At 63.1% G+C, this 110,216-nt stretch carries 116 protein-coding genes (2 of these 116 only partly in view); 73 read left to right on the top strand and 43 right to left on the bottom strand.

Annotation, left to right across the window (positions count from 1 at the left end):
- A protein-coding gene (locus tag NKH91_RS00315; RefSeq protein WP_352950949.1) for a GNAT family N-acetyltransferase crosses the window boundary here: on the top strand, nt 1–339 show its 3' portion. The gene continues 141 nt to the left of window position 1, outside the view; the window shows 339 of its 480 coding nt (coding positions 142–480); its start codon lies off the left edge, out of view; it ends in the stop codon at nt 337–339.
- 35 nt (nt 340–374) lie between these two features.
- Here NKH91_RS00315 and NKH91_RS00320 read toward each other — a convergent pair whose 3' ends face one another.
- Complete coding sequence (locus NKH91_RS00320; RefSeq protein ID WP_352846647.1) at nt 375–1,055, bottom strand: hypothetical protein; 681 nt, start codon at nt 1,053–1,055, stop codon at nt 375–377.
- Between the two features lie 141 nt (nt 1,056–1,196).
- Complete coding sequence (locus NKH91_RS00325; RefSeq protein WP_352884467.1) at nt 1,197–1,508, bottom strand: hypothetical protein; 312 nt, start codon at nt 1,506–1,508, stop codon at nt 1,197–1,199.
- Between the two features lie 194 nt (nt 1,509–1,702).
- Here NKH91_RS00325 and NKH91_RS00330 point away from each other — a divergent pair, with 194 nt between their 5' ends.
- The 3 genes from NKH91_RS00330 to NKH91_RS00340 are packed head-to-tail and all read left to right on the top strand — an operon-like array spanning nt 1,703 to nt 5,447.
- Complete coding sequence (locus tag NKH91_RS00330; RefSeq protein ID WP_352846641.1) at nt 1,703–3,319, top strand: GMC family oxidoreductase; 1,617 nt, start codon at nt 1,703–1,705, stop codon at nt 3,317–3,319.
- Complete coding sequence (locus NKH91_RS00335) at nt 3,316–4,527, top strand: mandelate racemase/muconate lactonizing enzyme family protein (protein ID WP_352846639.1); 1,212 nt, start codon at nt 3,316–3,318, stop codon at nt 4,525–4,527. Before NKH91_RS00330 ends, NKH91_RS00335 begins: the two co-directional genes overlap by 4 nt.
- Nucleotides 4,524–5,447, top strand: coding sequence for an NAD(P)-dependent oxidoreductase (locus NKH91_RS00340; RefSeq protein ID WP_352884465.1), 924 nt, complete (start codon nt 4,524–4,526; stop codon nt 5,445–5,447). The genes NKH91_RS00335 and NKH91_RS00340 overlap by 4 nt, the downstream gene beginning before the upstream one ends.
- A gap of 92 nt (nt 5,448–5,539) precedes the next feature.
- Here the strand turns inward: NKH91_RS00340 and NKH91_RS00345 are convergent, their stop codons facing one another.
- On the bottom strand, nt 5,540–6,478 hold the full coding sequence (locus NKH91_RS00345; protein ID WP_352846633.1) for a diacylglycerol/lipid kinase family protein: 939 nt from the start codon (nt 6,476–6,478) through the stop codon (nt 5,540–5,542).
- Nucleotides 6,479–7,213: 735 nt separating this feature from the next.
- On the opposite strand from NKH91_RS00345, the gene NKH91_RS00350 reads away from it, so the two are divergent.
- The 3 genes from NKH91_RS00350 to NKH91_RS00360 all read left to right on the top strand — a co-directional run bounded on the left by NKH91_RS00350 (nt 7,214) and on the right by NKH91_RS00360 (nt 9,461).
- Nucleotides 7,214–7,648, top strand: a complete 435-nt coding sequence (locus NKH91_RS00350) for a DUF4383 domain-containing protein (RefSeq protein WP_023719157.1) — start codon at nt 7,214–7,216, stop codon at nt 7,646–7,648.
- A 6-nt stretch (nt 7,649–7,654) separates the two neighbouring features.
- Nucleotides 7,655–8,785, top strand: coding sequence for a hypothetical protein (locus NKH91_RS00355; protein ID WP_352846631.1), 1,131 nt, complete (start codon nt 7,655–7,657; stop codon nt 8,783–8,785).
- Nucleotides 8,786–8,945: 160 nt separating this feature from the next.
- A complete protein-coding gene (locus NKH91_RS00360; RefSeq protein WP_352846629.1) occupies nt 8,946–9,461 on the top strand; it encodes a hypothetical protein in 516 nt (171 codons plus the stop codon).
- Nucleotides 9,462–9,469: 8 nt separating this feature from the next.
- On the opposite strand, the gene NKH91_RS00365 is transcribed toward NKH91_RS00360, so the two are convergent.
- Nucleotides 9,470–11,092 (bottom strand): FAD-binding oxidoreductase, encoded by a 1,623-nt coding sequence (locus tag NKH91_RS00365; RefSeq protein WP_352483104.1) that lies wholly within the window; start codon nt 11,090–11,092, stop codon nt 9,470–9,472.
- A 118-nt stretch (nt 11,093–11,210) separates the two neighbouring features.
- On the opposite strand from NKH91_RS00365, the gene NKH91_RS00370 reads away from it, so the two are divergent.
- Nucleotides 11,211–11,705 (top strand): YegJ family protein, encoded by a 495-nt coding sequence (locus tag NKH91_RS00370; protein ID WP_352846627.1) that lies wholly within the window; start codon nt 11,211–11,213, stop codon nt 11,703–11,705.
- A gap of 15 nt (nt 11,706–11,720) precedes the next feature.
- Here NKH91_RS00370 and NKH91_RS00375 read toward each other — a convergent pair whose 3' ends face one another.
- Both NKH91_RS00375 and NKH91_RS00380 read right to left on the bottom strand, forming a co-directional pair.
- Entirely contained in the window at nt 11,721–12,692 is a 972-nt protein-coding gene (locus tag NKH91_RS00375; RefSeq protein ID WP_352494890.1) for a hypothetical protein, read from the bottom strand.
- Nucleotides 12,693–12,765: 73 nt separating this feature from the next.
- A complete protein-coding gene (locus tag NKH91_RS00380; protein ID WP_352494889.1) occupies nt 12,766–13,806 on the bottom strand; it encodes a CapA family protein in 1,041 nt (346 codons plus the stop codon).
- A 142-nt stretch (nt 13,807–13,948) separates the two neighbouring features.
- Here NKH91_RS00380 and NKH91_RS00385 point away from each other — a divergent pair, with 142 nt between their 5' ends.
- From NKH91_RS00385 to NKH91_RS00410, 6 genes are all read left to right on the top strand, one after another.
- Entirely contained in the window at nt 13,949–15,202 is a 1,254-nt protein-coding gene (locus NKH91_RS00385) for a hypothetical protein (protein ID WP_352846624.1), read from the top strand.
- Nucleotides 15,203–15,315: 113 nt separating this feature from the next.
- Nucleotides 15,316–18,477, top strand: a complete 3,162-nt coding sequence (uvrB, locus tag NKH91_RS00390) for an excinuclease ABC subunit UvrB (protein WP_352846621.1) — start codon at nt 15,316–15,318, stop codon at nt 18,475–18,477.
- 367 nt (nt 18,478–18,844) lie between these two features.
- A complete protein-coding gene (locus NKH91_RS00395; RefSeq protein ID WP_352846619.1) occupies nt 18,845–20,374 on the top strand; it encodes an ABC-F family ATP-binding cassette domain-containing protein in 1,530 nt (509 codons plus the stop codon).
- Between the two features lie 104 nt (nt 20,375–20,478).
- Entirely contained in the window at nt 20,479–20,652 is a 174-nt protein-coding gene (locus NKH91_RS00400) for a hypothetical protein (protein ID WP_023719167.1), read from the top strand.
- Nucleotides 20,653–20,780: 128 nt separating this feature from the next.
- Nucleotides 20,781–21,209: a VOC family protein gene (locus tag NKH91_RS00405; RefSeq protein WP_352846617.1), complete on the top strand. Its 429-nt coding sequence runs from the start codon at nt 20,781–20,783 to the stop codon at nt 21,207–21,209.
- A 71-nt stretch (nt 21,210–21,280) separates the two neighbouring features.
- Entirely contained in the window at nt 21,281–21,634 is a 354-nt protein-coding gene (locus tag NKH91_RS00410) for a DUF1428 domain-containing protein (protein WP_023719169.1), read from the top strand.
- Nucleotides 21,635–21,743: 109 nt separating this feature from the next.
- Here the strand turns inward: NKH91_RS00410 and NKH91_RS00415 are convergent, their stop codons facing one another.
- The 3 genes from NKH91_RS00415 to NKH91_RS00425 all read right to left on the bottom strand — a co-directional run bounded on the left by NKH91_RS00415 (nt 21,744) and on the right by NKH91_RS00425 (nt 24,009).
- A complete protein-coding gene (locus NKH91_RS00415; RefSeq protein ID WP_352846614.1) occupies nt 21,744–23,378 on the bottom strand; it encodes a tetratricopeptide repeat-containing sulfotransferase family protein in 1,635 nt (544 codons plus the stop codon).
- 172 nt (nt 23,379–23,550) lie between these two features.
- Nucleotides 23,551–23,817, bottom strand: a complete 267-nt coding sequence (locus tag NKH91_RS00420; protein WP_352846612.1) for a DUF1488 family protein — start codon at nt 23,815–23,817, stop codon at nt 23,551–23,553.
- A gap of 9 nt (nt 23,818–23,826) precedes the next feature.
- Nucleotides 23,827–24,009: a hypothetical protein gene (locus NKH91_RS00425; RefSeq protein WP_023719172.1), complete on the bottom strand. Its 183-nt coding sequence runs from the start codon at nt 24,007–24,009 to the stop codon at nt 23,827–23,829.
- Between the two features lie 334 nt (nt 24,010–24,343).
- Here NKH91_RS00425 and NKH91_RS00430 point away from each other — a divergent pair, with 334 nt between their 5' ends.
- The 4 genes from NKH91_RS00430 to NKH91_RS00445 are packed head-to-tail and all read left to right on the top strand — an operon-like array spanning nt 24,344 to nt 25,288.
- On the top strand, nt 24,344–24,610 hold the full coding sequence (locus NKH91_RS00430) for a hypothetical protein (RefSeq protein ID WP_352846610.1): 267 nt from the start codon (nt 24,344–24,346) through the stop codon (nt 24,608–24,610).
- Nucleotides 24,607–24,852 (top strand): hypothetical protein, encoded by a 246-nt coding sequence (locus tag NKH91_RS00435; RefSeq protein WP_352846608.1) that lies wholly within the window; start codon nt 24,607–24,609, stop codon nt 24,850–24,852. The genes NKH91_RS00430 and NKH91_RS00435 overlap by 4 nt, the downstream gene beginning before the upstream one ends.
- Before the next feature lie 38 nt (nt 24,853–24,890).
- Complete coding sequence (locus NKH91_RS00440; RefSeq protein WP_023719175.1) at nt 24,891–25,028, top strand: hypothetical protein; 138 nt, start codon at nt 24,891–24,893, stop codon at nt 25,026–25,028.
- Between the two features lie 35 nt (nt 25,029–25,063).
- Nucleotides 25,064–25,288 carry a hypothetical protein gene (locus tag NKH91_RS00445; RefSeq protein ID WP_292661267.1) on the top strand — a complete coding sequence of 75 codons (225 nt, stop codon included), beginning with the start codon at nt 25,064–25,066 and terminating at the stop codon, nt 25,286–25,288.
- A 10-nt stretch (nt 25,289–25,298) separates the two neighbouring features.
- On the opposite strand, the gene NKH91_RS00450 is transcribed toward NKH91_RS00445, so the two are convergent.
- Nucleotides 25,299–25,697 (bottom strand): Kazal-type serine protease inhibitor family protein, encoded by a 399-nt coding sequence (locus tag NKH91_RS00450; protein WP_352846606.1) that lies wholly within the window; start codon nt 25,695–25,697, stop codon nt 25,299–25,301.
- Nucleotides 25,698–26,204: 507 nt separating this feature from the next.
- Here NKH91_RS00450 and NKH91_RS00455 point away from each other — a divergent pair.
- The 3 genes from NKH91_RS00455 (at nt 26,205) to NKH91_RS00465 (ending at nt 27,461) form a co-directional block, all read left to right on the top strand.
- Complete coding sequence (locus tag NKH91_RS00455) at nt 26,205–26,417, top strand: cold-shock protein (protein WP_006202520.1); 213 nt, start codon at nt 26,205–26,207, stop codon at nt 26,415–26,417.
- Nucleotides 26,418–26,646: 229 nt separating this feature from the next.
- The gene (locus tag NKH91_RS00460) at nt 26,647–26,859 is read left to right on the top strand and encodes a cold-shock protein (protein WP_006202521.1); all 213 of its coding nucleotides are present in this window, start codon (nt 26,647–26,649) and stop codon (nt 26,857–26,859) included.
- A 191-nt stretch (nt 26,860–27,050) separates the two neighbouring features.
- Nucleotides 27,051–27,461, top strand: coding sequence for a BA14K family protein (locus NKH91_RS00465; RefSeq protein WP_023719178.1), 411 nt, complete (start codon nt 27,051–27,053; stop codon nt 27,459–27,461).
- A 79-nt stretch (nt 27,462–27,540) separates the two neighbouring features.
- Here NKH91_RS00465 and NKH91_RS00470 read toward each other — a convergent pair whose 3' ends face one another.
- From NKH91_RS00470 to NKH91_RS00480, 3 genes are all read right to left on the bottom strand, one after another.
- Nucleotides 27,541–28,182, bottom strand: a complete 642-nt coding sequence (locus NKH91_RS00470; RefSeq protein ID WP_352496093.1) for an MBL fold metallo-hydrolase — start codon at nt 28,180–28,182, stop codon at nt 27,541–27,543.
- Nucleotides 28,183–28,362: 180 nt separating this feature from the next.
- Complete coding sequence (locus NKH91_RS00475) at nt 28,363–28,677, bottom strand: hypothetical protein (protein ID WP_023719180.1); 315 nt, start codon at nt 28,675–28,677, stop codon at nt 28,363–28,365.
- A 145-nt stretch (nt 28,678–28,822) separates the two neighbouring features.
- Nucleotides 28,823–29,716, bottom strand: a complete 894-nt coding sequence (locus tag NKH91_RS00480; RefSeq protein WP_352846603.1) for a branched-chain amino acid aminotransferase — start codon at nt 29,714–29,716, stop codon at nt 28,823–28,825.
- A gap of 249 nt (nt 29,717–29,965) precedes the next feature.
- Between NKH91_RS00480 and NKH91_RS00485 the strand changes: the two genes are divergently transcribed.
- The 4 genes from NKH91_RS00485 (at nt 29,966) to NKH91_RS00500 (ending at nt 33,893) form a co-directional block, all read left to right on the top strand.
- A complete protein-coding gene (locus NKH91_RS00485; protein WP_023719182.1) occupies nt 29,966–30,493 on the top strand; it encodes a MarR family winged helix-turn-helix transcriptional regulator in 528 nt (175 codons plus the stop codon).
- On the top strand, nt 30,480–31,199 hold the full coding sequence (locus NKH91_RS00490) for a response regulator (protein ID WP_023719183.1): 720 nt from the start codon (nt 30,480–30,482) through the stop codon (nt 31,197–31,199). Before NKH91_RS00485 ends, NKH91_RS00490 begins: the two co-directional genes overlap by 14 nt.
- Nucleotides 31,200–31,250: 51 nt before the next feature.
- Nucleotides 31,251–32,666, top strand: a complete 1,416-nt coding sequence (locus NKH91_RS00495) for an ATP-binding protein (RefSeq protein ID WP_023719184.1) — start codon at nt 31,251–31,253, stop codon at nt 32,664–32,666.
- A gap of 204 nt (nt 32,667–32,870) precedes the next feature.
- Nucleotides 32,871–33,893, top strand: a complete 1,023-nt coding sequence (locus NKH91_RS00500; protein ID WP_023719185.1) for a glycosyltransferase family 4 protein — start codon at nt 32,871–32,873, stop codon at nt 33,891–33,893.
- A gap of 11 nt (nt 33,894–33,904) precedes the next feature.
- Here NKH91_RS00500 and NKH91_RS00505 read toward each other — a convergent pair whose 3' ends face one another.
- The 3 genes from NKH91_RS00505 to NKH91_RS00515 all read right to left on the bottom strand — a co-directional run bounded on the left by NKH91_RS00505 (nt 33,905) and on the right by NKH91_RS00515 (nt 35,403).
- Nucleotides 33,905–34,264 (bottom strand): tRNA-binding protein, encoded by a 360-nt coding sequence (locus NKH91_RS00505; protein WP_023719186.1) that lies wholly within the window; start codon nt 34,262–34,264, stop codon nt 33,905–33,907.
- A gap of 6 nt (nt 34,265–34,270) precedes the next feature.
- Nucleotides 34,271–34,771: a type III secretion system chaperone family protein gene (locus NKH91_RS00510; protein WP_023678420.1), complete on the bottom strand. Its 501-nt coding sequence runs from the start codon at nt 34,769–34,771 to the stop codon at nt 34,271–34,273.
- 329 nt (nt 34,772–35,100) lie between these two features.
- A complete protein-coding gene (locus tag NKH91_RS00515; protein WP_023719187.1) occupies nt 35,101–35,403 on the bottom strand; it encodes an accessory factor UbiK family protein in 303 nt (100 codons plus the stop codon).
- A gap of 130 nt (nt 35,404–35,533) precedes the next feature.
- Between NKH91_RS00515 and lgt the strand changes: the two genes are divergently transcribed.
- From lgt to NKH91_RS00545, 6 genes are all read left to right on the top strand, one after another.
- A complete protein-coding gene (gene lgt, locus NKH91_RS00520; RefSeq protein WP_352496092.1) occupies nt 35,534–36,385 on the top strand; it encodes a prolipoprotein diacylglyceryl transferase in 852 nt (283 codons plus the stop codon).
- Nucleotides 36,382–37,470, top strand: a complete 1,089-nt coding sequence (locus NKH91_RS00525; protein WP_023719189.1) for a class I SAM-dependent methyltransferase — start codon at nt 36,382–36,384, stop codon at nt 37,468–37,470. The genes lgt and NKH91_RS00525 overlap by 4 nt, the downstream gene beginning before the upstream one ends.
- Nucleotides 37,471–37,639: 169 nt before the next feature.
- Entirely contained in the window at nt 37,640–38,428 is a 789-nt protein-coding gene (pgeF, locus tag NKH91_RS00530) for a peptidoglycan editing factor PgeF (protein ID WP_023719190.1), read from the top strand.
- Complete coding sequence (locus NKH91_RS00535; RefSeq protein WP_023678425.1) at nt 38,428–39,579, top strand: M24 family metallopeptidase; 1,152 nt, start codon at nt 38,428–38,430, stop codon at nt 39,577–39,579. Before pgeF ends, NKH91_RS00535 begins: the two co-directional genes overlap by 1 nt.
- Before the next feature lie 54 nt (nt 39,580–39,633).
- Nucleotides 39,634–40,254: a hypothetical protein gene (locus NKH91_RS00540; RefSeq protein WP_352884459.1), complete on the top strand. Its 621-nt coding sequence runs from the start codon at nt 39,634–39,636 to the stop codon at nt 40,252–40,254.
- Nucleotides 40,255–40,507: 253 nt separating this feature from the next.
- A complete protein-coding gene (locus NKH91_RS00545) occupies nt 40,508–41,443 on the top strand; it encodes a ribose-phosphate pyrophosphokinase (RefSeq protein WP_023678427.1) in 936 nt (311 codons plus the stop codon).
- A 99-nt stretch (nt 41,444–41,542) separates the two neighbouring features.
- Here NKH91_RS00545 and NKH91_RS00550 read toward each other — a convergent pair whose 3' ends face one another.
- Nucleotides 41,543–42,424, bottom strand: a complete 882-nt coding sequence (locus tag NKH91_RS00550) for an AraC family transcriptional regulator (RefSeq protein WP_352591744.1) — start codon at nt 42,422–42,424, stop codon at nt 41,543–41,545.
- 129 nt (nt 42,425–42,553) lie between these two features.
- On the opposite strand from NKH91_RS00550, the gene NKH91_RS00555 reads away from it, so the two are divergent.
- The gene (locus tag NKH91_RS00555; RefSeq protein ID WP_352496090.1) at nt 42,554–43,795 is read left to right on the top strand and encodes an MFS transporter; all 1,242 of its coding nucleotides are present in this window, start codon (nt 42,554–42,556) and stop codon (nt 43,793–43,795) included.
- Between the two features lie 100 nt (nt 43,796–43,895).
- On the opposite strand, the gene NKH91_RS00560 is transcribed toward NKH91_RS00555, so the two are convergent.
- Nucleotides 43,896–44,573, bottom strand: coding sequence for an ArsR/SmtB family transcription factor (locus NKH91_RS00560; protein ID WP_352496089.1), 678 nt, complete (start codon nt 44,571–44,573; stop codon nt 43,896–43,898).
- 94 nt (nt 44,574–44,667) lie between these two features.
- On the opposite strand from NKH91_RS00560, the gene NKH91_RS00565 reads away from it, so the two are divergent.
- The 7 genes from NKH91_RS00565 to NKH91_RS00595 all read left to right on the top strand — a co-directional run bounded on the left by NKH91_RS00565 (nt 44,668) and on the right by NKH91_RS00595 (nt 50,278).
- On the top strand, nt 44,668–45,162 hold the full coding sequence (locus tag NKH91_RS00565; RefSeq protein WP_023719195.1) for a DUF2938 domain-containing protein: 495 nt from the start codon (nt 44,668–44,670) through the stop codon (nt 45,160–45,162).
- Nucleotides 45,163–45,416: 254 nt separating this feature from the next.
- On the top strand, nt 45,417–46,061 hold the full coding sequence (locus NKH91_RS00570; protein ID WP_023719196.1) for a 50S ribosomal protein L25/general stress protein Ctc: 645 nt from the start codon (nt 45,417–45,419) through the stop codon (nt 46,059–46,061).
- Between the two features lie 23 nt (nt 46,062–46,084).
- Nucleotides 46,085–46,810 carry an aminoacyl-tRNA hydrolase gene (pth, locus tag NKH91_RS00575; RefSeq protein ID WP_352846600.1) on the top strand — a complete coding sequence of 242 codons (726 nt, stop codon included), beginning with the start codon at nt 46,085–46,087 and terminating at the stop codon, nt 46,808–46,810.
- 110 nt (nt 46,811–46,920) lie between these two features.
- Nucleotides 46,921–48,024, top strand: coding sequence for a redox-regulated ATPase YchF (gene ychF / locus NKH91_RS00580; RefSeq protein ID WP_352846598.1), 1,104 nt, complete (start codon nt 46,921–46,923; stop codon nt 48,022–48,024).
- 214 nt (nt 48,025–48,238) lie between these two features.
- Nucleotides 48,239–49,213 carry a magnesium/cobalt transporter CorA gene (corA, locus tag NKH91_RS00585; RefSeq protein ID WP_352846595.1) on the top strand — a complete coding sequence of 325 codons (975 nt, stop codon included), beginning with the start codon at nt 48,239–48,241 and terminating at the stop codon, nt 49,211–49,213.
- Between the two features lie 136 nt (nt 49,214–49,349).
- Entirely contained in the window at nt 49,350–49,811 is a 462-nt protein-coding gene (locus NKH91_RS00590) for a MaoC family dehydratase (protein WP_352482086.1), read from the top strand.
- Complete coding sequence (locus tag NKH91_RS00595) at nt 49,808–50,278, top strand: MaoC family dehydratase (protein WP_023719202.1); 471 nt, start codon at nt 49,808–49,810, stop codon at nt 50,276–50,278. Before NKH91_RS00590 ends, NKH91_RS00595 begins: the two co-directional genes overlap by 4 nt.
- Nucleotides 50,279–50,321: 43 nt before the next feature.
- On the opposite strand, the gene NKH91_RS00600 is transcribed toward NKH91_RS00595, so the two are convergent.
- The 4 genes from NKH91_RS00600 to petA form a co-directional block, all read right to left on the bottom strand.
- Nucleotides 50,322–50,867 (bottom strand): adenine phosphoribosyltransferase, encoded by a 546-nt coding sequence (locus NKH91_RS00600; protein WP_023719203.1) that lies wholly within the window; start codon nt 50,865–50,867, stop codon nt 50,322–50,324.
- A 214-nt stretch (nt 50,868–51,081) separates the two neighbouring features.
- Nucleotides 51,082–51,954 (bottom strand): cytochrome c1, encoded by an 873-nt coding sequence (locus NKH91_RS00605; RefSeq protein ID WP_352846592.1) that lies wholly within the window; start codon nt 51,952–51,954, stop codon nt 51,082–51,084.
- Between the two features lie 89 nt (nt 51,955–52,043).
- Nucleotides 52,044–53,345, bottom strand: coding sequence for a cytochrome b (locus NKH91_RS00610; protein ID WP_352516104.1), 1,302 nt, complete (start codon nt 53,343–53,345; stop codon nt 52,044–52,046).
- Nucleotides 53,346–53,361: 16 nt separating this feature from the next.
- On the bottom strand, nt 53,362–53,922 hold the full coding sequence (gene petA / locus NKH91_RS00615; protein ID WP_023719206.1) for a ubiquinol-cytochrome c reductase iron-sulfur subunit: 561 nt from the start codon (nt 53,920–53,922) through the stop codon (nt 53,362–53,364).
- A gap of 280 nt (nt 53,923–54,202) precedes the next feature.
- Here petA and NKH91_RS00620 point away from each other — a divergent pair, with 280 nt between their 5' ends.
- Nucleotides 54,203–54,547: a cupin domain-containing protein gene (locus tag NKH91_RS00620; protein WP_352846589.1), complete on the top strand. Its 345-nt coding sequence runs from the start codon at nt 54,203–54,205 to the stop codon at nt 54,545–54,547.
- A gap of 27 nt (nt 54,548–54,574) precedes the next feature.
- Here the strand turns inward: NKH91_RS00620 and NKH91_RS00625 are convergent, their stop codons facing one another.
- From NKH91_RS00625 to NKH91_RS00640, 4 genes are read right to left on the bottom strand one after another with little or no spacing between them, the layout of a single operon-like run.
- Nucleotides 54,575–54,889, bottom strand: a complete 315-nt coding sequence (locus tag NKH91_RS00625) for a DUF6665 family protein (protein ID WP_352846587.1) — start codon at nt 54,887–54,889, stop codon at nt 54,575–54,577.
- A 24-nt stretch (nt 54,890–54,913) separates the two neighbouring features.
- Nucleotides 54,914–56,797 carry an ABC transporter ATP-binding protein gene (locus tag NKH91_RS00630; protein WP_352846584.1) on the bottom strand — a complete coding sequence of 628 codons (1,884 nt, stop codon included), beginning with the start codon at nt 56,795–56,797 and terminating at the stop codon, nt 54,914–54,916.
- Nucleotides 56,794–58,683, bottom strand: coding sequence for an ABC transporter ATP-binding protein (locus tag NKH91_RS00635; protein ID WP_352846581.1), 1,890 nt, complete (start codon nt 58,681–58,683; stop codon nt 56,794–56,796). The genes NKH91_RS00630 and NKH91_RS00635 overlap by 4 nt, the downstream gene beginning before the upstream one ends.
- Nucleotides 58,684–58,709: 26 nt before the next feature.
- Entirely contained in the window at nt 58,710–59,252 is a 543-nt protein-coding gene (locus NKH91_RS00640) for a hypothetical protein (RefSeq protein WP_352482080.1), read from the bottom strand.
- Between the two features lie 283 nt (nt 59,253–59,535).
- On the opposite strand from NKH91_RS00640, the gene NKH91_RS00645 reads away from it, so the two are divergent.
- Both NKH91_RS00645 and soxR read left to right on the top strand, forming a co-directional pair.
- Nucleotides 59,536–59,994 (top strand): tRNA (cytidine(34)-2'-O)-methyltransferase, encoded by a 459-nt coding sequence (locus NKH91_RS00645; RefSeq protein ID WP_352846578.1) that lies wholly within the window; start codon nt 59,536–59,538, stop codon nt 59,992–59,994.
- A 170-nt stretch (nt 59,995–60,164) separates the two neighbouring features.
- Entirely contained in the window at nt 60,165–60,611 is a 447-nt protein-coding gene (soxR, locus tag NKH91_RS00650; RefSeq protein WP_023719213.1) for a redox-sensitive transcriptional activator SoxR, read from the top strand.
- Here the strand turns inward: soxR and NKH91_RS00655 are convergent.
- Entirely contained in the window at nt 60,608–60,865 is a 258-nt protein-coding gene (locus NKH91_RS00655) for a hypothetical protein (RefSeq protein ID WP_023679487.1), read from the bottom strand. The two genes, soxR and NKH91_RS00655, sit on opposite strands and share 4 nt — an antisense overlap.
- Nucleotides 60,866–60,970: 105 nt before the next feature.
- Between NKH91_RS00655 and hemF the strand changes: the two genes are divergently transcribed.
- From hemF to NKH91_RS00670, 3 genes are all read left to right on the top strand, one after another.
- Complete coding sequence (hemF, locus tag NKH91_RS00660; protein ID WP_352846576.1) at nt 60,971–61,885, top strand: oxygen-dependent coproporphyrinogen oxidase; 915 nt, start codon at nt 60,971–60,973, stop codon at nt 61,883–61,885.
- A 258-nt stretch (nt 61,886–62,143) separates the two neighbouring features.
- Nucleotides 62,144–62,404, top strand: a complete 261-nt coding sequence (locus NKH91_RS00665) for a DUF1344 domain-containing protein (RefSeq protein WP_352846573.1) — start codon at nt 62,144–62,146, stop codon at nt 62,402–62,404.
- A gap of 286 nt (nt 62,405–62,690) precedes the next feature.
- Nucleotides 62,691–62,876: a DUF1059 domain-containing protein gene (locus NKH91_RS00670; protein WP_023679490.1), complete on the top strand. Its 186-nt coding sequence runs from the start codon at nt 62,691–62,693 to the stop codon at nt 62,874–62,876.
- A gap of 3 nt (nt 62,877–62,879) precedes the next feature.
- Here the strand turns inward: NKH91_RS00670 and NKH91_RS00675 are convergent, their stop codons facing one another.
- From NKH91_RS00675 to NKH91_RS00685, 3 genes are read right to left on the bottom strand one after another with little or no spacing between them, the layout of a single operon-like run.
- Nucleotides 62,880–64,148, bottom strand: a complete 1,269-nt coding sequence (locus tag NKH91_RS00675; protein WP_352846570.1) for a CCA tRNA nucleotidyltransferase — start codon at nt 64,146–64,148, stop codon at nt 62,880–62,882.
- The gene (locus NKH91_RS00680) at nt 64,145–64,777 is read right to left on the bottom strand and encodes a CoA pyrophosphatase (RefSeq protein WP_352496081.1); all 633 of its coding nucleotides are present in this window, start codon (nt 64,775–64,777) and stop codon (nt 64,145–64,147) included. Before NKH91_RS00680 ends, NKH91_RS00675 begins: the two co-directional genes overlap by 4 nt.
- A 13-nt stretch (nt 64,778–64,790) precedes the next feature.
- Nucleotides 64,791–65,420: a DUF1285 domain-containing protein gene (locus NKH91_RS00685; protein WP_352846769.1), complete on the bottom strand. Its 630-nt coding sequence runs from the start codon at nt 65,418–65,420 to the stop codon at nt 64,791–64,793.
- 145 nt (nt 65,421–65,565) lie between these two features.
- On the opposite strand from NKH91_RS00685, the gene NKH91_RS00690 reads away from it, so the two are divergent.
- Genes NKH91_RS00690 through NKH91_RS00705 form a run of 4 tightly spaced genes read left to right on the top strand, consistent with a single transcriptional unit; the run spans nt 65,566 to nt 72,394 of the window.
- On the top strand, nt 65,566–66,570 hold the full coding sequence (locus tag NKH91_RS00690) for an AAA family ATPase (RefSeq protein WP_023719219.1): 1,005 nt from the start codon (nt 65,566–65,568) through the stop codon (nt 66,568–66,570).
- Entirely contained in the window at nt 66,570–67,484 is a 915-nt protein-coding gene (locus tag NKH91_RS00695; protein ID WP_352846568.1) for a DUF58 domain-containing protein, read from the top strand. Before NKH91_RS00690 ends, NKH91_RS00695 begins: the two co-directional genes overlap by 1 nt.
- Entirely contained in the window at nt 67,481–70,303 is a 2,823-nt protein-coding gene (locus NKH91_RS00700; protein ID WP_352846566.1) for a DUF4159 domain-containing protein, read from the top strand. Before NKH91_RS00695 ends, NKH91_RS00700 begins: the two co-directional genes overlap by 4 nt.
- 3 nt (nt 70,304–70,306) lie before the next feature.
- Nucleotides 70,307–72,394 (top strand): membrane protein, encoded by a 2,088-nt coding sequence (locus NKH91_RS00705; protein ID WP_023719222.1) that lies wholly within the window; start codon nt 70,307–70,309, stop codon nt 72,392–72,394.
- Nucleotides 72,395–72,557: 163 nt separating this feature from the next.
- Here NKH91_RS00705 and clpS read toward each other — a convergent pair whose 3' ends face one another.
- From clpS to NKH91_RS00720, 3 genes are all read right to left on the bottom strand, one after another.
- Nucleotides 72,558–72,863, bottom strand: coding sequence for an ATP-dependent Clp protease adapter ClpS (gene clpS, locus NKH91_RS00710; protein ID WP_023719223.1), 306 nt, complete (start codon nt 72,861–72,863; stop codon nt 72,558–72,560).
- Nucleotides 72,864–73,119: 256 nt separating this feature from the next.
- A complete protein-coding gene (locus tag NKH91_RS00715; protein WP_023719224.1) occupies nt 73,120–73,335 on the bottom strand; it encodes a hypothetical protein in 216 nt (71 codons plus the stop codon).
- Nucleotides 73,336–73,371: 36 nt separating this feature from the next.
- Entirely contained in the window at nt 73,372–73,716 is a 345-nt protein-coding gene (locus tag NKH91_RS00720) for a hypothetical protein (RefSeq protein ID WP_023719225.1), read from the bottom strand.
- 236 nt (nt 73,717–73,952) lie between these two features.
- Between NKH91_RS00720 and NKH91_RS00725 the strand changes: the two genes are divergently transcribed.
- Together NKH91_RS00725 and NKH91_RS00730 are read left to right on the top strand one after the other, a co-directional pair.
- Entirely contained in the window at nt 73,953–74,669 is a 717-nt protein-coding gene (locus NKH91_RS00725) for a response regulator (protein ID WP_023719226.1), read from the top strand.
- A complete protein-coding gene (locus NKH91_RS00730; RefSeq protein WP_352846564.1) occupies nt 74,666–76,075 on the top strand; it encodes an ATP-binding protein in 1,410 nt (469 codons plus the stop codon). The genes NKH91_RS00725 and NKH91_RS00730 overlap by 4 nt, the downstream gene beginning before the upstream one ends.
- A gap of 237 nt (nt 76,076–76,312) precedes the next feature.
- Here NKH91_RS00730 and choV read toward each other — a convergent pair whose 3' ends face one another.
- The 4 genes from choV to NKH91_RS00750 all read right to left on the bottom strand — a co-directional run bounded on the left by choV (nt 76,313) and on the right by NKH91_RS00750 (nt 79,542).
- Entirely contained in the window at nt 76,313–77,494 is a 1,182-nt protein-coding gene (choV, locus tag NKH91_RS00735) for a choline ABC transporter ATP-binding protein (protein WP_023719229.1), read from the bottom strand.
- On the bottom strand, nt 77,491–78,345 hold the full coding sequence (gene choW / locus NKH91_RS00740) for a choline ABC transporter permease subunit (RefSeq protein ID WP_352846562.1): 855 nt from the start codon (nt 78,343–78,345) through the stop codon (nt 77,491–77,493). The genes choV and choW overlap by 4 nt, the downstream gene beginning before the upstream one ends.
- A gap of 117 nt (nt 78,346–78,462) precedes the next feature.
- A complete protein-coding gene (gene choX, locus NKH91_RS00745; protein ID WP_352591725.1) occupies nt 78,463–79,398 on the bottom strand; it encodes a choline ABC transporter substrate-binding protein in 936 nt (311 codons plus the stop codon).
- 15 nt (nt 79,399–79,413) lie between these two features.
- Complete coding sequence (locus tag NKH91_RS00750; RefSeq protein ID WP_280940418.1) at nt 79,414–79,542, bottom strand: hypothetical protein; 129 nt, start codon at nt 79,540–79,542, stop codon at nt 79,414–79,416.
- Nucleotides 79,543–79,635: 93 nt separating this feature from the next.
- Here NKH91_RS00750 and NKH91_RS00755 point away from each other — a divergent pair, with 93 nt between their 5' ends.
- From NKH91_RS00755 to NKH91_RS00795, 9 genes are all read left to right on the top strand, one after another.
- Nucleotides 79,636–80,247: a thymidine kinase gene (locus tag NKH91_RS00755; RefSeq protein ID WP_023719232.1), complete on the top strand. Its 612-nt coding sequence runs from the start codon at nt 79,636–79,638 to the stop codon at nt 80,245–80,247.
- A 120-nt stretch (nt 80,248–80,367) separates the two neighbouring features.
- Nucleotides 80,368–80,757 carry a c-type cytochrome gene (locus NKH91_RS00760; protein WP_352846560.1) on the top strand — a complete coding sequence of 130 codons (390 nt, stop codon included), beginning with the start codon at nt 80,368–80,370 and terminating at the stop codon, nt 80,755–80,757.
- Between the two features lie 213 nt (nt 80,758–80,970).
- Nucleotides 80,971–82,059 (top strand): hypothetical protein, encoded by a 1,089-nt coding sequence (locus NKH91_RS00765; protein ID WP_352715467.1) that lies wholly within the window; start codon nt 80,971–80,973, stop codon nt 82,057–82,059.
- Nucleotides 82,060–82,094: 35 nt separating this feature from the next.
- Nucleotides 82,095–83,240: a hypothetical protein gene (locus NKH91_RS00770; RefSeq protein ID WP_352846558.1), complete on the top strand. Its 1,146-nt coding sequence runs from the start codon at nt 82,095–82,097 to the stop codon at nt 83,238–83,240.
- Nucleotides 83,241–83,264: 24 nt separating this feature from the next.
- Nucleotides 83,265–85,175 (top strand): AAA family ATPase, encoded by a 1,911-nt coding sequence (locus NKH91_RS00775; protein ID WP_352846555.1) that lies wholly within the window; start codon nt 83,265–83,267, stop codon nt 85,173–85,175.
- 137 nt (nt 85,176–85,312) lie between these two features.
- Nucleotides 85,313–85,729 (top strand): endonuclease domain-containing protein, encoded by a 417-nt coding sequence (locus NKH91_RS00780; protein ID WP_084642682.1) that lies wholly within the window; start codon nt 85,313–85,315, stop codon nt 85,727–85,729.
- Between the two features lie 109 nt (nt 85,730–85,838).
- Nucleotides 85,839–87,143, top strand: coding sequence for a DUF6638 family protein (locus NKH91_RS00785; protein WP_023719238.1), 1,305 nt, complete (start codon nt 85,839–85,841; stop codon nt 87,141–87,143).
- Nucleotides 87,144–87,158: 15 nt separating this feature from the next.
- Nucleotides 87,159–88,283, top strand: a complete 1,125-nt coding sequence (locus NKH91_RS00790) for a DUF2333 family protein (RefSeq protein ID WP_023719239.1) — start codon at nt 87,159–87,161, stop codon at nt 88,281–88,283.
- A gap of 303 nt (nt 88,284–88,586) precedes the next feature.
- Nucleotides 88,587–90,266: a formate--tetrahydrofolate ligase gene (locus NKH91_RS00795; RefSeq protein WP_352494783.1), complete on the top strand. Its 1,680-nt coding sequence runs from the start codon at nt 88,587–88,589 to the stop codon at nt 90,264–90,266.
- Nucleotides 90,267–90,337: 71 nt separating this feature from the next.
- Here the strand turns inward: NKH91_RS00795 and NKH91_RS00800 are convergent, their stop codons facing one another.
- Nucleotides 90,338–90,985 carry a cysteine hydrolase family protein gene (locus tag NKH91_RS00800; RefSeq protein WP_352846554.1) on the bottom strand — a complete coding sequence of 216 codons (648 nt, stop codon included), beginning with the start codon at nt 90,983–90,985 and terminating at the stop codon, nt 90,338–90,340.
- A gap of 128 nt (nt 90,986–91,113) precedes the next feature.
- On the opposite strand from NKH91_RS00800, the gene NKH91_RS00805 reads away from it, so the two are divergent.
- Nucleotides 91,114–92,100 (top strand): helix-turn-helix domain-containing protein, encoded by a 987-nt coding sequence (locus NKH91_RS00805; RefSeq protein ID WP_352846551.1) that lies wholly within the window; start codon nt 91,114–91,116, stop codon nt 92,098–92,100.
- Between the two features lie 6 nt (nt 92,101–92,106).
- Here NKH91_RS00805 and NKH91_RS00810 read toward each other — a convergent pair whose 3' ends face one another.
- Nucleotides 92,107–92,664 (bottom strand): sugar O-acetyltransferase, encoded by a 558-nt coding sequence (locus NKH91_RS00810; RefSeq protein WP_352846550.1) that lies wholly within the window; start codon nt 92,662–92,664, stop codon nt 92,107–92,109.
- A gap of 146 nt (nt 92,665–92,810) precedes the next feature.
- On the opposite strand from NKH91_RS00810, the gene NKH91_RS00815 reads away from it, so the two are divergent.
- The 3 genes from NKH91_RS00815 to NKH91_RS00825 all read left to right on the top strand — a co-directional run bounded on the left by NKH91_RS00815 (nt 92,811) and on the right by NKH91_RS00825 (nt 95,796).
- Nucleotides 92,811–93,272, top strand: a complete 462-nt coding sequence (locus tag NKH91_RS00815) for a DUF4126 domain-containing protein (RefSeq protein WP_352846548.1) — start codon at nt 92,811–92,813, stop codon at nt 93,270–93,272.
- Nucleotides 93,269–94,645, top strand: a complete 1,377-nt coding sequence (locus NKH91_RS00820) for an FAD-containing oxidoreductase (RefSeq protein WP_352846545.1) — start codon at nt 93,269–93,271, stop codon at nt 94,643–94,645. Before NKH91_RS00815 ends, NKH91_RS00820 begins: the two co-directional genes overlap by 4 nt.
- Before the next feature lie 101 nt (nt 94,646–94,746).
- Nucleotides 94,747–95,796, top strand: coding sequence for a M14 family metallopeptidase (locus NKH91_RS00825; RefSeq protein WP_352846544.1), 1,050 nt, complete (start codon nt 94,747–94,749; stop codon nt 95,794–95,796).
- Nucleotides 95,797–95,810: 14 nt separating this feature from the next.
- Here the strand turns inward: NKH91_RS00825 and NKH91_RS00830 are convergent, their stop codons facing one another.
- Complete coding sequence (locus tag NKH91_RS00830; RefSeq protein ID WP_352846542.1) at nt 95,811–96,581, bottom strand: isocitrate lyase/PEP mutase family protein; 771 nt, start codon at nt 96,579–96,581, stop codon at nt 95,811–95,813.
- Between the two features lie 319 nt (nt 96,582–96,900).
- Between NKH91_RS00830 and NKH91_RS00835 the strand changes: the two genes are divergently transcribed.
- Together NKH91_RS00835 and NKH91_RS00840 are read left to right on the top strand one after the other, a co-directional pair.
- The gene (locus NKH91_RS00835) at nt 96,901–99,090 is read left to right on the top strand and encodes an anthranilate synthase (RefSeq protein ID WP_352494779.1); all 2,190 of its coding nucleotides are present in this window, start codon (nt 96,901–96,903) and stop codon (nt 99,088–99,090) included.
- A gap of 32 nt (nt 99,091–99,122) precedes the next feature.
- Nucleotides 99,123–100,052, top strand: coding sequence for a cation diffusion facilitator family transporter (locus tag NKH91_RS00840; RefSeq protein ID WP_502897764.1), 930 nt, complete (start codon nt 99,123–99,125; stop codon nt 100,050–100,052).
- A gap of 218 nt (nt 100,053–100,270) precedes the next feature.
- On the opposite strand, the gene NKH91_RS00845 is transcribed toward NKH91_RS00840, so the two are convergent.
- Nucleotides 100,271–100,519: an antitoxin gene (locus tag NKH91_RS00845; protein WP_023719250.1), complete on the bottom strand. Its 249-nt coding sequence runs from the start codon at nt 100,517–100,519 to the stop codon at nt 100,271–100,273.
- A gap of 24 nt (nt 100,520–100,543) precedes the next feature.
- Nucleotides 100,544–101,644: a hypothetical protein gene (locus tag NKH91_RS00850; protein WP_352846540.1), complete on the bottom strand. Its 1,101-nt coding sequence runs from the start codon at nt 101,642–101,644 to the stop codon at nt 100,544–100,546.
- Between the two features lie 102 nt (nt 101,645–101,746).
- On the opposite strand from NKH91_RS00850, the gene NKH91_RS00855 reads away from it, so the two are divergent.
- From NKH91_RS00855 to NKH91_RS00870, 4 genes are all read left to right on the top strand, one after another.
- Complete coding sequence (locus NKH91_RS00855; RefSeq protein ID WP_352450551.1) at nt 101,747–102,199, top strand: DsrE family protein; 453 nt, start codon at nt 101,747–101,749, stop codon at nt 102,197–102,199.
- Between the two features lie 72 nt (nt 102,200–102,271).
- Nucleotides 102,272–103,069 (top strand): SDR family NAD(P)-dependent oxidoreductase, encoded by a 798-nt coding sequence (locus NKH91_RS00860; protein ID WP_352494777.1) that lies wholly within the window; start codon nt 102,272–102,274, stop codon nt 103,067–103,069.
- 49 nt (nt 103,070–103,118) lie between these two features.
- Nucleotides 103,119–103,427 (top strand): putative quinol monooxygenase, encoded by a 309-nt coding sequence (locus NKH91_RS00865; RefSeq protein WP_352494776.1) that lies wholly within the window; start codon nt 103,119–103,121, stop codon nt 103,425–103,427.
- 270 nt (nt 103,428–103,697) lie between these two features.
- Nucleotides 103,698–104,786, top strand: a complete 1,089-nt coding sequence (locus NKH91_RS00870; protein ID WP_352846538.1) for an AbrB family transcriptional regulator — start codon at nt 103,698–103,700, stop codon at nt 104,784–104,786.
- A gap of 19 nt (nt 104,787–104,805) precedes the next feature.
- Here the strand turns inward: NKH91_RS00870 and NKH91_RS00875 are convergent, their stop codons facing one another.
- Nucleotides 104,806–105,120, bottom strand: a complete 315-nt coding sequence (locus tag NKH91_RS00875; protein ID WP_352846535.1) for a nuclear transport factor 2 family protein — start codon at nt 105,118–105,120, stop codon at nt 104,806–104,808.
- Nucleotides 105,121–105,648: 528 nt separating this feature from the next.
- Between NKH91_RS00875 and leuA the strand changes: the two genes are divergently transcribed.
- The 3 genes from leuA to NKH91_RS00890 all read left to right on the top strand — a co-directional run.
- Nucleotides 105,649–107,388 carry a 2-isopropylmalate synthase gene (gene leuA, locus NKH91_RS00880; protein ID WP_352846534.1) on the top strand — a complete coding sequence of 580 codons (1,740 nt, stop codon included), beginning with the start codon at nt 105,649–105,651 and terminating at the stop codon, nt 107,386–107,388.
- Nucleotides 107,389–107,531: 143 nt separating this feature from the next.
- The gene (locus NKH91_RS00885) at nt 107,532–109,322 is read left to right on the top strand and encodes a tetratricopeptide repeat protein (protein WP_023719258.1); all 1,791 of its coding nucleotides are present in this window, start codon (nt 107,532–107,534) and stop codon (nt 109,320–109,322) included.
- Nucleotides 109,323–109,507: 185 nt separating this feature from the next.
- Nucleotides 109,508–110,216: the 5' portion of an alpha/beta fold hydrolase gene (locus NKH91_RS00890; RefSeq protein ID WP_352846532.1), read on the top strand. The gene runs 95 nt beyond the window's last position; the window shows 709 of its 804 coding nt (coding positions 1–709); its start codon is at nt 109,508–109,510; its stop codon lies off the right edge, out of view.

Below are 110,216 nucleotides of genomic sequence, written 5' to 3' on the forward strand. Positions count from 1 at the left end.
ACGCCGCGGGATGCCCTGCCCTGGCTCGATCGGCTATGGCAGCTCAAGCGCGTGGACGACAGGCCGGTCTGGTCCCTGTCCTGCCTCTACGTGCGAAAACAATACCGCCGGCGGGGCGTAACATTCCAGCTGATTGCGCAGGCACTGGAAGTCGCAAGGCGCGCAAAAGCTCCCGCACTCGAAGCTTATCCTTTCGACGCCGACGTATCGCCGAGCGCTTCCGGCAGCGGATATGCCTCCACCTTCGCGCGCGCCGGGTTCAAGGTCGTCGCCCGCAGGACGCCGGCCCGCCCGATCATGCGCTATGATTTCAAGCAGATTGCTGATCATCGCCCGTGATCGCAGCTTGAAGTTCGGCTACGGGTGGAAAGTTGTCATCCAGCCGCTATTGCACCCGCTTCGCTTCTCGCTTTTGCGAGGATGGTCGTCTCCGGCGCAATGGCAAATTGCTCACAAAATGCATCGATGTGATGCTGGCCCCGATCCGCGTCTCCAATGGCAACAAGGGCCAAGCCCCAGGCGAGGTCTGTCTGCACATAGTTTTCCAACGAAAAACGTCGAAATTTCATCTTTGATCGTCGTTCGAAACTAGCAGCAACGTCCTTTAGTGTGGTGATTCTGGACCAGTCCCGCTGGGCAGCATTGAGCGCCGCCAACGCGGCGCGTTCAACCCGATAGGCGCTATCGTTACTATAGAATGAGCACCAGTTGGGAATCCGGCCCGATGAATCAATCGGGTCAATGCAAAGGTCAAAATTCGCTGACTTCGCCGTTCTTTTCCACCGGAGGCTTCCGCCTCTGAAAATTGGTACAAAGTCGATCGAGACGCCCCAACAGGCGGAGAAGGTCATGCCTTTCAGCGCCTGAAATTTCAGCAGATAGCGTATGTGATCTGTCGGACGGCGAACCCAGAACAAATCCCCTACTCGTTGAAAATCGTATGGCAAGCCGCCTTCCAATGCTCCAGCGGCAATGTCGCCCAATGCTTTACCACGCTGACGCGCACGACCGAGGTCTGGCTGCCGACGAAATCTTTCGACCAAGCTGGAGAACATCTAACCTCTTCAACGGCAATCGTAATGTTGAGCGTCACCGGCGAACATTACTGAACGCAAACAGATCAATCAAAGCCGTAGCGAGGCGCTCACCGACATTGCAAGAGCTAGACTTCCGCAGCGGATTGCAGCTTGGCAAGCTTACGTCTCCGGGCGAATGAACCGGTTGGCGAACCTTACATTGTAGACGTGAAAATCACCGTCGGGCATGATTATCAATCCGGTGATGTTCGCCCGTTCGAAGCTATCTTCGACCGCGGGGTCGTTGACCTTCAAACTCACCGTCAGCGCACCGTCTACTTGATGAATTTCCTTATAATCGTATGCAACGCCCTCACCGAAGCAGGTGATGCAACCTCCCGAGATGATGAGTTCGACCGTTGGATCATCAGCGTCGACCCACTTGCCCTGCATTTGATCCGGCAATGGTGCATCCCGCCCAAATTGCTGCATTCCCATCCTCCAGTGCCAGCCGAGCGCTCCCAGCGTAGTTTCCGAGGCTAACGTCCGCAACGGGTGGTCGCGAGCTGAAATCCAAACCGGGTATCGCCGGTCGCTTTTTTCACAAGCGATGCCGGAAGCTCCGGTGATGGCGGCGGCTTGCGGCGTCTAGGCTGGGCGAAATTCCGGAGCCAGCCGCAGCCACCATGCAAACCTATGACTTCATCATCGTCGGCTCCGGCTCGGCCGGTTCGGTCCTGGCCGAAAGGCTGTCGGCTTCGGGCCGCTTCTCGGTGCTGGTGCTCGAGGCCGGCGGCAGCGACCGTCGCTTCTACGTCCAGATGCCGCTCGGCTACGGCAAGACCTTCTTCGACCCAGCGGTCAACTGGAACTACAAAGCCGAGCCTGACCCCGGGCTTGCCGGCAATGTCGACCACTGGCCGCGCGGCAAGCTGCTCGGCGGCTCGAGCTCGATCAACGCCATGGTCTGGGTCAGGGGCGCGCGCGAGGATTTCGACGCTTGGGCAGCGGCCGGCAACCCGGGCTGGGGCTTCGACGCCCTGCTGCCCGTCTTCAAGGCGCTGGAGGACAATCAGGCCGGCGCCGACCAATGGCGCGGCGTCGGCGGGCCGCTGCACATCACCGACTGCTCGACTTCCGTCCATCCGCTCACCAAGCGCTATCTCGCAGCCGCCAACCAGGCCGGCCTGCCGCTCAACCCGGATTTCAACGGCGCCTCGCAGGAAGGCGTCGGCGTCTACCAGATCACCACCAGGGACGGCCGCCGCATGTCGGCGGCGCGCGCCTTCCTGCGCCCGGCGATGAAGCGCAAAAACGTCCGCGTCGAGATCAACGCGCTGGCAACAAAAATCCTGTTCGAGGGCAAGCGCGCCGTCGGTGTCGAGTATCTCCAGAATGGCGCGACAAGGACCGCTCGGGTAGGCCGCGAGGTCATCCTGTCGGGCGGTTCGGTCAATTCGCCGCAATTGCTGCAGCTTTCCGGTGTCGGCCCGTCGGCGCTGCTTAGCGCGCTCGGCATTCCTGTCGTTCACGCCAACGAAAATGTCGGGGCCAACCTGCAGGACCATGTCGGTATCAACTACACCTTCAAGGGCAGGCTGCCGACACTCAACCAGATCCTGCGCCCGTGGTGGGGCAAGCTGCTGGTCGGCATGCAGTACGTGTTTTTGCGCTCGGGCCCGCTGTCGCTGTCGATGAACAATGCCGGCGGCTTTTTCCGCACCGATCCGGCCACGGCACGGCCCAATATGCAGCTTTATTTCCAGGCGTTTTCGACCGTCATTCCGAAGAGCGGCGAACGGCCGATCCTGACGCCAGATCCATGGCCGGGCTTTTCCATCGGGCTCTCCAACTGCCGTCCGTCGAGCCGCGGCGAAATCATGATCCGCTCCGCCAATCCGCGCGATTATCCCAAAATCGTCGCTAATGCCTTTTCGACCGAGGCGGATGTCGCCGAAATGCTGGCGGCGGTGAAATTCGTCCGGAAGGTCGCTTCGATGCCGGCGATGGCGGAGATCATCGAGGAAGAGGTTTTGCCGGGTCTGTCGATCACCTCCGATGCGGACCTCATTCAGGATTTCAGAAAGCGCTCGGGTACCGTCTATCACCCGGTCTCGACCTGCCGCATGGGGCCGGACGCGGCGCGCGCCGTCGTCGATCCGCGCCTCAGGGTGCACGGCATCCAGGCGTTGCGCGTCATCGACGCCTCGATCTTTCCGGACAACATCACCGGCAACACGAACGCCGCCGCGATCATGACCGGATGGAAGGGCGCCGAACTGGTTCTGGAGGATCAAAAATGAAGATCACCGACGTCAAGACCTGGGTGGTCGGCAATCCGCCACCCGGCATCGGCGGCAAATATTTCATCTTCGTCAAGCTTACCACCGATGGCGGCGTCGTCGGCTATGGCGAGGCCTACAACGCCACCTTCTCGGCCCATGTCACCGCAAAAATGGTCGAGGACATGGCAGAGCGCTATCTCGTCGGCCGCGATCCGCACGACGTCGAGACCTTCTTCCGCCGCGCCTATTCGTCCGGCTTCACCCAGCGCCCCGACGTGTCGGGCATGGGCTGTTTCTCGGCGCTCGAAATCGCCTGCTGGGACATTATCGGCAAGGAGGCCGGCAAGCCGGTCTACAAGCTGCTTGGCGGCCAGGTGCACGAAACGCTGCGTTCCTATACCTACCTTTATCCGCACACCGGCAGCGTCCACTCCGAGGATGCGCGCGGCAAGAACGTCTACAACGATCCTGATCTGGCCGCCGCCTGCGCGCTCGAATATGTCGAGCAGGGTTTCAATGCGGTCAAGCTCGATCCGGCCGGCCCCTACACCGCCTTCGACGGGCACCAGCCGCGCCTCGTCGACATCGACCTCTCCGCCCGCATGGTCAAGGCGATCCGCGAGGCGGTCGGCACCAGAGCCGACATCCTGTTCGGCACGCACGGCCAGTTCACCGCTTCGGGTGCATTGCGCCTCGCCCGCGCCATCGAGCCCTATGATCCGCTGTGGTTCGAGGAGCCGGTGCCGCCCGACATGCCCGAGGTCATGGCTCAAGTGGCGCGCGGCACTTCGATCCCGATCGCGACAGGGGAAAGACTGACGACCAAGTTCGAATTTGCCCGGGTCATCGAGAACCGTGCCGCGACCATTCTTCAACCCGACCTTGGCCGCTCCGGCGGCATTCTCGAAACCAAGAAGATCGCCGCCATGGCCGAGGCCTATCACATCCAGGTCGCGCCGCATTGCTATTGCGGGCCGATCGTCGGCGCCGCCAACATCCAGCTTGCGGTGACGCTGCCCAACTTCCTCATTCTGGAATCACTGAAGCAGTGGGACGGTTTTCACGAGAAGCTGCTCAAGAAGAAGATCGAATGGCAGGACGGCAACGTTATCCCGTCGAAGGAGCCGGGCCTCGGCGTCGAGCTCGATGAGGCCGTCTGCGAGGCGCATCCCTGGACCGGCAAGGACCTGCATTTGCAGATGCTGCAGACGCCGTTGATGCCGTGAGCGCGCGTCAGAGCTATGCCTTCATCGGTCTTGGCCATCTCGGCGGCCAGCTCGCCGCCAACCTGATCCGCAACGGCTTTGCCGTCACCGTATTCGACCGCGACCCGGCGGCCGTCGAGCGGCTGGTGATGCTTGGTGCCGATGCCGCCAACAGCCCAGCTGAGGCCGCTGGCCGCGCCGGCAATGCCGTCACCTGCCTGCCCTCGCCAAAAGTCAGCGAGGCGGTGCTGGCCGGCCCCGGCGGATTGCTCGAAGGCCTGCCCGCAGGCGGCAGTTGGATCGAGATGTCGACCAATGGCCAAGACGAGATCGTGCGCCTTGCATCCCTCGCCTCGGCAAGAGGCGTCGAGACGCTCGAATGCCCGGTCACCGGCGGCGTTCATCTGGCGGCGGCCGGACAGATCACTGCGCTGGTCGGCGGCGACGCAGCGCTTTATGCGCGCCACCGCGCGGCCGTCGAGGCGATGTGCGCGCGCTCGTTCCTGATGGGTCCGGTCGGCTCGGCGGCGGTGATCAAGGTCATCACCAACATGCTGGCCTTCATCCATCTGGTCGCCGCCGGCGAAGCGCTGATGCTGGCCAAACAGGGCGGGCTCGACCTTGCCCAGTCCTATCACGCCATCGTCGCCTCCTCCGGCAACAGCTTCGTCCATGAGACCGAAAGCCAGCTGGTGCTGAACGGCTCCTACGACATCGGCTTCACCATGGACCCGGCGTTGAAGGATCTCGGCTTCGCCCTCGGCATGGGTGAAAAATTCGGCGTGCCGCTCGAGCTTGCCTCGCGCGTCGACGCAATCTTCAGGCAAGGCAAGCAGGCCTATGGCGGCAGCGCCTGGTCGACAATGATCGTGAAACTGCTCGAGGATGCCGTCGGCACCGACCTGCGCGCACCCGGTTTCCCGGCTAAACTCGCAAGTTGATATTGGCCGGATTATCAATTGATTTCAGTCGATTGGAGAGATCGCCGGAACCAGAGCCGCAGTCAACTGAATCAAAGTCTTAACAGCTTGATTCAATATCTCAGCGTCAATGCGCCGGGCAGGATCTCGAAGGTCGCCGGTATGCGACCCGGCGATTCGCCATCTATGTCGATCAGCGCGGCGTTCTTTTGCACATCGCCGAGCGGCTCGACAACCACTTTCTTGCCACGCAGAATGGTGATCGCCGGATGGTTGCGGTGCCGCCCGCCATAGAGCAGGCGAATGTCCCAGATCAACTTCAGCTTGCCGGCGGCGCGCAGGATGACGATGTCGAACTCGCCGTCGTTAAGCTCGGCGTCGGGCGCGATCATCATGCCGCCGCCGAAGAATTTCCCGTTGGCCACCGCCACCAGCGCCATGCGCGCCTCGACCGGGGCACCGTCATCGACGGTGATCGCAACGTCCTGGAACCGGTAGCGAAGGAATTCCCAGACCGTGCGCCAGTAGAACAGCGCCTTGGCCGAAACCTTGCCCTTGCGCTTGTCGGCGTTGACGGCACGGTCGGTGGCGCCGGAAAGCCCGAGGCTGGCGATGTTGATGAAATGGCGGCTGGCCAGCGCGCCGTGGTCGTCGACATAGCTGATGCACCCGGCATCGACCTTGCGCCCCTTGGCCTCGGCAATCCGCTTCAGTGTCAGATCGACATTATTCGATAGGCCGAGCCCGCGGGCGAAGTCGATGCCGGTGCCGCACGGCAGCAGCCCAAGTTCGGCCGTCCGGCCGCTTTCCCGGAAAGCCTTCAGCAGCCCGTCGGCGACTTCGCTGGCGGTGCCGTCGCCGCCGGCCGCAATCACCAGCTCGAAGCCGATGGCGGCAAGGTCGAGCGCCAGCCGTTCGGCATCGCCCTCGGCCTGCGTTTCACGCAGCTCGAAATCGCCGAAATGTCTTTTCAGCGAAGCCGCAACCTCTGGCCAATGCCGCTTGAGCCTGCCGCCGCCGGCGATCGGATTGAGAACCACCGCGATCTTCAAGCCTGCCTCCCCAAGGCCATCGAACACGCCTTCCAATCATTTGCCGCCATTGAAGCCCGCGCCGGCCCGCGGGGCAAGATCGAATGTCCGACAATGCGGCCTCCGCATCGAGGCGGCAAATCCCGGCCGGCGTCGGCAGAGATCGGAAAGTCGCTATTTTGGCAGGGTCAGTCCCCGATAATCCCGCTATTCACAGGCTTGCGGCAGTTTCGCCAAACGCTTATCCGGCGTACATTAAACCCATCTCAGGCGGCTACCGATCGCCACGCCGAAAGGCAAAGCGGAACGGCGGATTTCCTGAGGCCCGTACGGCCCTGAACGAGAACAGGCTTGCTTGTTGGAGGGATGGAAGCCGAGACCTACGGGGCCGCGGAAAGCGTGCGAACGCCAACGGCGGACCGATGCTGCCATGAAGGACGGCAAAAACCTTCGATGGCGCGCTGGGCAAAGCTCGCAAGAGTGGAGACCGGCGTGGTCCGGAACGGACGCTGCCCTCGGGTGGCGACTGGCGGGACCGTCAAAATCAAGGCCGGCATGGCGGGACATCTTTCGGGAGTTGCCGCCGCGACCGTGTCCTGATCTGACAGGGAGGCGCTGGGAGAAATCCCGGCGCCGACTGTCTTTGTGGCTCCGCCTGACGATTTTGCCGGCGACGCTTCACCCTGCGCCAAAATCAGCTACTATCCATTAGCCGTCGGGGGCCGTTTGAGAAGGCTGACGGCAGGGGGATACTTCATGACGCTCATCCAGAAGCTTGCTGTTGCCTATGCTTTCCTGTTCTTCGGTGTTGTTGCGATCGGCTATGTGCCGGCCTTCAACGATGCCGGCGGCAATCTGTTCGGCCTGTTCTCGCTGCAATGGTATGACGATTTGCTGCACGCCTTCTCCGGCGTGTGGGCGCTGGCCGCCGCCTTCATCTCGCACCGCCAGGCGGTGTTCTATTTCAAGCTGTTCGGATCGGTCTATCTGTTCGACGGCGTGCTCGGCCTGGTCACCGGTTCCGGCTGCCTCGATGGCGGCATTTTCATCAACGGCTTCCGCTCCTTGAACGACATCGAATTCCCCGCCCGCTTCTTCGCCAACCTGCCTCACATCGTCATCGGCGGCTTCGCCGTCTATGTCGGGTTCTGGCTGTCGAAACGCGTGTACGACCATTTCGCCACGGCCTGACCGGCCATGTTCCTGTTCCGCTGGCTGAAGCGCATTATCAAGGCGATCCTCTGGCTCGTCGTCATTGTCGTGTTGATCCCGATCGCCGGGCTGGCCTACGGCTTTCTCACGACGCCGTCGCTGGACACAACACCATTGCCGGGCGTCACTGAGGGTGCCCCGCCGACGGCGCTGGCCGACAAGGTCCGTGCCGAGATCCCCGGCTACCAGCGGCCGGAGGAATCGACCTTTCTGACCTATCCGGAATGGGCCATCGTCTACGCCGCCCGCGAATATGCCGGCTTCGTCGACAAGAACCAGCCGAGCGGTTTTCCCTATCTCTCCTATATCGGCCGCTTCTGGCAGGACTATGCGATGGTGGTCCGCGCCAGCTCCGCCTACAAGTTCAACCTCGACAACCACCAGATGCTGGTGATCATCGGCACCAGCCACACGATCGAGCACGCCATCCAATGGGCCTATGAAAATACGGTCGGCCGCATTACCGAAGCGACGGCCGGCAAGCGCACCGCCGTCGACATCTACCAGGCCGAGGTGGCGGCGGAGTATGCCGGTTTTCTCGACCAGGTGCCGTGGTACCAGTTTCCCTATGCCGAAAAGCGTGCCGGCCTGTTTGCCGTCCAGCCGGCAGCGGACGACAGCGCCGTCCGCACCAGCGAACGCAAGCTCGCCTTCGGCCTCGCCTACACCATCAAGCAGGGTTACGCCGATCTGATCAAGTCGGCGCTCGCCGCCACCACCGACCCGGCCTTGCTCGACATCCACGTCTGGGCCAAGGGTCCGGTCAGCGAGGTGACCCGCAACGAGCCCGACACCTTGCTGGAGCGCGATCTCGGCGCCGACGGCACGGTCTTCGTCACCAGGCGCTATCAGGTGTTCACCGACATGATCCCGCGCCTGATCGGCAAGGGCGTCTCCTTCGTCGAGATCGGCGGCAATGACGAGATCATGGTCACCGTGCTTTCCAATGACGAGATCAATGTTCCCCAAGGCGCACGCACCTTGTTCAGCTACCCGCTTCCGGCGGAACCTTCGACGCGCCGCACCGGCCTGACCGTCGCCGTGCGCAAGCTGCACGTCGTGCTGCCGGCGCTGATGACGGCGGGCGCCAGGCTCGAGCACGTCTACGACTACTGAGGCCTTTCGGTCACAGCCGGCCTCGGCAAGACGTTGCGTGATGCTCCGCCACGCTCATTCCACAATCGCGGCCAAATCCCGCCTTGTTCCGCAACGATTGATGATGCCGTAGCACTTTGATCTTGCGCACATGCGCCGGGCAATTCGGAGGGACAAGACCGTGATCAAGACCGCCCTTGTCGCCATGACCATCGTCGGCTGCGACTGCGACGCCAGGCTTTGCGAATATATCGGCGAGACGCCCGCCAAGTGGTCGACCATCGCTGAATGCGAAGCGGCGATGAAAAGCCAGATGCTGCACGAGCGCAATTTCGATTATCCGCTGGTCTCGGGCATCTGCCGGACACAGAACTCGTCTTCGTCATCGCAGCTCGCGGCGACCACTTCGGAGCCCGAATTGACGACGGCCAGTACGGCCGCGACAGAGCCGCTGCCAGCAGAACTGAGCCATCGGCCCAGTGCAGCGGTCGGAACGCAGGCGACGGCGACGGAAACAGAAGCCGTCCGGCCGGTCGCCTACGAAGCGGCGGTCGATGGCGGCAGCGCCCTGCTCTACCGCACGAAGACCGGTTACGCCGTGGTCAAGACCGATCTCGGCCGCGCCGCGTCGGCAACGATCGGCATCGCCAGGCACTCGGCGAACTGGCTGGCGGCGAAGCTGCCTGACGGTCTGTAACCGGCACTTCAGGCCGTGCCGATCAGTGCCTTGATGGCGCGGTAAAAAGTCGAGGAAAACAGCTCCCCCGGATCGTATTGCCGCTTCTTCGCCAGGAAGGACGGCAGTTCCGGATAGGAGGCAAGCAGCTCCTTGCCCGTGTAGTGGAGTTGGTAGGGCAGGAAAAAACGCCCGCCATGCTTGATCGTCACGTCGATCAGCGCCCTTGTCAGTGCCCGCATCCTGGCATTGCCGTCGGCGTCGGTCGGCTGATTGATGTAGAGCACCAGCGAATAGGCCGGCTCCGGCGCATAATTCAGCGCCACATCCTCCTTGTGGACGATGCGTACCGACGCGTTGAGCACCGGCAGGCTCTGGTTGCGCAGGATCTCGCGCGCTTCCGCGATGAACGGGTTATAGGCCGCCCGCGGGATGAAATATTCGTGCAGTATGTCGGTCTCGTCGAGCAGGTCGTTGAACAGATAGGGCACTGAATCGTGCATCGGGTTGTTGCGCGTGACCAGGCAGGCCTCGCCCTCGGCCATTGCCGTCGTCCGCGCCACCGTGCAGCTCTCGAATTGCGGCTCCAGCGTCTTTTCGGTGAACCATTTCAGCTCCTGGAACAGGCTGCCCCATTTCGCCAGGTTGATGATCACCCGCTTGAGCCCAACCGAGCCCGGTTCACCGATTGCCGGCTGGTCGGCCGGCGGCTGGTCGGCGACCTTGTCATAGCGATAGACGATCATATCCTCGAGGAAATTGCCCGGCGCAGTCGACAGATGCCCATAAAACAGACCAATCGCCCTGTTTGGCTCCAGCACCTCGGCGAAGAACGTCGGGAAATCGTCCGATTTGATGATCTCGCGCGAGGTGCGGTAGACGGCGTTGTCGACGATGTCGAGTGTCGCCTCCAGCACCACGCCGAACAGGCCGTAGCCGCCGACGACGTGGCGGAACAGCTCGGTGTTTTCGGCCGGTGAGCAGGTCGTCACCGAACCGTCGGCCAGCATCACCCGCATCGAACGGATCGAGCCGGCGACCGAGCCGGCCTGATGGTCCATGCCATGCGCGTTGACCGACAGCGAGCCGCCGACCGAAAAGATGTCGGTCGACTGCATCGCCTTCACCGCGAAGCGCGGGTGCAAAAGGTTCTGGATGTCGTGCCAGCGCGCGCCCGGCTGCAAGGTCATCGCCTTCGCCGCCGCATCGACGCTGATCTTGTTGAATTTGCGCATGTCGAGGACCAGTGCGTTATCGTCGAAGGCGTGGCCGCCCATCGAGTGGCGCACCGCCGCGACCGAGACCTTCAGGCCATTGGTGCGGGCAAAGGCCAACGCGCTCGCAATGTGGTTTTCCTCGCTGACTTCGATAACGCCGTAGACCGGCGTCATCGAAAGGCCGCTGGCATCGTTGATGTCGCCGCCCTTGGTCAGCCATGGCAGCGACGGATCGTAGGCTGGCGCGTTCTCCAGCGGCTTCAGCGCCAGGTCGATGCCGTCAATGTCGGCAATGCGCCCGGAATTCTTCTGCGCCGACGGGCCGCGGGCCAGCCGCGCCACGGTCGTGCCGCCCCAGACCATCGCGCCGCCGACCACCGCCGCACCAAGCAGCAGCCGCCGCGACAGGCGAAACCCCTTGCGTTCCTCGATCATAGCCCCACCCCACTGTCCCAGGAATAGCGCCTGATGGAGACAAAAACCAGTTGCCAATCAGACGTTCGGCGAATGATGATCCGGTTTGTCTGGCGGAAATGTCGAAAGCAGTCTCACCATGAAGCTTGCAGCCCGTACCGCGCTTGCCCTGTTGCTCGCGTTTGCTCCGGCATCAGCCGACGCGCAAACTCCTGGTCAGGGCGACGACAAGGTCGTCAGCGTAGCTGGCGACGATCCGGAGATGGCGGCCGCTATCGAGCAGGCGCGTGCCGGTCTCGACGACTTCGTGGCATTGGCCGACGCGCCTCCATCCGGAACCGCCGACTTCCAATTGAAAGTCATGGTCAGGGACGGGGACGCCACGGAACATTTCTGGGTCATTCCCTTCCACCGTACGGCGGCCGGATTTGCGGGAACCTTGGACAACGAGCCGCAGACCGTTCACAACGTCGTGGCAGGCCAGGAGATCGAATTCAGCCGGGACGATATTTCCGACTGGGGTTATATGAAGAACGGACGCCGGGTGGGAAGCTTCACTGTCTGCGTTCTCTTCAAAAAGATGTCGAAGGATGACGCCGACTATTATCGCCAGAACTATGGCTTCGGTTGTTGACGGCTGAATTCCAGTTCAACCGGCTTCTACATCGTTCACGCCGATCTTTCGCACCAGCGCCGCTGTCGCCAGGATCGCGCCCATGTCGGCGATCATCGGCGCGACATGCTTGGTGTAGTCGAGGCGCGTGGAGATATCCGGCAGCTCGAAGAAATTCCTTTCCTGCGGCAGCAGCAAGAAGCCGTCGCTGCCGCTGAGCGCAACGCGTGCCGGATCGTTCGGCCGGGTTTCGCCGAGCCATCGCAGCGCCTGCGCCAGCCGGCCGGTCACCAGCGGCTGCGCCGCCTCGATATTGTCGGTGCGGAACTCGTAGGCGGCATCGAGCTCCGGCACGCCGCTGGACAGTTCCTGCATCTTGCTGCCGAAGATGCCGCGGAAGAAGCCGACGACCTTGTTGGTCCGGCGCGCGGCGACCAATGTGCCGGGGAACGGCACGATCGTCTCGAAGGCGACGATGACGCCCTTGAACACTGCTGTCGTGCTCTTGCCCGTCCCTTCCCGGAGATCTGCTTCGTAAAGCTCGAACGGAAACCTTTCATAGCGGCCGGAAAAAACATCGTCGAAAGACTGCCGGCTGAACGGGCCAACCGTCTCACGCGGCAACCGGTCAAACGAATTCGGCTTGACGTTGTGCCGGTATTGCATGTTCTCGATGAAGCCGAAGACGATCGGCAGCAGAGTGCTGCGGAACGACTGCCGCAATTTGCCCGCCGGCTTGATCGCCTTGAAATAGAGCAGGATTGCCGCCAGGAAGCCGCCGATATAGAGGAACACATGCGGGGTCGAGAACCACTGCTCGTTCGGGTCGGCAACCCCGTTGAAAAGCCAGGCCACAAGCGCCACGAACACCAGCAGCAGTCCGATGAACATCGGCACCCGCCAGCGCGTCTGGCGATGGGCCGAAGCTCTTTCGGCCTCGTAGACCTCGATGTTCTTCCTGATGCCGGCGATCACCGCTTCGCTCGGCATGAAATCCGCTGTTTCCATCGCCCACCCGCCGCCACAAGCTTGCCTGCGTAGCGCATGATAGCCGGTTTTGTGGACCGCGTCAGCGCAGCCATCAGCGCCCGGCACCGAAGATTGCATCGAGGCGGGCCGAAACTCTTTGCCTGGATTTTCCCTTCAACGTTTCGACCGGGACCAGCCGCTCATGATCGCCGGTGCGCAGCCGCATGAAGGCATGCAGCCGGTAGGCGGCGATGGCCCCGCGCGTGCCGGGATCGGCGCTGATGTCGACGACGAGAATGGCGCCGATACGGCCCGGCCATGGCTGGCGCGCGAAGGCAGTGCCGAAGAAATCGCCGAGCCCGTAGGCAACGAGCGTCTTGCCGATCCGCTCGATCGGCTGCACGACGTGGGCATGATGCCCGGCGACCAAGCCGACGCCATGTTCGGCCAGAAGCCGCGCCAGTGCCCGCGTCTTCGCACGCGGAAAATGCCGGAACTCCCAATCCCAATGCGGCACCGCGCAGAGGAGATCGACACCCGATGCGGCACCGCGCGGCCATTGCGTCGGATCGCCTTGCATCGAGACTCGGCCCGCGAATTGAGCCGCGCCGGCGTTGCGCCACAGGGTAAAGCCGGCAAGGCCGATGGTCAGCGGCCCGACCGCAAACCGTTCGACTGGAGCCCCAGCACCGATGGTGCGGCTGCCGAGCCGCGCTATCGCGGCGACAGTCTCGTCGAAGCCGGCAATGCCCTGGTCGAGCACATGGTTGTTGGCCAGCGACAGCACCAGTCTTTCCAGCGAAATGCCGGCGGCGGCCAGCGCCTCGGCAAGAAACCGCTCGCTCATCGCATGGTGCGTGCCGAACCTCGTACCCAAAACAGAGCTCGGCCGTTCCACGACCGGGCTTTCGCAATTGCCGACCACGAGATCGGCCGAGGCGAGCAGCGCCGCGATCGCCGGATCGCAGTCCGGCACACGACGATTGGCCACCGCCGAGATGTCGCCGACGAATGCCAGCCGCACCGTCCGCGCCGGCGCCGGTTCGAGCAGGGCTGCCGCCATCGGAGCGAAGCCGCGAGCCGCGCCGCCGAGCGAAGGCCGGAGGAAACGGGGCAGCCAGGACAGTTTGTAGGAAAGCGGATAATTCGACACGCGACGCCCAATCGTTTGCCCTGTGTAGACCGTCCGCCGGATTGATTGAAGCGTCGACTGTTATCGGTGAACCACAGGGCTACAGGCGCGCGAACCAAATGCGTGTATGATCCACTGCGGAGCGACAAAAGGGGCGATCACGATGACGCGTTTTTCCAGGCTGATGGCAGGCGCCATCGTTCTTCTCCTGCCGCTGTCCTCGGCCAGAGCCGCGGCTCCCGAACCGACGGCCCTGTTCGAGGCAAAAACCGTGGCCGAGCGCGACAGCGCGCTAGCCGCGCTGGAAGCCGCCGCGCCCGGCAATCCGGCATCGGCCTATGCCGCCGGCGCCGGGGAATTCTTCACCGCGCTGGAGATCCTGGCGGGCGGTCTGCACCGCCACGGTTTCGACAGCCCGCAATCGTTCATGCTGCCGCTGATGCGGCTGCCGGTGCCGGACAATGTCGATCCCGAGCCGCTGACCTACGAACAATTCCGCGCCATTCTCGTCGCCTTCCGCGACCGGTTGGAGAAGTCCGCAGCCACGCTGGGCTCGGTACCCGCCGACGCGGATATCGGCATGGTCATCGACCTGACCCGTCTCGGCATCGATCTCAACGAGGACGGCCAGATCGCGCCGGACGAAAGTGCCGCCGCGATCATGGCGTCCCTGTCACGCGGCGGCGGTGCGCCAGACGCGGCCGCACCCGCCCTCACCTTCCGCTTCGACCGCGCCGACGGTTACTGGTTGCAGGGCTATGCCGAGTTCCTGATGGCGCAGGCCGATTTCTGGCTGGCGCATGACTTCAGCAACACCTTCGACGGCTCCTTCCACATGCTGTTCCCGCGCGCAAAACTGCCGCTGCAGGACACGCTCGTGCCGCTGGACGGTGGCATGAATGGCGGCATCCTGTCGTCCGAATGGCGGCTCGCCGACTTCATCTCCCTGGTCCATCTCGTCAACTGGCAAGTGGTCGAGCCGGAGCGCCGGCAAGCGGCGCGCCGCCATCTCATGGAAATGATCCGGCTGTCGCGCGAGGACTGGAAAGCCATCCGCGCCGAAACCGACAATGACCGTGAATGGCTGCCCGGGCCGCAGCAAAAAGGCGCCAGCCCGCTCACCGGCCTCGACGTCGGCGAGCAGCAGGTGCAGGCCTGGCTCGCCGCGCTGGCCATGGCCGAGGATCTTCTGGAAGGCCGCACCTTGCTGCCGCATTTCCGCATCGCCGACAAAGGCATCAACATGAAGCGCTTCTTCGACGAGCCGAAGCCCTTCGACCTGGTGCTGTCGATCACCGGCCCGGCCATCGCGCCCTATCTCGAACGCGGCAAGATTCTCACCAGCGAGGAGTTCAACCAGATCCAGCGCCAATTCGGCGGCGCCGGGTTTCTGACATTTGCGCTTTGGTTTAATTGAGCGGGAAACTTGGACGGTGCTCCTGACACCCTTCTGTCAGCAGCTGGATTGTGCCTCGCGCCCCTTGGCACTCCGCTCTTTCCATTTTGGCCGATACCTCCCATATTCGGGCCATGGCCAGACTCTCCGACAAGAAAACGCCGCCGCCGGCGAATGACGATCGCGCATCGCCGCCCAAGCGGCGCAGTCCGCTGACCGATTTCCTCGATGCCTCGGAGCCACTGCACGGCTTTGCCGAAGCGCCGCAGGCCGAGCTCACCGGCGCGCCGCTAACCGGCTCGATCGCCGACTGGGCCGAGCAGATCGAGCAGGAAGCCGAGAAGGAAGGGCGCGTTTCCGGCAAAGTCGGCGGCAAATTAGCGAAGTCGGCGAAAAAGATCCCCGAGCGCTCGTCTTCCCCCGGCCGTACGGCACGCGGCACCTCGATGGGCGGCGCGGCTTCGGCGCGGGAGCGCACCGCGGCCGGTCTCAATCCTGTCGCCGGCCTCGATGTCTCACTGGAAGAGGCCGAGACCATGGCTTCGGGCGGCGTCACCGCCACCGTCGCGGCGTTGTCGGCGCTGATCGAATCCGGCAATCCGCTGCACAAGGACGGCGTGCTGTGGACGCCGCACCGCCCTGCCCGGCCGGAAAAATCCGAAGGCGGCATCGCCATCAAGATGGTCTCGGATTTCGAGCCGGCCGGCGACCAGCCGACGGCGATCAAGGATCTGGTCGAGGGTGTCAACAGCAACGACCGCACCCAGGTGCTGCTCGGCGTCACCGGCTCGGGCAAGACCTTCACCATGGCTAAGGTGATCGAGGAGACGCAACGCCCCGCTCTGATCCTGGCGCCCAACAAGACGCTTGCCGCGCAGCTCTATTCCGAGTTCAAGAAATTCTTCCCGGAAAACGCCGTCGAGTATTTTGTCAGCTACTACGACTATTACCAGCCTGAGGCCTATGTGCCCCGGACCGACACCTACATCGAGAAGGAATCCTCGATCAACGAGCAGATCGATCGCATGCGCCACTCGGCGACGCGCTCGCTGCTCGAGCGTGACGACGTCATCATCGTCGCCTCGGTCTCCTGCATCTACGGTATCGGCTCGGTCGAGACCTATACGGCGATGACGTTCCAGATGCAGATCGGCGACCGCCTAGACCAGCGCGCGTTGCTCGCCGACCTCGTCGCCCAGCAATACAAGCGCCAGGACATAAACTTCGTCCGCGGCTCGTTCCGGGTGCGCGGCGACACGATCGAGATCTTCCCGGCTCACCTCGAGGACCGTGCCTGGCGCATCTCGTTGTTCGGCGACGAGATCGAGGCGATCACCGAATTCGATCCGCTGACGGGCCAAAAGACCGGCGAGCTGAAGAGCGTCAAGATCTACGCCAATTCGCACTATGTGACGCCGCGCCCGACCTTGAACCAGGCCATCAAGTCGATCAAGGAAGAACTCAAGCATAGGCTGGTCGAACTCGAACGGGCCGGTCGGTTGCTGGAGGCGCAGCGGCTGGAGCAGCGCACCCGCTTCGACCTGGAGATGCTTGAGGCGACCGGCTCCTGCGCCGGCATCGAGAATTACTCGCGCTATCTGACCGGCCGCCAGCCGGGCGATCCGCCGCCGACCTTGTTCGAATACATCCCCGACAATGCGTTGGTCTTTGTCGACGAAAGCCACGTCACCGTACCGCAGATCGGCGGCATGTATCGCGGCGACTTTCGCCGCAAGGCGACGCTGGCCGAGTACGGGTTCCGCCTGCCGTCCTGCATGGACAACCGGCCGCTGCGCTTCGAGGAGTGGGACGCCATGCGCCCGCTGTCCGTCGCGGTTTCGGCAACACCCGGCGGCTGGGAGATGGAGCAGTCCGGCGGTGTTTTCGCCGAGCAGGTCATCCGCCCGACCGGCCTGATCGACCCGCCGGTCGAGGTGCGCCCAGCCAAGACGCAGGTCGACGATGTGGTGGGCGAAATCCGCGAGACCACCAAGGCCGGCTACCGCACGCTGGTCACCGTGCTGACCAAACGTATGGCCGAGGACCTGACCGAGTATCTGCACGAGCAGGGCATTCGCGTCCGCTACATGCACTCCGATATCGATACGCTGGAGCGCATCGAGATCCTGCGCGACCTGCGCCTCGGCGCCTTCGACGTGCTGGTCGGCATCAACCTGCTGCGCGAAGGCCTCGACATTCCCGAATGCGGCTTCGTCGCCATTCTCGATGCCGACAAGGAAGGGTTCCTGCGCTCCGAGACATCGCTGATCCAGACCATCGGCCGCGCCGCCAGAAACGTCGACGGCAAGGTCATCCTCTACGCCGATCAGGTCACCGGCTCGATGGAGCGGGCGATGGCCGAGACCAATCGCCGTCGCGAAAAGCAGATGGAATGGAACCAGGCCAACGGCATCACCCCGGAATCGGTCAAATCGCGCATCTCCGACATTCTGGACTCGGTCTACGAGAAGGACCATGTCCGCGCCGACATTTCGCAGTTCACCGACAGCGCCGGCGCCATGATGGGCAATAATCTGAAAGCCCATCTCGACGCGCTGGACAAGCAGATGCGCGACGCCGCCGCCAATCTCGACTTCGAGAAGGCGGCGCGCGTCCGCGATGAGATCAAGCGGCTGCGCGACATGGAACTGTCGATCTCGGACGATCCTTTGGCCAAATATGCCGACATGGAAAGCCCCGTCTCCGGCCGCGAGAAGGGTAAGCACAACAAGGGCGTGGCCAAACATCGTACATCAGAGGAACAGGAGCGTTTCCGCAAACTGGACGAGGCACGTGCCACCGAAGAGGCCGCCCGGCCAAACCTCTTCCGCAAGCCGGTGCTCGACGAGATGGGTGCCGACGGCTCGGTGCCGGTCAAGAAGCCGTTGTTTGCCAAGCCGTCGCTGGACGATATGGGCCCCGGCACCGACATGCCGACGCCTTCAGGCGCGGTGTCGCGTTCGCTGTTCAAGAAACAGTCGGCGCAAGAAGCGCACGGCTCCGATTTCGGCATCCCGGGTGAACCGACCAAGCCGCTGTTCAAGAAGAACTCGCTCGACGAGATGACCGTGCGGCGCACAGAAAAGCCGATCGAAGGAAAGGTGCCGGCAAAGCCACAGGCAATCTCCCCCCGTGTGGGGGAGATGCCCGGCAGGGCAGAGGGGGGCGCGAAGGATCGCAACGATTCCGACAAGCCCGTTGTCCGCCAGCGCAGTGGTATCGGCTCCTACGAGGATCCCGCCGATACTCGCCGCGAAAAGCGCCGCCCCGGCAAGACGGGTCGGCCGGGACGGTAGCGATCCTTCGCGCCCCCCTCTGCCCTGCCGAGCATCTCCCCCACACGGGGGGAGATTGGCAGCTTCGGCGCTCCGCTCGCTCCAGCGCCAACCACTTGCCATCGGCCCCGCCCCTGGTGTAACCCAATCCCTATACTCGAACGTCTTGAAAGGAGGGCTGCGTGCATATCGACCACCACCGTCAGCGCGGCCCTGTCCCTGCCCTGCGAGCTTGCTTGCAGGGCTGACCAGAGACGGTCCGGGTTCTCCCGCTTCGATTTTTTTGGTCCGCCCTTCGTGGTGCTGCAACGCCGAGCCTGATGGCCAGCCTGCGCACCGTCAAGTGCATTGAACCGGAATTCAGTCCGGACAGACCAGAGTAATCGACATGGCCCTGATCAGCCTCAAGTCGCTCGGCGTCACCATGAGTGCGCCCCTCTTCTCCAATCTCGACCTCACCATCGGCACCGGCGACCGGCTCGGCATCGTCGCCGCCAACGGCCGCGGCAAATCTACCTTGCTGAAGTGCGTGGCCGGCGAGATGGAGCCGACATCAGGCGACATCACCCGCACGCGCGGCCTGCGCGTCGGCTATGTCGAGCAGGTCATTCCCGCAGCGCTGGCCGGGCGCAGCTTTCATGAGGTGGTGGCCGACGCCTTGCCAGCCGAGCACGCCGAAAGCGAGCTGTGGCGCGTCGATGTGGTCCTCGATTCGCTCGACGTACCCGAGCCGATGCGCGAGCGGCCGATGCGGGCATTGAGCGGCGGCTGGCAAAGGCTGGCGCTGATCGCCCGCGTCTGGGTCACCGATCCCGACGTCCTGCTTCTCGACGAGCCGACCAACCATCTCGACCTCGGCAAGATCAGCCAGCTCGAGACCTGGCTGAACGCGCTGCCGCGTGAGGTGCCCGTGGTGATCGCCAGCCACGACAGGGCGTTCCTCGACGCGACGACCAACCGCACGCTGTTCCTGCGCCCCGAACAGTCGCCGGTCTTTTCGCTGCCCTATTCGCGGGCGAGGCTTGCGCTGGACGAGGTCGACGCTTCGACCGAGCGCAAATTCCAGCGCGACATGAAAGTGGCGCAGCAGCTGCGCCGGCAGGCGGCCAAACTCAACAATATCGGCATCAATTCCGGCAGCGACCTTTTGACGGTCAAGACCAAGCAGCTCAACCAGCGGGCAGAGCGCCTGGAAGAAGCGGCGGCGCCGGCACACCGCGAAAGATTGGCGGGCACGATCAAGCTCACCAATCGCGGCAGCCATGCCAAAGTGCTGATCACGCTCGACGATTTGGTGGTCGGAACGCCTGACGGCACGGTTCTGTTCAGCACCGGCAAGCGCCACATCTGCCAAGGCGACCGCATCGTCCTGCTCGGCCGTAACGGCGTCGGCAAATCACGGCTGATCGGCCTGATCCGGAACGCCATCGTCGAGCCGGAAACGGCGGCGCAAAGCCTGAAGGTGACGCCGTCGACCGTGCTCGGCTATAGCGACCAGGCATTGTCGGGCATCAGCGGCGACGACACGCCGCTGGCGATGCTCTCGCGCGGATTCGACGTTGGCGAGCAGCGCGCCCGCTCGCTGCTCGCGGGCGCCGGCGTCAGCATCGACATGCAGGAGCGCAGGATCAGCGTGCTGTCGGGCGGACAGAAGGCGCGGCTGATGATGCTGGCGCTCAGGCTCGCCAATCCCAACTTCTATTTACTCGACGAGCCGACCAACCACCTCGACATCGACGGCCAGGAGGCACTGGAAGCGGAATTGCTGGAACATCAAGCAAGCTGCCTGCTTGCCTCGCACGACCGCTCCTTCATCCGCGCGGTTGGCAACCGCTTCTGGCTGATCGAGAAACGGCGGCTGACCGAGGTCGACGACCCGGAAGCTTTCTTCCGGGAGGTTGCCGAGGCCGACGGTTGAAAAATTGTGGAAAAAAATTCCGGCGCTCTGTCGGATGATGATCGCATGCCACGTCCTTGGGTTGCCGACACGGTGATGCCGGCGCCAATCGAGGAGAAAGCATCATGTCTATTCTGTCATCCATAGGTCACGCCGTGACGCGTTACTCGGCGGCTCGCGCCCGTTATCGCAGCGAACGCGCCATCCTTTCATTGCCGATCGAGTTGCGCAAAGATATCGGCTGGCCGGAAATCGTCGTCGACGCGCAAAACAGCCCGCGGATTCGCATCGAAGGTTGAAAGGTGGCAGTTGGCCGTTGCGGCAGGCGCCATTTCGAATCCAAAAAACCATCGGCCGTGTAGGATCGTCGCCGTTCCGTTCGTCCTGTGGTTCGCAAAGGCAAATCAGACGCAAAGAGGAGCATGACATGAATGACCAGCCGCAGACCCAGCCCGCCGCCAAGGTGCTTGGCGGATTGACGCCCTACCTTCAGCTGGACGGCGCTTTCAAAGCCTCCGAATTTTACCAAAAAGCCTTCGGTGCCGAGCAGGTCTTTGCCTATCCGCCGGACGAACAGGGCCGTACCATGCATATCCATCTCCACATCAACGGTTCGACGCTGATGCTTTCCGACTTCTATCCCGAGCATGGAATGGCCGTTGTGAAGCCGCAGGGCTACACCATGCAGCTCCATCTCGGCAGCGACGACATCGACGCCTGGTGGAAGCGGGCCATCGAGGCTGGCTGCGAGGAAGGCGTGCCGTTGCAGGTGATGTTCTGGGGCGACCGCTGGGGCAATATGCGTGATCCGTTGGGCGTCGAATGGGCAATGAACGCGCCGGTGAAAGCGGCTTAGGATCCCCACACAGGTATGTACCGGAAATCACCGCTCAAGAGGGCGGAAAACAATCGCATGGAGGAAATCAGATGTCTTATGTCGATGGTTTCGTACTTGCCGTGCCGAAGGCAAAGCTCGATGCCTACAAGAAGCTGGCGGAAACCGCCGGCGCCGTCTGGAAGGAGCACGGGGCGCTTGCCTATGTCGAATGCGTCGGCGACGACGTGCCCTATGGCGAGATCACCTCGTTCCCGCGCGCCGTGCAGGCCAAGGACGACGAGGTCGTCATCTTCTCGTGGGTCGTCTATGAATCGCGGCAGAGCCGCGACGCGGTGATGGCCAAGGTGATGGCCGACCCACGCATCAAGTCGGACTGGTCGACGATGCCGTTCGACGGCAAGCGCATGATCTTCGGCGGCTTTCAGCCGTTTATGGAGCTTTGATGCATGTCGCGCAGCGGTTTTGCGATAACGACATGTATAAAAACAAGGATCTAAAGCGCGTCGCATGAGGCCGATCGAGCGCGACGCGCTTTTAAGGCCCAGCGGCGCTCTAAGCCAGCCTGTCGAGCAGCGGCTTCAGCCGGTCGCCATAGCGCTTCCACAGATCGACCGAGCCCTGATACATCGGCTGCCGCACTTGCGCGGCGGACGCCGTGCGCACCGGCCGGTCGGTCTGGTGAAACGACAGCACGGCGTCATCCCATGGCAGGCCGAGATGGGCGATCAGTGCTCGCGACTGGCCTTCCTGGTCGGCGACGAAATCCTCGTAGCGAACGTCGTGCACGACATCAGGCAGCACGGCGTGCCAGTGCGCCATGATGTCGGTGTAGAGATTGTGGAAATCGGCGAGTTCGCCGAGATCGTAGCCGTAGCGGTGGCTGTCGCCGCGGAAGTGCACCTTGTAGATCGACAGGCAGGTCGCTGCCGCATCGCGCGCGCAATGGATGATCTTGGCCTGCGGCAGCATCATGTGGATGAAACCGACCAACAGGAAATTGCCGGGCATCTTATCGGTGACGTGCCGGAACCCGGGATAGCGGGCGTGCAGCATATCGAGATAGGCCTGGCCGGCCTCGGCATAGGCCTTATCGGACATGTCGGCGATGCCCCAGGGAAAGCCGCCCTTCATGCTGAGCGGAAACTGCTTGCCGACCGCCGTCTTCAATATGCCGAGCTCGCCGGCGCCGTAGACCTTCGGATGGCTGGCGATGATCTGCTCGACCAGCGTGGTGCCGGAACGAGGCATGCCGACAATGAAGACCGGCGTGTCGTCGGTAATCCCGCTCGGCCTGTGCTTTTCAAAAAAGGCCTTGTCGAACACCGCCTTCATCGCCTCGAACTCGCCGCGCGTCTTGCCGGCGTCGTAGTCGATGCCCTGGCGGCGGATCGCGTTGCCTTCGGCGAAATAGTCGAAGGCGCGACCATAATCCCTGAGGTCGTCATTGGCCTTGCCGAGGCCGAAGGAAAGCTGCATGCGCGGCAGGCTGCCTTGCGGCGTCTTGGCGTGCTCCGCCTCCATGCGGGCAAGCTCAGCGTCGCGCTCCTTCTGGCGCTTGACCTGGGTGAGCATTAGCCAGGCCCTTGCCATGCCGGGATCCACCGCCAGCGCCTGCCTGAAAAGATCCGCAGCCTCGTCGAGACTGCCCTTTTCCATCAGCCCGACACCCAGGCCATGCAAAAGATCGGCATCCTTCGGCCGGATCGTCAGCGCCTCGCGAAAAACAGCTAATGCCTCATCCAGCCGGCCCGCTTCCTGCAGCGTCTCGGCAAGCCCGACACGGGCGCGGACATGGAACGGGTTGCGACCGATCGTACCGCGATAAATATCCTCGGCGCCTTCGAATTGGCCGAGCTGCTTCAGCGACGAGCCGAGATTGTCGCGCGCCGCCAGTTGGTCCGGCCTGGTTGCCACCACCTTGCGGAAGAGATCGGCTGCGGCCGCGACCCGGCCGAGGTCGCGCAGCACGGTGCCGAGATTGTTGAGGAAATCCGGATTGTTCGGCTGCAGCCGAACCGATTGTTCGATCAGCGCCAGCCCCTCGGCGCTGCGCCCGGTCTGGTGCAGCAGAAGCCCGAGGAAATGCGCGGCGGCCGAGTGGTTAGCCTTTTGCGCCAGCACCTGACGGTAAAGCGCCTCGGCCTCCTGCCGGCGCCCCGCCTGGTGCAGCTGCAGCGCCTGCTGCACGTACTGGTCGAGCCCCAGCGGCGGCTGCCCGCCTGAGCCGTAACGTGCGCCTGCCGGTTGTCTCGGATTTCTGTTGATGGGAAACCTGCCGTGTTGTCCGCCTGCCGCGATCTAGGCCATCGCTGCGGCGCGTGCAAGAGCAGACGACGGGCACTATGGAGCAAACCCCAAACTAGCGGAAGTCGGCCGGCGTCAGCACATACATGTTCCTGCGGCCATGCGAGTAGGCTTCGCGCGCAATATCGTGGATCGACGAACGCTTGGCGTCGAAGGCACTGAGAAATTCGGCCTCGGCTCCGCTTGCGGCCGGGTTTGCCGCCGAAAGTGCCGCAACCTCGACGAAGAACGGGACTTCGAACATGCCGTCATGGCCGACGAAACGAACGCGCTTGGCCGCCGCGTCGTAGGAGCGGCTGGGATTGGGAAAATTGAGTGTCATGGCTGCGCGTCAAATCAGGCGGTTGCTTTCGGCAAGCTGGCGCGCCCGCCGCACCGTGCCGTCGGTATCGGCAAGCCTTCGCCTTGCCGCCTCGTCGCTTCTTATCGTGAGGCGTGGCGACATAACCTTTATCGGCTTTGCGACGGGATTGACTGCAACTGTCGGGACATCCGGTGTTCTTGCGGAATTCATGACTCTCTTCCTTTCATACCTAAATAAATACAAATGCCGGAGGAATTTTTCCGGAAGTTCTTCAAACAATTTTTGAGGTGCACCGGGATCGTATCATCGTTCTGCAAATAACTATAGAAAAGTAATTTTGCGTTGGTAGGGGTAAGAGGCCGGAATCTTCTTGAATAAGCCGCATTTTCGGACTAATGGTATGAAACCGTTTTTGGGTCATGCTTGGGCCCTCGCGGCGTCAGGGTTCTCGGCCCGCCAAACTGATCCAAATCGCCGACACCTGGTACCGCAATGCAGGCTCCGCTTCCGGAGCCAGGCCGGAAAGAAACTTCAAGGCACGAGAATGTCTGCCCGCACCACTCATTCCATCGCGCATTTCGCGGCACCTTTCGTGCTTGGCGGCCTGGATGGCATGCAGCCGGCCGGCGACTATGACATCGACCACGACGAGGAACTGATCGACGGCATGTCGTGGCTTGCCTGGCGCCGCGTCGCCACCTTCATCCATCTGCCGGCAAGGACGGTGAAAAGCCCGACCAGCCGGCTTGTCGCCGTCGACCACGCCGAACTCGAAGCAGCGCTTCGGCACGACCAGGAGAATGCCACATGATCCGCTTCCAGCAGAGTGCGCGGCGCACGGACACGCCGGCGCATATCTTCACCGTCGGCCAGACTGTCCGCATGAAGAGCCGCACCGGCCTTGCCCAAAAGACCGCGGAGTTGTTCCAGATAAAGAGCCGGCTGCCGGTCAAGGACGGCTCGCCGCAATATCGCATTCGCAGCGAGCAGGAGACCTATGAGCGGGTCACCACGGAAGACAATCTCGAACCGGTCGACAACCCGGCCAGTTGAGCCGAAAGCAATCCGCAACACGTATAAGGGATCAGAAAATGGCCAAGGGTCAACAGCGCAGCAATCGCGAGACACGCAAGCCCAAGAAGGACAAGGTGGCGGCAAAACCGGCCTCGCCCTTCGGCTCGGCGGTCAAGCAGGCGGAGACCGCTGTGAAACCCAAGTCCAAAGGCTAGGGTTCGATCGCACGACAATCTGCCTGGAGGCGTGCTTGAACTTCGTCATCGAGTTCTACCGCTCGCGCGATGCCGACGAAGCGATACTCGATCGAGTGTCGCTGGAGGCACCGAACCTGCGCGCCGCCCTGCAAGGCGCCGCCACGCTGCTTCACACGCTGATGATGCCGCAGATCCCCGATCGCCTGCGCATCTCCAACGAGGACGGCGCCGAGCTCTACGTCGGCCCCGCCGATGGTGCCTATCCGGACGAACAGTGAGGCCGGTGCGCTAGCACGGCCCATCATCGACCACCCGATAATCCGCCGCGCGGGCTTCGCATTCGTTGGGGAATGTGCGCAGCTCGCCATGGCGACGAGCGCAGACCGGGCGGTATTCGCGGGTGCAGAATGTCTGCTCCTCACCGCCGCCACCACCGCCGCGGCACTCGCCCTCGCGAATGATGCGGTATCCGGCCCGTTCGGCAAGGCAGGCATTGGCGAAGGTCTGGCGGTCGCCGCCGCGCCGGGCGCAGACCGGGTCATATTGCTTGGTGCAGAATTGCGGCCCCGGCCGTGGCGGGCGCGGCCCTGGCCCCTCGTCGACCACGACGGTGCAGGCCGCAAGAATTGCCGACAGGAACAAGATGGAAAAACCCTGCCGCGAGAAGATTGCCGCAAGAAGCCGCATGAATATTCCCTCCCTCGAAACTCCCGCCCCCGCATAATCGCGCCTGCATCGGGCCGATCCTCGTCAATCTCGCCATTCTGCTGCCAAATGCAACCCCCGTTTGTAGCCTGGCGCATGCAAACCAAGGCGGGTTGCCGGCGCAAGTCCAAAACAGCACCGGCCCAGCTTGCTGGACCATGCCTGGGTTGCGTCTGGCCGATGACCGCGCGGAGAACCAGTTCTATCGGTGCGATGCGTCGGGATGCGCCTGTTGGGCCGCCCGCGGCTCTATCTTGCAAGCATCACGTTTCCGTGCGATAAATTTTGTGTTCGGGCATTTGCGACCCGGAGAGCGGAACGTTTTGGACGACCTTTCCCCGATACTGTGAATCTCTGACAGCCCCGTTTTCGGCGGGGGGTTTTACCATGCGCCAATGCATGACTGCCGAAGCAACCACCGGGACTTGCCCACGGCGCCAGGCGGCGGGCGGAACCACCAAGACTGACACGGGTGAAGGAGTTTCCCCAATGGCCCAGACCGGCACCGTTAAATTCTTCAACGCTACCAAAGGCTTCGGCTTCATTACGCCCGATGGCGGCGCCAAGGATGTATTCGTCCACATCTCGGCGATAGAGGCTTCCGGGCTGCGCACGCTCGTCGACGGTCAGAAGGTCACCTTCGATGTCGAGCCCGACCGTATGGGTAAGGGTCCGAAAGCGGTCAATCTCCGCGCCGCCTGAACGGCGGCCTGCCGCGCGTCCTTTCGGGTGTGTGAGGATGCTGCAAGGCTTTTGGTGTGAACTCGAATTTTATAAAGGCGCGGCGGTTTTCGTCGCGCCTTTTGTGTTCCGGGATGCTTGCCGGCACCCGCAAAACTTTCTCTTGCCGATGGCACTAAAATAAAGGACAAATTTCCGTCCGGGCATTTGCCGGCCCGAGACTGGACTTGTGGGATCAAAGGAGCTTCCCATGCCGCAGACCGGCACCGTCAAATTCTTCAATCACGCCAAGGGCTTCGGCTTCATCACGCCGGACGACGGGGCAAAGGATGTCTTCGTCCATATTTCGGCCGTGCAGGCGTCGGGTCTTCCCGGTCTTGAGGATGGGCAGAAAGTGACATTCGACACCGAGCCGGACAAGCGCGGCAAGGGTCCGAAAGCCGTCAACCTGTCGATCGGCTGAACCAGCCCCGGACAGAATGGACGTGGGCCGGTCTGGCCTGCGGTGTTTGCCGCATGTTTGAACCCCAGTTAAATGAACCGCTTGGTCAAATTTCGTTCAGCCCCCGTTCAGCCACGGTCGCATATTAATCTTCGTTAAAGCCGGACCGCATCCCCCCGAAAACGACCCGGGCCGGCACGAAGGAGACCGACATGAACGGAATTTTCAAGACTGCCATCCTGTCCGCCGCGGTCGTTGCGACCACGCTTGCGACCTTGCCTGCGGCCAGTGCCGATGAATGGCGCCATCACCGCCGCCACCACGGCCACGGCGACGCCGTTGCAGCCGGCGTCCTTGGTCTTGCGGCCGGTGCCCTGATCGGCGGTGCGCTCGCCAGCCCGCAGCCCCGCTATTACGACCCGGCCTATGATGATGAATACTACCGGCCTGCCCCGGTGCGTCGGTATTACGTACAACCGCGAGTGGCCTATGCCGAAAGCTATGCGGAGCCGTGGACCCGCGGCTGGTATGAATACTGCTCGGACCGCTACCAGAGCTTCAACGCGCGTACCGGCACGTTCACCGGCTATGACGGCGAACAGCATTTCTGCACTGCCAACTGAGACAGTTTCCCCTCTGGAACAAAAGCGCTGCCCGGTGGGTGGCGCTTTTTGTTTTTCGCGGTTTCAGACCAGGCCGGCTTTAGACCAAATAAGGATTGCTCCGCCGCTCCTCACCAAAACGGCCGCCGGGACCATGGCCACAGATGAAGCCGATGTCGTCGCCCAACGGCAACAGCTTCTCCTTGATCGAGGCGATCAGCGCGGCGTGGTCGCCGCCCGGCAGGTCGGTGCGGCCGACCGAACCGCGGAACAGCACGTCGCCGACATGGGCGAACTTCGCCGCCCGGTTATAGTAGACGACGTGGCCGGGTGCGTGGCCCGGACAATGGAATACCTCAAACACCTGTGAGCCAAACGAAACGGTCTCGCCCTCGGCGAGGAACCGGTCGGGGACACAGTTGCGCACGGGATCGGTGATGCCGTAGCGCTTTGCCTGGTTCTCGAGATTGGCGAGCAGCGGACGGTCGGCGGCATGCGGGCCGATGATCTCGATATCGAGCGCCTCCTTCAGTTCCATGGCCCCGCCGGCATGGTCGATATGGCCATGCGTGATCCAGATCGCGCCGGCAGTGATCGCATTGTCCTTGAGCGCCGCCAGCACCTTGTCGATGTCGCCGCCCGGATCGACGACGACGCCCTGTCTGTCGTCCATGTCGAAGAGGATGGTGCAGTTCTGTTGGAACGGCGTGACCGGCACGATGCCGGCGTTGAGCTGACCCATATTTGTCCTTTCACACTGTCGGAGCTCCGCGCGTCCCCTCGAACGCGTCAGGAAAGCTCTAACCTTGTTGAATCAGGCCCTGATGTAGAGACACACGCGGACGGCGTCCACCGCTCCCGCAAACGGCAAACGAAATGGGCGGCCGAAGCCGCCCATTTGAAAAGCCTGAAACGTCGAAGCTTATTTCTTCATCGCGTTCATGACCGCACCGATGATGCCGGTCAGGATGGCGCCGCCGCCGGCACCGCCAACGATGTTGGGAATGTTCAACGCGCTGCCGGCCCCTGCCGCCGTGGCGGCTGCTGCCGGATCGACCGCCCCACCGCCCAGCAGGCTGCTGAGGATGGCCGCCCCGCCGACGCCGCCAACAGCGCCGCCCAGGATTTTGGGAAGCTGACCCATCGCCGCCGTCTTGATAGCCGCGCCCACCGCCTGACCACCGATGATACCCGTAATCACCTGAATAATGATCGGAAGAAGCGTGTTCATATCCATATTTCCAATCCCTCCATAGCTGCCAGCCTCCCGGGCCGACGCCATCATGAGACGCCGAATTGGACGAAAGTCAAATGCGCAAACGCTTAAATAAAAGGGGCGGCCCGAAAACCGCCCCTACTTGATAAAAAAGCTGTGACTTTCGTTATTCTGCAGCAATCGCGTGGTTGGGTTGAACGGCTGCAGAATAGTCATTCATCAGCGTCTTGGCGATCTCACCGACCTCGAATCGGTACGGGCCGATCTCCGAAACCGGCGTCACCTCGGCCGCTGTCCCGGTGAGGAAGCACTGCTGGAAGCCTTCAAGCTCTTCCGGCATGATGGCGCGCTCGATCACCTCCAAACCGCGGTCCTTGGCAAGGCCAATGACCGTTCGGCGGGTGATGCCGTCGAGGAAGCAATCGGGCTTGGGCGTATGGATCTTGCCGTCCTCGACGAAGAAGATGTTGGCGCCCGTCGCTTCCGCCACCTGGCCACGCCAGTCGAGCATCATGGCGTCGGCATAGCCCTTGGCCTCGGCGGCATGCTTGGACATGGTACAGATCATGTAGAGGCCGGCCGCCTTCGATTTCGACGGTGCGGTGCGCGGGTCGGGGCGGCGCCATTCGGCCATGTCGAGGCGGATGCCCTTGAGCTTCTGCGCCGGGTCGAAATAACTCGGCCACTGCCAGATGGCGATGGCGCAGTTGATGCGGCTGTTCTGCGCCGAAACGCCCATTTGTTCGCTGCCGCGCCACGCGATCGGCCGGACATAGGCGTCCTGGAAACCTTGCTTCTTCAACAGCGTGCGGCAGGCGTCGTCGATCATGGCGACCGAGTAGGGTATCTTGAAGCCAAGCAGGCGCGCCGATTCATGCAGGCGTTCGGTGTGGTCGGTCAGCTTGAAAATTTCGCCGCCATAGGCGCGCTCGCCCTCGAATACCGCGCTGGCGTAGTGCAGCCCGTGGGTCAAGACGTGGATCTTGGCGTCGGCCCATTTGACGAATTCGCCGTTCATCCAGATAAAGCCGTCCAGTTGGTCGAAGGGAACGGATGCCATGGTAACCTCCCGCGGGCGGCAGCCCGCACATCATTGTGTCGTTGCGTGTTTCGCCTCGGCCGCCGCGGGCGGCCATTGTCTCAAAGCGTAGGCGGATATTTAAGGTCTGGCAAACTCAGGAAGTTCCGGAAAAAAGGGCTTCGTTTGCCTTTTCGTTCGCAATCCGCCGAAAAGCTTGCCAAAAATTACCATCGCGCGGAAAATACGTCAATAGTGCTGACATAATTTCCTGCTTCACACGGAGAAAAGATGACGAGCCACGCAGCCGCAGAGCCGATCAGGACGGCGATCACCGACGAGGATGGCATCGATTTCGCCATCATCGAGTTGTTCTTCTTCGCCTATCGCGACTTTACCTCCGATCCGGACCAGATCCTGGCCGACTACGGTTTTGGCCGTGCTCATCACCGGGTTCTGCATTTTGTCAATCGCCGGCCCGGCCTGACGGTCGCCGAGCTCCTCGACGTGCTCAAGATCACCAAGCAGAGCCTGGCGCGCGTGCTCAAGCAACTGATCGACACCGACCATATCGTGCAATTGCAGGGCCCTCGCGACCGCCGCCAGCGCGAGCTTTATCCGACGGCCAAGGGCCGTGCGCTGGCGCTGGCACTGGCGCGGCCACAGTCGCGCCGCATCCATGCTGCATTGGAGGATTCCGGAGCCACCGAACGCGCCGTTATCGAACGGTTCCTTGAGGCGATGGTCAATCCGGAACTAAGGGCGCAGATCGACATTGTGCCCGCAAAGATGTCAGGGAAAAGCCATGGAGACCATTGAGAGGGTTGATCATCCGACAGCACCGGAAGACGACGCGCCGCATCTGCTGGTGGTCGACGACGACACCCGAATCCGCAATCTTCTGAAACAGTATCTGACCGAAAACGGTTTTCGCGTCACCGTTGCCGGAAATTCCGGCGAGGCGCGGCGCAAGCTCACCGGCCTCGATTTCGATCTGATCGTGCTCGACGTCATGATGCCGGGTGAAAGCGGCGTCGATCTCACCAAGGCGCTGCGGGCGGAAAAAAACGTACCGATCCTGATGCTCACCGCACTGTCCGAAACCGACAGCCGGATCACCGGGCTCGAGGCCGGCGCCGACGACTATCTGCCAAAACCGTTCGACCCGCGCGAGCTGATCCTGCGCATCAACAATATCTTGCGCCGCGGCGGCCCCGCGACGACGCCCAAGGTCGAACAGCTGGTCTTCGGCCCCTATACCTTCCAGATCGCCAGGCGTGAGCTGAAGCGCGGCGGCGAGGCGCTCAAGCTGACGGACCGCGAGCAGGAAATCCTGGCGATCTTCGCTGCGCGTGCCGGCGAAACGATACCGCGGCATGAGCTTGTCGGCGACGAGTCCGAGGTCGGCGAGCGCACGATCGACGTCCAGATCAACCGGCTGCGCCGCAAGATCGAACGCGATCCGTCCAATCCGGTCTGGCTGCAGACCGTGCGCGGTATTGGGTATCGGCTCAGCGTGGAATAGAATGCCGCCGACAGCGGTCCTTTGCTGGGCCGCCGGTGAGCGAAAAGACGAATGGCGACCACGCAACTCGAACGGCCGGAAGATGGCGGCTTGAGCGCCCGCGCGACGCGGGCGCTGAAGGCCGTGCCGCGCGCTTGGAACCGTTTCTGGCGCCTGGTGTCGCTTTACATGCCGAAGCGGCTCTATGCCCGCTCGCTGATCATCGTCATCGCGCCAATGATCATGCTGCAGTCGGTCGTCGCCTTTGTCTTCATGGAGCGCCATTGGCAGACCGTGACGCAGCGCCTGTCGCAGGCCACGGTGCGCGACATCGCCGCCATCATCGACCTGATAGAGACCTATCCGCACGACGCCGACTACGCCAACGTCATCCGCATCGCCCAGGATCGCATGCAGTTGAAGGTCGACCTCCTGCCGCCAGACCCACTGCCGCCACCCGGGCCAAAGCCGTTCTTCTCGATCCTCGACGAGATCCTTTCGTCCGAGATCACCCGCCAGATCAACCGTCCGTTCTGGATCGATACGGTCGGCAATTCAAATATCGTCGAGGTCCGCGTCCAGCTCGAGAACAAGGTGCTGCGGGTCTTCGTGCGCCGCAGCCAGGCCTATGCATCGAACACCCATATTTTCCTGATCTGGATGGTCGGCACCTCACTGGTGCTGCTGATGATCGCCATTCCCTTCCTGCGCAACCAGATCCGGCCGATTCTGACGCTGGCCGAGGCGGCCGAGAGCTTCGGCAAAGGCCGGCCGATGCCTCGCGATTTTCGCCCGCGCGGCGCCGAGGAAGTCCGCCGCGCCGGCTTTGCCTTCATCCAGATGCGCGAACGCATCGAACGCCAGCTCGAGCAGCGCACCGCCATGCTGAGCGGCGTCAGCCACGATCTGAGGACCATCCTCACCCGCTTCAAGCTGCAATTGGCGCTGGCCGGGACCAAGGCGGCCGACACCCAGGCACTCGACCAGGATATCGACGACATGCAGTCGATGCTGGAAGGCTACCTTGCCTTTGCACGCGGCGAAGCATCGGAAGACGCCGGCCGGTTCGACCTCGAAGCCTTCTTCGACAAGCTTCGCGAGGAAGCCGCGCTGCGCAAGCGCAAGCTGTCGACCGTGCTTGCCGGCGATCCGCATGTCCATGTGCGCCCCAATGCCTTTGCCCGGCTGCTGTCCAACGTCGTCGGCAATGCATTCCGCTATGCCAAGACGGTGGAGATCAATGCCAATCATGGACGCGGTTCGCTGCTCGTCACTATCGACGATGACGGTCCGGGCATTCCGCCCGAAAAGCGGGAGGATGTATTCAAGCCTTTCGTGCGGTTGGACGAGGCCCGCAACCTCGACGCCAGCGGCACCGGCCTTGGCCTTTCCATCGCACGCGACATTGCCCGCAGCCATGGCGGCGACATCGTCCTCGAACGCAGCCCGCTCGGCGGCCTGCGGGCGGTGATCAAGGTTCCGGCTTGACGGGAGCGAGGCCGGCCTTCATCCGCCCGTCATGAAACCATGGTGAAGAGCGCCAATGAAGCGCGCGATCCTGATTGATTCGGCCCTGCGGCCTCATTTCGACCCCGCGCCTGCCCGGGTGCGCTGGTGCGAGGCCAGAGCGGCGGCGTGGTCGCCGTTCAGGCATCGCGGCAAAGCAATCAAGCTCTCCGCCAAGCGACCGCCATGCGCATCCTGATGGTCACCGATGCCTGGCGCCCGCAAGTCAACGGCGTCGTCCACACGCTGGAGCGCCTCTCGGAGACCTTGAAATCCTTCGATGTCGAGACGGACTTCCTGACGCCGAACATCTTTCGCACCCTGCCTCTGCCGACCTATCCCGACATCAGGCTGGCGCTGACGACGCCGCACCGCGTGGCGCAGCTGATCGAGGCACGCAAGGCGGATCACATCCATATCGTCACCGAAGGACCGCTCGGCATTATGGCGCGGCGCTACTGCCGCAACGCCGGCCGTCCGTTCACGACCAGCTATCACACACGTTTTCCGGAATATCTGAGCGCGCGTCTGCCGGTGCCAGAAGCATGGGCCTATCGCTGGCTGCGCGATTTCCATAATTCAGGACAGGGCACGCTGGTCGCCACCCAGTCGCTTGCCGACGATCTTGCGGCACGCGGCTTCACCAAGCTTCGGCCATGGACGCGTGGCGTCGATACCGATCATTTTCGGCCGGATAAAAGAAAGGACCTGGGGCTTCCGGGACCGATCTTCCTCTGCGTCGGCCGCGTCGCGATCGAGAAGAACCTGCCGGCTTTCCTCGACCTGGACCTGCCCGGCAGCAAGGTGGTTGTCGGCGAAGGGCCGGAATTGGCGAAGCTGAAGGCCAGATATCCCGATACCCATTTTCTCGGCCATCGCCCGAACGACGAACTGGCCGAGATCTACGCCTCGGCCGACGTCTTCGTCTTCCCCAGCCGCACCGACACATTCGGCAACGTCATTATCGAGTCGTTGGCCAGCGGCACGCCTGTCGCAGCCTATCCCGTCACCGGGCCGATCGATATTGTGGGCGACGGCATAGGCGGCGCAGTCTCGCAAGAGCTGAGGCAAGCAGCGCTCGCCGCGCTTCTCGTCGACCGCACCGAGGCGCGGCAACGTGCTATGCGCTACAGCTGGAAGGCCTGTGCAGAAATGTTCATGGAAACGGTCGAAGGAGCACTGGGTACCACGCGAAAACTGGCCGCCTGAGCAAACCGCAGTTAGAATAACCTGCCGCCGTCCGGCACCTTACGCTCGATCGCGCCGAGGACGACGGCGCCCTCTTCATCGGGAAAACCGAGCGTCAGCACTTCCGACATGAATGGCCCGATTTGACGCGGCGGGAAATTGACCACCGCGAACACCTGCCGGCCGATCAGGCTTTCAGGTGTATAGTATTTCGTGATCTGGGCCGAGGATTTCTTCACCCCGATCACGGGACCGAAATCGATTTTCAACTTGATCGCCGGCTTGCGCGCCTCGGGAAAAGGCTCGGCCTCGACGATCGTGCCGGCGCGGATGTCGACGCGGTCGAAATCGGCGAAGCTGATCTCGGGTTTTCTCGCGTTGCTCGAACTCATCGACGGTCAGGCGTTTCCGTAGGTTTCGAACAGCACGCCGGCGAGCGCGTCCTTGGCCGAAGTCCCCGACCAGACGACGAACTGGAAGGCCTGAAAATAGCATTCGCAGGCTTCCAGCGCCGACGACAGCAGCACCTCGACCTGCTGGCTCGACGGCTCAACCCCACCGGCCAGCAGCAGCGACTGGCGGAACATGATGGCGCCTTCCTGCTCCCAGAGGTCGAAATGGCCAAACAGCATCTGCTCGTTGATCAGCGAAAGCAGCCGCATCACCTCGAGCGCGCGCGCCTCAGGCACCTTGATGTCGAAAGCGCAGGCCAGGTGCAGCGCCTCGTAGTCCTCCATCCAGGAGAATGAAACGTGGTAGTCGGTCCAGCTTCCGGCAACCGAGATCGAGATCTCGTCGTCGCCGGCACGCTCGAAGGACCAGTCGTTGTTGTGGGCCACCTGCTCGATAACATCCACCGGATGGATTTCGCGGGAGAATTCGAGTTCGAGAAGTTCCATGAAATGCTTCCTGTCGTTCTGGGAGCGCCACCACACGCTCCGCGGGAGAGGCACACTCGAACAATTCTGTCTAGAACTCGGACGGCCAGGACTTCGTCAACGCAAAGACCCCGGACCGGACCCCACCGCCCGGCGCATGACCCTGCTCCGAATCATGCAACAAATTCAGTCTATTGATCGGGAGTCGCGTGACCAGCCCAATTTTTCGCACTGCGTCATTCGCATGTGGAAAGGCGCTGTCGGAAAGATCCACGCAGTACCGGTAAGCGATTCACGACAAAGCGCTTTTTGCGATCCGGCTTTGTGGAAAAGTTTAACGAATATTTTTATTATTTTTTTGCACGCGGCTTTGCCGAAGCCGCAGGCGCCGCCTGCCCGGTCATTTCGGCGAGCTTGGCCTCGAGCGCCTCGATGCGAGCAGCGAGGCGGGTGTTTTCTTCCCTGGCCTTCGCCGCCATGTCGCGAGCGGCCTCGAATTCCTCGCGCTGCACGACGTCCATAGAGTTGAGTATCCGCTCGGCCTGGCCCCTGAAGGCGGTCTCCACCTCGCGCCGCACGCCTTGCGCGGCACCGGCTGCGTCGGTCATCAGCTTGGCGAATTCATCGAGAATGCGGTTCGGTCCGGTCGCCATGGCAAATCCTCGCTTGGTCGAATTGACGTAGTGGCGCACGATGCGGAATGCAAGCATATGCTCGCCTTGACCCTGCCAAAACCCTGCCGCATGGTCCGCGCCCGAACCTGACCGGAACCGGGAGACCCTGTTGAGCGAATATTTGCTGCCGCTGGCTGCCCTGCCCTTCCCCAACATCGATCCAGTCATCGTCCGGATCGGACCGCTGGCGGTGCATTGGTACGGCGTCGGCTACATCGTCGGCATCCTGTTCGCCTGGTGGTATGCCAAGCGCCTCGTCACCAACCCGAAACTCTGGCCCGACGGCACCCTGCCGATGAAGCCCGTGGATCTCGACGACTTCATCGTCTGGGCGGCCATCGGCGTGGTGCTCGGCGGACGCACCGGCTACGTGTTGTTCTACGACCTGCCGCGTTACATCGCCAATCCGCTCGATATCGTCGCCGTCTGGCAGGGCGGCATGTCGTTTCATGGCGGCCTGCTCGGCGTCATTCTCGCCATGACGCTGTTTTCCCGGTCGCGTGGTATCCGCACATGGTCGCTGTTCGACGTTGTTGCCGCCGGCGTGCCGGTGGGGCTTGGCCTCGTTCGCCTGGCAAACTTCATCAATTCCGAACTATGGGGCCGACCGACCGACGTTCCATGGGCATTCGAATTCCCCAATGGCGGCCCATTTGCGCGCCATCCGAGCCAGATCTACGAGGCGCTGCTCGAAGGGCTGGTGTTGTTCCTTGTCCTGCGCTTTCTCACTCATTCGCGGCTCAAGCTGAAGACGCCGCGCTTCGTCGGCGGCGCCTTCATTGCCGGCTATGGCGCCTCGCGCGTCTTCGTCGAATTCTTCCGCGAGCCCGACCAGCAGCTCGGCTATCTCCTTGGCACGAGCTGGCTCACCATGGGCATGGTGCTGTCGCTGCCGATGGTGCTGGCCGGCATCTGGGCGATGGCTACAGCCAAGCCGGTGACAAAACCGCAGCCCGCATGACGCCGCTGAAGACCCGCATCGCCGAGCTGATCGGTGCGGTGGGACCGATCCCCATCAGCGAATACATGGCGCTCTGCCTGTTCGATCCGCAGGACGGCTATTATACGACACGCGAGCCGTTCGGCGCCGCCGGCGACTTCGTCACCGCGCCGGAGATCAGCCAGATGTTTGGCGAGCTGGTCGCCGTCTGGCTCTACCAGGCATGGCTGGCGATCGGCCGGCCGACGCCGGTCGCCATCGCCGAAATAGGCCCCGGCCGCGGCACGCTGATGAGAGATATGCTGCGCACGCTTTCGCGGCTCGATCCGACGCTTACCGCCAGCGCATCATTCGCCTTGATCGAGACCAGTCCGCGGTTGACCGAGGTCCAGAAACGGACGCTTGCCGGGACGTCGGCCACCATCGCCTGGAATGAAACCATCGACACACTACCGCAGGGGCAGCTTCTGATTGTTGGCAACGAGCTGTTTGACGCGGTGCCTATTCGCCAGTTCGTCCGCGCCGGGGCCGGCTGGCGCGAACGGATGATCGGTCTCGACGATGCGAACCAGCTTCGCTTTTTCGTCGGCGCCGGCTCGCTCGACCCGATGCTGCTGCCGGAGGATGCCGAGAATGCGCCGCAAGGTGCGATCGTCGAGGTGGCGCCAGCCCGCGCCGCCCTGATGGCGGCCATCGCCGGGCGACTTGCCGGATTTGGCGGCGCCGGCCTGTTTCTCGACTACGGTCACCTCCAGCCCGGCATCGGCGACACCTTGCAGGCCTTGCGCAAGCACGGTCATGAGGACGTGCTGGCGAATCCGGGGGAGGCCGACCTCACCGCCCATGTCGATTTCGCTGCCCTCGCTGCAACCGTTCGGGCACACAGCCTCGATGCCCACCTCTCCACGCAAGGTGAATTCCTGCTCAAGATGGGGCTTCTCGAACGAGCTGGCCGGCTCGGCGCCAATGCCGATGAGGCAGCTCGTGAAAAGATCGCGGCCGACGTCGAGCGCCTCGCCGGTCAGCAGGCCATGGGCGAGCTCTTCAAGGTGCTTGCCATCCTTCCTCCCGGCATTGCCGTTCCGCCGTTCGCAAGCGCGGATTGACTTTTCGCTGTCGCCTCTACCACTCTCCCCTCTCCGGCTGCGCCCGACATCAACTGCACTCGCCTTCAACTGCGCCCGCCTTCAACTCGCCTACCTTCAACTTGCCTACCTTCAACTCGCCGCCTTCAACGCGCTTGACGAAATCGCCCATACGGACAACAAAGCCGCCATGCTGAATCAGACCAAACCGGATCCCGTTCGGTCGCCCTTGCTGGAAACGGCGCAAGGCATCCGCCACGGCTACTTCACACGCGTCGGCGGCATTTCCAGCGGCATCTACCGGGGCCTCAACATCGGCACCGGATCGAGCGACGACCAGACGCTGGTGCGCGAGAATCGCCGCCGCGTCGCCGAATGGATGGGCGTGGCGGCAAGCCATCTGCTGACTGCTCATCAGGTTCATTCGCCGGACGTCGTCATCGCCAGGGAACCTTTTGCCGGCGAGCGTCCCAAGGCCGACGCCATCGTCACCGACCGGCCGGGCATTGCCATCGGGGCCTCGACCGCCGATTGCGGACCGGTCCTCTTCGCTGACGCCGAGGCGTGCATTATCGGAGCCGCCCATGCCGGCTGGAAAGGCGCTTTCACGGGAGTGCTGGAAAACACCATCGCGGCAATGGAAAGCCTCGGCGCCCGGCGTGACCGCATCGTCGCAGTGCTCGGTCCTTCCATCGGCCCACAGAATTACGAAGTCGGACCGGAATTCGTCGCGCGCTTCGTCGACGCCGATGCCGGTAATGCCCGCTATTTCGCGCCCTCCGCAAATGCCGGACACGCGATGTTCGATCTCAACCGCTACACGGTCGACCGGCTGACCAAGGCTGGCGTCAATGCCGAAGGGCTCGGCCGCTGCACCTATGCCGAGGAAGAGCTTTTCTACTCCTATCGGCGCAGCACGCATCGCAACGAGCCCGACTACGGACGGCAGGTTTCGGCAATCGTTTTGGAGACTGACTGATGGCGCTGCATTTCGAACGCTCGGAATTCGACGCGCGGCGCGATCGACTGATGATCGAGATCGCCGAAAAGAAGCTCGACGCCGTCCTGCTGTTTGCGCAGGAAAGCATGTATTGGCTAACCGGCTACGACACGTTCGGCTTCTGCTTTTTCCAGTGCCTGGTGGTCAAGGCCGACGGCTCGATGGTACTGCTGACGCGTTCGGCCGATTTGCGCCAGGCACGCCACACCTCGATCATCGACAACATCGTTTTGTGGACGGATCGCAACGGCGCCAATCCGGCGGTCGACCTGCGCAATTTGCTCAACGAGCTTGACCTGCTCGGCGCCCGCATCGGCGTCGAATACGACACCCACGGCCTGACGGCATATAATGGCCGGCGCCTCGACGAGCAGTTGCAGACCTTCGGGCAGATCGCAGATGCCTCTGGCATTGTCAGCCGGCTGCGGCTGTTCAAGAGCCCGGCCGAAATCGCCAAGGCGGAAAAAGCCGCAAATCTGGCCGACGACGCGCTGGACGCAGCACTGCCGCTGATCAAGCAGGGCGGCGATGAGGCGCTGATCCTCGCCGCCATGCAAGGCGCGATCTTTGCCGGCGGCGGCGATTATCCGGCCAACGAGTTCATCATCGGCTCGGGCGTCGACGCCCTGCTCTGCCGCTACAAGGCCGGTCGCCGCAAGCTCACCAAGAACGACCAGCTGACACTCGAATGGGCCGGTGTCTTCCATCACTACCATGCGGCAATGATGCGCACGGTGTTGACCGGCAAGGTATCGAAACGCCACCAGGAATTGTTCGATGCCGCCCGCGCCGCGCTACTTGCAGTCGAGAAGGCGATGACACCTGGTAATACGTTCGGCGACGTGTTCGACGCCCATGCCCGCACGCTCGAAGCCCACAATTTGACCAAGCACCGGCTCAATGCCTGCGGTTATTCGCTCGGCGCCCGCTTCACCCCGTCCTGGATGGATATGCCGATGTTCTATCAGGGTAATCCCGAACCGATTGCGCCGAACATGACGCTGTTCGCCCATATGATCATCATGGACTCCGAAACCGAAACGGCGATGACCCTTGGCCGCACCTACCTGACGACCGAATCCCAGCCGAAGCCGCTGTCCCGCCATGATCTCGACTTGATCGTGCAGTGAATCCATAATGGAAAAAGTGTGAGGGGCGTTCGTCGCCAAGGAGTTTTCAGGCTAATGAGACGATCGCATGTGACGACCGTGTCATTGCTCGCGGCGCTGGCGCTGGCGGCTTGCACCAATGCGAAGGACGTTCTCGAACCCTCGGCCATCGCCCCGCAATCGACCCAATCCCTGCCCGGAGCCGGCGGCGCCGCAACGCCCCCCTCAACTGCGGCGCCGTCTTCCGGCACCGCGCCAACTGCAGATACAGCGCAGCCTCCGGCGGCAGCAGCCGTGCCGCCCGCCAAAAGCGCCGCTGCCATTGCGCGAACCCGGCTGCAGGTGGCGTCGATCGTCGGCGCCTCGGTAGAAGCCGCGACACCGCTGACCGCCGAGCTTCAGACACGCGCCAGGCAGCGTGGCATCACCTTGGCCGGCAGCACCGACCAGACCCCAACGCACGTGCTCAAGGGCTATTTCTCGACCATGACGGAAGGCAAGGACACCACCGTCATCTATGTCTGGGACATCTATGACCCGGCCGGCAACCGGCTGCATCGCATCAACGGCCAGCAGAAGGCGCCCTCCGTCGGTGGCGGCGAAGGCTGGGCGGCGGTCGCGCCGGCGACCATGCAGGCGATTGCCGACCAGACAATCGACCAGTTCGCCACCTGGCTTGGCGGCGGCGCCGGCTGACCTGGAGCATGATTCCGAAAAGTGGAATCCGGTTTTCGGAAAAGAGCATGCTCAGACTAAAAGATAGAAGCTATCCCGATTCTGTCGGCATCGAACTGGGCCTATCGCCGCATCGTCAAGCCGTAAGCGATTATTGAGATTAGCCGGCGGATTCCCATTCACGACGCTTGCAATACCGGCGCGGGCCGCTAAAAGCCCGACTAAGAGGCTGGAGTGCTATCGGAGTCTCTCAATCCTTCGCCAGGAACGGTGCATGAAGCTCTTCGCGGGCAATTCCAACAGGGTGCTGGCCGAATCAGTCGCCCGCTACCTCAACATTCCGCTGGGCAAGGCCAGCGTCAGGCGCTTCGCTGACCAGGAAATCTTCGTCGAGATCCAGGAGAACGTGCGAGGCGAGGACGTCTTCATCCTGCAGTCCACCTCGTTCCCAACCAACGATCATCTGATGGAACTGCTCATCATGATCGACGCCTTCATGCGCTCCTCGGCCAAGCGTATCACTGCGGTTATTCCTTATTTCGGCTATGCCAGGCAGGACCGCCGCGCCTCCGGCCGCACACCGATCTCGGCCAAGCTGGTAGCCAACATGATCACGCGGGCGGGCGTCAACCGGGTGCTGACGCTGGATCTGCATGCCGGGCAAATTCAGGGCTTCTTCGACATCCCGACCGACAATCTGTTTTCCGTGCCGGTGATGGCGCGTGACGTGAAGGCGAAATACAAGCAGCTCGCCAATGTCATGGTGGTGTCGCCGGATGTCGGCGGCGTGGTCCGCGCCCGTGCCCTCGCCAAGCGCATCGATGCCCAGTTGGCCATCGTCGACAAGCGTCGCGAGCGCCCCGGCGAATCGGAAGTCATGAACGTCATCGGTGACGTGCGCGGCAAGGATTGCCTGTTGATCGACGACATCATTGATTCGGGCGGCACGCTATGCAATGCGGCCGATGCGCTGCTTGCCGACGGCGCCACCAGTGTCACCGCCTATACTACCCATGGCGTTTTGTCCGGCGGCGCCATCGCCCGCATCGGCGCCTCGAAACTGCAGGAACTGGTCATCACCGATTCCATCCAGCCGACCCAGGCAGTGCTGGACGCCGCCAATATCCGCGTCATCTCCATCGCCGAACTGATGGGCGAGGCGATCTCCCGCACGGCAACCGAGGAATCGGTGTCGAGCCTGTTCGATTAATACATGTCGCGCAAAAGTGAGCAGCGGTTTTGCGACAACGACATGCATAAAACAAGACCCTAAAGCGCGTCGCATGAGACCGGTCGAACGCGACGCGCTTTAGGGCTGCGACTCAGGCCGAGCCGGACCGCTTATTCGCCGCACACCTTCACCAGCATCACGGGCGCCGAGCATGTAACCGCGTGGCGAGGCTCCCAGCATGCGCTTGAACATGGTGATGAACGCCGGCACGCTGTCATAGCCGAGATCGAGCGCCACCCTTGTGATCGGCTCGCCGTCGGCCAGCCGTGGCAGCGCCGCGAACAGACAGGCCTGCTGGCGCCAAGTCGACAGCGACAATCCGGTCTGGCGATGAAAGGCGCGGGTGAAAGAGCGGCGGCTCATGCCGACGATAGCGGCCCATTCATCGATCGTCGCGTGCGGTGACGGTGCCGAGACGAAGCGCCGGCACAGCGCTGCCAGCCTTGCGTCGGACGGGAACGGCAGTCCGAGTGGCCGTTGCGGCAGGTTCGGGATTTCGTGCAGCAGGAGCTTCATGATCAGCCCGCCCCGCCCCTCCAGCTCGGCGCCCTGCGGCAGCTTTTCCGATTCCACGATCAGGCTGTGCATCAGGTCGGTGATGCCGACGACGCGCAACCCGTCCGGCAGGCCGGGAATGGCCTCCGGCATCACATAGACGGAGCGCATGCTGACGTCGCCCAGCATCTCAACCGAGTGTTCGGTGCCGGCTGGGATCCACATCGCGTGGTTGGGGGGCACCATCCAGCGCCCATGCCGCGTCGTCACCAGCACGACACCGACCAGCGCGTGCAGCAACTGGCTGCGGCTGTGATGGTGCCGCGGCACGTGATAGCCGTCCGGATATTCGGTCGGCAGCGCCACCGCCGGCCCGACGGCCTGCTCCAGCCATTGCCAGCGACGCTCATGCAACAGCCCAAGATCGGTATCGCCCGCTCTGAACATTTCCCTGCCATGCGGCATCAGCTATGGCCCACTTGCGAAACTATTGGACCAAACCACGAAAGAAGTCGCGTGACAAGCAACGTATAAGGCAGCCGGCCCATAAGACCGCCTGCGGGAGCGCCCGCCAAAAAGACCACGGAGCCTGCCTTGACCGATACCACAGCAACCGCCGACGCCAAGCCGGCAGCGGCCAGCCACATTTCAGCTCAGGCGACGGCCTTCACCGTCATCCTGGCGGTGAGCTTCTGCCATTGCATCAACGACATCATGCAGTCGCTGCTGTCGGCGATCTATCCGCTGCTGAAGGACAATTACGGTCTCGATTTCTGGCAGATCGGCCTTTTGACTTTCACCTTCCAGGTGACGGCATCCTTGCTGCAGCCGGTGATCGGCATGATTACCGACAAGCGGCCGATGCCGTATTCGCTGCCCTACGGCATGGCCTCTTCGTTGATCGGCCTGGTCGTGCTGGCCTATGCTGGACATTACTCGCTGCTCCTCATCGGCGCCTCGCTGATTGGCATTGGCTCGGCGATCTTCCACCCGGAATCCTCGCGCATCGCGCGCTTCGCCTCTGGTGGCAGGTTCGGCCTGGCACAGTCGCTGTTCCAGGTCGGCGGCAATTTCGGCCAGGCCATGGGGCCGCTGCTGGCAGCCTTCATCGTCGTGCCCTTCGGCCAGACCAGCATCGCCTGGTTCGCCGGCGGCTCGCTGATCGGCATCATCGTGCTGTGGCAGGTCGGCGGCTGGTACAGCCGCCTGCGTGCCGCGCAGAGCACCCGCAAGGCGGCAGGCTTCGTCTCGCCCTTCCCGCGCCGCAAGGTGATGGGAGCGCTGCTGGTGCTGACACTGCTGGTACTGACCAAGAACGCCTATATTTCCAGCCTTGCCAGCTATTACACCTTCTATTCCATCCATAAATTCGGCGTTTCGGTGCAGATGTCGCAAGTCATGCTGTTTCTGTTCCTCGGCGCCTCGGCCCTGGGCATCCTGCTCGGCGGCCCGTTCGGCGACCGCTACGGGCAGAAGGCGATGATCTGGTTCTCGATCGTCGGCGTGCTGCCCTTCACCCTGGCCCTGCCCTATGCCAATTTCGAGTGGACGATGGTTCTCACCGTGCTGATTGGCCTGATCCTGTCCTCGGCCTTCTCGAACGTCGTCGTCTTCGCGCAGGAACTCGTGCCCGGCCGGGTCGGCATGATCGCCGGCATCTTTTTCGGCTTCGCCTTCGGCATGGGCGGCATCGCGGCCGCCGTGCTTGGCGTCGTCGCCGACATGAAAGGCATCGATTTCGTCTTCCAGGTCTGCTCGTATTTGCCGCTACTCGGGCTGCTGACGGTTTTTCTGCCTAACATGAAGGAAGCGAGGAAGGTGACCACGGTCGGGTGAAGCCCGGGTTCGGTTTCTAAGCGAATCCCCTCTTCCGACGCGCCCGTCCAGCCGCCTGCGGTTATTTGGGCCAGGCCCGGCGACGCCGATTTGGCGGCCGTCAGCCGCTTTCGTAGTTCGTTCCCTCTACACCCAGGCCTGCAGCTGCCCACTCGGGCAAGCCGCCTTCGAAACGGCGCGAGGCCCAGCCTCGTGCCCTCAGGATTGCCAAAGCGTCGGCCGACAGAACGCACTGGACCCCACGACAATAGGCGACAACGACCTTCTCTCGTGGAAGCTCCGCAAGCCGCTGCTCCAGCTCATCAGCGGGAATGTTGATCGCACCCGGCAAATGCCCCGTCGCGAATTCGTTCTGCGGCCTGACATCGAGCAGCACGACTTCGTCGTTTCGCATGCGGCGCACGAGTTCCTCGCGCGAGATGTTTTCCAGCCTGTCCGGCTGGCTAATGCTGTCGTTGATAAACTCACGGATCTGCTCGCGTCTATGGTTTGCAAGGCTTCGCAGCGCCGCGAACACGTTTTCGATTGGGACATCTGCAAGCCGGTACAGAACGCGTTTTCCGTCTCGCCGGGTCTGCACCAGGCCCGCTCGCTTGAGATGTTGAAGATGCTGCGACGTATTCGCCAATGCGATCCCCGAAAGCTGCGTCAGCTGCTCGACGGCCAGTTCGCCATCGGCAATGTGACGCAGCAGAACCAGCCGGTGGGCATGCCCCAAGGTGCGGGCGAGATCCGCTACTTCGTCGAAGATCGGGTGGTGAACGTCCGTGCTTTTCATTTGACTTGGCTAGCATTAATCAATCAATCAATCAATATGTTGAATGATTGATTCTAATTGGTTAATGTCTGACGGGTGAAACAGGAGAGCAAAAATGTTGGAGTTCGTTGTCCGTGCGGCCGTCATTGGTATCGGCGCGACAGCCCTGATGGACCTTTGGGGATGGTTTCTGAAGCGAATGCTCGCGATTCCATCGCTTGATTACGCCTGGGTCGGCCGCTGGATCGGACACTTTCCGCGTGGCCGTTTCGCGCACGCGAATATCGCGCAAGCTGCTCGCGTTCGCGGCGAAACCGCCATTGGATGGAGCGCACATTACGCGACCGGCATCGTATTTGCCGCGGCGCTGATTGGAGTGTGGAGCCTCGACTGGGCACGGCACCCGACAGTGCTTCCGGCCCTGTTGGTCGGCGTCTGCACCATCGTCGCCCCGTTCTTCGTGATGCAACCGGCTTTTGGGATCGGCATCGCGGCTTCGAAAGTTCCCAATCCGCGCACTGCGCGCCTGCGCAGCCTTATGACCCATCTGTCCTTTGGCGTCGGACTGTACATTGCAGCATTGCTTTCGGCACTGCCGTTTCCGGCCTGACATTGATGGGACACGGTCCGTCCCTGGGCACCTTCCGCCCCGCTTGCACCTCGCGCCGCCTTCCGCTATAGAGCCGCCACCCGCGTAGACACCCTTGGAGGCAACGCGGCGGAAGGCCGCCTTCCCGCATGATCCCGAAAAGTGGATTCCGGTTTTCGGACCAGGTCATGCGTTAGCTATGTCGGCTTTCGACGTTTACGGCCCCGGCACGTTGCCGGCCGCGAACGCTCCAGAACAACGCGAAAGGAAATGCCATGAGCCACGATACTTACGAGCTCAAGGCCGAAGCGCGCGAACAGGTCGGTAAGGGGTCCGCCCGTGCAGTTCGCCGCAACGGTAAAGTGCCTGCAGTGATTTACGGCGACAAGCAGCCTCCCCTGGCGATTGCGCTGACCTATAAGGACATCTACTACAAGATCCATGGCGGCGGGTTTCTGACCACGGTCGCCACGATCGATGTCGACGGGAACAAGATCCAGGTTCTGCCCAAGGACTTCCAGCTCGACCCGGTCAAGGATTTCCCGGTCCACGTCGATTTCCTGCGCATCGGCAAGGACACCGAAGTCAATGTCGACGTGCCCGTGCACTTCATCAATGAAGACAAGTCGCCCGGCATCAAGCGCGGCGGCGTGCTCAACATCGTGCGCCACGAGGTCGAATTCCACTGCCCGGCCAATGCGATCCCGGATTTCATCACCATCGATCTCACCGGCACCGATATTGGCGATTCGATCCACATTTCGGCCGTCACCTTGCCGGCCGGCGTCAAGCCGGTGATCTCCGACCGTGACTTCACCATCGCGACCATTGCCGGCTCCTCGGCGATGAAGCCGGAGGCCGTAGAAGAGACGACTGAAGCGGCTGCGCCCGAAGCGGCTCCTGCCGCCGAAGAGAAGTAACCCCTTCCCGCCCGGAGGCGACGATGCTTGTCTTTGCAGGCCTCGGCAATCCGGGCGCGAAATACGCCAACAACCGGCACAATGTCGGCTTCATGGCGGCGGACGCGATCGCCCGCCGCCATTCCTTTTCGCCCTGGTCGAAGAAATTCCAGGGGCTGATCGCCGAAGGCACGCTTGCCGGCGACAAGGTGATCCTGATCAAGCCGCAGACCTTCATGAACCTGTCCGGCCAATCGGTCGGCGAAGCCTTGCGCTTCTATAAGCTCGGCCCTTCGGCGCTGACTGTCTTTTATGACGAGATCGACCTTGCCGCCGGCAAGGTTCGGGTCAAGGTCGGTGGCGGTTCCGGCGGCCACAACGGTATCCGCTCGCTCGACCAGCACGTCGGCAAGGATTTTCGCCGTGTGCGCATCGGCGTCGGCCACCCCGGCGTCAAGGAAATGGTGCACGGCCATGTGCTCGGCGATTTCGCCAAGGGCGACCGCGAATGGCTGGACGTGCTGCTCGACGCAATCGCCGATGGTGCCGGATTGCTTGCCAAGGGCGACGACAATTCGTTCATGAATCGCGTGACGCTGGCGCTGCGCGAGAAGCTCACGCCGACGGGCGACGACGACCGCCCGCCACCCAAGGCGCCAAAGGTGCAAAGCCATGTCCGCCAGGCGCGGCCGCAGCAGCCGGCGGCCAAGCTGCCCAAAACCGGCCCGATGGCGGCGATGCTGAAGAAGCTTTTTGGCGGCAAGGACTGAGCCATGGCGCCGTCAGCGCCGCGGGCATGAGTGCACAGGGCTTGACGATCGTCGGCGCTTTCGCCCATAGCCCTGATCAAATTTCGATTTCCCGATAGGACCAGACAAAAATGGGTTTCAAATGCGGCATCGTTGGCTTGCCCAATGTCGGCAAGTCGACGCTCTTCAATGCGTTGACCAGGACGGCGGCGGCACAGGCCGCCAATTATCCGTTCTGCACCATCGAGCCGAACACCGGCGAGGTGGCGGTGCCCGACCCGCGCCTGCAGAAGATCGCCGCGATCGGCAAGTCGAAGGAGATCATCCCGACGCGCATCTCCTTCGTCGACATTGCCGGCCTGGTGCGCGGCGCCTCGAAGGGTGAAGGGCTGGGCAACCAGTTCCTCGCCAACATCCGCGAGGTCGACGCCATCGTCCATGTGCTGCGCTGTTTCGAGGATGACGACATCACCCATGTCGAGGGCCGCATCGATCCTGTCGCCGATGCCGAGACCGTCGAAACCGAATTGATGCTTGCCGACCTCGACAGCCTCGAGCGCCGCATCGTGCAGATCCGCAAGCGTGCCGCCGGCAAGGACAAGGAGGCAGCGACCGTACTTCCCATGATGGAAGCGGCGCTTGAACTACTGCAGGCCGGCAAGCCCGCCCGCATCCTGCTCAACGGCATCTCGGCTGAGGATCTGCGCATCCTGCAGGGACTGAACCTTTTGACGTCGCACCCGGTGCTTTACGTGTGCAACGTCGCCGAAGCCGATGCCGCCATCGGCAACGCCCACACCAGGGCGGTCGAGCAGATGGCGGCCGCGCAAGGTGCCCGCACCGTTGTGATTTCGGCGGCGATCGAGGCCGAGGTCGCCCAGCTCTCGGACGAAGAGGAAATGGAATTCCTGGCAACGCTCGGCCTGGACGAACCCGGCTTGAACAAGGTCATCCGCGCCGGCTACGAGCTGCTGCAGCTCATCACCTACTTTACCGTCGGGCCGAAGGAGACACGCGCCTGGACCGTGCACAAGGGCGCCAGGGCGCCGCAGGCGGCAGGCGTTATCCACACCGATTTCGAGCGCGGCTTCATCCGCGCCCAGACCATCGCCTATGACGACTTCGTCAGGCTGGGCGGCGAAGTGGCGGCTAAGGAGGCCGGCAAGGCGCGCGACGAAGGCAAGGAGTATGTCGTCCAGGACGGCGACATCATGCTGTTCAAGTTCAACACCTGACCAGGCGAGGGAGCCCAGAGGCCACCATTGCCGCCGCTCGATGCCAAACTTCAAAGCAGGGGTCGCAGTGCCTCTTGCGCTGCTTGACGGGCCGTCGTGCGGGGTCTAAGGGGCCTCTGCACCGGCCTCGCGCCTCACCTGCCCGTGTCCGTGCGATCTGACTGACGCGCCCCTCCAACGAACGCTCTTTGGCAACAGCAAGGGAGACCCGGCGATGATCAAGGCCTTCGTCGTCGACAATGATCGCCTGCGCCTGGTCGACGATCTCCTGCAAAACAGCGACACTGTGGTCTGGGTCGACCTCTTCAACCCGACAAAGGAAGAAGAGACGACAATTGAGACCTGGCTCGGCATCGCCGTTCCGACCCGCGAAGAGATGGAAGAGATCGAGATCTCGAGCCGTCTCTACGTCGAGGACGGCGCCTACTTCATGACCGCCATTCTACCTGCGCAGACCGAGGTGGACGATCCGTTGATGTCGCCGGTTACCTTCGTGCTCTCCGGCAGCAGGCTGATCACCGTGCGGTACCACGAACCGAAGGCGTTTAAGACCTTTCCGCAGCGCGCCGAGAAGGTGGCGACCGGTTGCACCAGCGGCGACACCATCCTGATCGGACTACTGGAGGCGATCGTCGACCGCCTCGCCGACATTCTGGAGCGCGCCGGCCGCGACGTCGAGGCGATCTCGCGCGACATCTTCGAGGCACGCTCGACCAAGGTTTCCAAGCGCAACCGCGACTTCCAGGAGCTGTTGAAAGGCATTGGCCGCAAGGAGGATCTCGCCTCTTCGGTCCGCGACAGCCTGATCTCGCTGCAGCGCCTTGCCGGCTTCCTCGCCCATGCCTCCACGCAGACCAGGATGAGCAAGGATACCCGCGCCCGCATCAAGACCTTGTCGCGCGATGTGCTGTCGCTCGCCGACCACGCCACGTTCCTGTCGCAGAAGATCAGCTTCCTGCTCGACGCGACGCTCGGCATGATCTCGATCGAGCAGAACGCCATCATCAAGATCTTCTCCGTCGCCGCTGTCATCTTCCTGCCGCCGACGCTTGTCGCTTCAATCTACGGCATGAATTTCGACATCATCCCCGAGCTCAAATGGCACTTTGGTTATCCCTTCGCCATCGGCATGATGGTGCTTTCGGCAATCCTGCCCTTCTGGTATTTCCGCCGCCGCGGCTGGCTGTAGGGTCATCAATACCTCCGCTGCGGCTTGGGCGCCGCCAGGCTGGCGCACTAGAAATTGCTTGACCAAATGCCGCGCTGCCTGCATCCGGGACCCCGACCCGCAGCGATCGTACAATCCTGAACAGGATTTCCAGACCATGACCGCAAAGACCTGGGCTTATGAGGATTTTGTCGAGGGCGCTTCGCTCGACCTCGGCACCAAGCTGGTAAGCGCCGCCGAAATCATAGAATTCGCCGGCGAGTTCGATGCCCAGGCGATGCATCTCGACGAGGCTGCGGGTAAGGCCAGCATCCTCGGCGGGCTGGCGGCTTCGGGTTGGCACACCTGCGCCATGTTCATGCGCATGCTGTGCGATGCCTTCCTGCTCGACTCGACCTCCCAGGGCGCGCCAGGCGTCGACCAGGTCAAATGGAAACGGCCGGTCCTGGCCGGCGACCTGTTGAGCGGCAGCACCACCGTCCTTGCCAAGCGCCTGTCTAGATCGAAGCCCCGGCTTGGCCTGGTGACCATGCGCAGCGAGTTGTTCAACCAGCGCGGCGAAGGTGTTTTCGAGCTCGAAAACACCGTCATGTTCCTCACCCGCGAGGGCAGTGCGTGAGCCTCGACGAATTCTTCTGCATCGGTATCACCGTCACGCTCGGTTCGCATCGATTCGAACCGGAGGCGATCAAGGCGTTCGCCCGCAAATACGATCCGCAAGTTTTCCACATCGATGAAGAGGCGGCGAGGAACAGCATATTCGGCGGGCTCTGCGCCTCGGGCTGGCACACCGCCGCCACCTGGATGAAATTGAACCTCCAGGCTGGCATAGAGGCAGAGGTCGCCCGCTGGCCCGGCCCCGGGCCGGTGCCGGAATTCGGCCCCTCGCCCGGCTTCAAGAACCTCAAATGGCCCAAACCTGTCTATGCCGGGGAAACCGTGACTTTCACCCGCACGGCGCTGGCCCACCGCCCCATTGCCTCGCGACCGGGCTGGCGGCTGCTGACGCTCCGCTCAGAGGCCTTCGATTCGACGGGCGACAAGGTGATCGAATTCGAAAGTGCCGTGCTGGTGAAGGTGGGGTGAGCGGAATTCTTCCCTTCTGCCACGGGGGAGAAGGAAGAAACGCTCAATGCCCCTCAAACCCGATCAGCGTCCTCACCGGCACGCCGAGCCCCTCTAACCTCTCGCGGCCGCCAAGGTCCGGCAGGTCGATGACGAAGCAGGCGGCGAGAATGTCGGCGCCGATCTGCCGCAATAGCTTGACGGCCGCCTCCGCCGTGCCGCCGGTGGCGATCAAATCGTCGACGAGGATTACCTTCTCGCCCGGAGAAACACCGTCCTTGTGCATCTCCATCTCGTCCAGCCCGTATTCCAGGCTGTAGGCGACGCGCACCGTCTCGTAAGGCAACTTGCCCTTCTTGCGGATCGGCACGAAGCCGGCTGAGAGCTGGTGGGCGATGGCGCCGCCGAGGATGAAGCCGCGCGCCTCGATGCCGGCGATCTTGTCGATCTTCAGGCCGGCATAGGGATGCACCAGTTCGTCGATCGCGCGGCGGAAGGCCCGCGCATTGCCGAGCAGCGTGGTGATGTCGCGAAACAGGATGCCCGGCTTGGGATAATCCGGAATGGTGCGGATCGCGGCAAGCAGCGTCTCTTCGAGCGAGGACTTCATCAAGCGGCTCTCCGGGCCATTCAGATTCGGCTAAAGACGTGAAAGGAATTGGCCAATCGTAACCCGGTGCAGCCAAGTCCGGCTACCGCCATGTGACGCCTGACGGAAAATTGTCCGGCAAAGGGCCTTGTTCAGCGCCGGCTGCGATGAATCGACATGCCTGCAATGAAAAGGGCGCCCTTCGACGCCCTCGCATTCTCTTATATCGCAGGGCTCAGTGCGCCACGCCGGCCCACACCTTGCGCTTGGTCAGGTAGACCAGTGCGCCGAACAGCAGCAGGAAGACCAGTACGCGAAAGCCGGTCTTCTTGCGGTCCTCGAGGTGCGGTTCTGCCGCCCACATCAGGAAGGCCGACACGTCGCGAGAATACTGGTCGACCGTCTGCGGCGCCCCGTCATCATAGGTAACCTGGCCGTCGGAGAGCGGCTTCGGCATCTTCAGCGACACGCCGGACAGGAAGAACGGATTGTAGTGCGTGCCTTCTGGTATGACCATGCCCGCCGGCGGCTGTTGGTCGTAGCCGGTCAGCAGCGAGTGGATGTAGTCGGGGCCGCCCTGCGCATATTGCGTAAAGATGTCGAACACGAAGCGCGGGAAGCCGCGCTCGACGCCGCGCGCCTTGGCCAGCAGCGACATGTCGGGCGGTGCTGCACCGCCATTGGCCGCCGCCGCCGCTTCCTCGTTGGGGAACGGCGGCGGAAAATGGTCGGACGGCTTGCCGGGACGATCGAACATGTCGCCGGCATCGTTCGGGCCGTCATGGATCGTATATTCGGCCGCCAGCGTCTTGATCTGCGCATCCGAATAGCCAAGGCCTTCCAGCGTACGGAACGCCACCAAATTCATCGAATGGCAGGCCGAGCAGACTTCCTTGTAGACCTTGAGCCCGCGCTGCAGCTGGGCCTTGTCGTAGGTGCCGAATGGCCCGGCGAAGCTCCAGTCCATTTCCTTCGGTTCGTCAATCGGGAAATGCGTCGGCGCCGCCTCATTGTGCGCCTCTTCCTGGGCGCTCGCTCCAGTGCCTGTGGCCCCAATGCCCGCGGCCACAAGGCCAAGCAGCGCCAACGAGGCGAGAATCTTCTTCATGCCATATCCCCTTGAGATTCTCTGACGCGCGGTCATCGTCCCGAGCATGATCTTGTCCGAAAACCGGTTTCCACTTTTCGGGATCATGCTCAGCCTTTGGTTTCCGGCGCGGCCGTGGCGCCGGCAGGATGTCCACCGCCACCCTTGTTCTTCTCGAGCACCGCCTCGGTGATCGAATTCGGCAGCCGCCGCGGCGTCTCGATCAGCCCAAGCACCGGCAGCGCTACCAGGAAGAAGGCGAAGTAGAACAGCGTCGCCATCTGCGCCATGAACACATAGCTGCCCTCGGCCGGCTGCGAGCCCAGCCAGCCGAGCAGGATGGCGTCGGCCATGAACAGCCAGAAGAACAGCTTGTACCAGGGCCGGTAGACAGCCGAGCGCACCTTCGAGGTGTCGAGCCACGGCACCAGGAACAGCATTACAATCGCGCCGAACATGCAGAGCACGCCGCCGAGTTTGGAGTTGATGGGCCCGATATTGAAGGTGATGGCGCGCAGGATCGCGTAGAACGGCAGGAAGTACCATTCCGGCACGATGTGGGCCGGCGTCTTCAGCGGGTTGGCGACGGTGTAATTGTCCGGATGGCCGAGATAGTTCGGCAGGTAGAACACGAAATAGGCGAAGACGAACAGGAACACGATCATGCCGAACCCGTCCTTGATGGTCGCGTAAGGCGTGAAGGCGAGCGTGTCGGTCTTCGATTTGACCTCGATGCCGGTCGGATTGTTCTGGCCGACGACGTGAAGCGCCCAGATGTGCAGCACGACGACGCCGGCGATCATGAACGGCAGCAGGTAATGCAGCGCAAAGAAGCGGTTCAACGTCGGATTGTCGACCGCGAAGCCGCCGAGGAGAAGCTGCTGGATCCAGTCGCCAACCAGCGGTATGGCGGTGAAGAAGCCGGTGATGACGGTGGCGCCCCAGAAGCTCATCTGGCCCCAAGGCAGCACATAGCCCATGAACCCGGTCGCCATCATCAGCAGGTAGATGATGCAGCCGAGGATCCACAGCAGCTCGCGCGGCGCCTTGTAGGAGCCGTAGTAGAGGCCACGGAAGATATGGATGTAGACGGCGACGAAGAAGAACGACGCGCCGTTCGAATGCAGGTAGCGCAGCAGCCAGCCCGAATTCACGTCGCGCATGATCTTCTCGACCGAATCGAAGGCGAGAGTGCTGTCGGCCGCGTAGTGCATGGCCAGCACGATACCCGTCAGGATCTGCGCCGCCAGCATGAGCGCGAGGATGCCGCCGAAGGTCCAGGCATAATTCAAATTGCGCGGCACCGGATAGGCGATGAAGCTGTCATAGACCAGCCGCGGCAGCGGCATGCGCGAATCGAACCAGCGTCCGATGCCGGTCTTGGGCGTATAGGTCGAGTGTCCCTCGCTCATCGAAATATCCCTTGCCTCAGCCGATACGGATCTTGGTGTCGGAAATAAACTGGAACACCGGTACCGCCATGTTCTCGGGTGCCGGCCCCTTCCGGATGCGGCCGGCGGTGTCGTATACGGAACCGTGGCACGGGCAGAACCAGCCGCCGAAATCGCCTTCCTGGCCGAGCGGGATGCAGCCGAGATGGGTGCAGACCTGGACCATCACCATCCACGCTTCCTTGCCCGGCGTGGTGCGGTTGGCGTCGGTCGCCGGCGCGTCGGCCGGCAAATTGGCATTGCGGGCAATTGGATCCTTGAGCTCGGCGAGATTGACCGCCTCGCCGTCCTTCATCTCTTGCTCAGTGCGGTTGCGCACGACCACCGGCTTGCCCCGCCACTTCACAACGAGCGACATTCCTGGCGTCAGCGAAGAGACGTCGACCTCAACCGAGGCAAGGGCCAGCGTCGAGGCATCCGGACGCATCTGATCGATGAACGGCCAAGCGACGGCGCCCGCGCCGACCACCGCGGCCATGCCGGTGGCGACGTAGAGAAAATCACGACGGTTGGGATCCTGGGTGTCGGTTGCGCTCACGGGTGCCTGATCCTTTCGCCTCTTCCGTGCCGGCGGCCGAGCCTTGTTCCCGCTCAATCGCGCCGGCCCGACAGCGCATGGCGAACAGGCTAGCGAATTCCTCCGGCATTTGGGACTTGGGTTTATGCGTGAAGCCTGTTTTTGTCCAGACGGGTGAAGGCACAAGGGCAGATTGTCGCGGGGACGTAATTTGCCCGATGGAATGATTGGAAAATCGCAGGAAAACCAAACGACTGCGTTCGCCTCGACAGCGGGCGCTGGCGCGGTTTATCCTCGCCCTATGGCGCATGTTATAGACCGCGACAAATGGGCCGAGGCGCCCGACCACTGGCAGGGCGAGTTGCAATGCGGCGCCTGCGGCTCCAACAGCTGCCTGATCTTCAACTACCTGCCTGAGATCGGCGGCGGCCCCAGGCTGCACAGCCATCCCTATTGCGAGATTTTTATCATCCGGGCCGGGACCGGCCTGGTCACCGTCGGCGACCGGCAGATCGAGGCCACGGCCGGCCAGATCCTGATCGTACCGCCGGACACGCCGCACAAATTCACCAATCTCGGGCCAGGCCCGCTGGAAACCACCGACATACACGAGAACGGCAGCTTCATCACCGAGTGGCTGGAATAACGCCTCCCAAACCGATTCCGGTTCGGATCATACGCTGGCGCCGAGCCTGGCCAGCACGGCCTTGGGAATATTGTATTCCCGGATCACCGCGTCGTGCTTGCGCAGGCCGCAGAGTTCGCGCTGGATGAAATAGCCGTGCACCGCGTCGGCTGCGTCCTTGAGCAGCCGGGGTCGATCGTCGCTGTCGCCATTCTCGCGCAGCCTCGTCAGTGTTTTCTCGACGCGCCGGCCGGCGCGGCCGAGCGCTGCCGCCTTTTCGCCGAGGATTTCATGGCCAAGCAGATCCAACGCGCTCTCCTGCGCGCCGGACCGTCCAAAATTCGATGGCAATCTCACCGCCATGATTTCACTCCGGTCTATGGAAAACTACTCCGCCGGCCGGGTCTCGGCCAACGCGCTCTCTTCGTTGAACAGGAAGCCGCCGGACTGCCGTTTCCACAGCCGTGCATACAGCCCGTCGAGCGCAACCAGTTCGTCATGCGTGCCTTGTTCGACGATGCGGCCCTCGTCGAGCACCACCAGCCGGTCGAGTGCCGCGATGGTCGACAGCCGGTGCGCGATGGCGATGACTGTCTTGCCTTCCATCAGCCTTGCCAGATTCTCCTGGATTGCCGCCTCGATGTCGGAATCGAGCGCCGAGGTCGCCTCATCGAGCACCAGGATCGGTGCGTCCTTGAGGAAGACGCGGGCGATCGCCACGCGCTGGCGCTGGCCGCCCGAGAGCTTGACGCCGCGCTCGCCGACAAAGGCTTCATAGCCAGTACGATCGCGACTGTCGCGCAGGCCGAGGATGAACTCCTGCGCCTCGGCCTTCTCCGCTGCCGCGATCACCTCGGCGTCGGTTGCTTCCGGCATGCCGAGCTTGATGTTGTCGCGCAAGGAACGGTGGAAAAGTGCCGTATCCTGGCTGACGACGCCGATATTGGCGCGCAGCGAATTCTGCGTGACCCTGGAGACGTCCTGCCCGTCAATGGTGATCTTGCCGCTCTCGAGGTCGTAGAGGCGCAGGATCAGGTTGACCAGCGTCGTCTTGCCTGCGCCGGACGGCCCGACCAGTCCGACTTTTTCACCCGGCCGCACCACGAGGTCGATGCCGTTGAGCACGCCGGACCCCTTGCCGTAATGGAACTCGACGTTTCTGACGTCGATGCGCCCACCGCCAACGAGAAGCTCTTTCGCGTCGGGCGCATCGGTCAGGCCGAGCGGCTTCGAGATCAGCGCCTTCGAGTTTTCCAGCACGCCGAGGTTCCGCAAAATACTGTTGAGCTGCATCATCAGCCGGCCGAGCAGCATGTTCAGCCGCAGCACCAAGGACAGCGTGAAGGCGACGGCGCCGACGGTGATCGAGCCTTCGACCCAGAGATAGACGGCAAAGCAGGCGATCGCCGTGATCATGATCCCCGACAGCATGGTCAGCGCCATGCGCACGCCGGTCAGCCGGCGGGTGAACGGGCGCAGCGCGTCGAGATAGATGTCGAAGCCGTTCCTGATATAGCGGTCGTCGCCATCGGCCGAGAACAGCTTCAGCGTCTGCACGTTCGAATAGGAATCGACGATGCGGCCGGTGATCATCGAGCCGGCTTCGGCGGTGGCCTCGGCATGCTTGCGGATCGCCGGCAAATAGCGTCTGGCCAGCAGGCCGAAGGCTGAGATCCAGATCACCACCAGCACCGCCAGCCTGAGATCGAGCCCGGCGACCAGCGCCAGCGTCGTCACCGTATAGACGACCATGAACCAGACGACCTCGATGAAGCTTTCCATCAGATCGCCGGTCGCCTGCCCCGCCTGCCAGACCTTGGTCGCGATACGTCCGGCAAAATCGTTCTGGAAGAAGGCGTAGGACTGGCGCGACACATGGCGATGCGCCTGCCAGCGCACCAGATTATAGAAACCCGGCGTGATCGTCTGCTCGTCGACCAGCGCCGACAGGCCGACGACGATGGTGCGGATGACCAGCACCACGGCGATCATGAAGACAAGTTCGGGGCCGGCGGCAGTCCACAAGGCATGCCAGCTACGTTCGCCAGGAAGCTGGTCGAGGATGTCGACCAGCCGCCCGACGAAGTAGAACAGTCCGGCCTCGACCAACGGCGCGATGCCGCCGATCACCAGCATGGCGAAGAAAGCGATCTTCGCCTGCCCGACATAGTGCCAGAGGAAACCCCTGACGCCGGCAGGTGGCCGAAGGTCCGCGGGCTCCCGGAACGGATAGACCCAGTTCTCGAACCAGCGGTAGATGGCAGTCATCATTCGGCGGCTTCACCCTTGGCGAGTGCATCGTTGGCGGCTGCATCGTTGGCAGAGGGGCCGTCGTCGAGCAGGAAGCCGCCCGACTGGCGCTGCCAGAGCTGGGCGTAGAGTCCGCCGCTGGCAACGAGTTCCTCATGCGAACCTTCTTCGATGACGCGGCCCTTGTCCATGACGACGAGCCGGTCCATGGCGGCGATCGTCGACAGCCGGTGCGCGATGGCGATGACGGTCTTGCCTTGCATTAGTTTGTAGAGGTTCTCCTGGATGGCCGCCTCGGCCTCGGAATCGAGCGCGGACGTCGCCTCGTCGAGAATGAGGATCGGCGCGTCCTTCAGCATAACGCGGGCAATGGCAATGCGTTGCCGCTGGCCGCCGGACAATTTGACGCCGCGATCGCCGACATGCGCGTCGAAATTCTTGCGGCCACCGGCGTCCGAAAGCCCTGATATGAAATCAAGCGCTTCGGCGCGGCGTGCCGCCTCGACCAGCATCTCGTCACTGGCGTCCGGCCGGCCATAGAGGATGTTCTCGCGCACCGAACGATGCAGCAGCGAGGTGTCCTGCGTGACCATGCCGATCTGGGCGCGCAGCGAGTCCTGCGTCACCGCCGCGATGTCCTGGCCGTCGATCAGGATCTTGCCGCTTTCAAGGTCGTAGAAGCGCAACAGAAGATTGACCAGCGTCGACTTGCCGGCACCCGAACGGCCGACGATGCCGACCTTCTCGCCCGGCTTCACCATCAGCGACAGGCTTTCGATCACGCCCTTCTGCTTGCCGTAGTGGAAGCGGATGTCCTCAAAACGGATCTCGCCCTTGGTCACGGCAATATCCTTGGCCCCAGGCCTGTCTTCGACGAGGCGGGGCAGCGAGATCGAGCTGATGCCGTCTTGCACCGTGCCGATATTCTCGAACAGCGTGGACATCTCCCACATGATCCATTGCGACATGCCCCACAGCCGAAGCACGAGGCCGATGACTAGGGCGACGGCGCCGATCGTCACGGCCTGGCCGAGCCACAGCCACAGCGAGATCGCCGTGACCGAAAACAACAGCAGCGAATTCAGGATGTAGAGCAGGCCGTAGAGCTGCGTCACCAGCCGCATCGACCGATAGACGGTATCGAGAAAGCCGGCCATGCCTTCCCGGGCGAAGGACGCTTCGCGCCGCGCATGCGAGAACAGCTTGACCGTCTGGATGTTGGAGTAGCTGTCGACGACACGGCCGGTCATGGTCGAGCGCGCATTGGCCTGCTCCTCACCGACCTTGCCCAGCCGCGGGATAAAATAGCGCAAGAGCAGGACATAGCCGGCAAGCCAGACGGCAAGCGGCGCCGCCAGCCGCCAGTCTGCCGAGCCGACGATGAACAGCATGCCGAGAAAATAGACGACGATATAATTGAGCACGTCGATGAGCTTGATGACGCATTCGCGCACCGCGAGCGCAGTCTGCATCAGCTTGGTCGCGATGCGTCCGGCGAACTCGTCCTGATAGAAGCTCATCGACTGCTTGAGCAGATAGCGATGCACCTGCCAGCGGATACGCATCGGATAGTTGCCCATCAGCGTCTGCTGGTTGAGGAGCGAATGGAACCAGACCGTCGCCGGCAGCGCGAAAACCACGATGAAGGCCATGCCGGCCAGCTTCAAGCCTTCGGTCTGCAGGAACGTCTCGCGATTCTGCGCCGACAGCCAGTCGACGATCCGGCCCATGAAGCCGAACATCCACACCTCAGCCAGCGCGATGGCCGTCACCAGCACCGCATCGAGAGCGATGTAGGGCCACGCGCCGCGCGTATAATGCACGCAGAAGGCGATCAGCGTCCTCGGCGGCTCGACCGGTTCCGCAGCCGGAAACGGATCGAGCCTTTTTTCAAACCAGCTAAACATAGTGATGCTCACAATATTGTTTCCGCTCACGCGGCACGGGAACGGACGACGTGCCCAGACCGCATGGCGTCAAGGACCGGCGATACGGAATCGTCCGCCTCGCCGGTCCTGCTTCGCGCTATATAGGTTGTCGCGGGCCTTTCGCCGACAGTCTCGTTTGACGATGCTGACGACGTTTTGACGATCCGGATTTTCGCGCCGGTTTTTGCACCAGGCCGGATCAGCCTGATGATCCGGCGCACCAGCGACGGCCGGCTATAGTCCGGAACGGCATGCGAGAAATCGACGTCCGGCAGCATGCCGCGATGCGGACGCTGGCGGGTCTCGGCGTGAACCGCCGACGAGTAGGTCTCGCCGATTAAAAGCGCCCAAGTCGCGGTTTTGCGCTCGTGCAGGCTTCTTGAGCCGGGTATTCTACAGGGATCGAACATCGGTCCGTCCTCCAGTTGAAGATGCAGATAGAAGGGTGAACCAACCCGGACCGTGGGCACGCGCCGCGCGGCAAGGGTGATATCGGTCGAAGCACGTTCAGGTGGGGCGTTCAGCCCCTTCGACAGCTTGAAAAACATCGCCGGATTCCTTCGAAGGCCGAAAAAGGTTTCGGCGGGAATCGGTGCGATTGAAGTCTAGAAGTTCAGGAGAATCGTCGTACCGAAACCGCCGTCGGGCTGGTAAGCCCACGAGAGGGGTGGTGGATGTGCATGGCCATCATGAATTACCCCTTCATCGGTTCGGGTTGACAATGCTGGCCGTATAACCGACTTCGCAGAAAATGACCACCCGCCAGTCCAGGAATTTCCAAAACCGCGAGAGCTCTGTGGCTGATCTGCCACTTATTAGAAAGACGCGGAAATGAACGACCGTCTCCGCATTGCGCTCTACCAGCCGGATATCGCCGGCAATACCGGGACTATCCTGCGCTTCGCCGCCTGCCTCGGTCTCGGCGTCGACATCGTCGAACCGGCGGGCTTCCCGCTCAGTGACCGGGCGCTGAAACGGGCCGGAATGGACTATCTTGAAATGGCGGCGCTCACCCGGCATGTCGACTGGCACGCCTTCGAGGACTGGCGCAAAATTGGCAAGCGGCGGCTGGTGCTGCTGTCGACCAAAGCCGCGGCCGCCTATACGGATTTCGTCTTCACCGGCGCCGACGTGCTTCTGTTCGGCCGCGAATCCGCAGGCGTTCCGGATCATGTCCACGAGGCGGCGGATGCGCGACTGACCATCCCGATGCAGGGCACCGCGCGCAGCATCAACGTCGCGCTTTCCGTCGCCATGGTGGCCGGCGAGGCGATGCGGCAGCTTGGATAGGATTTGCAGACCGTCAGCGCGCGCGGCGAGTACGGCCGCTTTCTGGTCGACGACTGCGCCCTCTCTTGTCATTCTAACCCAGGCGCACATCGCCTTCTCCTGCGGTTTGCCTATCCAGAATTTCTTCGTTACAAGCTCAACTTTACTTGAGGTCAAGCGGAAAATCGGAGATGGCTGCGGCAACGGAATTGACAGTCGGCCAGGTGGCGATGCGCAGCGGCGTCGCGGTGTCGGCGCTGCATTTCTACGAAGCGCGCGGGCTGATCCGCAGCCACCGTACCGCCGGTAATCAGCGGCGCTACGGCCGCGACGTGCTGAGGCGTGTGGCGATCATAAAGGTGGCGCAGGAGGTCGGCATTTCGTTGGCCGAGATCGGCACAGCACTTCGATCACTGCCTGAAGGCCGAACGCCGACGCGCGAGGACTGGAATCTGCTGTCGACGGCCTGGCGCGACGAGCTCGACCAGAAGATTGCCCAGCTCAAGAAGCTGCGCGACGGGCTGACCGACTGCATCGGCTGCGGCTGCATGTCGATTGACAAATGCCCGCTGCGGAACAAGGGCGACCGGCTGAGCACCCGGGGGCCGGGAGCGAGACGGCTGTTGATCGAGCGTTAATCCGCCGCCGGAAGCCGCCTGATGGTGAATTCGATGACGTCGCCCGGCCGCTCAAACCAGCTCTCGATCTCGGTCCAATAGGCCTGCTTGGGAAAGCGCTCGAACCATTCCTTCGCCTTGAGACGAGCGTCGGAGCGCGGCAGCACGAAGGTCTCGCGCAGAAATCCGTCGCGCGGCATGCGCGCGTTCTCGGCGCGTGAACGGTCGAGCCTCTTCTTCAGGCCATCCAGCGGCGGTCTTGCCGGGGTGCGCACGAAACAACTCCATTCACACTTGACCCTTGCACCTAAGAGATTAGGGATCGCGGCCGGAAAAGACGAGTCATTTGTCGGGGTACGCCCCGCAACCGGAGACAGGATTTGCAACGACCCGAGATACCGGCGGGGCTGCCAGCCGACATCGAACAGAAGAAGATGAAGGCACGGCTGTGGTTCGAGACGTTGCGCGAGCGCATCTGCGCCAGCTTCGAGCAGATCGAGCAGGACCTGCAGGGGCCGCAGGCCAGCTGGTCGCCCGGTCGCTTCGAAAAGACGCCGTGGCAACGCGATGCCGGCAAGGGCGGCGGCGGCATCATGTCGATGATGCACGGCCGCGTCTTCGAGAAGGTCGGCGTCCACACCTCGACCGTCCATGGCGAGTTCTCGCCCGAATTCAGGAAGCAGATGCCGGGCGCCGAAGAGGACCCGTCCTTCTGGGCGAGCGGCATTTCGCTGATCGCCCATCCGTGGAACCCCAACGTGCCGGCCGTGCATATGAACACGCGCATGGTCGTCACCTCGCGCCAGTGGTTCGGCGGCGGCGCCGACCTGACACCGGTGCTCGACCGCCGCCGCAGCCAGGACGACCCCGACGCGATCGCCTTCCACAGGGCGATGCAATTTGCCTGCGAGAAGAACGCGGCGATCGCCGACTACGCGAAATTCAAGGCCTGGTGCGACGAGTACTTCTACCTGCCGCACCGCGACGAGCCACGCGGCACCGGCGGTATCTTCTTCGACTGGCTGCATTCGGGCGAGGACAAAGGCGGCTGGGACGCCGATTTCAACTTCGTCCAGGACGTTGGGCGATCTTTTCTCGTCGTCTACGGACATCTGGTGCGCGCCAACTTCAATGATAACTGGACCGATGGCGACCGTGACGAGCAGCTCATCCGTCGCGGCCGCTATGTCGAATTCAACTTGCTTCACGATCGCGGCACCATCTTCGGGCTGAAGACCGGCGGCAATGTCGCGTCGATCCTGTCCAGCCTGCCGCCTGAGGTGAAATGGCCGTAAAATCTCGGTGAGCGCAACGTGAGCCGCAATCGGGTCCAAATCCCCAGAATTTGACGGCGAATGTGGCGCAACGCGCACCAGAAAATATCTTTTTCGTCTAATATTCTATTGAAAAGATTGGGCTATTTGTCGCGTCGGGCCGGGAAACGCCGGCGGTTCTTTACTCCCGAGCGCCGCGACCCGACGTGACCGGACGGCCCATGATTGAATGGGGCACCTTTCCCAAGCGGGTGCCCGCATTTTCCAGGAGAGCATGCCATGCGCAAGCTTATTATGACCGCAGCCGCTGCTGCCGTTCTCGCCTCTGGTACCGCCGCATTCGCCGCGGTCAAGCACACCACCGGCACGATCAAAAGCTTTGATGGAACGGCGATGAGCCTAGTTCTGGACAACGGAGCCACCTTTACGTTGCCCCAGACCTTCAAGGATCCTGGCCTGAAGGTCGGCGAAAAGGTCCGCGTCACGTGGGATATGAGCGGCAAGGACAAAATTGCCGAGGCAGTCAAGGTCGTGAAGTGATGGCCTGCCCGCTGGAGCAAGACAACGTCTTGCCTCGGAGGTAGCGTAGAGGGCGGAGCAGCGATGCTCCGCCTTTTCGCAAACCCGTACACTAGAACGCCGCTTGTCGGCTTGGACGCGCGGCGCTGTAAGGCAACCAAAACCGTTCGATCGTGTTATGCTTAGCTGGCCAGCGTATAACCCGAATGCCGGAACCCGGTTTCGAGATCATGCGCGAGATCAAAGGTCTGGAGCTGCCGTATCAGTGCGCTGCGCGGCGCTCCAAGGAGGAAATGAGGAGAAGCCGATGAAGGAATTCCATTGCGGGTCGCTCGTACCCGGCTGTGAGTGGCACACACGCGCCGAGGAGGAGGCAGAGGTCATGCGTCGTGCCGTCGAGCATCTGCGCGAGACGCATGGCGAGACGGTGATCCGCGAGACGATGATCGAGGCGATCCGCTCGCGCATCGAAAAGGTCCGCGACGCAGCGTGACGGTTAGGATTGGAGTGCCTCTGCGGCGCGCTTGAGCAGCGCGCCGCGATCAAGCGCAAAACCGGACTCGACCCATTCCTTTTCAAGATTCTTCAACGTTGCACCAAGCTTCGGCCCCGGTGAGGCGCCAAGTGTCGCCAGATCGGCGCCCTTGACCGGAAAAACAGGGTTTTGCCATTTTGCGGCGAAGGCAAGCAGGCGCGAGAAGCCGCCTGCTTCGAGCAGTGCGTCATTGTCTTCGACCGCGCGGGCTCGAGCGGAAGCGAGCGACAGCCGCAACCGATCGACAAAGCCTTGGCGGTCGCCAGAATAGAGCTTTTTCGCCAACTCTCCTTCGGTTGTTTTCGGATCGATGACAGCTGCCATCGCCCAGTACCGCAGGCGGCTTGCCTCGCTCACGGAAAGCCTCAATCTCTCGGCAAGCGTTTTCAAGCGCGCGGCATCCGGCGGCACGATGGCTTCCAGCCTGAGCAGCGGGTCCGGCGCCCAGGCCAGATCCTTCTCGGTCTTGGTCAGCCCGTGGATGGCATCAATGCCCCATTTCTCGCTTTCCGGCAAAACGCCGGTCAGAACGCCGGCCTGGCGCATCCACAGCAGCGCCCGCGACGGATCTGGCGCTGACAGCAATTTCTTCAACTCCCACCAGACGCGCTCGACCGAGAGCTGGTCGAGCCCCTGCTTCAGCCGGGCGCAAGCCTTCAACCCTTCGGCATCCGGCCTGCCGTCCCCATACCAGGCGAAAAAGCGGAAGAAACGCAGGATGCGCAGATAATCCTCGCGGATGCGCGCTTCCGGATCGCCGATGAAGCGCAGCCGCCGCGCTTCGATATCGGCGATACCGCCGACCAGATCGACGACAGTTCCGTCAGCTTCGGCGTAGAGTGCATTGATGGTGAAATCGCGCCGCTCCGCGTCGGCTTTCCAGTCGCGGCCGAACGACACTTTGGCGCGGCGGCCGTCGGTTTCGATATCGGCACGAAGCGTGGTGATTTCATAGGCCTTGCCGTGGGCGACCGCGGTGACGGTGCCATGCTCGATGCCGGTCGGCACCGTCTTGAAGCCTGCCGCCTCGGCGCGCCGGATGGTTTCCTCGGGCACTGTGGTGGTGGCGATGTCGATGTCGGCAACCGGCTGTCCGATAAGCGCATTGCGCACGGCACCGCCGGCGACACGCGCCTCCTCGCCACCGTCAGTCAGCGCGGCGAGCAAGCGCTGCAAGTGGCTTTCGCCGAGCCAGCCGGCCTTGCCCGCGATCGACACCGGATCGCTCACGAATAGAGCCTTTCATAAAGCGTTCGGATGATGCCCGCAGTAACGCCCCAGATGCGCTGGCCGCCATAGGGCATCTCGTAAAAGAACCATTCGAGGTCGTTCCACATGCGGCTGTCCCTGGTGTGGTTGGCGGGGTCCATCAGAAAGCCCAGCGGCACCTCGAAGACGGCATCGACTTCGTCGGAATTCAGCGTCAGGCTGAAACCGGGCCGCACAATCCCGAGCACCGGGGCGATGCGATAGCCGCTGCCGGAGACGTAGTCCGGCATGCGGCCGAGGATCTCGATATAATCCCCATCGAGACCGATCTCCTCGAACGTCTCGCGCAATGCCGCCGCTTCCGGGCTCACATCGGTTGGATCGATGGTTCCGCCGGGGAAAGCCACCTGCCCTGAATGGTTGCGCAGCTTTTCCGCCCGCCGGGTCAAAAGGACCGTGGCCTCGTGGCCATGGTCGACCACCGGGATCAGCACGGCGGCATCGCGCAGCGCCTTGGCCAGCTTCAGCCTGGGATGACCCGGATTGAAGCGGTGGTCGCCAAAATCGTCACCGGCATGCGCCTGCGGCTGCGCCACGACGCGCTGGCGAAACTCGGCGGCGGAAAATGGCACCGGCGTCACCTGATCCATCATAGGCGGTCCATCATGCGCTCAGCCGTTTCAGTTTCTCAGCCGGCATGATCGGGTAGACCTCGCCTTTGGAACGGACGGCAAACATCGTCTTGCCGCCGATGTCGATCTCTTGGCCGTGCTCGACCAGCTCGTACATCACTGGCCGCGCCACCAGCGCTTCCAGCCGCCCGCGCACCAGCACATAGGGCTTCAGGCCACCTGTCTCGTCCTCGTCGACGAATCGCAGCGGATGCTCCGCCCCAGCCTCGACCACATCGCCGACATTGGTACGAAAGGTGATGATTTGCCCGTCGCCGGCGCCCGACACATCCATCTCGACGGCGATGAAGGGCGCGTCGGCGACGCGGATGCCGACCTTTTCCACCGGCGTCACCAGATAGGTCTTGCCGTCGTCGTCCTTGCGCAGCACCGAGGAGAAAAGCTGCACCAGCGGCATCCGGCCGATCGGCGTTCCCAGATAGAACCAGGTGCCGTCCTGCTTGATCTCCATGTCGAGATCGCCGCAAAATGCCGGATTCCAGCGTTCCACCGGCGCCGGCCCCTTGCCGGCGCGCGTCGCGCGCGAGACCAGCGCCTCTAGCCCACGCGCCTCGGTCGCGGCCGTCAGGCTCTCTTCACGATGCTCGGCGGCTTCTGTCATGGTCACGAAATAGTCACTGTTGTTCCGCTTGTCAGCCTAAGTCTGTGATTTAAGTTCTTTGCAGGCGCCATGCGAGGCCGAATCGCGGCATTCTGCGGCCCCCAAGGTGCCAAGCGGTATTTCCAACCAGAAGGATCGATGCTGCATGAGCGTTATGATCAAGGAAAGCCCGATCAGCGAAAAGGACATGGTGGCGCAGGCCGAGAAGGCGCTGGCTGACATTTCGAGGGTCCGCGACGGCGTCGGCCGGGTCATCTTCGGCCAGGAAAGCGTCGTCGAGCGCACGCTCGTCGCATTGCTGGCGGGCGGCCATGCACTGCTGGTCGGGGTGCCCGGCCTTGCCAAGACCAAGCTGGTCGAAACGCTGGGCATCGTGCTCGGCCTCGATTCGCGCCGCATCCAGTTCACGCCCGACCTGATGCCATCCGACATTCTCGGCTCAGAGGTGATGGAGCAGGATGAATTCGGCAAGCGTTCGTTCCGCTTCATTTCCGGACCGATCTTCGCGCAACTGCTGATGGCCGACGAGATCAACCGCGCCTCGCCGCGCACCCAGTCGGCGCTGCTGCAGTCGATGCAGGAATACCACGTCACCATTGCCGGCGTGCGCCATGACCTGCCGGCGCCGTTCCATGTTCTGGCGACGCAGAACCCGCTGGAGCAGGAGGGCACCTATCCGCTGCCCGAGGCTCAGCTCGACCGCTTCCTGATGCAGGTCGACATCCTTTACCCCGAGATCGAGGCGGAGCGCCGCATCCTGCTGGAAACCACCGGCATCGAGGATGCCAAGGCCGAAAACGTGCTGCAGCCGACGCGGCTGAAGGACATCCAGACGCTCATCCGCCGCATGCCGGTGCCTGAAAGCGTCGTCGAGGCGATCCTCAAGCTGGTGCGCTCGGCGCGTCCCGGCCAGGGCAACGCCGATACCGACAAGCACGTCGCCTGGGGCCCGGGCCCGCGCGCCAGTCAGGCGCTGACGCTGTGCGCCCGCGCCCGCGCCCTCTATGACGGCCGGCTGGCGCCGTCGGTCGACGATGTCCGCGCACTGGCCGAGCCGGTGCTGCAGCACCGCATGGCGCTGACCTTCGCCGCCCGCGCCGAGGGCACCACGGTACGCGACGTCGTGGCGAAGCTCGCGAAAGGGATTTGATGGCGCGCATCGGTGAAGCGCAGGCACCGACAGCGACGCGCGATGCGCTCGCCAGAGGCCGGTTGCGGGCTTCCCTGGTGCCGGACCTGCTGGTCGAGGCGCGCCGCATCGTCAACACGGTGATTGCCGGCTGGCATGGCCGTCGCAAGCGCGGCATCGGCGAGAATTTCTGGCAGTTCCGGCCCTATGTCGAAGGCGATTCCTCGCGCATCGACTGGCGCCGCTCGGCGCGCGACGACCACACCTATGTCCGCGACCGCGAATGGGAGGCCGCCCATACGGTGTGGCTGTGGGCCGACCCCTCGCCTTCCATGCTCTACAAATCGACCGGAGCCAGCGTTTCCAAGGAGTCGCGCGCTCTGGTGCTGGCGCTGGCCATGGCCGAGCTTTTGTCGCGCAGCGGCGAGCGCATTGCCTGGCCGGGCCTGACCGACCCGTTCACCGCCCGCAATGGCGCCGAGCGCATCGCGGCGCAACTGATGCACGCCGCCGACCTGCCGGCAAAGCCCGACCTGTCCGGCATCCGCCGCTTCTGCGACATCGTGATCGTCAGCGATTTCCTCGACCCGGTTGAGGACACCATAGCCTGGCTGGACGTGCTCGCCCGCCACGGCGTGCGCGCCCATCTGATCGAGGTCGCCGATCCGGCCGAGGAAAGCTTCCCCTATGCGGGGCGCACCGAATTCACCGATCCTGAGACCGGCGACAAGCTGACCGCCGGCCGCGCCGAAATGCTGGGCGAAGAATATCGCCTGCTTTATGCCGCCCGCCGCCAGGAACTGGCCGCGTGGTGCAAACGGCTTGGCTGGACCTTTACCGTCAATCATACCGACCGCCTTGCCTCCGAGGCGCTGGTGCGCATCCACATGGCGATGACCGCCGAGGGCGCCTTTGCCGGGAGGGCTCGCGCATGAGTTGGCTGCCGCTCTCCTTCGGGGCGCCGATGGTGCTGTGGGGCCTGCTGGCGCTGCCGGTGATCTGGTGGCTTCTGCGGCTGACCCCGCCCAGGCCGCAAACCGAGGTGTTTCCGCCGCTCAGGATTCTCGCCCGCGTGCTGAGGCGCGAAGAAACGCCGCAGCAGAGCCCGTGGTGGCTGACGTTGCTCAGGCTGCTGATGGCCGCGCTTATCGTGGCAGCACTTGCCGAGCCCGTCTTCAACCCGCGCGAAAAGCTGCCGGCCGAGGGCGCTGCCCTGGCGCTGGTGATCGACAATGACTGGGCAAGTGCCGCCGACTGGGGTAAGCGCGTCGCCACCGCCGAGCGGCTGATCGCCGATGCCAATTCGAACGGTGTGCCGGTGCTCATCGCTTTCACCGCCGAGAAGCCGAATGCCGAGATCGGTCCCTTCGATGCCGCTGCCGCGCTCAACCGGCTGCGCGCGGCAAAGCCGCGCCCGATCCCGACCGACCGCCCCGCCGTCTATGCCCGCGTCGCATCAGCCCTGGAGTCGCTGCCGGGCACCAGCGTTGCCGTGCTCGCCGATGGCCTGGCGGCGCAAGGCGACGAAGCCGCCTTCAACACGCTGTTGTCGAAGAACGCGGCACGCGTCGTCTGGGCCGTCTCCGACCGGCTGTCGCTGACCGGCCTGACCGGCGCCGATAACCAGGTCGACGGCTTCGCCCTGACCGCCATCCGCGCACCGGGCGATCCGGCACCTGCACAGGTGACGGCCGGCGCCTTCGACGACAAGGGCCGCCGCATCGCCGACGCGACGCTGACCTTTGCCCCGGGCGTAACCACCGCCACCGCCACGATGGCGGTGCCGTTCGAACTCCGCAACGACTTCGCCTACATCGCGCTCGATGGCGAACGCCAGGCCGGTGCCGTCCGCGTGCTCGATGAGAGCTCGAAACGCCGCCGCGTCGGGCTGCTGTCGCAGGCCGAGGCCGACCAGGCCCAACCGCTGCTGTCGCCGCTCTACTACATCCGCCGCGCCCTGCAGCCCTTCGCCGATCTCGTCGAGCCGTCCAGCGTCGATCTCGCCGATGCCATCCCGCAACTGCTCGATCAGAAACCGGCGATGATCGTCATGGCTGATGTCGGCACCATTCCGGAACAGGCCCGGGAAAGGCTGGTCGACTGGGTCGACAAGGGCGGCACGCTGGTGCGTTTTGCCGGTTCGCGGCTCGCCGCTGCCGGCAATGACGACGACCTGCTGCCGGTCCGGCTCCGCACAGGCGAGCGCTCGCTTGGCGGCGCGCTGTCATGGACGGCGCCGCAGCCGGTCACCGAATTCCCGAAAACCGGCCCCTTCGCCGACCTCGCGCCGCCCACCGAGGTCACCGTCACCAGGCAGGTGCTGGCCGAACCGACGCCCGACATCGTCGAGCGCACCTGGGCCACCCTTGCCGACGGTACGCCGCTGGTGACCGGGATGAAGAAGGACAAGGGCACCCTCGTGCTGTTCCACGTCACCCCCGAGGCGACGTGGTCCAACCTGCCGATCTCCGGCAGCTTCGTCGAGATGCTGCGGCGCATCGTGCAACTGTCGCGCAACCAGGGCGCGGCTGTCGCCAATGCCGAGGCCGCCGCCACGTCGCTGGCACCCTATCGCATGATCGCCGCCGACGGCACGCTGGTGCCGCCGACGCCGGACGCCAGGCCGCTGGTGCCCGGCGCCGGCCCGCTGCCGGTGACGCTGGAAAACCCGCCCGGCCTCTACGGCTCCGAGACGGGGGTATTCGCTCACAATCTGCTCGGTGGCGACAGCGCATTCACGCCCCTGGCCCGGCCTGAGATCACCGTGCCGGTCACCACCGTCCAGTATGCCTTCGACGAGCAGCGCAACCTCAAAGGTCCGCTGGTCACGGCGGCCTTGGTGCTGATGGTGCTCGACACGCTTGCCGTATTCTGGATGGGCGGCCTGTTGTCGCGCCGGCCGCGCCGTCCCGGTGCTGCGGCGACGGCAGCCATCCTGCTGATTGCGCTCGGCGCCTTGATTGGCCACGCGGACGTCGCGCGTGCCGACGACGCCAAACCGGGAGATACGGAGGCGATCGGGGACATTTCAAAGACCCGGATCGCCTATGTGCTGACCGGCGAGCCGGGTGTCGACTCGATCAGCCGCGCCGGGCTCGAAGGCCTGACCCGCTTTCTCATCGAAAAAACCGCGCTCGAACCCGGAGCACCGGCCGGCGTCGACATCTCGAAGGACGAACTGTCCTTCTACCCGCTGATCTACTGGCCGATCGATCCCGCCGCCCCGATGCCGAGCGAGGCCGCCATCGCCCGTATCGACGCCTACATGCAGCAGGGCGGAACGGTCTTGTTCGACACCCGCGACCAGTTCGCCAACGGCATTGGTGCGGATTCGACCAGCCCCGCAACGGAGCGGCTGCGCGACATCCTCGGCAACCTCAACGTGCCACCGCTGGAACCGGTGCCGTCGGACCACGTGCTGACCAAATCCTTCTATATCCTTCCAGAGTTTCCCGGCCGCTTTGCCGGCAGCCCGCTTTGGGTCGAGGCATCGCTCGAAGCCAGCAACACGGAGAACCGCCCGGTGCGCACCGGCGACGGCGTGTCCCCGATCATGATCACCGCCAATGATTTCGCCGGCGCCTGGGCGGTCGACGAGAATGGCGACCCGCTATTGCCGACCGTGCCGTCGGATCCGATGCAGCGCATCTATGCGCTGCGCGCCGGCGTCAACATCATGATGTACATGCTGACCGGCAACTACAAATCCGACCAAGTGCACGTCCCGGTGCTGCTCGAACGGCTGGGGCAATAGACCATGAATTGGTCGCTCGCCTTCGAACCGCTCATCACTTGGCCGCTGCTCGCCGTGGTTCTGTTGCCGCTGCTGCTGCTGGCGCTGGTCGGCCTTTGGTTTCGCCAGCGCGGCGCGATCTTCCGCCTGGCAGCCCTGATTGCGCTGGCTGCGGCGTTGCTCAATCCGGTATTCCTCGACGAAGAGCGCGAGCCGCTGAAAAGTATCGTCGCCGTCGTCGTCGATCGCAGCCAGAGCCAGGATATAGGCGACCGCACCAAGCAGACCGACGCGGCCTTGGCCGGGCTTCAGCAGCGTCTCGGCCGCTTCAAGCAGTTCGACGTCCGTGTCGTCGAAGCCGGCAAGTCCGAAGCCGCCGACGAGCGCACCGAGACGCGGTTGTTTTCCTCGCTCGAAAATGCTTTCCGAGACGTGCCGCCGTCGCGCATTGGCGGCGCCATCATGATCACCGACGGCGAGGTGCATGACGCGCCGCTTGGCGCACCCGACTTCAATGCCCCTCTGCATGCGCTGATTACCGGCAACGACCATGAAAAGGACCGTCGCATCCGCTTCGAGAATGCGCCGCGCTTCGGCCTCGTCGGCAAGCCGCTCGACATGACCTATCGCGTCATCGCCACCAACAACGAAACCGGCCCGGTCGATGTCCGCGTATCGGTCAACGGCGAGCAGGTATCGGTCGAGCACGCCAACATCGGCCAGGCGATGCCGCTGCAGGTGACCATTCCCAGCGCCGGGCGCAACATCGTCGAACTCGCCATCGACCACGAACCGGGCGAACTCACCGATACCAACAACCGCGCCATCGCGCTGATCGACGGCATCCGCGAAAATCTGCGCGTGCTGCTCGTGTCCGGCGAACCACATGCCGGCGAGCGCACCTGGCGCAATTTGCTGAAATCCGACGCTTCGGTCGACCTCGTGCACTTCACCATCCTGCGCCCACCGGAAAAGCAGGACGGCACGCCGATCAACGAGTTGTCGCTGATCGCCTTCCCGACACGCGAGTTGTTCGTCGAGAAGATCAAGGATTTCGACCTGATCATCTTCGACCGCTACCAGCACCGCGACGTGCTGCCGATCCTCTATTACGACTACATTTCCGAATATGTCGAAAAAGGCGGCGCGCTGCTAATCGCGGCAGGCCCCGAATATGCCGGCGAAAGCTCGATCGCCCGCACGCCGCTGATGTCGGCGCTGCCGGCAATGCCGACCGGCGAGGTCATCGACAAGGCCTTCTACCCACGTCTCACCGATACCGGCCAGCGCCATCCGGTCACGCGCGGGCTCGACGGCTCCGCAACCGAGCCGCCGCACTGGAGCCGCTGGTTCCGCACAATCGGCGTCGAGAACCCCGAGGGCGAGGTGGTGATGAAGGGCGCCGACAACCGGCCGCTGCTGCTGCTCGACCGCAAGGGCGAAGGCCGCGTCGGCATGCTTTTGTCCGATCAGGGCTGGCTATGGGCGCGCGGCTTCGAGGGCGGCGGCCCGCATGTCCAGCTCTACCGACGCATCGCCCACTGGCTGATGAAGGAGCCCGAACTCGAGGAGGAGCGGCTGACCGCCGACGGCCGCGGCATGGTGCTTGAAATTCGCCGCCAGACGATGAGCGACGACCCCGGCCCGGCGCAGGTCATCACGCCGTCCGGCAAGGCACTGATCGTCAGGCTCGAGAAATCCGAGCCAGGCGTCTTCCTCGGCAGCGTCGAGACCAGCGAAATCGGTCTCTATCAGGTCGGCAATGGCGACCTGACGGCATTGGCCCATGTCGGGCCTGTCAACGCGCCGGAATTCACCGACGTCGTCTCCACCGAGAACCGGCTGAAACCGCCGGCTGAGGCAACCGGCGGCAGCGTTCGCCGGCTGGCGCCGGCCTCGGCGATTGGCAATCTCACCAGCACTGTCACGCTGCCCTCCATCGTCCCGGTTCGTGCCTCGGGCGCTGCCTCCGGCAACGACTGGATCGGCCTGCGCACCACCGACGACAGCGTGCTCAAGGCCGTCTCGCGCGTGCCGCTGTTCGGCGGCTTCCTCGGCCTCGGCCTGCTGCTTCTGGCGATGGGCTCGATGTGGTACCGCGAAGGACGGTAGTTCCCTTCTCCCCGTCTTATACGGGGAGAAGGTGCCGGCAGGCGGATGAGTGGCGGCGCCGGCGCCGTGAAACTTTCTTCAGACATTGCGCTGCCCCTCACCTGCTCCGCCCGGCAAGCCGGGGCTTCGATTCCCTCTCTCGTAAACGGGCGAGGGAGGAGCTCTACTCCTCCGGTTCCGTCGTGAACATCAGCGGGTAGCCCTTGGCCTTGCCGGCATCGGTCGCCCGCGCCGCCTTGGTCTCGGCGACATCCCTGGTGAAGACCGCAACGACGCAGACGCCGCGACGGTGCGCGGTGATCATAACCCTATGCGCCTGATCTTCACTGAGCTTGAACTCGGCCTTCAGCACCGTCACGACGAATTCGCGCGGCGTGAAATCGTCATTGACCAGGATGACCTTGTAGAGCTTCGGCCGTTCGACCTTCGGTTTCGTGCTGGTACGGGGTTTTGTCGTGATTTCAGGCATTGGACCGGCAATTGCGTACGACAGCTTTGCGGTCATTTTGACATGGGCAAAAGCGGTCGTCCATTCAACCGCGCGCGATCGGCTTCCCGGCGAGCGCAGTTCACAAATCCGTGCCTATGTGGGAACTGCCGTCTGGCGTTCAACGGGCGGTGTGGGCCGGGACCGGCCCGTACTGTCTGCACGCCAACAAAAGATGACCGCTCCAGGCAAATCGCAACTGGAGCGGTCTTCCCATACGGCAGAAGATGTCGCTTGATCAGGCCTTCGGAGCTGCCTTGACCGCGTGCTTCTTGTGCTTCTTGACGGTCTTCTTGGCAGCGACCTTCTTCACGGCCTTGGCCGGCGCAGCGGTCGTCGTTGTCGTCGCAGCCGGGGTGGTGGTCGCGGCATTGGCGCTGCTGGCGCCGAGAACCGGCATCGAGAGGGCCAGCGCGATGGCGAGACCGAGGGCGGAGAGGAGGGACTTTTTCATGGCTTCACTTCCTTTTTGTGCAGATCGGATTGAGTGTCACTGAACGGGATCGATCGGTGTCACTCCAAGCAGCTTCAAAGCGTTCGCGAGCATCCGGATTCCCTGTGCCTGTTTCTTGTTGGCGCAGAACCGGTTTCCCTTTCTTTGAAGTGCTTTCGCCGCGGTGACCTGCGTTGCCGCGGCATGGGTTTCGAGGGCTTCGTCAAACTGGCGGTTCAGATCGATGCAACGCTCGCTGCGGGTGGTCGCCACCTTTGCATCGGCCGCCTTTGAATTGGCCGCCTTTGCATCGGCCAGCTTTGCATCGGCATGTTCGACCGCAGCCGTGACGAGCGAAATGGAAAGCAACGCACCCATCAGACTGATCGAGAACCTTTGCATTGGTCTGTCCGTAATCCCGTAACGCGTGTCGCAGCCGATGACCCGACCGCCACGGCACCACTTATGCCTTTGATTTTTTTCGGCAGTTTTTCCGGATTGTAGAATTTTGTTTCTGGATTGTTTCTGGGCGGCCGGATCAAGCCGCCGATCTCCACTGGCCAACTTATGGCCTGAATTCTATCGTCTGGCTGACGGCCGAAGCACCGCTTGGGCGATCCACAAATGACAGGTTTCCTGTGAAATCCGACCCCCACATACTGATCGTCGACGACGACAAGGGCATTCGCGACCTGCTTCAGGAATTTTTCCAGAAGCGAGGGCTGCATACATCGGTCGCCGCCGACGGCACCGAGATGGAGACCGTGCTGCGCCGCGCCCAGGTCGACCTGATCGTTCTGGACGTCATGCTGCCCGGCAAGAGCGGCCTGGAGCTCTGCCGCGAGTTGCGCGCCAATTATTCGACACCGATCATCATGCTGACCGCGGTCACCGAGACCACCGACCGCGTCGTCGGCCTGGAGATGGGCGCCGACGACTACGTGCCGAAACCCTTCGATCCGCGCGAGCTGCTCGCACGCATTCGTGCCGTCTTGAGGCGTAATGGCACCGCCGAACCACGACGTGCCGCTTCGCGGCAGATCTACCATTTCGCCGGCTGGACGATGGACTGTTCGCGCCGCCGGTTGATGGCGCCCGGCGACGTCAGGATCGAGCTGACGATGGCCGAATTCAATCTGCTGCAGACCTTCGTCAAGAGCGCGCAGCGCGTACTGAGCCGCGAGCAGCTCATCGAGCTGTCCGGCGGCGACAGCGGCTACAGCTTCGACCGCAGCGTCGACATTCTGGTCAGTCGGCTGCGGCGCAAGATGGAGGACGACCCGAAAACGCCGAAGCTGATCCTGACGGTGCGCAGCGGCGGCTACCAGTTCCTGCCTGAGACGACCTCCGAATGAGACGCATCCTGCCGCAAACGCTGCCGGTCTGGGTGCTGCTCATCGTCATCGCCGGCCTGCTGATCAGCCAGATCGCGACCCTTTACATCGTCTCGCGCGACCGTGCCGCCGCCAATGACGTCGTCGATCTCTACCGGCTCAACGACCGCGCCTTCTCGCTGGTACAGCTGATGCATGATGCCACGCCGGAACAGCGCAAGGCGACGGCCTCCGGCTTGTTCAACGCCACTTACGCGCTCACCGTCTCCGGCACGCCCGCTGTTACTTCGTCGATAGCCGGCGACGACGAGCTGGCCGAATTGGAGGACATATTGGTCGGCCGGCTATCGAAGTTCGGCATCACCGACGCGCGGGTCCGCCGTGACCCGGCAACGCACGAAGCCGACGCTCCCGGTGGGACGGTCGCCGGTCCCGATATTGGCCAGGTCGAGCGCGACCTGCTGGTGCTGGCCGCCGATTTCGCCCAGAGCGACAAGCTGACCGCTTCGCTTCGCTTTGCCGACGGCCAATGGCTGAACTTCACCGAACCGAACACGCCGGCCGGGCCGATACTGAGCTTCGATAGCCTGCCACTCTATGCCTTGATCGCCGGGCTGGTGGTGGCTTCCTCGATCTGGTCGCTGCGCCGGCTGACGGCGCCCTACCGGATGATGGAGACCGCGGTGAAGCGGATCGGCGAGGACCTGAAGAGCCCGCCGATCGCCGAGAGCGGCAGCCGCGAGGTGCGTACCGCGGCGAAGGCGGTCAATGCCATGCAGGCAAGGCTGCGCGCCTATGTCGAGGACCGCGAGCACCTCGCTGCGGCGCTCGCGCACGACCTGCGCACGCCACTGACCAGGATGCGGCTGCGCCTCGAACTGCTCAGGAATTCGACCATTCGCGCCGCACTGGCGCACGACCTCGCCGACATCGAAGGCATTGCCAGCTCGGTCATCGACTTCGCCACTTTCGAGGTGACCGAGGAGAAGAGCGAGAGGATCGATTTCTGGTCGCTCGTCGAATCGGTCGCCGACGGCTACAAAGAGGTCTCGTTCGACAATGACGATGCGCGCTCGCGCGGCCTGATCTGCATAGCGCGGCCGGTCGCGCTGCGGCGCTGCGTCACCAACCTCGTCCAGAATGCGGTGACGTACGGCAAGAAGGCGCATCTCAGCCTGCGCCAATCGGACAGGACCATCACGCTGGCGATCCGCGACGAGGGGCCGGGCATACCGCAGGCCGAGCTCGACGCCGTGTTCGGCTCGTTCGTGCGCCTGGAACAGTCGCGCAACCGCCAGACCGGCGGCCTCGGCCTCGGCCTGACCATAGCCCGCAATATCGCCCGCGGCGCCGGCGGCGAAGTCAGCCTGTCCAACCATCCCGATGGCGGCCTGTTGACGGAGCTGCGCCTGCCGCTGGCGGTTTAGCTTGCGGTATCGGGCTAAGCTGGCGTTCCTTCGCGCCCCCCTCTGTCCTGCCGGACATCTCCCCCACAGGTGGGGAAATTGGCTGTCGCCGCCGATTTCGCCAACTACAAACGTTGGAGTGTGAGAGCCGTCTGCGAAACCGCCGATCTCCCCCCAAGTGGGGGAGATGTCCGGCAGGACAGAGGGGGGCGCGACAGAACTCGGCGTTGGTCTTGGTTCTCTCCCCAAGGAGAAAAACTACCTTCGAAGCACCGCGCTCAGCACATCCCTGACGCCGATGGCACCGACGAAGCGCGACTGATCGTCGAACAGCGCCACCGGTGCAGTCTGCGAGCGATGCATGGCCAGCATCACCGTCTTCAGCGAGGTGCCGGGATTGGCCCAGAACACCTGCGCCGTCTCTTCCGGCTGGGCTTCGACATCGGCGCAGGACACCCATACCGCCGGCTTGCCGTCGCGCTCGGCCGCCGCCACCAGCCCATGCTCGTCGATCTTGAAGCGCGTCGTCTTGCGCCGGTCGAGCCACACCCAGCCGTTCTCGCCGTGCTCGAGGTCGCGGCGGTCGCGCATGACGTTCCAGGCGGTCAGCACCGAGAGCGGGTTCACATTGGCGATGAAGTCGCGGACATAGTCGTTGGCGGGCCGCAGCACGATGTCTTCCGGCGCACCGGTCTGCACGATGCGCCCGCCCTCCATGATGGTGATGTGGGTGCCGATCTTCAGCGCCTCCTCGAGGTCGTGGCTGACGAAGATGATGGTCTTCTTCAGCTCGGCCTGAAGCTGCAACAGCTCGTCCTGCAGCTTGGTCCGGATCAGCGGGTCGAGTGCCGAGAACGGCTCGTCCATCAGTAGGATCGGCGCCTCGGTGGCAAAGGCGCGCGCCAGGCCGACGCGCTGCTGCATGCCGCCGGAAAGCTCATGCGCGTATTTCTTCGACCACTGGTCGAGATGAACCAGCTTCAGCTGTTTGCTCACCCGCTCCTTGCGCTCGGCTTCCGGTACGCCGGCGAGCTCAAGGCCAAGGCCGACATTTTCCTCGACGGTGCGCCAAGGCAGCAGGCCGAACTGCTGGAACACCATTGCCACCTGCTTTTGCCGCAACCGCCGAAGCGTCGCCTCGTCGCAGGTGACGACGTCGACCGTACCATCGCCGTCCTTGACCAGCACCTGGCCGCGCGAGACGACGTTCAGCCGGTTGACGGCCCTGAGCAGCGTCGACTTGCCAGAGCCGGACAGGCCCATCAGCACCGAAATCTCACCCTCGTGCACGGTGAGGCTGGCACCGGCACAGCCCAGCACGTTGCCGGTCTGTTCGAGGATCTCGGCACGGGTGGCGCCGCTGTCGATCAGCGCCAGCGAACCGGCCTGGTCGGCGCCAAAGACGATGTCGACATTCCTGAAATCGACGGCGACGGTCATTTCTTGCCTCCCACGCCGATGCGCGTCATTCGATCAAGCACGATGGCGAGCACGACGATGGCCAGACCTGCCTCAAGCCCGAGGTCGATCCGGCGCGACCCGAGCGCCCGGTTGATCTCTGTGCCGAGGCCGCCGGCGCCGATCAGGGCGGCGAACACCACCATCGACAGCGACAGCATGATCGATTGGGTCAGCCCAGCCATGATGGTCGGCAGTGCCGAAGGCAGCTCGACCTTCCACAGCAGCTGGCGCTTGGTGGCGCCGAACGCTTCGCCCGCCTCGACGATCGATTTCGGCACCGAGGTGACACCGAGATGGGTGAGCCGGACCGAGGTCGGGATGACGAAGATGATGGTGACGATCAGGCCGGGCGCGTTGCCGAGGCCGAACAGGGTCAGCACCGGGATCAGGTAGACGAAGGTCGGCAGCGTCTGCATCAGGTCGAGCACCGGCAGCATGACGCGATAGATCTTCGGCTTGTGCGCGGCCCAGATGCCGAGCGGCACGCCGATAGCCATCGAGGCGGCGGCGGCGGCAACGACCAGCACCAGCGTCTCCACCGTCTGCTTCCACAGGTTCTGGTTGAGGATGAACAGCAATCCGATGAACACCGCTAGGGCCAGGCCTTTCGAACGCTGCAGGAAATAGGCGAGCAAAGCGATCAGGGCGATCAGCAGAACCGGCGGCAGCAACAGCAGCCCGTCGACGATGCCGTCGAGCAGGAAGTTGAGGCTGTTGGAGAAAGCCCTGAAGACGGTGTCGAAATTGTCGGTGAGAAAGCCGAAAAACGCCTTCCCCCACGCGCCAATGGGGATCTTGTAGCTGACCAGGAATTTGGAGATCGGATCCATCTAGCCCCTCTTCTGCCGGCGCCGTCCTTTGCCGGACGGTCATCTTGTCACAGGATATGAAAAAGGGCAGCCATTTCTACCGTGGCTGCCCCTCGTCTTGTCGTGCAAGCGGTCAGGTCAGCTTCCGAGCGCTGTTTTCACCGCTGCCGCCGCGTCGCCGCCGTCGAAGGTGGTGACGCCGGCGATCCAGGGAGCAACCGCGTCCGGGTGCTTCTTCAGCCAGTCGGTCGCGACCGTATTGGCGTCGCCACCCTTCAGGATCGCGTCCATCATCTCGCCTTCCATGTCCAGGTTGAACTTCAGGTTGGTGATGAACTTGCCGGCGTTCGGGCACTCGGTCGTATAGCCCTTGCGCACGATCGTATGCACGGTGGCGGCGCCGAAGCCAGTGTCGCCCATGCCGTCGAGATAGGTGATCTTCATGGCGCCCATCACCGGATGCGGCGTCCAGCCGAGGAAGGCGATCCATTCATTGTTTTTGATCGACTGCTCGGCCTGGGTGAGCATGCCGGCTTCGGACGATTCGACCAGCTCGAAGCCTTCGAGATTGTCGGCCGGGTTCTTGATCATGTCGAGGATGATACGATTGCCGTCATTGCCGGCCTCGATGCCGTAGATCTTGCCGTCGAACTTGTCCTTGAACTTGCCGAGATCGGTCAGCGTCTTGACGCCGGCGTCGGCGACATAGGTCGGCACGACGATGCCGTAGCCGGCACCGCTCAAATTCTCGCTCACGGTCTCGATGGAGCCTTCTGCGGTGTAGTCCTTGATGTCGTTGGTCATCGACGGCATCCAGTTGCCGAGGAAGACATCGAGGTCCTTGTTCTTCAGCGACGCCATCGTCACCGGCACCGAAAGCTGGATTACCTGCGGCTCGTAGCCGAGCGCGGTGAGCAGCACCGAGGCTATACCGGTTGTCGCCTGGATGTCGGTCCAGCCGACATCCGACAGACGAACCGCCTTGCAGCTTTCCGGATCGCCGGCGAAGGCCGCAGTCGTGGATAGAAAAGCCGCCAGGCCGAGACCGGCGACGAATGAATTCATGCGCGACATAGAAATTCTCCCATTTCAGTTCTCGGTGAAGCGAAGTGGCGGTTTTATCTCCACCTTTGTTCCGTCAGCCAAACACCATTCTGCTGCGGTTTCAAGCACTAAGGCAACCACGATCAACGGCGCAGGCTGGTCGATCAACGACACGCCCGCCGCTTTCCGGATGGAAGTCGTCTTTTCCCGGTGGAATGTAGGCGCTCCCCCTCCCCGCTTTGTTGCAACTCGGCTTAAAAGGACGGCATGGCCAAGCTGTACTTCCACTATGCGACGATGAATGCCGGCAAGACGACGATGTTGTTGCAGGCCTCGTATAATTACCGCGAGCGCGGCATGACGACGATGCTGTTCATCGCCGGCCACTATCGCAAGGGCGATACCGGGCTGATCTCGTCGCGTATCGGCCTGGAGACGGAAGCCGAGATGTTCCGCGACGGCGACGACCTATTCGCCCGGGTCGCCGAGCATCATGACCACGCCACGGTCCATTGTGTCTTTATCGATGAGGCGCAGTTCCTCGAAGAGGAGCAGGTCTGGCAACTCGCCCGCATCGCCGACCGGCTGAACATCCCGGTCATGTGCTACGGCCTGCGCACCGATTTCCAAGGCAAGCTGTTTTCCGGCTCGCGCGCCCTGCTGGCGATCGCCGACGACCTGCGCGAGGTGCGCACCATCTGCCGCTGCGGCCGCAAGGCGACGATGGTGGTGCGCCTCGGCGCCGACGGCAAGGTGGCCAAACAGGGCGAACAGGTGGCGATCGGCAAGGACGTCTATGTCTCGCTCTGCCGCCGCCATTGGGAAGAGGAAATGGGCCGCGCCGCCCCAGACGATTTCATCGGCTTCACCAAAGCCTAAACCAGCGCTATTGCTTTCATCCGACCTCCCGGCTGACATTCGTTCCGCAATCGCGCCATTGCAGCCTTTGTTGAGCGTGCCGCCTATTTTGATCCACTGCCAGAGCCGTCGGGAGTTCCCATGCTTCGAGTAATTTCGTCTGCAACTGCTTTCCTCATCGCCGGCGTTGTTGCCGCGCATGCCGACGGCGATGCTGCTCTCGGCAAAAAGGTCTTCAACAGATGCATGGTCTGTCACGAGGCAACGAGCGACCGCGACAAGGTCGGCCCGCATCTGCTGGGTGTCGTCGGCCGCACCGCCGGCACCGCGGACAGTTATCTCAGCCGTTACTCGCAGGCGATGAAGGATGCCGGCGCCGCCGGTTTGGTCTGGGACCAAGCAAACCTTGCCGAATACCTGCGCGCACCCCGGCAGAAGGTCCCCAGCAACAAAATGGCCTTCTCCGGCCTGACCAGCGACGATGACATCGCCAACGTCATCGCCTACCTCAAAGCCGATCCCAAGCCCTGAGCGTCGCTCCCGCGCAAAAGTCCAGCCGAGGTCGAAGCGGTGCCTGACCGGCCGGCAGTTACAGCGTAATCATGGCTTGATTATCCTGCAGTCGCCTCCTGAAATTCTTTGTTTTCCTGTAATCCCATGTCTTCCGTCTTTCATTCGCCAAACCCGGCACATATATTCGCGGCGGTTTGCGAAACGAAACCGATGCCGAAGCGGGAGGCCCCAATGGCGACATTGCAGAATTTCGATGCCGAGATTGCCAAGACCAAGCAGGTCGTGCAGGACATGCGCACCAAGATTGAGCAGTCCGGTGCCGTGCTCGACACGCTCGCCACCGCCGACAAGAGGATCGGCGACGCCAATTTCGACATCGAGAATGCCCGCATCGAGGATGTGCTGAAGCAGCAGAAGGTGATGGAAGGCAATATCGCCGACCTGATCATCGGCCTCGAGGACGCCACCAACGTCTTCGGCGCCGAATTCGAGAGCATGAAGAACTACACCGGCTGGGAAAGTTTCGTCGGCGTCTTCTCCAGCCAGCGCAAGCAGCGCATGCGCACCGACCGCGTCCGCAACATGTCGCTGGCCGGCAATTTGCAGGAGCTGCTGGCGAAGTCCGACACCATCGTCGGCATCCTCAAGGCGCAGAAGCAGGTTCTCGATACGCGCTACAAGACCTCCGAGGCCAGCCTGTCGCAGGTGATCGAGCGCCGCAAGACCACCATGTCCAATCTCGAGACCGTGCAGAAGCGCATCGAGGAGCTCAACCCGATGCTGCTCGACATCGAGAACAAGATCGCCGCCTCGACCAGCCAGAAGGAGCGCACGCAGCTTGAAGGCGAGCGTTCGAAACTGGCCACGGAATACAACGAGAAGCAGGCCAAGGAGCAGGAATTGCTGGCCGAAAGCCAGACGCTGGAGCGCTACACCTCGATGTTCCAGACCTTCGTCGATTCGCTCAACAACCAGATCGCGGCGCAATCGACGCTGATCAACAAGCTGACCATCGATACCGAGCAGCGCATCGTGCTGTACAAGGCCCTGGAAGATTCGCTGAAGACCGCCGCCCAACAGGATGTCGCCCACAAGATCAACACGCTGGGCAGCCAGGTCGACAACACCGCCGAAGAGACCATGGCCGGCATTGGTGCTGCCTCGCAGAAGCACATTGGCGATCTGCTTGAAATGCACGAGAAGAACATGGTCGCCACCGCCGACATCCAGCGCCGCAAGAAGCTCGCCGACGATGCCTTCGCCCGCCGCTTCGACGATGTGATGAAGAAGCACAATTCGGCAAATTACGTGCAGTCGTAATTGCTGCACGTGCACTGCTCCCAAGGGCTGGCAGCATGACCCCCGAAAACGAAGCGGCGGCGCGCTATTTCTCGGCGATCGCGGCGGCACTTGGCGGCCTCGAAGTGTTCATGCGCGACGATCGCTCGCCGCTCTACCGGCATGGCATCGTCGCCAAGATCGTCGCCGAATACATCGCGCGGCTCGACAAGTCGTTCTCGTGTTGGCGCAACCGGCTGGGCTTCACCGAGACGTTCCGCATCTCGCGCGCCGAAAGCGGTTTTCCGGTCTTCCAGAACCTGCTCGAGCTGGAAAACGACCGCCGCCAGGCCGATGCGCGCCTCGCCAACCTCCCGTTGGCCGACGAGCTGCGCGAGGAAATGGCGGACTTCATCCTGCGCCACAAGGAATTCCCCGAAGCGCTGCAGAAGTCGATGGCCGAGCGGCTCTACCTCGAAGACGTCAAGAGCGAGACCACCTTTGGCCCGTTCACGCTGGCCCAGACGGCCAAGGTTTCGGTCAATCCGAAGACGTTGCGGCCCTATTATCTGGTCCACTGGGCCTGCTTCGACGGCAGCGCCAACCTGCCGCTGGTCTATATGCTGACGGTCGAGGATTCCTCCGACGACATGATCCGGCAGCTGGTCGACTCCGGCGGCAAGCTTAATGAGAGGGTCGACATTCCGCTGCCGGTCGACGGCTTGCTCAATCCCGAGCTCGCCCACCGTTTCGACGATTTCACCGAGAAGAATTCCGCCTACACGCTGTCGCCGGCGACCATCGCGGTCAACCTCGACAAGGATTTCGAACCGCTGCATCCCAAGCAGATGCGTCGCGTCGTGCTCGGCCCGTTCTATTCTGCAGGGATTACCGACAACAATTCGACGGTAAGCGAAGTGCTGGCCAAGGTGCGCAAGCCGGAAAACGCCTGGCTGCTGACCTGGACCATCCAGGAGGTCTTTTCCAAGGCCGAGAAGCCAGGCCGCAAGGGGCTGTTCTCGAGCGAAAAGACGACGCAGGAATTCTTCATCAATACCGACGATCTCGAGGCCGCGCGCCAGGGCGTGTCGAGCTATGAGAACCATGCGCTGATCCCGCACGAGGCCTATCAGGCGCTCTATGCCGCCGGCGAGGCGCAGAAGATCTTTTCGGGCTACAAGGTCCACATCCTGTCCAAAGGGCAGGTCATCAGCGACGTCTGACCGTCAAATCGCGGAGCATCTTCCATGGACACCGGCCTGACCACCATCCCGGAAGCGGCAATTGAAAAGCACCGCGCCACTGCGCAAAGTTTCATCACCCGCATCGTCGTGCTGGAAGACCCATCGCGTGAGTCCGGCACAGCGCTTGCCGGCACCAACCGCCGCTTCGTCTCGACCGTCTCGGTCGGCTCGGTTCGCCGCACGCGCGAGGTCGAGCTCGCCAAAACCGTCGCCGCCGTCCATCCCGACGACCAATTGCTGACCATACCGCAGCACATGCTGTTGTTTCGCGCTCGGCGCGGGGCGGCAATAGCGCTAGCCATATCGGATGTCTTCGCCGAAGGCTCGGACCTCGAAAGCCTGCAGGCGAAAAACGCCCGCGCGCCGCTCGAAGGCGACGAAGCTGCCACCTTCAAGAAGCTGCTGTCGGCCTCTGCCTACATCTCCGCCTTCAGCCTCGCCTCCTATTTGTTCCAGCTGATCGACAGCGACGGCGAGGCGCCGAACGACACGCCCGAGCCGGACTTTCTGTTCGACACCCCGCAGGATGCGGTGAAGTCGATCGTGGCCGGGCTCGACAGGGCGATAGCAGGTTCGAAGGACGACGCCGACCTGATGACCCGCGCCCGCGCCTTTGCCCGCGTAGCCATCGACGGGCTGTTGGCGCGAAAGGGCCGCTTCGACGGCATCGGCCCGTTCGAGAACGCCCATATCCGCATCGACGTCGACGATTTTACCCTCGATGGTTTCGACGTCGCCCCTGGCAAGCGGGCAAAACCGCTGGTGATGACCTTCAAGAAACCGGAAGAGGTCGTCGGCAACCACATCGCCAAGTACCAGTCGGTAAAGCTCGCCAAGATGCTGATGGCGTACGACTTCGAGCGCGAGCTGAACCCATTCGTCGAGCTTGGCGGCTTCCTGTTCACGTTTATCGGCGACGGCGCGCCCGGCACCGGCAAGACGACGCTGATCCAGATGATCGCCGGCCTTCTCAACGGCTACTGCCAAGTCGCCGGCTATCCCTTCGCCTACGAAAATTTCGGCGTCGACCAGATCTCCTCCTACCAGGGCAAGTCCGGCCAGAACTGCCGCCAGTTCATCAACAATGTGCTGAACCCGCGCGTCATCGGCTTCGGCACCATCGACGATATCGACCAGGTCGCCGCACGCCGCTCAGACGACCGCGCCTCGGCCGGCCAGCAGGAAATCACCGGTGTGCTGATGGACGCATTTGCCGGCGCGGCAACCGTGGTGCGCGGCAATTGCTCGTTCGGCATGTTTTCCAACTATCCCGAAAACGTTGACGACGCATTGCGCCAGCGCGCCGGCGCCCGCTGGCTGGTCGACGGCCCGCAGAGCCGCGACGACTACATCGACATCTTCGTCCTGCTCGCCGGCAAGAACCACAAGATCCCGCTCGGCGACCACAAGCTCTATGCCGCTCAGGAAATCCAGCGCGCGGTGATGGAGGCTTACGAGGAGCATGAGAAGCCGCAGGAAGACGGGCTGATGAAGGTCTATGAGCGCTACATGAAGGAGAACGGCGCGCCGAAGTCGATGGCCGATATCGGCACCTATCTGCACTTGATCAAGGATGCCGAGCCGCGTTTCACCGGCCGCGCCATCAAGAACGTCACCGACGCGATCAAGATGCGCGCCATGGACATCGAATTGCCCGACGAGTGGTTCGAAAAGCCGGAAGCCTTCATGCACAAAACCTACGACGACAAGAAGGCGATGATCGAGGAACTGCGCGGGCCGTTCTCGATGGACATGGTCATGCAGGAGATCAACCGCTACGCGGATTCCGAATTCCGCTATTCCGACAAGTCGGACGATGCGGCGGTGACCAAGATGATCCGCGACACCCGTCTGCGGGAGCGTGCCGTCCGCGAGATCGAGGAGTTGAAGAAGAAGGGAATGTGGAATGCGTGATCTTCCTTCTCACCGGATAGCACTGTTTCCGGTGCGATGCATAAGCTCCCACAGCAACGCTGAAAGACGTGGCTCAAACGCTGACGCCCCCCTCTCCCCGTTCTTCACGGGGAGAGGGTAAGGGTGAGGGGCAGCGCATGCGTGGGCCAGAAATAGACACAACCAAGCGCGCAAGGCGCCTGCGTCAATCCGACAACGATGCAGAAACCGCGCTCTGGCTGGAGTTGCGCGACCGCAGACTGAACGGCCATAAATTCGTACGGCAGTTGCCGATAGGCTCTTACTTCGTCGATTTCGCCTGCAGAGATTGCCAGCTCGTCGTCGAAGTCGATGGCAGTCAGCATGTCGGCAGCCAATATGATCGAATCCGAGATCGCTTCATCGTCTCCGATGGCTGGTCTATCCTTCGCTTTTGGAACGTAGACGTATTGAAGGAGCGGGAAGCAGTCCTTGAAACAGTGGTGGCTGCGATCGAAGGGCGCCTCGAACGCCATATCGAAACGCGTGATCTTCGATTTGTCGCCGCCAAAGGCTATGGAGAGACATGTCCTTGACCGTTTGCGCTGCCCCTCACCCTTACCCTCTCCCCGTGAAGAACGGGGAGAGGGGGGCGTCAGCGTTGGAGCTCGGTCATCCAGCGCAAGATCCGTTGGGACTACGCGCATGAGCCCTGCCAAGAAACCCGACCTGCTACGCGACAACGAGCTGATCTACGGCCGGCTGCTGACGGTCGACGAGCCGCATCTGATCCAGCGCTACAACAAGGCGATGGTCGCCTTCGGGCTGAAGCCGACCAAGCTGAAAAGCTTCGAGATCGACCGTACCGGCTTTTCGCCGCAGGTCGCCGAGGAATGCGGCGACTACAGCTACCTCGATCCGAACGAGGTCAACCGCCGCTTCATCATCCTGACGCCGTCGCAGATCGACCTGCCGGTGGTGCACACGGCTTTCTCCAACACCTCGCTGCTGATGTACGAGTTCATGTCGAAGAACCAGCGCGCCATCGATGCGCTGACAATCAAGGACGTCATCTACGGCGAGATCGAGGATTCAGTCCCCAAGGTCGACGACATCGAGGATCTGCTGTCGATCAATCAGGTCGAGTTCAAGGTGCTGTCGGCCGAGGACGTGCTGGGCAAGGCCGCCGAGCTCGGCAAGCTGGTCGACCGGCTGAAGCAGGAACCGGATGCCTGGCGCGACAATGCCATGCTTGCACACATGGTCGAGCTGGCGAAGGTCTGCGGCGACATCCGCGAGAATGCGCTGGTGCCGGACCAGGTGATCTTCCGCCACAACGCCTATTGGACCAGCCATTTCGGCGGGCTCTATGTGTTCGTCGATCCCGACGTGACGACGGTGATCAGCGACCCGGCAGCGCCCGGCTTCCGCCGCTCGCGGCCGTGGCAGGTGAGCTATCTCTCGATCCATGACGCCGACAAGGTGTTCAAGTTCCTCGCTTCGACCGGCCGCATCGAGCTGCCTCGCGCCTCATGGATCGAAACCTCCGGCTATCTCGAGCATCGCGCCGAAATGGTGGTGCGCGCCCTGATCCGCGACGCCGAGCCCGACCGCAATCTGACCGACGTCGATAAGGTCTGGCTGCAGACCTGGATCCACGGCCACGCCGATCTGATCACCAGGGACGGCAATTTTCCCTTCCTCAACGCCGCCAAGCGCGAGATCGCCCAACTTGGCCATCTCAAGATAGAGGATGTGTTCCCGCAGCAGCGCTTCCTGGTGATCCGCGCCAAGCCGGACCATCAAGACGCCTGGCTGACCAACCAGCTGATCTCGGACTTCGTGCCGCAGGACTTCGTCTCGCGTTACGTCTTCAACAAGCCGGGCTTCTACAGGGATTATGACGGCTTCAGCGACGCTTGGCGATCGCATGTTGTGGACGTTCTGAAAACCACATATTTGAAGGACAAGGTGGCGTTTCGCACACGCCTCTACGGCTTGACTGACTGAGGGGGTGACATCGCCATGCTTGATCCGATCGTGAATTTCTTCACCCGGATTTTCCAGTGGATTGGCCGCGGCATCGGCTTGCTCATCGGCGCGATCCTGTGGCCGTTCCTATGGGCGGGGCGCTGGTACACGCAACGCGGCTGGATCCTGAAGGCGGTGCTCGGCCTGGCTGTCGTCGTGCTGATCGGCCTCTACATTAATTTCTTCTACGCCACCCAGTGGTGGAACAATTTCGACCCGAATTACGTCGACAAATACACGTTCGAAAAGCGCAACAGCTCCGCCGGTGAACAGGTCTCTGCAGGCGCCGGCACCGACACGGCCAAGACCTGCGGAAATTCAGCCATTGCCCAGGTTGCGGCCGACCTGACCGACTTCAACGTCAACCAGAATGCCTGGGTGTCGTCGATGATCCTCTACAAGCTCGGCCTGTTCGGCATCGACTGGGACCACACGCCGTTCATGGACAACAAGGCTTCGTTCCAGCGCGGCATCAACCAGGCGGTGCGGCGCACGGCGACCGAGCTTGCCGACAATCTCGGCCGCGTCCGCACCACCTCGCAGATCGACGCCGACCTGCAGGACGCCCGCGGCAATCTGCAGTTCGATGAGGAAACCTGGTACTTCGGCTTGAACCCGTTTGGTCCCAAGACGCCGACGCCGAGCTATTATCGCGACGCGGTGCGCAAGCTGCGTTCCTTCAACGCCCGTCTGGCAGCCTGCCAGGCCACGTTCGATGCCCGCGCCGACAATCTCAAGCAGTATATCGACCGCATCTCGTCCGACATCGGCTCGACCTCGGCGATCCTCAAGGAGCGTGCCGAAAACCACAACAACGGCTGGTTCGACACCCGTGCCGACGACCGCTTCTGGTTCGCCTATGGCCAGCTTTATGCCTATTACGGGCTGATGAAGGGCGCGCAGGCCGACTTCGAGGACGTCATCAAGGAAAAGCACCTGCAGAACCTGTGGGATACGATGGACGCGCAATTCGTCTCGGCGCTGCGCATCCAGCCCTTCATCATCGCCAATGGCCGCGAGGACGGCTGGCTGTTGCCGACACATCTGACGACGATGGGGTTTTACATACTCAGGGTCCGCTCGAACATGGTCGAGATCAGCAACGTGCTGACGCAGTAGCGGATTGTTCCGCGCAGCCGGCGCTGGTGAATTTGCGCCGTTGCTTCTGTCGCTTTTCGCGTATTACGCGGCTGTTTTGAGACGGCGGAACCGCGCCTGCTCTGGCTTCTATACGGCGCGGCGACCGGCGCGAAAAAAGAACCTGTAGCAGGGCAGCCGACCGCAGAGGCGCTTTCTTCGTAGGAAACATAGTTGCATGAAAGTTGACGCCGCGGCAGCGACAGGGGTAGAACATGCCCGCGCCTGCAGTGCCGGGCTTGCGACCACAGTAATCGAATCCGTTCAATTCAGAGGGAAGCCGTCATGGCCGAAGTGAAGTCCGACATCGAGATCGCGCGCGGCGCCAGGAAGAAGCAGATCCAGGAGATCGGCCAGAAGATCGGCATTCCGAGCGAACATCTTCTGCCCTACGGCCACGACAAGGCGAAGATCTCGGCCGAGTTCATCAAGTCGGTGAAGGGCAACAAGGACGGCAAGCTGATCCTCGTGACCGCCATCAACCCGACACCGGCCGGCGAAGGCAAGACGACGACGACGGTGGGCTTGGGCGATGGCCTCAACCGCATCGGCAAGAAGGCCATCGTCTGCATCCGCGAGGCTTCGCTCGGACCGAATTTCGGCGTCAAGGGCGGTGCCGCCGGCGGCGGCTACGCGCAGGTCGTGCCGATGGAGGACATGAACCTCCACTTCACCGGCGATTTCCATGCCATCACCACCGCCCATAACTTGCTGTCGGCGCTGATCGACAACCACATCTATTGGGGCAACGAGCTCGGCATCGACACCCGCCGTGTCGTCTGGCGCCGCGTCATGGACATGAACGACCGGTCGCTGCGCGAGATTATCTGTTCGCTCGGCGGCGTCGCCAACGGTTTCCCGCGCGAGGCCGGTTTCGACATCACAGTCGCCTCGGAAGTCATGGCCATCCTGTGCCTGTCGACCGACCTGAAGGACCTGGAAAAGCGCCTCGGCGACATCATCGTCGCCTATCGTCGCGACAAGTCGGCCGTCTATGCCCGCGACCTCAAGGCCGACGGCGCGATGGCCGTACTCTTGAAGGACGCCATGCAGCCCAATCTCGTGCAGACGCTGGAGAACAACCCGGCTTTCGTCCATGGCGGCCCCTTCGCCAACATCGCGCATGGCTGCAACTCCGTCGTTGCCACCACGACGGCGCTGAAGCTTGCCGATTACGTCGTCACCGAAGCCGGTTTCGGCGCCGACCTCGGTGCCGAAAAGTTCTTCGACATCAAATGCCGCAAGGCCGGCCTGAGGCCGGCAGCGGCGGTCATCGTCGCCACGGTTCGCGCCATGAAGATGAATGGCGGCGTCAAGAAGGAGGAACTCGGCAAGGAGAACGTCGAGGCGGTCAAGAAGGGATGTGCGAATCTCGGCCGCCACATCGAGAACATCCGCCAGTTCGGTGTGCCGGCCGTGGTCGCCATCAACCATTTCTACTCCGACACCGAGGCAGAGATCCAGGCGATGAAGGATTATGTCGCCTCGATGGGCGAAGAGGCGATCCTGTGCAAGCACTGGGCTCAGGGATCGGCCGGCATCGAGGAACTGGCCAAAAGAGTCGTGGCGTTGGCCGAATCCGGCGCGTCGCAATTTGCCCCGCTCTATCCCGACGCCATGCCGCTGTTCGAGAAGATCAACACCATCGTCCAGCGCATCTATCGCGGTTCCGAAGCGATCGCCGACAAATCGGTGCGCGACCAGCTCCACGCCTGGGAGCACGCCGGCTACGGTCATTTGCCGGTCTGCATGGCCAAGACGCAATATTCCTTCTCCACCGATCCGAATCTGCGCGGCGCGCCGACCGGCCACACCGTGCCGGTGCGCGAGGTCAGGCTGTCTGCCGGCGCCGGCTTCGTCGTCATCATCTGCGGCGAGGTGATGACCATGCCCGGTCTGCCCAAAGCGCCATCCTCGGAAAAGATCTTCCTGAACGAAATGGGCCAGATCGAGGGCCTGTTCTAAGGATATCAACGCTCGAACGGCAAAGGGCGCCGCAACGCTGCGGCGCCCTTCTGCCTGCTCGCAATAGTCTCCTACGCCGCGCTTCGCGCCAGCGCGCGCTGGTTGGAGGCATAGGGTGTGTCGTGCTGGGGTACCACGCCGGTCTTCAGGCAATCGATCCATTCGGCGGTTTTGAGAACGGCCGCGAAGCGCGACTGCAATACGATCGTCACGACGCGATGGATTTCCTCGCCCGAAGCGTAGCCGGCGCTGTTGGCATAGGGCAACGACCCCGTCGCGTCCGACAGGAACTCGACCTCAAAACCCATATGCACGGCATGGATGACCGTGGACAGATCGCAATTATGCGTCATGTAGCCGATGACCGTGATCGTATCGATAGAGTTGGCGCGCAGCCACTCCTCTAAATCCGTGCGGGTGAAGGCGCTGGGCAAGTTCTTTTCGATGTAGTGGTCGCGGTTTCGCCTGGCGATTTCCGGGTGCAACTCGGCGCCATGGCTGCCCTTGGCGAAGACCGATGAGGTTTCCGGTGCCAACTGCTTGATGACCACCACCTTGACGCCTGCCTCAGTGGCCGCGTCCATCGCTCGCGCCACATTGACGACGCTTTCGCGGAACGGCGGATGCTGGATGGCGAGGTTGCCGCCGTCATAGTCGTTCTGAACATCGATGACGATGAGGGCGCGGCGTGGAGCTTTGCCTTTGGCTGGGTCCGACATGGGGTTTTCCTTTCCCGTTTGGCATTGATGGGTGGACGATAAGCGCGGCGCCGGATCGCAAAAAGTGTCCCGATTGACATTGTTCGAAAGAATTGGGACAATCGGTGTCACCCTTTGCTGGAGCTCCCATGGCCGATCCTGTCGTTGCCGCCATCGCCTTCGATGGCATCAGCCCGTTTCATCTCTCCGTGCCGTGTCTCGTGTTCGGCGCGGATCGCACGACGCTCGGCCTGCCGCGCTTCGACTTCCGGGTCTGCGCGATTGAGAACGGGCCGATCCGCACTGATGCCGGGCTGACCATCAGCGTCCCGCACGCGCTTTCAGCGCTCGATGATGCCGATATCGTCATCGTGCCGAGTTGGAAGAATCTCGGGATCTCACCGCCGACGACACTGATCGAGGCGTTGCTTGGCGCGCACGAGCGCGGCGCGCTGATTGTCGGACTGTGCTTGGGAACGTTCGCTGTCGCGGCGACCGGATTGCTTTCGGGGCGGCGAGCCGCGACGCACTGGGCCTACGCGGATCAGCTGCAGGAACTCTATCCCGACATTCTCGTCGAACCAGAAGTGCTCTACATCGACGATGGCGATGTCGTGACATCCGCCGGCGTCGCCGCCGGGCTTGACTGCTGCCTGCACGTCGTACGGGCTCGTTACGGCGCGGAGGCAGCGCTTCGCCTTGCCCGGCAGATCGTGCTTTCTCCGCATCGGCAGGGCGGGCAGGCGCAATTCATCGAACGTCCCATCGCCAGAACCGGCAATGCGGACCGCTTCACCCAGGCTCTCGAAACGGTGCGCAAAACCCTGGGTGATCCGCACAGTCTGGACAGCGTTGCCGGTCTCGCCGGCCTCACCCGCCGGACGTTCACGCGCCGTTTCCAGAAAACGATCGGCACCAGTTTCGGCGACTGGCTGACCGACCAGCGTGTGCAACTCGCACAGCGGCTGCTGGAAGCAACGGAAAAATCGATGGATACGGTTGCCTTCGAGGCCGGCTTCGGCAGCGCCACCTCGCTGCGCCAGCATTTCGCGGCGCGGCTCAGAACCTCGCCCGTGCAATACCGGCGCGAATTCTCGAGGAGTGTCGATTTGGATAGACGCGGCGCTTCACGCTGATCCGGCTCACCCGCTCCTGATTACCCGTGCCGGATTGCCGACCACCGTGGTGTTCGCCGCCACGTCGCGCGTCACCACGGCACCGGCGCCGACGATGGCGCCATCGCCGATCCTGACCCCGCCGAGGATGATGGCACCACCGCCGATCCAGGCATTGTCGCCGATCTCGACCGGCCTGGCGATCTCCAGCCCTGCCCGTCGCCCCGCAGCCTCCCTGTGGTGCTCGGCGCAATAGATCTGCACATTGGGGCCGAGCAGCGTTCCCTTGCCGATGCGCACTGGCGCCGTATCGAGAATGGTGCAGCCGGCATTGAGGAAGACGCGGTCGCCGAGAAAGATGTTGAAGCCATAAGCGCAGTGGGACGGCGCTTCGATCCGGGCGCCCTCGCCTGCAGCGCCGAGCAGCGCCCGCAAGGCAGGCCCGATATCGCCGCGCTGTCGTGGTGGCAGGCTGTTGTGCTCGAACACCGCGTCGCGTGCCGTGATCCGCAGCGCCTCCAGTTCCGGGTCGAGGCAGCAATACCACTCGCCCGCCGCCATTTTCGTGCGTTCGCTCCCCGTCATGGCCGCAACTCCAGTCTCAATCTTTGCCAAGCACAACTGGTGAAAATACGGAAGCGCCGGCGGCGACACCACCTCTGGTCAAATACCGGACCTATGGTAGCTTGCTCTCTCGGACCTGTCCCAAGCCGGCCATCGAGGGATCAATCATGCTGTACATTCTTGCACTCCTGATTGGCATCGTTGCCGGGCTTCGCGCCATGACAGCGCCCGCCGCGGTCGCCTGGGGCGCCTGGCTAGGCTGGTTGCCGGTCACCGGCACCTGGGCGAGTTTCATGGGCCACTGGATCGCCGTCGGCATCTTCACCATCCTGGCCATCGCCGAACTGGTCACCGACCAGCTGCCATCGGCGCCGAGCCGCAAGGTGCCGCAGCAATTCGGCACGCGCATCGTCTCGGGCGCTTTCACCGGCGCGGTGATCGGCGCCACCGGCGGCGCCACCATCGGCGGCCTGATCGCCGGCGCCGTCGGCGCGGTGATCGGCACGCTGGGCGGCGCCGAGGCGCGTAAACGCCTGGCCACCGCGTTCGGCAAGGACCCGCCCGCCGCCTTCATCGAGGACGCGGTGGCGATCGTCGGCGGGCTTCTGATCGTGGCGGCGGTGGCATGACGGCAAAGACATTCGACGCCATCATCGTCGGTGCCGGGCAGGCCGGCCCACCGCTCGCCGGCCGGCTGAATGCGGCCGGCATGAGCGTGGCGCTGATCGAGCGAAAGCTGGTCGGCGGCACTTGCGTCAACACCGGCTGCACGCCGACCAAAACGATGGTGGCAAGCGCCTATGCCGCGCATCTCGCCCGCTGCGCCGCGGACTATGGCGTGACGCTCTCCGGTCCCGTCGGCGTCAACTACAAGGCGATCAAGGCGCGCAAGGACAAAGTCTCGAACGACGCTCGCGGCAATCTCGAAGACTGGATTGCCGGCATGGACAAATGCACGCTCTATCGCGGCCATGCGCGCTTCGTGACCGCCAATACGGTGCGCGTCGGCGACGATCTACTGAGCGCCGAAAAGATATTCCTCAACACCGGTGGCCGCGCCTCGGTGCCCGATCTGCCCGGCATCGACGGCATTTCTTACCTGACCAATTCGTCGATGATGGATCTCGACGTGCTGCCGCGCCATCTCATCGTCGTCGGCGGCAGCTATGTCTCGCTCGAATTCGCGCAGATGTTCCGCCGCTTCGGTTCCGAAGTCACGGTCATCGAAAAGAGCCCGCGCCTGATCGGCCGCGAGGACGATGACGTCTCGGACGCCATTTTGTCGATCCTCGAAAACGAAGCCATTGCCGTCCATCTCGGCGCCGACGATATCCGCTTCGCCAGGCGAGGCAACGAAATCGCCGTGACCTTCTCGCCAGGCAAGGCGGCTGCGGTCGGCTCGCATGTGCTGCTGGCCCTGGGGCGCACGCCAAACACCGACGATCTCGGCCTCGACAAAGCCGGCGTCGAGGTCGACAAACGCGGCTTCATCGTCGTCGACGACCAGCTGCGCACCAGCGTGCCCGGCATCTGGGCGATGGGCGACTGCAACGGCAAGGGCGCCTTCACCCACACCTCGTACAATGACTACGAGATCGTCGCCGCCAACCTGCTCGACAACGATCCGCGCGGGGTCAGCGACCGCATCGAGGCCTATGCGCTCTATATCGACCCACCACTCGGCCGCTGCGGCATGACCGAAGCTGCGGTAAGGAAATCCGGTCGCCGCGCCCTTGTCGGCCAGCGGCCAATGACCCGTGTCAGCCGTGCCGTCGAAAAAGGTGAGACGCAAGGCTTCATGAAGATCCTGGTCGATGCCGACACCAAGGAGATCCTCGGCTGTTCGGTGCTCGGCCCGGGCGGCGACGAAGCGGTGCACTGTGTGCTCGACCTGATGTATGCCAAGGCGCCGGTCAGCACGCTGGCGCGTGCCGTGCACATCCACCCGAACGTCTCGGAGCTTCTGCCGACCATCGCCCAGGAATTGAAGCCGCTGGTGTGACGGCCGGGTAGAATCGTGCGCCCATAGCGGCAGCGGCTGGACCAATCGACAGCCTATCGGCAAAAGGGCATGTGTTCCGCCTCTTCTCCCGGAGGCATCCTGTGCAGAAATCCATCGAACGCATCGCCGGCGACAGCGAGGGCGTTTCCTACGAATTCCCCGTCTTCCGCTTCGCCGGAACGGACAAGACAGCGCCTTCGGCCTATCTGCAGGCGGCACTTCATGCCGGCGAATTGCCGGGCGTCGTTGCCATCGATGCGCTGATGCCGATGCTCAGCAGGGCGGAAGCCGAAGGCCGCATCAGCGGCAATATGACCATCGTGCCCTGGGCCAATCCGATCGGCCGCGCGCAATATCTCTATGGCGACCATCAGGGCCGCTTCCATCTGGGGACGCGCACCAATTTCAATCGCGGCTTTCCGCGGCTCGCCGCGCCCGACCTCACGCTCCTGCCGGCGCACGGCACGGTCGATCAGCGGCTGAAGACGCGGCTGCTGCAGCTCTCCATCGGCCACGACATCGTGCTCGACCTGCACTGCGACGATGAAGGCCTCGCCTACCTCTACGTCCACACCAGCCTGTGGCCGGCCATGGCGGATTGTGCGGCGGCTATGGGCGTCGATGCGGTGATGCTGTGGCACGAAGATCCCGACGGCACCTTCGAAGGCGCCTCGATCATGCCGTATCAGAACGTTCCCGCCGACGTCGCGCGCCTCGATCGGCGCGTCGCCACCACCGTCGAATATCGCGGCATACTCGACGTCGACGGCGCCCTCGCAAGCGCCGACGCCGAAGGGCTCTACCGGCTGCTGGTGGCGCGCGGCGTCATCCGGGATCAGGCGCTGCCCGCGTCTGGCAGCTTCGTAGGACTCGTCGCGCCGATCGAAAATATCGAGATGATGCCGGCGCCCCGTTCGGGCGCGATCCTCTACCACGTGAAGCCGAGCGACCGCGTCACCAAGGGTGCGCGCCTTGCCACCATCGTCCACGCGCCGGGTGAGCCCGACGGCCGCACGGAAGTGTTGGCGCCCCAGGCCGGCCTCATCCTGACACGCCGCTCGCGCCGCATAATTCGCGCCGGCGAGGACCTCTTGAAGCTGGTCGGCGACAGGAAGAGTGCCGATGCAAGGTCGGGGACGCTGGAGGACTGACGCAACCCGCCAGGCTACCCCGAAATCGCCTGTCGCGCCTTGGACTCCAGCCATTCGGCCATCTGCCGGTAAGGCACCGGACCATGGCTCACGCGGGCGACGCCGAGTTCGGCAAGCCTCTGGCGCGGCGGCACATGCGCCAGTGCAATGATGTTGACCGGCAATGCCGTTGCCTGGCAGAGCGCCTCGATCAGGCCTTCATCGGCAAGCCCCGGCGCAAAGAAGCCATGCGCTCCGGCCCTTTCGTAGGCGTGCGCCCGCTCGATCGCCTGATCGAGGAGAGCCTTGTCGTGCGCATCCGGTTTCGCCTTCAGGAAAATGTCGGTTCGGGCGTTGATGAAGGCCGGAATACCCGAGGTCTTCACGGCCGCCGCGGCGGCTTCGATCCGCCTCACCTGTATGGCGATGTCGTGCAGCCCACTGCCGCCGACAATCTGATCTTCGAAATTAAAGCCGACGGCTCCAGCCTGCACGGCGAGCGCCACGCTGCGGGCGACAACCTCCGGAGCGACCCCGTAACCGCCCTCGAGGTCCATGGTTACCGGCAGATCCACCGCCGCAACGATGCGTTTGATGTTTTCGAGCGCCAGTTCCAACGGGATTTTCTCGCCATCGGCGAATCCGAAAGCGGCCGCGACCGGCCAGCTTCCGGTGGCGATGGCCTTGGCCCCTGCTTGCGCGATGATCTTGGCGGAGCCTGGGTCCCAGGCATTGTAGAGGACAATCGGGTTGCCCTTGACATGGAGGGAATGGAACGTCCGTGCGCGGTCGATCTGCTCGGTCATCGATGTTTTCCCGTCTTCCTGCTGTTTGATGCAGAGTCTAGGCAGGACTGCCGGTCTTGGCCATGTGCCATGGGTTGCGAAAGCAGCAGCCACCCCACAGACTTTCAAACCTGTTGCGCATACCGCTTTTCGCGGCTATGGATTTCGCCATGAATATGCGTTCGATCAAGACCATTTGGTGGTGGGCTCGCTGACAGCGGCCTGTTCGAACGCGTTCGCGTGACAATAGAAGGTGGCCGCAGCGGAATGTCCGGGCGGCCATTTGTTTTTTCAAGCCATTCCCGGGTCCGTTGCCCCAAAGACGCTGATGGAGACGGCAATGACGACGAAAATTCTGGAGAATGGCGCCGAGCGCTTCGTCACCGCGGGTGGCGTGGCGATTACCCGCCAGCGCCATGACCGGCCATATGAGGGCGCGATCGACGGCTATGTCGATGGCCTGAATTCGCGCCGCGGCGCCGTGTTTTCCTCGAATTACGAATATCCCGGCCGTTATACGCGCTGGGATACCGCCATCATCGATCCGCCGCTGGTGATCTCGGCACGCGGCCGCGCCATGCGCATCGAGGCGCTGAACCGCCGTGGCGAGGTGCTTTTGCCGGTGATCGGTACGGTGCTTGCTGGCCTTGACGATGTCACGATCGCCGAGACGTCGAACAAACTCATCCGCCTCGAGGTCGCCAAGCCCGGCCGTGTCTTCACCGAAGAGGAACGCAGCCGCGTTCCCTCCGTGTTCACCGTGCTGCGCGCCATCACTGCTTTGTTCAAGACCGAGGAAGACGCCAATCTCGGCCTCTATGGCGCCTTCGGCTACGACCTCGCCTTCCAGTTCGATCCGGTCGACTACAAGCTCGAGCGCAAGCCAAGCCAGCGCGATCTCGTGCTGTTCCTGCCCGACGAGATCCTCGTCGTCGACCACTATTCCACCAAGGCCTGGACCGACCGCTACGACTATTCCGGCGACGGCTTTTCGACCGAAGGCCTGCCGCGCGACGAAATCGTCGAGCCGTTCAGGACCGCCGACCGGATCCCGCCGCGCGGCGACCACGAGCCCGGCGAATATGCCAAGCTGGTGCGCAAGGCGATGAAGAGCTTTGAGCGCGGCGACCTGTTCGAAGTGGTGCCGGGGCAGATGTTCTACGAACGCTGCGAAACCCAGCCCTCCGAGATTTCCCGCAAGCTGAAGAGCATCAATCCCTCGCCCTATTCCTTCTTCATCAATCTCGGCGAGGGCGAATATCTGATCGGCGCCTCGCCGGAAATGTTCGTTCGCGTCAACGGCCGCCGCGTCGAGACCTGCCCGATCTCCGGCACTATCAAGCGCGGCGACGATGCCATTTCCGATAGCGAGCAGATCCTCAAGCTGCTCAATTCCAAGAAGGACGAGTCCGAACTCACCATGTGCTCGGATGTCGACCGCAACGACAAGTCGAGGGTCTGCGAGCCGGGCTCGGTGCGCGTCATCGGCCGTCGCCAGATCGAGATGTATTCGCGCCTGATCCACACCGTCGACCACATTGAGGGACGGCTGCGCGAAGGCATGGACGCCTTCGACGCCTTCCTGTCGCATGCCTGGGCCGTCACCGTCACCGGCGCGCCGAAATTATGGGCCATGCGCTTCATCGAGCAGAACGAGAAGAGCCCGCGCGCCTGGTATGGCGGGGCGATCGGCATGGTCAATTTCAACGGTGACATGAACACCGGCCTGACGCTTCGCACCATCCGCATCAAGGACGGCATTGCCGAGGTGCGCGCCGGCGCCACGCTGCTCTTCGACAGCATACCCGAAGAAGAAGAAGCCGAAACCGAACTGAAGGCATCCGCCATGATCTCCGCCATCCGCGACGCCAAGTCAGGCAATGCCGCCAGCACCGAACGCAGCACCGCGCGGGTCGGCGATGGCGTCAACATCCTGCTGGTCGACCACGAGGACTCCTTCGTCCACACGCTGGCCAATTATTTCCGCCAGACCGGCGCCAATGTCTCGACGGTGCGCACGCCGGTGCCGGACGAGGTCTTCGACCGGCTGAAGCCCAACCTGGTCGTGCTGTCGCCCGGCCCCGGCACGCCGAAGGACTTCGACTGCGCCGCCACCATCAAGCGAGCCCGTGCGCGCGACCTGCCGATCTTCGGCGTCTGCCTCGGGCTGCAGGCGTTGGCCGAGGCCTATGGCGGCGAATTGCGGCAATTGCACATCCCGATGCATGGCAAGCCGTCGCGCATCCGCGTGTCGAAGCCGGGCATCATCTTCTCCGGCCTGCCCAAGGAGGTGACGGTCGGCCGCTATCATTCGATCTTTGCCGATCCGGTGCGGCTGCCCGATGGTTTTGTCGTCACCGCCGAGACCGAGGACGGCATCATCATGGCCTTCGAGCACCGCAAGGAGCCGATCGCCGCTGTGCAGTTCCACCCGGAATCGATCATGACGCTCGGCCACAATGCCGGCATGCGCATCATCGAGAACATCGTCGCGCACCTGCCGCGCAAGGCCAAGGAAAAGGCCGCTTAATTCGAGGGCTCAGTGTTGGGATTTCTTCCCCAGTGACCGCGGCAGAAATCAAAGCAGCCGCCAGGCAGAAGGTCGCCAGCCTCGCTTTCTGGTCGATCGTCGTCGCCTTCGTCGTGCTCGGCCTCAAGCTGGTGGCCTGGTACGTCACCGGTTCGGTTGCGCTTTATTCGGACGCGCTGGAATCGATCGTCAACGTCATTGCCTCGGCCGCCGCCTATTGGGCGATCCAGGTCAGCTACAAGCCAGCCGACCAGGACCATCCGTTCGGCCACCACAAGGCCGAGTATTTCTCGGCCGTCCTGGAAGGCGTGCTGATCGTGCTTGCCGCCCTGCTGATCCTCAATGAGGTCTGGTGGTCGTGGCAGCATCCGGCCCCGCTCGAACAGCCATGGACCGGCCTTGCCGTCAACGGCGTCGCAACCGTCATCAACGCCGTCTGGGCCTTGACGTTGATCCGCACCGGACGGAGTGAAAAATCACCGGCGCTGGTTGCCGACGGCAGGCATATCATGACCGACGTAGCGACCTCGGTCGGTGTCTTCATCGGCCTGGTCGGCGCCGTGCTGACCGGCTGGCAGGTTCTCGATCCGGCTCTTGCGGTGATCGTGGCGCTGAACATCCTGTGGCAAGGCTGGCACGTCATCGGCTCGTCGATGAACGGGCTGATGGACCGCGCCGTCGATACCCAGGAACATATCCGTATCCGCGACATCATCTCTGCCAATTGCAAGGGCGCGCTCGAGGTCCACGACCTGAAGACGCGCATCGCCGGCCGCGCCACCTTCATCGAGTTCCATCTGGTCGTCGACGCCGACATGTCGGTCGGCGCCAGCCACGTCATCTGCGACCGCATCGAGGACGCACTGCAGGCAGAGATCCCTTCCGTCCGCGTCATCATCCATGTCGAGCCCGACGACGAAGCGAAACTGCCCAAGGGCACGACGGCCGTGCCGTTCGCGTGAAGCAATTCGCGCAGAAAAATCGCTCAGTCGTGATCCTTCGCGCCCCCCTCTGTCCTGCCGGACATCTCCCCCAACAAGTGGGGAGATTGGCCGTCACCGCGGCTTTTGCCAATAGCCATAGTCGCAGGAGTGAGTGACGCGAGGAAGCTGCCGATCTCCCCCCAAGTGGGGGAGATGTCCGGCAGGACAGAGGGGGGCGCGAAGGATCGCTGTAGCCCTCATTCCGAGCCGCTGCGCGCCATGGATTCGAGGATCTGATCCGACGGACTTTCCAGAGCCGCCTCCGCGAAATCGTCATCAAGCGGACCGATCACTCTGTCCAGCCAAGCCCAATCCTGCGCAAGAGGCTCGATAATGACGCTCTGGCCGTGGCGGCTGATGAAAACCTCTTTGGTGTCGAAACGGTACTCCTTTGGCAAGCGCACCGCCTGCGAGCGGCCGGACCAAAAAACCCTTGTCTTGCGCATGGCATCCACCTTCTCGTCACATGATCAAGGCCCGCAGGCCGCCTGCGGCATCGGCTCCAGCCGGTAGACCTTGTCGTCGGAGCTGGTGTCGCCTTCCGCCGCTTTCGAGCACAGATCGATGATCGGCAGGCCGCTGTTTGGGTTGGCCAGCATCATCGTGCCGTTGGCGCCGCGGCGGAGGAAAATCTCCTTTTGCGCGATATCGCAGGAGGCACCACCCGTCTTCGCGCTCGCCGCGCAGCGCCACTGGTCGCCCTCGCCCTGGCAGTTATAGACCTGCGTGACCTTGGCCGATTTCTGCCGTGTGGTGACCGAAACGGCGATATCGGCGCCGCTTGGCCAATTGGCCGGATCGCCAGCCCCGGCGAAAGACGCCAGCTCGACCGGTCCGCGGAAAACCCGGATCGTCTGGGTCAGCTGATCGGGATGCGAGCCGAGATGCGCGGCATCATAGTCACGCCCGTAGCAGAAGGCCTGGTCCGGCTTCAGCCGCTCGCGCAATGGCGGGCCAAGTGCCGGATCGATCGGGTCGATGCGGGCGAACTCCGCCTTGCAGGTCGCGGCCGGCATCGGATCGAGCCTGAAGCCGTTGTCGTCCTTGCCCAACGCCTGCCGTTCGTACTCCGCCTTGCCGAGCTCGTCTTCCGATCCGGCATCGAGATAAAGATCGGGCTGCACGTCCGAGACGATCAGCCGGCCCTTGTCGTCGACCTTCAGCGAAGCCATGGTGCGATCGCAGTCCATGCCGCAACGGATCGGACCGGTTTTGCCGTCCTCCGATTCATGGCTGCACCAACCGCCGAGCCATTCCGGCGCCTTGGCGCCGCGTACCGTCGTCGCCATGAAGCCATTGTAGGAGGAATCGATGCCGGTGCTTGGCTCCTCGTTTGGCCGGCTGACCGGATCGCGGCCGTAATAGAAGAAGATGCGCGCCACCTTCTGGTGCGGATGCGACTTGAGATGCGCGGCGTCGTAGACGCGGCCGAAACAGGCGTCCTTGCCGTCGGGGCTGAGCTCGGTGAGTTTGAGCGTGTCATCGGCGAAAGCAGCGCCGCCGACGGCGGAAAGCAAGGCAGCCCCAAGCCCGGCGCCCACAATGGTCCCCGTTATGGTCCTCGACGTCATGCTACCCCTCCATTGCCCCGACAAGACGTGACGTCAATTTATGCTAGGATCGAGGCCGAGGCCACGCAATTTGCGCGGGCCGGCTAAATGGGAGATGAAGCCATGCGACGCCGCGATATTTTCCGCGTCGGTCTTGCCGGGGCCGCCGGGCTTTTCGGGCTGCGCCCCACCAAGGCGGCAGCCATTGAAGTCAAGGCCGTCGAAGAGGAAAGGCAAAAGGTCGCCTATCACCTCAGCGATCTCGACAAGGTCAATTTCGTGCTCGGCAACATCAAGAACCACTTCGAAGGCACCGACGGCAAGGTCGACATCGCGCTTGTCGTGCACGGCCCAGCACTTGCCGCCTTCAAGTCGAAGGGCATATCCGCCGCCATTTCCGGGCGTTTCGCCGGCCTTGTCCAGGATGGGCTCAGCCCGCACGCTTGCGCCAACACCATGCACGGCATGGATATCGGCCTGGCCGACCTGCTCGACGGCTTCCATGCCGCCGACAGAGGCGGTGTCGTCAAGCTCGCCGAATTGCAGCGCCAGGGCTACGCCTATCTCAGGCCATAGGCTTTTACGGACTTGAACGCGAGGACTGCGAGGGCCTACGAAGAGCAGGCCGAGTCCCCCGGAGGAATAGACGTGCCAGCCACCACCACCCTTGTCAGCCCCTCTCTGGTCATCCCCGACCTTGCCGGAAAGGCGGTGCTGGTCACCGGCGCGTCGACCGGCATCGGCGCGGCGCTTGCACTTGCCTACGCCGCGCAGAAATGTCGCGTCGCACTGCACTACAATTCGAGCCGGGTGGCTGCCGAAAACCTGGCGGCGACCATTCGCAACGGTGGCGGCGACGTGTTCCTGACCCAGGGCGATTTCTCGATCCCCGCCGATGTCGAGCGCGTCGTCGAGGACAGTGCGCAACATTTCGGCCGGCTCGACGGCCTCGTCAACAATGCCGGCGGCATGCTCGGCCGCGTGCCCTATGCCGAGCAGACCGAGGCGCATTACGACGCGGTGATGGACCTCAACGCGCGTTCCGTGCTGACAGCTTCGCGCAAGGCGATCCCATGGCTGAAGCGGCAGGGCGGCTTCATCGTCAACACCTCCTCGATCGCCGCGCGCAACGGCGCCGGTGGCGGCGCCGGCCTTTACGGCTCCGCCAAGGCCTTCGTCTCCAACGTCACGCGCGGCATGGCCAAGGAGCTAATCGGTTTCAACATCCGCGTCAACGCGGTGGCGCCCGGCACGATCGCGACACCTTTCCACGAGCGCTACTCGACCGACGACCAGATGAAAGGCATGATCGCCACCATCCCGCAGGGCCGCGCCGGCACCGCCGAGGACTGCGTTGGCGCCTATCTGTTCCTCTCCTCCGCTCTGTTGAGCGGCTACATCACCGGCCAGGTGATCGAGGTGAATGGCGGCCAGTTGATGCCGTAGACGGCGAACTGCATACTCCTGGTTGCGTAATCTCAACGGAGCAAAGCGAATGTACGGACTGATCGGCAAGATGCGGGCGACGCGCGGCCAGCGCGACGCGGTCATGGAGGTCCTGCTCGCCAGCACCGGCGCCATGCCCGGCTGCCTGAACTACATCATCGCCACCGACCCGGCCGACGCCGACGCGATCTGGGTGACCGAAGTGTGGACCGACGCCGAAAGCCATAAAGCTTCGCTGCAGCTGCCCGAAGTCCAGGCGGCAATCGCCAAGGCACGGCCGATCATCGCCGGCTTCGAGTTCCAGGTGGAGACGCGTCCGGTTGGTGGGTTTGGGTTGCCGGCGGTGAAGGCGGGATAGAGGAGAGGCCGGCGGGACAGCGCCCCCCCTCTGGCCTGCCGGCCATCTCCCCCTCAAGTGGGGAGATTGGCAGCTTCGCCGACAGCTCTCTTTTTGGAGATTGGCGAAGGCCGACGTGACATCCAATCTCCCCACTAGAGGGGGAGATGTCCGGCAGGACAGAGGGGGGCGCGAAGGATCGCTACGGATGGCTGGTGCCATTACCACCCAAGCCCTTTTCCCCCGCAAAAAGGGTTCGTATTTTTTCGCGACCGGTCTAAGAGCCGATCTATGGATTCTTCCCCGAACCCGCCGGCCATCGAGCACCTGGGGCGGATCCACAAGGGCTGGCAGTGGCCGGTCCTGGTGGTGGTCTCGGTGCTGTTTGCCGGCGCGCTTGAACTCGCCGCCCTTCCCGCCGCGCTCTTGATCGGACCGATGCTGGCGGCCATCGCTGCCGGCACCAACGGCGCCACGGTGCGCGTGCCGTGGGTTCTGTTCGGCTCCGCCCAGGCGGTCGTCGGCTGCCTGGTCGCCAGTTCCATCTCGGCCGATATCTTTCCCGTCTTCTACAAGGAATGGCCGCTGTTCCTCGGCGTCGTGATGGCGACGGTCGCGGCATCCAGCCTGCTTGGCTGGCTGATCAGCCGCTGGCGCATCCTGCCCGGCACCACCGCCGTCTGGGGCTCGTCGCCGGGCGCCGCCACCGCCATGGTGCTGATGGCCGGTGCCTTCGGCGCCGACCAGCGCCTCGTCGCCTTCATGCTCTATCTGCGCGTCATCTGCGTCTCGATGACGGCAGCCCTGGTGGCCAAGCTTTGGGTCGACACCTCAGGCATCCAGGTGCCGGCCATCGTCTGGTTCCCGCCGGTCGATCCGCAAGGCTTGGCCGCGACGTTCGGCGTGGCGCTGGTCGGCGGCCTCGCGGGAAAGCTTTTCCGGCTGCCGTCGCCGTTTTTCCTCGGCACCTTCATTTTCGGCACCGTGATCCATCTCGGGCTCGGCGTGACCATGCAGTTGCCGCCCTGGCTGCTCGCCTTGAGCTATACGATAATCGGCTGGAGCATCGGCCTGAATTTCACCAGGGCCATCTTGCGCCACGCGGCCCGCGCGCTGCCGCAGATCGTCGGCTCGATCATTGCCCTGATCGTCTTTTGCGGCGGCCTCGCCTTCCTGATCAGCCGCCTGCTCGGCATCGATCCGCTGACCGCCTATCTGGCGACCAGCCCCGGCGGCATGGACAGCGTCGCTATCATCGCCGCCGCCGCGCAGCATGTCGACATCTCCTTCGTCATGGCGCTGCAATCGGCACGCTTCCTGATCGTGCTTCTGGTCGGCCCAAGCGTGGCGCGGCTGGTGGCGAGAAGCCTGCGGGAGTAAAGACCAGCCGGGCAGTGCGTCAGCTGATCACCAGGCCCGATATACGCTCGCCGTCCAGCGTGAAGACCATATCGCCGTCGCCGTTGAAACCGTTGCCTTCGACGGCGATGCGAACGCGGCAGGTGCCGTCCTTCGCTGCGATGCCGAGGATGCGGAGCCTGGATTGCACGCCGATATTGTCCGACTGGTTCCAGCGCGCAATCTGCTCGCGGCCCTTGAACGACCGGCCCCAGTCGCTCAGGAAGGCGTCGGGCGTGAAACTGTCCAGGAAGGCTTCGCTATCGCCGGCATTGGTGGCTTCGACAAAGCGGCGGATCGGATCGGGTGTGGTCATGTTTCCTCCTGGGAGGTGCCGGAAATAAAAAACCCGCCTCGACGGCGGGTCCTCGGCGCCAATCAGCACCATAGCCAGATTAGTAGCATAGCTGCCGGCACAAAGCAAGAACAAAGTTGCCCCACCCTCAACTTTGAATGTTGGCGAAAACCAAGGCGACATCCAATCTCCCCCTTGCGGGGGGAGATCGGCAGCTTCTGCGACGGCGAGGCTCCCACTTGCCTCGCTTTGCCCGCTCCTGTATGAAATCCGCCATGAGCCCGCGCGCCACCTCTTTTGCGTCCCGCCCGACCGGCATTGCCGGCCAGACCGTTCGCGCGCTTGCCTCCACCCTGCTGCTTCTCGGCCTTATCGGCGATCGCCGGGTTCGCTGAAGGAGCGCCCGGCGGTCGAATTGCCGCTCACGCGCACGCTCCTTGGCCAGTCACAAATTGGCACGTCACATCAAGCGAACGAAATTCTGGTAAAGGCGCCGCTCGCCACCAATCCGGCTGAAGCTGGATCCGCGAGCCGCCGGGAGAAATGACGATGAACGCACGAGAAGATATCCGTCTGAATGTAGAGGAAATCAGCAAGCCTGCGGCAAAGGGCATGCCGGACGCCGCCCGCAAATACCAGCCCTATCCGACCGTTGGCCTTGCCGATCGCACCTGGCCTTCGAAAGTGATCGAGAAGGCGCCGATCTGGTGCTCGGTCGACCTGCGCGACGGCAACCAGGCGCTGATCGATCCGATGGGCCAGGAACGCAAGGCGCGCATGTTCGCCCTGCTCCTCGACATGGGCTTCAAGGAGATCGAGATCGGCTTCCCGTCGGCCTCGCAGACCGACTTCGATTTCGCCCGCTGGTGCATCGAACAAGGCAACGTGCCCGCCGACGTCTCGCTGCAGGTGCTGGTGCAGTGCCGGCCGGAACTGATCACCCGCACTTTCGAGGCGCTCAAGGGTGCCACCAACCCGATCGTCCATTTCTACAATTCGACGAGCGAGCTGCAGCGCCGCGTCGTCTTCGAGAAAGACGTCGCCGGCATCAAGCGGATCGCCACCGATGCGGCCAAGATGATCACCGACATGGCGGCGAAGGCCGGCGGCGGCTATCGTTTTGAATATTCGCCGGAGAGTTTTACCGGCACCGAGCTCGAAGTGGCGCTGGAGATCTGCAACGCCGTCACCGAAATCGTCCAGCCGACGGCGGAAAACAAGCTGATCATCAACCTGCCCTCCACGGTCGAGATGTCGACGCCCAACATCTATGCCGACCGCATCGAATGGATGTGCCGCAATCTCGACAACCGCGAGAACCTGTTGATCTCGCTGCATCCGCACAACGACCGCGGCACCGGCATCGCCACCACCGAACTCGGCCTGATGGCGGGCGCCGACCGCGTCGAAGGCACGCTGTTCGGCAATGGCGAGCGCACCGGCAATGTCGACATCGTCACGCTGGCGCTCAACATGTACACGCAAGGCGTCGATCCCGGGCTCGACTGCTCCGACATCAACCGCATGAAGGACGTCTACGAATACTCCAACCAGCTGAAGATCCCCGAGCGCCATCCCTATGTTGGCGAGCTCGTCTACACCGCCTTTTCCGGCTCGCACCAGGACGCCATCAACAAGGGCATGAAGGCGCTGCGCAAGGCCAACACGCCGCACTGGGAGGTGCCCTACCTGCCGATCGACCCGGCCGATGTCGGCCGCAGCTACGAAGCCATCATCCGCATCAACTCGCAGTCCGGCAAGGGCGGTATCGCCTATGTGCTGCATGCGGATTACGGCCTCAACCTGCCGCGCAACCTGCAGATCGAGTTCAGCCAGGCTATCCAGGCGATCACCGACGCCGAAGGCAAGGAGGTGCCGGCCAAGCGCATCTACGAGCGTTTTCTCGACACCTATGTCGACCAGCCCGGCGCGCGCCTGAAGTTCCTCGACCACCACACCTACCCCGACACCGAGGTCAAGGGCCGGCGCGTGGTCGAAGCGGTGATCCTCGACAGGGGCAAGGAGGTGACCATATCCGGCACCGGTACTGGCCCGATCGACGGCTTCGTCGATGCGCTGTCGCGCCATGTCGGGGTGCCGATGTCGGTGCTCGATTATTCCGAGCATTCCATGCAGCGCGGCTCGAATGCCTCGGCCATTTCCTATGTCGAGATGGAACATCCGGGCGGCAAGCTGTTCGGCGCCGGCATCAACACCAATATCGTCGCCGCCTCGCTCGAAGCCGTGGTTTCGGCCGCCAACCGCATCGTCGGCCGAAAGGGCGGCTAGCCGAAACTGCCAGGCCCGCGCCATCAGCCCACCGGATATTTATCCGGTGGGTACGCTATCGCACCATAAGCACATGCTTGTAAGGCGGCGCCAGCGCTATATGATCGTACCTCAACCTGTGCCGAATTCGAAGGGATCGACACTTGCAGCATACCACGCCTGCCGCCCCCGCAGTGCGCGAAACGTTGGAGCGATTGCTTGCCAGCGAAACGTTCGGACGATCCGAGCGCGCGCGCAAGCTGCTCCGCTACCTGGTCGAGCGCGAGCAGGCAGGCGAAGCCGATAGGCTCAAGGGCTTCTCTATAGCGATGGACGTCTTCGGCAAGGACGGCGATTTCGATCCGTCGACCGATGCGGTGGTGCGGGTGCAGGCCGGCAGGCTGCGCGAGCTGCTGCAGCAGTACTTCGCCAACGAGGGCGTTGCCGAACCGGTCCGCATCGCCATTCCGCGCGGCGGCTATGTTCCATCCTACGAACTCAATGCCATTCGCTTGCCGGCGGAGGCCGAGGCAGAGAGCAAGCCGCAGCCGGCGACAGAGGAGGCGGCGACGAGCGCCCCGCCCGGATCCTCGGAGGATGCCCGCAACCGGGCACATCCGGCTGCATTGCTGAGCGTTCCAGCGCTCAGCCCCGCTGCACCGTCGCTGCAGCGCCATTTGCAGTTCTTCTGGCTGGCGATCGCGCTGGTCATCCTCATGCTGGGTGTGCTGATCCTTCGCCAGGGCAGCGTGGTGTTGCTGACCGGCGGCGACACGGCGGTCGAGACCGCGGTGGCGACCGGCAGCATAGCGGCGCCTCCGGTTGAAACCCTCCCCCAGGTTTACATTGCCATCAAGGCCGACAGCGACGTGGCTCGCCGTGTCGCTGCATCACTGCGCGCCGGCCTTAGCGGCTTCGATACCATCAACTTCATCGGTCGTGATGCCGACAGCCCGCCCGATCCACTTACCGACGCCGCCAGCTTCGTGTTCGATGTCCTGCCCGGGCCGCGCAGCGGCGACATTATGCTCGAGCTGCAGAGCGTGGCGACCGGCCGCGTGCTGCTGTCACGCAACCTGACCGCCGGCGACAGCGCAAACACCGCTATCGAGGACCAAATCTCCGGCATTTTGAGCTCGGCTCTTCCCGCCTCGGGCACGATCTACAATTACATCGAGCAGAGCGGCATCCAGACCGGGCTGACGGCGTGTCTGGTGCTCAACGGCAAATATTATCTCGACCAGAACGCGCAGACGCACGAAGCCGCCTACCGCTGCCTCGAAGATCTTGCCAACCGGGAGGCGAAGTCGTCGCTCGTCTATTCGGAACTCGCGTCCTTGCATCTGGAGGCGGTCACCGACCATTATCCCTACCCCGCCGACGCGACGATGGAAAAGGCGATGATGTTTGCCCATCGCGCCATCCAGATGGGCCCCACCAGCCCCTATGCGCACCGCGCCCTTGGTTATCTCAATTCGCGCATCGGCAATTCCGAGGAATCGATCCGCTGGATGCGCAAGGCCTACGAACTTAATCCTTACGATCTCGCAATGGCCGCCGCCTATGGCTACGGGCTCGTTTTCGCCGGCAGGTACAGCGAGGGCACCCCGATCCTTGCTCACGCGGTGGATATCGCCAGCGCCCATCCGACATGGTGGGATTACGGGCTGTTCGCAGGAGAGTTCATGATGGGCGACATGAACAAGGCGACGCTTGCCAGCGACGGCTTGCGAACGACGGAAATGAAATCGCATTATCTGGCGGCGCGGCTGATCGGTGCCAACGCTGCCGGCCGCGAAAAGCTGGCAAGCAGGCTGCTGCAGGAATTGACCACAAAATTCCCGAAATTCGCAGCCGATCCGCGTGCAACGTTCGTCGAGCGCAGATATCCCGCCGATCTGACCAACCGGCTGGTAGAGGCCCTGCGCGCCGCCGGGCTTGGCGGTGCCAGCTGACGTCTTCCGGCGCGCGAACGACGTCAGCTGATCGCGAAAATTTTACTGGCCATCCGCACGGCCAAAGCGCAATTCAGACACGATTGAACCGCCCCAAACCCATCGCGGCATAAAGACCAATCGCGGCACAAAGACTGATCCCCCCGGCATCCGGACTGATCCCGGCACAAACCCATTAAGTTTGCATGACCCGATCCCTTTACGCTGCCGAACGGGGCACCGGCCCGACGACGATTGTCTTCCTGCATGGCTTCGGTGGCTGCCACGACGACTGGCGCGATGTGGTCGCGCCTCTGGCTCCGGGCGCGCGGACCTTGGCCTATGATCTGCCGGGTCATGGCTTGTCGTTCGATTTTCCGGGCGGCGGTCCGGCCAGGATCGCAGCCAGTGCCGTCCTTGCGGACCTTTCCGCACGCGGGATAAAGCGGGCCCATCTCGTCGGCCATTCGATGGGCGGCGCCGTGGCCGCCCTGATGGCATTGAGCGAGCCCGAAAGAATGGCCTCGCTGACGCTGTTGGCACCGGGCGGTCTTGGTCCTGAGATCAATGGCCCGCTGCTGCGCCGCTACGCCGCCGCTGCCGGCACCGACGAAATCCGCGCCTGCCTTGCCGCCATGTCGGGACCGCAAAGCCACCCCCCGCAGCACCGGGTCGATCTCCTCAACGAGATGCGCCAGCGTCCCGGCCAGTTGGGGACACTTGTCGAGCTCGCAGCTGCAATGACCAGGGATGATCGGCAAGGTGTCATCCCGAGCGAGCGGCTTGAAACGCTGAACATGCCGGTGATGGTGGTTTGGGGGACGGACGACGCGGTGCTGCCTGTCAGCCAAGCGGACGGCCTGCCGAAGCGTTTTCATCTGCACCACGTGCTGGAAGCCGGCCATATGCTGGTCG

Origin of the sequence: Mesorhizobium sp. M0894 (genome assembly GCF_040319725.1) — a bacterium.
Taxonomy (GTDB): Bacteria; Pseudomonadota; Alphaproteobacteria; order Rhizobiales; family Rhizobiaceae; genus Mesorhizobium.

Bases quoted from the DNA above. Each gene is read 5' to 3' on its own strand.
- NKH91_RS00770 (WP_352846558.1), top strand. From the start codon at position 82,095: ATGACCCCCGAAAACGAAGCGGCGGCGCGCTATTTCTCGGCGATCGCG.
- NKH91_RS00600 (WP_023719203.1), bottom strand. From the start codon at position 50,867: ATGAAGTCCTCGCTCGAAGAGACGCTGCTTGCCGCGATCCGCACCATT.
- NKH91_RS00560 (WP_352496089.1), bottom strand. From the start codon at position 44,573: ATGAAAAGCACGGACGTTCACCACCCGATCTTCGACGAAGTAGCGGAT.
- NKH91_RS00730 (WP_352846564.1), top strand. From the start codon at position 74,666: ATGAGACGCATCCTGCCGCAAACGCTGCCGGTCTGGGTGCTGCTCATC.
- NKH91_RS00665 (WP_352846573.1), top strand. From the start codon at position 62,144: ATGCGCAAGCTTATTATGACCGCAGCCGCTGCTGCCGTTCTCGCCTCT.
- NKH91_RS00440 (WP_023719175.1), top strand. From the start codon at position 24,891: ATGGCCAAGGGTCAACAGCGCAGCAATCGCGAGACACGCAAGCCCAAG.
- NKH91_RS00400 (WP_023719167.1), top strand. From the start codon at position 20,479: ATGTCTATTCTGTCATCCATAGGTCACGCCGTGACGCGTTACTCGGCG.
- NKH91_RS00385 (WP_352846624.1), top strand. From the start codon at position 13,949: ATGACGCGTTTTTCCAGGCTGATGGCAGGCGCCATCGTTCTTCTCCTG.
- NKH91_RS00405 (WP_352846617.1), top strand. From the start codon at position 20,781: ATGAATGACCAGCCGCAGACCCAGCCCGCCGCCAAGGTGCTTGGCGGA.
- NKH91_RS00410 (WP_023719169.1), top strand. From the start codon at position 21,281: ATGTCTTATGTCGATGGTTTCGTACTTGCCGTGCCGAAGGCAAAGCTC.
- NKH91_RS00540 (WP_352884459.1), top strand. From the start codon at position 39,634: ATGAGACGATCGCATGTGACGACCGTGTCATTGCTCGCGGCGCTGGCG.
- NKH91_RS00630 (WP_352846584.1), bottom strand. From the start codon at position 56,797: ATGATGACTGCCATCTACCGCTGGTTCGAGAACTGGGTCTATCCGTTC.
- NKH91_RS00775 (WP_352846555.1), top strand. From the start codon at position 83,265: ATGGACACCGGCCTGACCACCATCCCGGAAGCGGCAATTGAAAAGCAC.
- NKH91_RS00765 (WP_352715467.1), top strand. From the start codon at position 80,971: ATGGCGACATTGCAGAATTTCGATGCCGAGATTGCCAAGACCAAGCAG.
- NKH91_RS00480 (WP_352846603.1), bottom strand. From the start codon at position 29,716: ATGGCATCCGTTCCCTTCGACCAACTGGACGGCTTTATCTGGATGAAC.
- choX (WP_352591725.1), bottom strand. From the start codon at position 79,398: ATGTCGCGCATGAATTCATTCGTCGCCGGTCTCGGCCTGGCGGCTTTT.
- choV (WP_023719229.1), bottom strand. From the start codon at position 77,494: ATGACCGTCGCCGTCGATTTCAGGAATGTCGACATCGTCTTTGGCGCC.
- NKH91_RS00645 (WP_352846578.1), top strand. From the start codon at position 59,536: ATGAACGACCGTCTCCGCATTGCGCTCTACCAGCCGGATATCGCCGGC.
- pgeF (WP_023719190.1), top strand. From the start codon at position 37,640: ATGCTGAATCAGACCAAACCGGATCCCGTTCGGTCGCCCTTGCTGGAA.
- NKH91_RS00805 (WP_352846551.1), top strand. From the start codon at position 91,114: ATGGCCGATCCTGTCGTTGCCGCCATCGCCTTCGATGGCATCAGCCCG.
- corA (WP_352846595.1), top strand. From the start codon at position 48,239: ATGATCAAGGCCTTCGTCGTCGACAATGATCGCCTGCGCCTGGTCGAC.
- NKH91_RS00350 (WP_023719157.1), top strand. From the start codon at position 7,214: ATGACGCTCATCCAGAAGCTTGCTGTTGCCTATGCTTTCCTGTTCTTC.
- NKH91_RS00590 (WP_352482086.1), top strand. From the start codon at position 49,350: ATGACCGCAAAGACCTGGGCTTATGAGGATTTTGTCGAGGGCGCTTCG.
- NKH91_RS00425 (WP_023719172.1), bottom strand. From the start codon at position 24,009: ATGAATTCCGCAAGAACACCGGATGTCCCGACAGTTGCAGTCAATCCC.
- NKH91_RS00695 (WP_352846568.1), top strand. From the start codon at position 66,570: ATGGCGCGCATCGGTGAAGCGCAGGCACCGACAGCGACGCGCGATGCG.
- NKH91_RS00395 (WP_352846619.1), top strand. From the start codon at position 18,845: ATGGCCCTGATCAGCCTCAAGTCGCTCGGCGTCACCATGAGTGCGCCC.
- NKH91_RS00635 (WP_352846581.1), bottom strand. From the start codon at position 58,683: ATGTTTAGCTGGTTTGAAAAAAGGCTCGATCCGTTTCCGGCTGCGGAA.
- NKH91_RS00705 (WP_023719222.1), top strand. From the start codon at position 70,307: ATGAATTGGTCGCTCGCCTTCGAACCGCTCATCACTTGGCCGCTGCTC.
- NKH91_RS00760 (WP_352846560.1), top strand. From the start codon at position 80,368: ATGCTTCGAGTAATTTCGTCTGCAACTGCTTTCCTCATCGCCGGCGTT.
- NKH91_RS00720 (WP_023719225.1), bottom strand. From the start codon at position 73,716: ATGCAAAGGTTCTCGATCAGTCTGATGGGTGCGTTGCTTTCCATTTCG.
- NKH91_RS00375 (WP_352494890.1), bottom strand. From the start codon at position 12,692: ATGGAAACAGCGGATTTCATGCCGAGCGAAGCGGTGATCGCCGGCATC.
- NKH91_RS00495 (WP_023719184.1), top strand. From the start codon at position 31,251: ATGGCGACCACGCAACTCGAACGGCCGGAAGATGGCGGCTTGAGCGCC.
- NKH91_RS00855 (WP_352450551.1), top strand. From the start codon at position 101,747: ATGCGACGCCGCGATATTTTCCGCGTCGGTCTTGCCGGGGCCGCCGGG.
- NKH91_RS00430 (WP_352846610.1), top strand. From the start codon at position 24,344: ATGTCTGCCCGCACCACTCATTCCATCGCGCATTTCGCGGCACCTTTC.
- NKH91_RS00565 (WP_023719195.1), top strand. From the start codon at position 44,668: ATGTTGGAGTTCGTTGTCCGTGCGGCCGTCATTGGTATCGGCGCGACA.
- NKH91_RS00475 (WP_023719180.1), bottom strand. From the start codon at position 28,677: ATGGATATGAACACGCTTCTTCCGATCATTATTCAGGTGATTACGGGT.
- NKH91_RS00370 (WP_352846627.1), top strand. From the start codon at position 11,211: ATGAAGCTTGCAGCCCGTACCGCGCTTGCCCTGTTGCTCGCGTTTGCT.
- NKH91_RS00320 (WP_352846647.1), bottom strand. From the start codon at position 1,055: ATGTTCTCCAGCTTGGTCGAAAGATTTCGTCGGCAGCCAGACCTCGGT.
- NKH91_RS00510 (WP_023678420.1), bottom strand. From the start codon at position 34,771: ATGGAACTTCTCGAACTCGAATTCTCCCGCGAAATCCATCCGGTGGAT.
- uvrB (WP_352846621.1), top strand. From the start codon at position 15,316: ATGGCCAGACTCTCCGACAAGAAAACGCCGCCGCCGGCGAATGACGAT.
- leuA (WP_352846534.1), top strand. From the start codon at position 105,649: ATGAACGCACGAGAAGATATCCGTCTGAATGTAGAGGAAATCAGCAAG.
- NKH91_RS00810 (WP_352846550.1), bottom strand. From the start codon at position 92,664: ATGACGGGGAGCGAACGCACGAAAATGGCGGCGGGCGAGTGGTATTGC.
- NKH91_RS00850 (WP_352846540.1), bottom strand. From the start codon at position 101,644: ATGACGTCGAGGACCATAACGGGGACCATTGTGGGCGCCGGGCTTGGG.
- NKH91_RS00830 (WP_352846542.1), bottom strand. From the start codon at position 96,581: ATGACCGAGCAGATCGACCGCGCACGGACGTTCCATTCCCTCCATGTC.
- NKH91_RS00450 (WP_352846606.1), bottom strand. From the start codon at position 25,697: ATGCGGCTTCTTGCGGCAATCTTCTCGCGGCAGGGTTTTTCCATCTTG.
- NKH91_RS00845 (WP_023719250.1), bottom strand. From the start codon at position 100,519: ATGCGCAAGACAAGGGTTTTTTGGTCCGGCCGCTCGCAGGCGGTGCGC.
- NKH91_RS00670 (WP_023679490.1), top strand. From the start codon at position 62,691: ATGAAGGAATTCCATTGCGGGTCGCTCGTACCCGGCTGTGAGTGGCAC.
- NKH91_RS00505 (WP_023719186.1), bottom strand. From the start codon at position 34,264: ATGAGTTCGAGCAACGCGAGAAAACCCGAGATCAGCTTCGCCGATTTC.
- NKH91_RS00795 (WP_352494783.1), top strand. From the start codon at position 88,587: ATGGCCGAAGTGAAGTCCGACATCGAGATCGCGCGCGGCGCCAGGAAG.
- NKH91_RS00835 (WP_352494779.1), top strand. From the start codon at position 96,901: ATGACGACGAAAATTCTGGAGAATGGCGCCGAGCGCTTCGTCACCGCG.
- NKH91_RS00640 (WP_352482080.1), bottom strand. From the start codon at position 59,252: ATGTTTTTCAAGCTGTCGAAGGGGCTGAACGCCCCACCTGAACGTGCT.
- NKH91_RS00355 (WP_352846631.1), top strand. From the start codon at position 7,655: ATGTTCCTGTTCCGCTGGCTGAAGCGCATTATCAAGGCGATCCTCTGG.
- NKH91_RS00680 (WP_352496081.1), bottom strand. From the start codon at position 64,777: ATGGATCAGGTGACGCCGGTGCCATTTTCCGCCGCCGAGTTTCGCCAG.
- NKH91_RS00865 (WP_352494776.1), top strand. From the start codon at position 103,119: ATGTACGGACTGATCGGCAAGATGCGGGCGACGCGCGGCCAGCGCGAC.
- NKH91_RS00820 (WP_352846545.1), top strand. From the start codon at position 93,269: ATGACGGCAAAGACATTCGACGCCATCATCGTCGGTGCCGGGCAGGCC.
- NKH91_RS00550 (WP_352591744.1), bottom strand. From the start codon at position 42,424: ATGCCGCATGGCAGGGAAATGTTCAGAGCGGGCGATACCGATCTTGGG.
- NKH91_RS00420 (WP_352846612.1), bottom strand. From the start codon at position 23,817: ATGACACTCAATTTTCCCAATCCCAGCCGCTCCTACGACGCGGCGGCC.
- NKH91_RS00460 (WP_006202521.1), top strand. From the start codon at position 26,647: ATGCCGCAGACCGGCACCGTCAAATTCTTCAATCACGCCAAGGGCTTC.
- NKH91_RS00570 (WP_023719196.1), top strand. From the start codon at position 45,417: ATGAGCCACGATACTTACGAGCTCAAGGCCGAAGCGCGCGAACAGGTC.
- NKH91_RS00500 (WP_023719185.1), top strand. From the start codon at position 32,871: ATGCGCATCCTGATGGTCACCGATGCCTGGCGCCCGCAAGTCAACGGC.
- NKH91_RS00685 (WP_352846769.1), bottom strand. From the start codon at position 65,420: ATGACAGAAGCCGCCGAGCATCGTGAAGAGAGCCTGACGGCCGCGACC.
- NKH91_RS00875 (WP_352846535.1), bottom strand. From the start codon at position 105,120: ATGACCACACCCGATCCGATCCGCCGCTTTGTCGAAGCCACCAATGCC.
- ychF (WP_352846598.1), top strand. From the start codon at position 46,921: ATGGGTTTCAAATGCGGCATCGTTGGCTTGCCCAATGTCGGCAAGTCG.
- NKH91_RS00490 (WP_023719183.1), top strand. From the start codon at position 30,480: ATGGAGACCATTGAGAGGGTTGATCATCCGACAGCACCGGAAGACGAC.
- NKH91_RS00690 (WP_023719219.1), top strand. From the start codon at position 65,566: ATGAGCGTTATGATCAAGGAAAGCCCGATCAGCGAAAAGGACATGGTG.
- NKH91_RS00755 (WP_023719232.1), top strand. From the start codon at position 79,636: ATGGCCAAGCTGTACTTCCACTATGCGACGATGAATGCCGGCAAGACG.
- NKH91_RS00545 (WP_023678427.1), top strand. From the start codon at position 40,508: ATGAAGCTCTTCGCGGGCAATTCCAACAGGGTGCTGGCCGAATCAGTC.
- NKH91_RS00525 (WP_023719189.1), top strand. From the start codon at position 36,382: ATGACGCCGCTGAAGACCCGCATCGCCGAGCTGATCGGTGCGGTGGGA.
- soxR (WP_023719213.1), top strand. From the start codon at position 60,165: ATGGCTGCGGCAACGGAATTGACAGTCGGCCAGGTGGCGATGCGCAGC.
- choW (WP_352846562.1), bottom strand. From the start codon at position 78,345: ATGGATCCGATCTCCAAATTCCTGGTCAGCTACAAGATCCCCATTGGC.
- NKH91_RS00435 (WP_352846608.1), top strand. From the start codon at position 24,607: ATGATCCGCTTCCAGCAGAGTGCGCGGCGCACGGACACGCCGGCGCAT.
- NKH91_RS00465 (WP_023719178.1), top strand. From the start codon at position 27,051: ATGAACGGAATTTTCAAGACTGCCATCCTGTCCGCCGCGGTCGTTGCG.
- NKH91_RS00780 (WP_084642682.1), top strand. From the start codon at position 85,313: ATGCGTGGGCCAGAAATAGACACAACCAAGCGCGCAAGGCGCCTGCGT.
- NKH91_RS00625 (WP_352846587.1), bottom strand. From the start codon at position 54,889: ATGGCGGTGAGATTGCCATCGAATTTTGGACGGTCCGGCGCGCAGGAG.
- NKH91_RS00700 (WP_352846566.1), top strand. From the start codon at position 67,481: ATGAGTTGGCTGCCGCTCTCCTTCGGGGCGCCGATGGTGCTGTGGGGC.
- pth (WP_352846600.1), top strand. From the start codon at position 46,085: ATGCTTGTCTTTGCAGGCCTCGGCAATCCGGGCGCGAAATACGCCAAC.
- NKH91_RS00485 (WP_023719182.1), top strand. From the start codon at position 29,966: ATGACGAGCCACGCAGCCGCAGAGCCGATCAGGACGGCGATCACCGAC.
- NKH91_RS00535 (WP_023678425.1), top strand. From the start codon at position 38,428: ATGGCGCTGCATTTCGAACGCTCGGAATTCGACGCGCGGCGCGATCGA.
- NKH91_RS00815 (WP_352846548.1), top strand. From the start codon at position 92,811: ATGCTGTACATTCTTGCACTCCTGATTGGCATCGTTGCCGGGCTTCGC.
- NKH91_RS00785 (WP_023719238.1), top strand. From the start codon at position 85,839: ATGAGCCCTGCCAAGAAACCCGACCTGCTACGCGACAACGAGCTGATC.
- NKH91_RS00620 (WP_352846589.1), top strand. From the start codon at position 54,203: ATGGCGCATGTTATAGACCGCGACAAATGGGCCGAGGCGCCCGACCAC.
- NKH91_RS00335 (WP_352846639.1), top strand. From the start codon at position 3,316: ATGAAGATCACCGACGTCAAGACCTGGGTGGTCGGCAATCCGCCACCC.
- NKH91_RS00610 (WP_352516104.1), bottom strand. From the start codon at position 53,345: ATGAGCGAGGGACACTCGACCTATACGCCCAAGACCGGCATCGGACGC.
- NKH91_RS00605 (WP_352846592.1), bottom strand. From the start codon at position 51,954: ATGAAGAAGATTCTCGCCTCGTTGGCGCTGCTTGGCCTTGTGGCCGCG.
- NKH91_RS00870 (WP_352846538.1), top strand. From the start codon at position 103,698: ATGGATTCTTCCCCGAACCCGCCGGCCATCGAGCACCTGGGGCGGATC.
- clpS (WP_023719223.1), bottom strand. From the start codon at position 72,863: ATGCCTGAAATCACGACAAAACCCCGTACCAGCACGAAACCGAAGGTC.
- NKH91_RS00515 (WP_023719187.1), bottom strand. From the start codon at position 35,403: ATGGCGACCGGACCGAACCGCATTCTCGATGAATTCGCCAAGCTGATG.
- NKH91_RS00470 (WP_352496093.1), bottom strand. From the start codon at position 28,182: ATGGGTCAGCTCAACGCCGGCATCGTGCCGGTCACGCCGTTCCAACAG.
- NKH91_RS00455 (WP_006202520.1), top strand. From the start codon at position 26,205: ATGGCCCAGACCGGCACCGTTAAATTCTTCAACGCTACCAAAGGCTTC.
- NKH91_RS00325 (WP_352884467.1), bottom strand. From the start codon at position 1,508: ATGCAGCAATTTGGGCGGGATGCACCATTGCCGGATCAAATGCAGGGC.
- NKH91_RS00715 (WP_023719224.1), bottom strand. From the start codon at position 73,335: ATGAAAAAGTCCCTCCTCTCCGCCCTCGGTCTCGCCATCGCGCTGGCC.
- NKH91_RS00330 (WP_352846641.1), top strand. From the start codon at position 1,703: ATGCAAACCTATGACTTCATCATCGTCGGCTCCGGCTCGGCCGGTTCG.
- NKH91_RS00365 (WP_352483104.1), bottom strand. From the start codon at position 11,092: ATGATCGAGGAACGCAAGGGGTTTCGCCTGTCGCGGCGGCTGCTGCTT.
- NKH91_RS00800 (WP_352846554.1), bottom strand. From the start codon at position 90,985: ATGTCGGACCCAGCCAAAGGCAAAGCTCCACGCCGCGCCCTCATCGTC.
- NKH91_RS00790 (WP_023719239.1), top strand. From the start codon at position 87,159: ATGCTTGATCCGATCGTGAATTTCTTCACCCGGATTTTCCAGTGGATT.